This is a genomic window from Nonomuraea sp. NPDC049028 (genome assembly GCF_043197735.1).
Classification (GTDB): domain Bacteria; phylum Actinomycetota; class Actinomycetes; order Streptosporangiales; family Streptosporangiaceae; genus Nonomuraea.
This window is the reverse complement of record NZ_JBICTR010000011.1, coordinates 112,352-224,370: the sequence shown is the minus strand read 5'-3', so window position 1 is coordinate 224,370 and position 112,019 is coordinate 112,352. Positions and strand designations below refer to the sequence as shown.

The following is a 112,019-nucleotide window of genomic DNA, read 5'->3' as shown; positions in this document are numbered from 1 at the left end:
GCTACGCCGGGGAGCGATGGCGATGACCGGCGTGCCGTACGAGATGAGCGACCTGGCGGCCGTGACCAGCACCGAGGAGCGACCGGAGCGGGCCGGTCCGGCGACGACGGCGCCGGGGCCGTGGGCGAGGAGATCCAGGCCCATCGGAGCCAGGGCGTCGCCGCCTGCGCCGATCAGGGCCCACAGCGGCGAGGGATGGGTGAAGTTCGGCTCCAGGTCCATGGCCTGGCCGGCGGTGATGCGCATGGGAAGCGCGTCGACCCGAAGCGGGGGCTCGCCCTCCCAGAGCCACGCGCCGCGTCCCAGCCGAGTCGACCGACCTTTTCCGGCCGATTCCTCTGGCAGGTCGCCCCGGAAGCCGTCACCTGACGTGCCGCCCGAGGTGCCGCTTGACGCGCCGTCTGGGGCGCCCACCAGGGCTCCGCGGTGGATTGTCGCAGATGTCGCAGAGGAGGTCGCAGTGGGCTGGGGGGTGGCTCTCCCGGGTGCCGACGTGGACGCGTACGTCGGGACGCTGCGGAGCGGGGCCGCGGCCCGGGCGAGGGACTGGAGGGCGGCTACCTGGGCTGGGCCCGACGGGTCGTGGGTCAGGAGGGCGATCTGGCTCTCGATGATGCCGTGTTCGCCGATCGAGAGGGCGCGGCCGGCGGGCATCGAGGCGGGCAGGCCCTTCATCGGCAGGCCGGCCAGCCCGTAGTCGGCCGGGTCCGCCAGGCGGAGAAGGAGGCGGTCATCGAAGACCGTGGAGACCTGGCCGAGCAGACACGAACGGTCACCCGTCACCACCGCCCGCAGCCCCACCGCCGGACCCTCTCTGAGGAGTTGCAGGAGCGACTCCGTGAGGCGGCCGTAGTCGTAGCCCTCGAAGGCCGCCACGTAGCCCTCCCAGCGGTCGACCATGAGCACCAGCCAGGGGAGGCGGTGGCCCGCCTGGCGGTATTCGGCCAGTGAGGCGTGTCCGGCCTCGGCGAGCAGTTGCTGGCGGCGGCCCACCTCGGCGCGGAGGCGGGACAGCAGACGTTCGACGCGGTCGAGCTGGTCGCGGGTGACGACCGCGCCACAGTGCGGCATGGCCATCAGCGGGAGCAGCGCGCCCGATCCGCAGTCGATGGCGTGCAGGTGGACGTCGGCAGGGGAGGCTTGTGCGGCGATGGCGCCCGCGATCGTCCGTAGCGCGGTGGATCTGCCGCTGCGGGCCGCTCCCGCGATGAGCAGATGGCCGCCTTGGGCCAGGTCCAGCGCGAGCGGGCGCCGATCCTGCGCCCAGGGCCGATCGATCATCCCGAAGGCCAGCGGACCGACTTCGGCGAATGTCCCCGATCCGGTGTTCGTCGCCGATCCGGAGAAGGTCGGCGACCCGGCAAGCGGTCCAGTCATCAAGGCAGTGGTGACCTCGTCGAGGGTCACGGCCGAGGGCAGCGGCTCCAGCCAAGGGCTTGGTTGCTCTGGTACGCCGGTCAGGCGCGCGGCCTCGATGAGCGCGTCGGCGAGGACGGTGAGGTCGGTGATCGTCGACCCCTCCGGAGGCTCCGGGAGTGGCGGCAGCGCCCTGCCCAAGGACCGCCAGTCCACGTCGACCACTCGCAGCTGACCGCCCGCACCCGCCAAGCCGCCTGGGCCGAGCATCGCACTCGGACCGAGTGTCGCCCCCGCGCCCGTCGGGTCGGCTCTGAGCGAGGTGCTTGCCACCGGGCTCCTGCCTCCCACCCTGGCCGTCTGTACGGCCGCCGCCGCCCCCACCCCTGACTTCACGTAGCACCGGCCAGGCGTCGACTTGGAGATGTGCGCCGCGTCCGGCAGGTCGATGACGTCGGAGGACTCGGCGGGCTCGGTGACCCGCAGCGCGATCCGCAGCGAGGTGTTGGCCTGGATGTCGGCCGTGACCACGCCCGCCGGCCGTTGGGTGGCCAGGATCAGGTGGATGCCCAGCGAACGGCCCCTGCGGGCGATGTCGACCAGACCGTTGACGAAGTCGGGCAGCTCGGCCACCAAGGCGGCGAACTCGTCGATGATCAGCACCAGCCGGGGCAGCGGCTCGCCGGTGTAGTCGTCGATGTCCTTGGCGCCCGCGGCCAGCAGCAGGCGTTCGCGGCGCCGGATCTCGGCGGCCAGGGAGTCGAGGGCCCGCTGCGTCAGGTGGCCGTCCAGGTCGCTGACCATGCCGACCGTGTGCGGCAGCCGTACACACTCCTTGAATGCGGCCCCGCCCTTGTAGTCGACCAGCACGAACGTCAGCTGGTCCGGCCGGTTGGCCACCGCCAGCGAGCAGATGAGCGTCTGCAGCAGCTCCGACTTGCCCGCGCCCGTGGTGCCGGCGATCAGGCCGTGCGGACCGTCCACCCGCAGGTCGACGGAGAACGGGCCGTCGGGGCCGATGCCGATGACCGCCTTCGTGGAGCCGTGGCCGTGCCAGCGGGTGGCGAGGTCGTGGCCGGAGGGGGCGGGCAGGCGCAGGAGGTCGAGGAGACGGACCGCCTCGGGGAGGTAGCCGGCCGGGTCGTCCCTGCTCACGTCACGGATCGGGCCGAGCGCCCTGGCCACGCGGTCGCACCACGACGGTGAGACCAGGTCGGCCAGAACCGGGCCGATGACCTCCAGACCGCCGCCGAGTAGGCGCACCTGACCGTCGGCGGCGCACGCGGCGACGGTGGCGCACTCCTCGGGGAGCAGGCGCTGGTCGTCGTCGATGGCGAGGGTGAAGACGCCCGACCGGGGGCCCTGGCGCAGGATCTGCGGCATGCCGGGCAGGCCGCGCAGGACCTGGGCGCCGTCGAGCACGACCAGGACGTCGTAGGGGCGTACGTCATAGGAGGTCAGAGCCGGTGTCTCCGGGCCGCCCAGGTCGTCCCAGCCGGTGGGGATCTTGCCGAGTTCGGGGATGGCGGTGTTCTGGCGTTCGTCGATGAGGGCGGCCAGCTCGGCGACGCGGTGGGCGGCGGACTCCGGGTCGGTGCCGACCAGGGCCACGCAGTCCTCGCCGCCGCGCGGGGCACAGTGCGGCAGCCAGCGGACCCAGCCCCAGCGGTGCTCGCCGTCGGCGTGCGCGGACAGGACCACGATGGCCAGGTCACGGGGGCTGTGCAGGGTCGCCGCCTGGCCGATCAGCCAGCCGGCCAGGCCGGTCGCGGTGTCGCGCGGACCGGTGACGCCGGCCACGCCGAGCCTGCGCATGGCCAGGGCCACCGGCACGGACCGGCAGATCGGCGGGGAGATCGCGCCGCCCTTCTCCTCGGACAGCTCCAGGTTGGCCGGCAGGTCGGCCAGCCCGACCCTGAGCCGCAGCGCGTCGGGATCGTGGATGCGGCGCTCCCACAGCCGTCGGCGCGGGCCGGTGGCGGTGAGCAGCACCTGCGCCGGGTCGGGCGCGTCGGATCGGCGGATCAGCTCGTCCTCCGCCCTGGCCTGCTCGACCGCCAGTTCGTACGCCTCCAGCCGCTCCTTGTATTTCTTGGCGGCCTTCCTGTGCTGCTTCTTGCCGTGGCGGCGGTCGCTCCACCACTGCCCGATCATGATGAGGGGGGTCATCAGGGCGATGAGCAGGTAGTAGGGCTGGCGCATGACGTAGGCCAGCGTGACGCCCATCACCGCGGGCAGGAGCGCGGCCAGCAACTGCAGGCGCATCCCCTCGGCGCGGGTGGGCTCCAGGGGGCGTTCGAAGGTGCGCTCGGGCTCCGGCCTGCGCAGCCGCGGCGGCCGGTTGTAGGCGACGCCGCCCTCCGGGAGGGGCGCCAGGTGCGCGTCCTGCGGCTCGATCGCGGTCAGTGTGAACACCGAGGAGCCGCAGGTCAGAAGCGTGTGCTCGGCCCAGTCGGTAGCTTCGGTGAGTGGCTGGGCAGCCAGCTCGGGCGGCTCGTAGTGGACGGGCTCCGCCTCCGCCGCCTCGCGTTCGGCGACCCGGGCGGTGAGCTCGGCGACCTCGTCGGCCCACCGGCCCTTGAGCTTGAGTCGCTGCGCCTGCTGGGGCGCGCGGTGCCGGGCCGGCTCGACCGTGATCGTGTCGGGGGTCACGCGCAGGATGGCGGCCTCGGGGGCGAGGGACGGGTCGGCGACGGTCATCGCGCACATCGGGTCGGATCCGATGACGTGCACACCGAGGCCCAGGCGGTGTACGGCGCCCGCGGCCGGACCGCCCACCACCCGCACCTCGGCCACACCGCCGGGCTCCTGGATGATCGTGGCGCGGGCGAGATGGGCGTCGAGGGTGACCTTGTCGCCGTCGCGCAGCACCGCCCCGGCCAGGGAGCGCGGGTCGAGCGGCCGCCCGTTGCGCCAGAGCACGGCACCCGCCCGGCCGAACCCATCGCCCGACCTGCCAAGCCCGTCACCCAACCTGCCAAGCTCATCGCCCGACCTGTCGCCCCGATCCCGGATGGACGCGCCGCCGATGTCACGCCGATCAGCATTGCGGGCGCCTGGAACGTCAAATGGGTGGGGGGCGTCGAACCGGCTGGACTCGGACGAGCCGCCGGACTGGGTGTGCCGCGCCGAGGGGCGGGCGCCGGGCTCGGTAGCCGACATGCCGTAGGGGGCTCGCGCCCTGGGCAGACGGACGACCTCGGCCAGCGGCGCCTGACCGCTGAGGGCTTCACTCACCCTCGCCACCGTGGCGCCGTTGTCACCCTCGATCACAACGTCACGATCGCCTTGCTCGCCGAGCACGGTGAGCATGATCCGCATGTGCCGTCTCCTCGATCGGGCCTGGGCGCAAAGGTAACGCCAGAACAAAGGGTAGGTCCCGCGGTTGTCGGCAATGGCATGGATGGGCTGACCTGTGGATAACCGCGGACGGTAATTACGGCCTGTGGAAAGTGACTGATTTGGATGCCCATTTATGGCATGGTCGCCCATCGCGTGTTAAGGGAGGGAATGCTGTGAGAAAAGGGACGCAAGGGATCGCCCCACGTCAGCAACCTTCAGCTGCGAAAAAACCCCGCTCTGTCCCGCCATCGCCGCGCTTATCCCGAAAAACCACCCAGGTCAACTCACTGTAAACAATAGGCATTGATTATTTCTTGTTGACACCACGCCACCTGCGAAACGAGCATGGTTCCTCGCATTCCAGCCCCGCCCCCACCGGCGGGTGCACATAATGGCGTGAATTCGACAATTCACAATGGGAGCCCCCCACCCATGAGGACCAGTGAAAAGCCTGCCGTCAACACGGCGGGGTTGTCCGGCCCTGCCTCGCGCAAGCTCCCCGTGCCACCCCGCGAACGCAAACCCGCCCTGGCCGCTCTCGCCGTGCTCCTGATCCTCGGCGGCGCGCTCGCCACGACGCTGCTCGTGCTGCGCAGCGGCGACCGCGTCTCGGCGATCAGGGTCACCCAGCAGATCGGCGCCGGCCAGCAGTTCACCGCGGCCGCGCTCGAAGAGGTGCAGATCGCCAACACCGGTCTCGACTACGTCTCCTGGTCACAGCGGTTCGAGGTGGTGAAGAGCTTCGCGGCCGTCACGATCGTGCCCGGCACCCTGCTGACCCACAACATGGGCGTCAGGGCCAGTAGCGAGCTGGTGCCCGGCAAGGCCAAGGTGGGCCTCTCCCTGAAACCGGGGCAGTTCCCGGCGGGCCTGGAAAGAAGCCATCGGGTCCAGGTCGTGTACGTCCCCGGCCGCACCGACCAGGCGGAAAGCCGCGTACTCGCACAGAGCGCCCTCGTTGAGAGTGTCAGCGACGGAGGCAGAGCCGGCGGATCCATCCTGATCACCGTGATCGTCGACGCCCCGGCGGCGAAGACCATCGTCCAATACGCCTCCAGCGGTGAGATCGCCGTGGCCGACCTGCCCGGAGTAAGTTGACGTGGCGCTGATCGTACTGGCCGCCGACAAGGGCGCGCCTGGTGTGACCACTGCCGCGACGGCCCTCGCGGCGGTGTGGCCGCGTCCCGTACTCCTCGCCGAATGCGACCCCGCGGGCGGCGATCTCGCCTACCGGCTGCCCGCGGCCGACGGCGGCGTGCTCAACCCCGGCAAGGGCCTGCTCACGCTGGCCGCGACCGCCCGGCGCGGCCTGGAACCCGCGCAGATCCATCAGCACACCCAGAAGATCGTCGGCGGCCTCGACGTGCTGGCCGGGCTCACCCACGGCGAGCAGGCGGCCGGGCTCACCTGGCTGTGGGGTCCGCTGGGCAGGGCGCTGGCCGCCATCCCCAACGCCGACGTGATCGCCGACTGCGGCCGGCTCGGCGGCCATCCGCAGCTCGGCGACCTGATGGCGCAGGCCGAGCAGGTCGTGCTGCTCACCCGGGCGACTCTCGACCACGTCGCCCACCTGCGCGAACGCCTGTCCATCACCAAGGCCCACGGCGTCGCCGTGATCGCCGACCCGCGCAACTACCGTTCCTCGATCGACGACGTACGCAGGATCGTCGGTCCGAGCGTCAAGTTCGTCCACGGCCTCGCGCACGACCCCAAGGGCGCTGAGCTGCTGCGCGGCCAGTGGGGCGGGCGCCTCGACCGCTGTCTGCTCATCCGTACGGCGCGCGATCTCGCGGGACGGCTGGTGAGCAACCTATGAATTTCGGCATGGCATTCAACCTCGCGAGAGGTCCGCTACGTACAACCGGGAGTACGACACGCGTCCTCGCGAAAGTGAGCAGCCCGTGATCGATCACTCCCTGGTCAAGCGCTTCCGCCAAGAAGTCGGCGACCGCCTTGCCCACCAGCGCCGCCTCGACCAGGTCAACGGCCTGGTCTCGATGACCGGCGAAGACGAGCGCCAGTTCGCCAGGGCGCTGATCTCCCAGGTCCTGGAGGAGCACGCGCGCAGCGAGATCGGCCTGGGCCGCACTCCTCCCACGGTCGAGGAAGAGGAGGCGCTAGCGGCCGGGATCCACGCCGCGCTGTTCGGGGTGGGCCGCCTCCAGCCGCTGCTCGACGACACCGAGGTCGAGAACATCGACATCAACGGCTGCGACCGCGTCTTCGTCAGCTACGCCGACGGCCAGGAGCTCATGCAGGAGCCGGTCGCCGAGTCCGATGACGAGCTCATCGAGCTGATCCAGATCCTGGCGGCCTACTCGGGGCTGTCGAGCAGGCCGTTCGACACCGCCAACCCGCAGCTCGACCTGCGCCTGCCCGACGGATCGCGGCTGAGTGCCGTCATGGACGTCACGCTCAGGCCGGCCGTCTCGATCCGCCGCGCCCGTCTGGGCAAGGTGTTCATGTCGGATCTGGTGGGCAACGGCACGTTGAGCCCGGAGGTGGGCAGGTTCCTCAGCGCGGTGGTCGGCGCCCGCAAGAACATCATGATCGCCGGTTCCACGAACGCCGGTAAGACGACCCTGCTCAGAGCCCTGGCCAACGAGATCCAGCCGCACGAGCGCCTGATCACCGTCGAACGCGCCCTGGAGCTCGGCCTCGACCAGTTCCCCGAGCTCCACCCCAACGTCGTCGCCTTCGAGCAGCGCCTGCCCAACTCCGAGGGCCAAGGCGAGATCACCATGGCCGAGCTGGTCAGGAGGTCGCTCCGGATGAACCCCAGCCGGGTGATCGTCGGCGAGGTGCTCGGCGACGAGATCGTCACGATGCTCAACGCGATGACCCAGGGCAACGACGGCTCCCTGTCCACCATCCACGCCAACTCCAGCATGGAGGTGTTCAACCGCATCTCCACCTACGCCCTGCAGGCCCGCGAGCGGCTGCCGATCGACGCCACCCACATGCTCATCGCGGGCGCGATCGACTTCGTGGTCTTCGTCGAGAAGCGCAACGACTACAGCCGCGGCGGCACGTTGCGGCGCTACGTCTCCAGCATCCGCGAGGTCAACGGCTGCGACGGCCGCGTCCTGTCGAGCGAGGTGTTCATCCCGGGCCCCGACGGCACCGCCCTGCCCCACGCCCCCGTCTCCTGCCTGGAGGAGCTCGCCGCCCACGGATACAACCCCGGAGGCTGGCTGTGATCGACCTCGATCCCCTCGCCCTGCTCGCCGGCGCGCTCGTCGGCGGCGGGCTGTTCCTGTTCTTCCTCTCCCTGTACGGCATGCGCGTCCGGCCCGCCCGCCCCAAGCGCGAGCTGCTCAAGACGTTCACCACCCGCACCGCGATCGCCGCGGTGGCCGCCACCCTGGTGCTGGTCGTGACCGGCTGGGCGGTCGCGGCGGTGGGCACGGTGCTGCTGGTGTTCGCCTGGCGCGGCCTGTCGGGCGGCGCCGCCGAGGAACGAGCCGCGATGCGCCGCCTCGAAGGGCTGGCCGCCTGGACGGAGTCGCTGCGTGACACGATCGCCGGCGCGGCCGGGCTCGAACAGGCCATCCCGTCGTCGATCAGGGCCGCCGCGCCCACGCTCAAACCGCACCTGCGCGCCCTGGTCGACCGCCTCCACACCCGCATGGCGCTGCCGGAGGCGCTCGCGCTCTTCGCCGACGAGCTCGACGACCCCTCGGCCGACCTGGTGGTGGCCGCGCTGATACTCAACTCCAAGCTGCGCGGCCCCGGCCTGCGCGACGTGCTCGGGGCGCTGGCGGTGTCCGCCCGCGAGGAGCTCGACATGCGCCGCCGCGTCGAGGCCGAACGCCGGGCCACCAGGCGCAGCGTCCAGATCGTGGTGATCACCGCGCTGGTCTTCGCCGGGCTGCTCGTCGTCTTCAACCCCTCCTACGTCAGCGAATACCGCGGCCTCCTCGGCCAGGCCGTGCTGGCGGTCGTGGCGGGGCTGTTCGGCGCCGGATTCGCCTGGATGCGGCGCCTCGCCCGGTTCGACAAGCCCACCCGCCTGCTCGTAGGAGGCGGTCATGGATAGCAAGCCCACCCGCCTGCTCGTCGGAGACGGTCATGGATAGGGCGGCAACGGAGAGAGGGGGCGGTCATGGTTGAGGGTGTGCTGGCCGGCTGCGTGCTGGGCCTCGGCCTGTTCCTGCTGCTCCGGGCGCTGTTCCCGGCCCGCCCCGGCCTCGTGTCGCGGCTGCTGGCGATCGAGGCCGTTCGCGAGGACGCCGACGCGCCGCGCATCCAGCTCGCCCTGCCCGATGAGGAGGTCTCCGCCTTCCGCCGCGGCCTGGGCGTCCGGCTGGCCCGCCTCTACCACGCGCGAGGGTGGGAGGTCCGGTCGGTCAAGGCCGACCTGGCGCTGGTCGGGCGGTCGTTCGAGGGCTACCTGGCCACGAAGGCGCTGCTCGCGTCGGCCGGGCTGCTGGCGTTCCCGGTGCTGCTCGGCTGGCTGGTGCTGATGGAGTGGGGCACGTCCCTGACCATCCCGTTCTGGTCGGCCGTACTCGTGTCGCTGGTCTTCTTCTTCCTGCCCGACGTTCAGGTACGGCGTGACGCGGCGGCGAAGCGGCGCGACTTCCGGCACGTCGTCGGCGCCTTCCTCGACCTGGTCTCGATGAACCTCGCGGGCGGCCGCGGCGTGCCCGAGGCGCTGATGATGGCGGTCTCGGTCAGCGGTGACCAGCCCAACTGGGCGATGTCGCGCATCCGCGAGGCGCTGGCCGGCGCCAGGATCGTCGGCATCACCCCCTGGCAGGCGCTCGGCCAGCTCGGCGAGGAGATCAACGTCGACGAGCTGCGCGACCTGTCCGCCGCGCTCGGCCTGGTCGCCGACGACGGCGCCAAGGTACGTGCCTCCCTGACCGCGAGGGCCGCCACGCTGCGCCGCCGCGAGCTGGCCGAGATCGAGGGCCGCGCCGGTGAGCGCTCCCAGTCGATGCTCGTCGCCCAGCTGCTGCTCTGCGCGGGCTTCGTGATCTTTCTCAGTTATCCCGCCGCTATGAAGATGTTGGGGTCCTAATGAATCATCCCTGGGTCATCTACCTGCAGGCATGCCTCAGCGTGCGTATCCAGCGCGCCCGCACCGCCCCCAGCCGGGGCGCCTCGGCGGTCGAGTGGGTGATCATCTCCGCGATCATCGCCGGCGTCGCCCTCGGCCTGGCCACGCTGATCAAGCAGCTGGTCGAGGGGAAGCAGAGCGAGCTCCAAACCAGCTTCGGCCAGACCGGCGGGCGCACGTGACAGGTGCCCGGCGCCCGCGCGGACAACCTCGGCGACCAAGCCGACCTCCGGGGCGGCGCCGCCGGGCACGACGCGACCGCGGCGCCTCCGTGATCGAGCTCGCCCTGCTGATGCCGGTCATCCTGGCGGCCGTGCTGCTCATCGTGCAGGTGGCGCTCTGGTTCCACGGCCGTCAGGTGGCCGAGGCGGCCGCCAAGGAAGGCGCCAGGGTGGCCCGGTCGGCCCCCTTCGACTCGGGCGACTGGGAGGGTGCGGCCTCGACCAAGGCCACCGACATCGTCCGGGCCATCGGACCCCGCCTGCTCTCGAACGCCGCGGTCACGACCGCGGAGAAGGAGCCCGACGAGCGCTTCGTCACCGTGACCGGCAGCGCCGTACAGGTCATCCCGCTCCTGCCGGAGCTCACGTTCACGATCACGGCCACCTCGGGCGGTCCCGTCGAGTGCTTCCGCCCGGACGACGGGGGTGACGACTGCGGATGAACCAGAACCGGCTGCGGACGAGCCAGAACCGGCTGCGGACGAGCCAGAACCGGTGGCGTGAGCGCGGCTCGATGGCCGTGGAGACGGTCATGCTGGCGCCCATCTTCCTGCTGTTCCTGATGTTCCTGGCGGGGGCGGGCCGGCTGGTCGAGGCGCAGGGCGAGGTCAACGGCGCGGCACGGGACGCGGCGCGGGCCGCCTCAGTGCGGCGGTCGTTCGGCGACGCGGGCGACGCGGCCGACAGGAGCGTCAAGGCCGCGCTCGACGGGCGATGCCAGAGCCCGGCGGTGTCCCTCGCCGGCTCCAAGTGGGAGGAGGGCGGCCAGGTGCAGGCCGAGGTCACCTGCGAGCTGGACCTGAGCTTCCTGGGGTTCTCCGGCACCAAACGGATGACCGGCACCTCGGTGGTGCCCCTGGAACAGTTCAGGAGGACCGAATGAGCCGCGGTGTTTCTGGAGCGATGCAAGAGGGCCGAACGAGCCGCCGCGACCGCGGGACGATGTCGGTCTTCACCGTGCTGTTCTCCGTGGCGGTGTTCCTGCTGGCGGGGCTGCTCGTCGACGGCGGCGGGGCGATCAACGCGCGGCTGCGGGCCGCCGACGTAGCCGAGCAGGCCGCGCGGGCGGGCGCCGACCAGATCGACGCCGACCACCTCCACGAGACGGGCGAGATCCGGCTGCTCGGCGACGGCCAGGTGTGCGACCGGGCCGACGAGGTGATCGCGGCGGCGGGCAGCGCCGACGTGACCAGAGGCACGTGCACCGTCGCGCAGGGACAGGACGGCGTGACCGTCTCCGTGAAGGTGCGGTGGACGGCCTTCTTCCTGCAGGCCATCGGCTTCCCCGGCACCGAGATGGAGGGCGAGGCCACGGCCGGGCCACAGGCCAGGTGAGCCAGACCGATTCCGCTCACTCGATGGATCAGAACACCACCACGCAGGACCCTGAACACGGAGAAGGGAGAGGCGATGCCGACGCGAGACCCAGCGCGTCCAGCGGGCCGGCCGCACGGGCCCGGGCAGGCGCCCGTGCGCATCCCGGCCAGGCGGAGCGTGGGCGACGTGCTGGCCGGCCTCGGCGCGCTCGCGGTGCTCGTGGCGATCGTCGGCGGTGTGCCGTACGCGCTGCTCACGTTCGTCGGGCCGCCGATCTCTCCCGAACTGCTCGATCTCGACGTGCTCAACAGCCGCGTGGGGCCGAGCACGATCATGGCCGTCCTGGTGCTGTTCGTGTGGCTGGCCTGGCTGCAGTTCTTCTCGTGCGTGATCGTCGAGGTCTACGCGGGCGTACGCAGGGTGGGCATGCCCGCCAGGGTGCCGCTTTCGGGCGGGTCCCAGGCGCTGGCCAACAAGCTCGTCTCGGCCGTACTGGTGCTGTTCACCGCCGGGGCCATGGTCGTGCCCATCATCAAGCTGGCGGCGCCGCCGCCCACCGCGCCGCCCATGACGACGGTCGCCTACTCCGCGCCGATCGTGGAGCAGCCGGTGCGGGCGCAGGCCACCAAGAAGGTGTACGTGGTCCAGCCGCCCCACGGCCGGCACCACGAGAGCCTGTGGGAGATCGCCGAGAAGTGCCTGGGCGACGGGCGCCGATATCCGGAGATCTACCGGCTCAACCAGCACAAGGAGCAGCCCGACGGCACCCGCCTGCGGATGGCCGACCTGATCAGGCCGGGCTGGGTGCTCGACATGCCCGACGACGCGCGCCACGCGCACGTCGTACCCGTGAACCAGGCGCGGGCCCAGACGCTGAAGCAGCACCCGGCGGGGTCGCACGGCGAACACCGGCGAGTCGCCGACGAGGCGCGCCAGACCTCCAGCGTCAAGCAGGGCCCGGCGCACGCGCGACACGAGACCGGAGCCGAGCAGCCCGTGGTGCAGAGCCCAGGAGTCGACCTGACCGACTACCTGGCCGCCGCGTCGCTGGCCGCGGCCGGTCTGCTGGTCGTGCTGGCCAGGCGGCGGCGTGAGCAGCTGTGGCGGCGCGCGTTCGGCCGCCGCATCGTCCGGCCGCGCGACGACGCGGCCAAGGCCGAGGTCGCGCTGAGGCTGGGCGCCGACGCGCCGGGCACGCGCATCCTCGACATCGGGCTCAGGCTGCTCGGCGCGGAGCTGGCCACGCAGGGCCGCACGCCGCCGACCGTCTACGCAGCTCACCTGTCGCCACGCAACCTCGACCTGTGGATCCACCCGCCTGACGGCGACGCGCCCGCGCCGTGGATCGCCCAGGACGGCGGCCAGGTGTGGCGGCTGGCCGCGCATGAGGGCCGCCTGCTGGAGGAGCAGCCCGGCGGCGCCCCGTACCCCGGACTGGTCTCGCTCGGCGCCGACGAGAGCGGCCGGGTGCTGATCGACCTGGAGGCGGCGCAGGGCCTGATCAACATCCGTGGCCCGCAGACCACCGCGGCGCTCGCGGCGCTGGCCGTGGAGCTGGCGACCAACCGCTGGTCCGACCGGATGCGCATCACGCTCGTCGGCTTCGGCGACGAGCTGACGGCGATCGCGCCCGACCGGATCCGGGCCGTGGGCAGCCTGGCCGAGGTGCTGCCCGAGCTGGAGGCCACCGCCGCCCCGCGCCAGGAGGTGCTCACCGGGCGCGTCACCGGCAGCCCGCGCGACGCCCACTACCTGCTGTCCGCCGTGGCCCCCACCCATGAGGAGGCGCGCCGCCTGGCGCTGCTCGCCCGCAAGGACACCGCCGGATACGTGGTGACGGGCGACGTGCCGCACGCCACCTGGACCCTGGAGATCACCGAGGACGGCAAGGCGAAGATCGCGGAGCTGGGCTTCGAGGTGACCGCGCAACTGCTGCCGCGCCGCCACTACCAGGCGCTGATCGATCTCTTCCGTACGGCGGAGCAGCTCGACGGCGAGGCGGTGCCAGAGGCGGAGCCGCTGGAGGAGCTGGCGCCACCCGCGGTGGAGATCAGGATGCTCGGCCCCATCGAGATCGTCGGCCGCGACCCGCTCGAAGAGGGGCGGATGGCGCTGGCCACCGAGCTGCTGGTCTACCTGGCCACGCATCCCGGTGGCGTGCACCCCGTCGTGCTGGGCGGCGTCCTGTGGCCGCGTGGCGTGCAACCCATGGTCAGGGACGCCACGATCGCCAGGGTCGTCGACTGGCTGGGCCGCGAGCACCTGCACGTCGACGAGGCGGGCAGGCTGCGGCTGGGACCCGCGGTACGCACCGACTGGGCGCTCTTCCGCGAGCTGGTCCGCCGCTCGCACGGCGATCCCACGGCGCGGACCGTACTCCTGGAGAAGGCGCTCGTCCTGGTCAGAGGCCCGCTGCTGAGCGGGCGGCCGCCCGGGAGATACGCGTGGCTGGCGGGTGACGACCTTGAGTACGACGTCGCCGCCGGGGTCGCCGACGCCGCCCACCGGCTGTGCGAGCTGCGGCTGGCGCACGGCGAGCCGGACGCCGCGGTCGCGGCCGTACGCGCGGCCCTGCTGCTGGCCACCGACGACGAGGGGCTCTGGCGCGACCTGCTGCGGGCCACGCACGCCACCGGGGACGTGCTGCGGCTCCGGACGGTCGTCGAGGGGCTGACCAGGCGCTCGTCCTCCCACCCCTATGGCGGCGGGATGGCGCCCGAGACCGAGGCGCTGATCGACGAGCTGCTGCCGTCGTGGCGCATCCACATGGTGAGGGAGTCGACGGCATGAGGCGGATGGCGGTAATGCTGGCGCTCCTGCTCGCGGCGGGCTGCGGCCCGCCCGAGCGGCCGTACACCCCCGGCGACGTGGCGGCCCCCGTCACCGGCGAGACCACCGCGGCGCCCGCTCCCACGTCCACCCAGGGCAAGACGGTCGATGTCGGCGACGAGCTGAAGGTCAAGGTGGAGAAGGGGCCGTCGGCCAGTGCGCTGCAACGGCTCTTCGCCGACTACTACGTGGAGCGGTGGAAGGCGGTCGTCACCGGCGACACCGGCTACCTGCGTCATGTCGAGCCGTCTGTGATTCCGCAGGCCGGCGAATGGGTACGCGGGTTCGCCGACCGGCAGGAGTCGGCGCGCGGCGTCGCGCGTCTCTCCAGACTGCGGATCACGTCGGTCATGGGCAAGGGCGCCCAGGTCGACACCTGCGTGGACGAGCGGGGCGTACGCCTCGTCTCCACGCCCACCGGCAAGGCGGTCGCGCCCCAGCCCGACTGGGTGCGCGCTCCTTACCTCCAAACCGTGCTCGCGCATCGCGGCGACGACGGTGTGTGGCGGATCAGGGAATTCCGCCAGGACAAAGAAGGGTGCAGCTGATGAATCCCCTGATCCCGGTGCTCATGGCAGGGTCGCTCCTGCTGGCCACGCCCACGCCCGGCCCCCAATCCACCACGGACGTCAGGACCGGCCAGCAGGGCAGAACCGCGTCCGTCAAGCTCACGCACTCCGGCATCGTGGTCAGCGGCGACGTGGGCAAGGGTGGCAAGAGCGACGGCTATCGGATCAAACGGCCCTGCTGGTATGAGCCGGGGCTCAGCGCCGACGAGATGCTCAAGTTCCAGACGGACTCGAAGACCCAGTTCGCCAGGGTGAAGGCCGACGAGGACAGTTTCAATAAGTTCGTCCAGCAGTTCAAGGACAAGAAGGGGCAACCGGGGAACTGGTGGACGCCCGCCTACGACGCGTCCGACCCCAACGGCGCCACCTGCTGGGCCGGGCTGGAACTGTTCGTCTTCGTACCGCCGAACCAGACGCCGCCCTCCGGCATCACCATCGCGCAGCTGGCCGAGATCGCGCGCGCAGCGATCACCGTGCCCCAGCCGACGGTCAAGCTGAGCCCGGATGCCAAGAGCTTCGTCAACCTGCCGACGTTCGTGTGGCTCGAAGGCATCGGTCAGCCGCGGCGTACGGCGACCGCGACGCTGCCCGGCGTCATGAGCGCGACCGTGGTCGCCACTCTCCAGGACATCAAGATCGACGCGGGCACCGGCAAGGACCGGGCCGAGGTGCGTGAGCAGTGCGGGGCCACCGGCAAGCCGTACGCCAAGGGCGCCCCGTTCACCTGCGGCGTGCAGTATCTGCGCTCGTCGATCGACCAGCCGCGCCAGGTCTACCAGCTGACCGTGACGACCGTGTGGCCGGTGACGGTGGCGGGCCAGGCGGTGCCGGTCCAGTTCGCGCCGGTCGAGGTGGGAGTGACCCGCGACGTGCCGGTGGGTGAGGTGCAGAGCAACGTCAAACCGTAGATGGTGCCTCAGGCGATGACGGCGGCGAGCGGGGCGAGCTCCGGCAGCTCCGCCGCCTCCGCCAGCACCTCCTTGAGCACGGTGTCGTGGGTGGGGCTCGCCTGGGCGAGCAGCTCGCGGCCGGCCGGGGTGACCTCGGTGTAGATGCCCCTGCGATCGTCATCGCACAGGTAGCGGGACAGCAGCCCACGGTTCTCCAGCCGCGTCACCAGGCGGGTGGTGGCGCTCTGGCTCAGCACGACCGCGCGGGCGAGCTGCTGCATGCGCATGTGCCAGCCGTCCTGGCGGCCCAGCACGTCGAGCACGGTGTACTCGCTCACGCTCAGCTCGTGCTCCTTCTGCAGGGCCCGCTCCAGCCGGTCCTCGATTCTGGCGTGCAGCGCGGCGAGCGTGCGCCAGCCCTGGGCGCGCGCCTCGACGGCGTCATCGGCTAGCGGCATGTGACACCTTCCCGGACAAGGTTGTATGGTCAGTTAGTCGGCGTGTGCAAATAATGTCTACGCTGACTAACGTCGTCTGAGGAGTATTCTATGCCACTCGCCCTGTTCGCCCTCGCGATCAGCGCCTTCGGCATCGGCACCACCGAGTTCATCATCAACGGGCTGCTGCCGGAGTTGGCCGCGGACTTCGCCGTCACGATCCCCGCCGCCGGCCTGCTCGTGTCCGGCTACGCCCTGGGCGTGGCCATCGGCGGGCCGCCGCTGACCATGCTCGGCGGCCGGTTGTCCCGCAAGACCATGCTGCTGTCGCTGATGGTGCTGTTCATCGTGGGCAACCTGCTCTCCGCGCTCGCGCCTTCGTACGGTGTGCTCATGGTCGGCCGGTTCCTGTCGGCGTTCGCGCACGGTGCCTACTTCGGCGTCGGATCCGTGGTGGCCGCCGACCTGGTCGCTCCGCAGAAGCGGGCCAGCGCCATCGCGCTCATGTTCACCGGTTTGACCCTGGCGAACGTGCTCGGGGTGCCGCTCGGCACCTGGATCGGGCAGGCGTTCGGCTGGCGGGCGACGTTCTGGGTCGTGGTGGCCATCGGCGTCGCCGGGCTGATCGGCGTGCTCGCCCTGGTGCCCGCCCAGCCGCGGCCCGAAGGCGGTGGGATGCTGCGCGAGCTGGCGACCTTCCGCAAGGGTGGTGTATGGCTGGCGCTGGCGATGACCGTGTTCGGGTTCGCGCCGGTGTTCGCGGTGATCACCTTCATCTCGCCGATCATGACGAGTGTGGGCGGATTCTCTCCCGGCGCTGTGCCGGTCGTCATGGCCCTGTTCGGGGTGGGGCTCGTCGTCGGCAACCTGATCGGCGGCCGGCTGGCCGACCGCGCCGTCATGCCGAGCATCTACGGCTCGGTGGCCCTGCTCACGCTGCTGGGCGTGGTCCTCGCGCTGGTGGCGGGGAACCAGGTCGCGTTCATCGTGACGATCACCCTGTTCGGGGTGGCTGCCTTCGCAACCGTGCCGCCGCTGCAGACCCGGGTCCTGGACGCCGCCGCGGGCGCCCCGACGCTGGCCTCCGCGGCCAACATCGGGGCCTTCAACCTGGGTAACGCGATCGGGTCGTTCGCGGCGGGGCTGACCATCGACGCGGGCTTCGGCTACACGGCTCCGGCCTGGACCGCCGCGCTGCTCGGGCTGACCGGGCTGGCGGTGGCGGGACTCGCCGGCGTGCAGGCCCGCCGCCAACTCGCCCCGGCCACCTGATGACAACGCCACAGGGCCGCTGAGAGCGGGGGCTCAGCTGAACAGCTCGTCCACGCTCAGCGCGGTCACGGCCCTGACGGTCCAGCGGTCGAGGAGGCTCTGATCCGTGCATGTGCGGATGCGGGCCCGAGCCTCCTCGGGCACCGAGATGTCGCGTGCGTCCAGAAATCCCAGGATCAACTGAGCCGGCGTCCGTTCCGGCTCGCCCCTGTATTCGTGTGCTCCGGCCATCCACCCAATCGTACAGAGCGCTGCCGCACCATGACGGGGAGTTGCTAGAGCCGGCCGGACTCGTGGGCGAGCAGCCACTCCTTGACCGGTACGCCGTAGTAGTAGCCGCCATAGCCACCCGAGCCGGGCAGCACCCGGTGGCAGGGGACGAAGGGGGCGATGAGGTTCTGTGCGCAGGCCGACCCGGCCGCGCGGGCCGCCGTCCTGGGCATGCCGGCGCGTTCGGCCAGCTCGGCGTACGTCACCGTGGTGCCCGGCTTGACCTCGCGGAGCGCCTGGTGGAGGCGCTTGCGGGTGGCCGTGCCCGGCTGCTCGACCGGGATGGCGTCCAGGGCCAGGAGGTCGCCGTCCAGATAGTCGCGTACGGCCTGCGCGGCGGGGCCGAGATCGTCGACCACGTCCAGGCCCTCGGCCTGCAGCGCGGGCGACAGCCGGACGAACATGTCCGAGGGGTCGGCGGTGAAGCCGGCCGCGACCAGCACGCCATCACGGCACAGCAGGGACAGCGGGCCGATCGGGGTCGGCATGACTTGGGCGTCGATCATGAGGAGCTCCAGAGATGCAGGGCGGCGTAGGCCCGCCAGGGCCGCCACCGTTCGATGTGGTCGTCGGGAATGCCCAGGCAGGCCATGCGCTTCTTGAGCACCAGGTCGCCGATGGGCCAGGCGTCGGGGTCCCGCAGCGCGCGCAGCGCGACATAGCTGGCGGTCCAGGGGCCGATGCCGGGAACGTCGAGCAGCTCGGCCACGGCCTCGCCCGGATCCTGACCGCCGTCGAGGTCGATCCGGCCCTCGGAGACGGCGATGGCCAGCTCCTTGAGCGTCGCGACGCGGCGGTTGGTGAGCCCCAGCCCCGCGAGGTCCGCCTCGAGCAGCTCCGCGGCGGTGGGGAACAGGTGGGTCAGGCCGGGACGCTCGGTGAGCCGCCCGGCTCGCTCGACGATCCGGCCGAGCAGGGTGCGGGCGCCCGCGACGGAGATCTGCTGGCCCACGACGGCGCGTACGGCCAGCTCGAAGCCGTCGAACGTGCCCGGCACCCGCAGGCCGGGCCGGGACTCGATGAGCGGGCGCAGTGAGGTCTCGCCCAGCGCGGCCGCGATGGCGTCGGGGTCGGCGTCGAGGTCGAGCAGGCGGCGGCAGCGGGCCACGATGCGGGCCAGCTGCCGGGTGTCGTCCACGGCGACGTCGAGCGCGATGTGGCCGGGCTCGGGGATGAGCGTGATCGTCCCGCCTGGGACGGCCCGGCTGTAGGACGTCGGGCCGGCCACCTCCAGGCCGGGGATCGCGCGCGAGGTCAGGAAGGAGAGCACGCCCGCGATGTCGTACGGCTCCCGCCGGTGCAGGCGCAACCGGAGCGTCGCGGGTCCGGCCACCACCTCGACCGTCGGCGGCGCGGAAACGGAGGGGGCTGAAGGGCCACCCGCGGTCGCGCGGAGCTCGCTCGGTGTGAACCCGTATGTCTCCCGCATCGTGGCGTTGAACTGCCGCACACTCCCGAACCCGGCCGCGAACGCCACCTCGGTGACCGGCAGCCGCGTCTCGGTCAGCAGTTGCTTGGCCAGCAGCAGCCGCTTGGTCCTGGCCACCGCCAGCGGCCCCACGCCCAGCTCGGCCACGAACAGCCGGTGCAGGTGCCGCTCGGTGATGTGCAGCCGCGTGGCCAGCCCCGCCACGCCACGCTCGTCGGCGGCCCCGTCATCGATCAGCCGCAGCGCCCGCCCGATGAGGTCACCGCGCAGGTCCCACCCCGGATCGCCGGGGGAGAGCTCCGGGCGGCAGCGCTTGCACGGGCGGAAGCCCGCCGCCTCCGCCGACGCCGCGTGCCGGTAGAACCGCACGTTGCGCGAGGCCGGCGTGCGAGCCGGGCAGATCGGACGGCAGTAGATCCGCGTCGAGGTCACCGCCGTGTAGAAGCGCCCGTCGAATCGGGCGTCCCGGGCGGCTACCGCCCGGTAGCAGGAGTCGAAGTCGAGCTCAAGTGGTGACATGACACCGAGCGTATGCGTTCGCCCGGCCTGTCGACTGGCGGGAATCGGACCTGATCGTTAAATCGCTGGTCAGCAGGTCAAACCCGCCGACCAGCGGAAATCAGACGTCACTTGGACGAGACGCCCACACCTAGGTCGAACTCCCGGTAGACGCGCGCCCAGAACCCGTCGCGCAGCCACACCCGCGCCTCGGGGAACGGCCGCAACGAGTGGCCGAGCTCCTTCTCCGCCTCGATGAGCAGTTCGGTGTCGATGACCGTCGGCAGGATCGGCCCCGGCAGCAGGTCGCGGATGTTGTCGCGGCCACGGGTGAGGATCCACTTCTGTGCCACGTGCTCGCCCACGTCCTCGACGCGTGGCCGGCTGGGCCCGAGCTTGGCCACCTGGCCGGGCTTGACGTGCGGTTTGACGGGCGCGCGCCCGGCGAACACCTGCGCGGGCGACGGAGCGGTCACCGGCGGGGCGACCGGAACGGGTTGCGGAGCACGACTGAAAAAGGGCCTCAGGAATTCAGCAGTGATCACTTCCACGGTGTCCGACTCCCAAACCAGCCGTTCGGCCTGGTTGGTGCCGTACGGCGGCTCGACGCCCCACAAGTGGATGCGCACCCCGTACGCCTGCGCCGCCTCCACCGCGGGGACCATGTCCTCGTCTCCGGCGAGCAAGATCGTGTCAGTCACCGCATGATGCCGGGCCAGGGCCTCCAGATCGCTCCTGATCTGCGCGTCCACGCCCTTCTGCTGGCCACGGGCGTTCAGGTTGCCAAGCCGTACCTTGACCCAGGGCAACTGGGCGATGACCCGCTGATCGACGGTCGGCACACGGTCGCGAGCGGCGTCATACCAATAGATCCGCAGAAGTTCGCCAGATATACGTTCCAGCGCATGTTTCTGTAGACTCTGGATCAGCTCATCGGCGGCCACTCGATATTCTTTGCGCTCCTTGGCGCCCAGCAGCACTTCGCCTGCGGCAGCATAGAGATAACCGACGTCCACCAGGACGGCGTACTTCGCTGCCACAGCATGCGGCATGAGGTCTGGGATGGCCATGTGTCCTCCAGGCCGCGGTTAGTTGATCGGCTGACTATATACGCCTACTTTCTCTAGATAGTCCCAACTCCTCGAGAACTTGACACCCGATTCCCAGGATCTATCTAAGGCAGGGCGCTCATCCGCCAACCCGACTTCCCCGGTGCGGGTGCCTTACGCATCGCTCTCGCCGGGTTTCGCCATGTTTGACTTCGCGGCATGACCGCCGGCTCCGGCACGGCCTGCCGTGTCGCGAGAACGGTCACGAGGGCGGCGATCTCCTCCGGCGTGGCGTCCCCACGAACGATCCGCAGATAGGCGCTCATAGCGGGATGTTCCCATGCTTCTTCGGCGGCAGCGAGGCCCGCTTGTTCCGTAGCGCCCGCAGCGCCCTGACGACCTGAGCCCGCGTCTCGGCGGGTCGGATCACCGCGTCGACGTAGCCGCGCTCGGCCGCGATGTACGGGTTGGCCAGCGTGTCCTCATATTCGGTCACCAGCCTGGCCCGCTCGGCGTCGGCATCGTCGCCCGCCGCGGTGAGCTCGCGCCGGTAGAGGATGTTGACGGCGCCCTGCGCGCCCATGACCGCGATCTGCGCCGTGGGCCACGCCAGGTTGACGTCGGCGCCCAGGTGCTTGGACCCCATGACGTCGTACGCCCCACCGTACGCCTTGCGGGTGATGACCGTCACCAGTGGCACGGTCGCCTCGGCGTAGGCGTAGAGGAGCTTGGCCCCGCGGCGGATGATTCCGTTCCATTCCTGATCGGTCCCTGGGAGGAATCCCGGGACATCTACAAAAGTCAGGATCGGGATATTAAAAGCATCACATGTTCGAATAAAACGGGCTGCCTTCTCGGAGGCGTTGATATCCAGGCACCCGGCGAAATGCATGGGCTGGTTGGCCACCACGCCCACCGCCTGACCGTCGACCCGGCCGTACCCGACCACCAGGTTGGGCGCGAACAGCGCGTGGACCTCCAGGAACTCACCGTCGTCGAGCACGTGCTCGATCACCCGGTGCATGTCGTAGGGCTGGTTCGCCGAGTCGGGGATCAGCAGGTCGAGCTCGGGATCCGGCTCCAGGTCACCGGCGCCCTCGAAGACCGGCGCCTCGTCCAGGTTGTTGGAGGGCAGGTAGGACAGCAGCGCCTTGACGTAGTCGAGCGCGTCGCTCTCGTCGGTGGCCTGGTAGTGGGCCACGCCCGACTTGGTGTTGTGCGTGTGCGCGCCGCCGAGCTCCTCGAACGTGACCTCCTCGCCGGTCACGGTCTTGATCACGTCGGGCCCGGTGATGAACATCTGCGACGTCTGGTCGACCATCACCACGAAGTCGGTCAGCGCGGGGGAGTAGACGTGCCCGCCGGCCGCGGCGCCCATGATGAGCGAGATCTGCGGGATCACGCCCGAGGCGTGCACGTTGCGCTTGAAGATCTCGGCGTAGAGGCCGAGCGCGACCACGCCCTCCTGGATGCGGGCGCCGCCGCCCTCGTTGATGCCGATGATCGGGCAGCCGGTCTTCAGGGCCAGGTCGAGCACCTTGACGATCTTCTCGCCGTAGACCTCGCCGAGCGAGCCGCCGAACACGGTCACGTCCTGCGAGAACACACATACCTGGCGCCCGTCGATCGTGCCGTGACCGGTGATCACGCCGTCCCCGTACGGTCGCCTGCTCTCCAGCCCGAACATCGTGGACCGGTGCCTGGCGAACTCGTCGAACTCCACGAACGAGTCCTCGTCGAGCAGCGCCAGCACCCGCTCCCGCGCGGTCATCTTGCCCTTGGCGCGCTGCTTGGCCACGGCCGCCGCCGACCCGGCGTGGACCGCCTCGTCGAGCCGGCGCTCGAGGCCGGCGATTTTCCCGGCGGTGGTGTGAATGTCCGGCGGGTCCGGTACGGCCTCGGCAGCAGTCATGCGCGCAACATTAACCCGGCTCCTACAGTGGATCCATGACGGAGGCGGTTCACACGCACGGCCTGTTCAAGCGATACGGCCCGCAGATCGCGGTGGCCGGCATCGACCTCGTGGTCCCGGCGGGCAGCTTCGCCGGGCTCGTCGGCCCGAACGGCGCCGGCAAGACGACTTCCCTGAGCATGATCACCGGGCTGCTCCGCCCCGACGGCGGCCAGGCCGAGATCGACGGCTTCGACGTGTGGCGCGATCCCGTCGAGGTCAAGGCCCGCATCGGCGTGCTGCCCGAGGGGCTGCGGCTGTTCGAACGCCTGTCGGGCCGCGAGTTACTCCTCTACAACGGCAGGCTGCGCGGCATCGCCAAGGCCGACGTCGAGCAGCGCGCCGAGGAACTGCTGCGGGTGATGGACCTGGCCGACGCCGCCGACAAGCTCGTCGTCGACTACTCCACCGGCATGCGCAAGAAGATCGGCCTGGCGGCGGCGCTCCTGCACAACCCCTCCGTGCTCTTCCTCGACGAGCCGTTCGAGGGCGTCGATCCGGTCAGCGCCAACACGCTCACTGAAGTGCTCCGGCGCTTCACCGCCTCGGGCTCGACCGTCATCTTCTCCAGTCACGTGATGGACCTCGTCGAGCGGCTCTGCGACTGGGTGTCGGTGATGAGCGCCGGGCACATCGTGGCCCAGGGCCCGCTGGAGAAGGTACGCGCCGGACGCAGCCTCAACCAGGCGTTCCTGGAGCTCGTCGGCGGTCCGCGCGACAACGGCGACTCGGGTCTGACCTGGCTCGGCCGGGGCAAGCAGGAGCCGGCGTGAGTACCGTCGCGCTCTTCGCCCAGCTCAAGCTCCGGCTGCTGGCCGGCAACCTCCGCGGCGACATACAACGCAAGCTCGGCTTCATCTTCACCCTCATCATGTCCGTGTTCGTGAGCGTCATCGGCTTCCTGCTCATGAGCCTGCTCCGGCTGGCGCCGCACGACGTCGCGGCGTCGATCGTCGTCGTGGTGTTCTCGGTCATGCTCATCGGCTGGATGGTCGTGCCGCTGCTGGCGTTCGGCCTGGACGACACGCTCGACCCGGCGCGGCTGTCGCTGTTCCCGCTGCCCACCCACCGGCTCGCGGTCGGCATGTTCACCGCCTCCGCCACCGGCGTCTGGCCGCTGGCCACCCTGATCATCACGGCGGGCGCCCTGGCCGGGCTCGCCACCGGCGTCGGCGGCGTGCTGCTCGGGATCGTCGCGGTGCTCCTGCAGTTCGCGCTCTGCCTGGTCGCCTCCCGGCTGGTCACCACGGCGCTGTCCAGCGCCCTGCGCACCAGGCGCGGCCGGGACCTGCTGGCCGTGGCCGCGATCTTCGTCGTGCTGCTCGCGCAACTGCCGAACCTGCTGCTCAACAGCAACATCGGCGACCCGGCGGGGATGCTGCGCCAAGTCGCGGCCCTGCTCAGGTGGACGCCCTCGGGCATGGCCGCGCACGCGATGGCCGACGGCGGCCTGACCGGCCTGGCCGAGCTCGTCGTCGTGGCCCTCGTGGTCGTGGTGGTCGGCTGGCTGTGGATCAAGGCGCTGAGCCGGGCCCTGGTCACACCCGACTCCTCCACGCGCGCGGCCTCCGTACGCAGGGGGAGCGGCCTGGTCGACCGGTTCGTGCCGAGCGGGCCGCTGGCCGCCGTGGTCACCAAGGAGCTCAAGTACATCATGCGCGAGCCCCGCTACCGGGTCGGCTGGTTCTCCTCCGTCCTGGTGGCCATCGTGCTGGGCTTCTCGGTCACCCGCTCCGGAGACGCCGGGGCGTCAACGCCGATTCTGCTCACCGCGTCGGCCGGGATGATGATCGCCCTGCAGTCGGCCAACTCGTTCGGCATCGACGGCCGCTCGCTCTGGATGAACGCCGTGACCATCGGCTCCGAACGCGGCCTCAGCACCGATCTGGCCGGCCGCCACCTGGCCGGCGCGCTGGTCGCGACGCCGCTGCTCACGCTGATCGCCGTCGCCGCCGGGCTGTTCGCCGGCCACCCGGAGGGGATCGTCCCGGCGGTGCTCATCGGCCTGGGCGCGCTCGGGACCGGATTCGGCGTCGGCTCCGTGACCAGCGTCGTCATCCCCTACACCATGCCCGAGCGGATGAACGCCTTCAGCGGGGCCGCGCCCGGTCAGGGCGGGCAGGCGTTCGTCTCCGGTGTGGGCGCGCTGCTGGGCATCTCCCTCCTGTCGGTGCCGTTCGTGGTGCCGCTGCTCTTCGGACTGCTCTGGGTGTCGGTGCTCGCGCCGTTCTACGGGTTGCTGGCCGAGGTGCTGGGCCGGCGGCTCGGCGCGAAGATCGGCTTCCCCCGCCTCCCCGAGCTGCTCGCCGCGGTGTCCCGGCCCACCTGAGCATTGGTCTAGTCCAATACGTGAGACCGCCTTACGGACATTCCACGCTTGTGGATACCTTTGAAGCATGATTGACCAGGGGATTGAGCGTCGCAGTGCCGCGGTCACCGAGATGCCCGATGAGCTGCGCAAGGACGTGCGATTGCTCGGCAAGCTGCTCGGGCAGGTGATCGCCGAGCAGGGCGGCGAGGATCTGCTGGCCGACGTCGAACGCCTGCGCAAGGCCGTGATCGCCGCCCGCAGGGGCGAGGTCACCGGTGACGAGATCACGGCCATGGTCGCGCAGTGGGAGATCGACCGGGCCGTACAGATCGCCCGCGCGTTCACCTGTTACTTCCATCTGGCCAACTTGGCCGAGGAGCACTACCGCATCCGCATCCTGCGCGAACGTGACACCGAGGACCGGGTGGAGCGGGAGTCGCTGGCGCAGGCCGTACACGAGCTGGGCCACGAACGCGTCGCCGAGCTGGTCGAGGGGCTGGAGCTGCACCCGGTCCTGACCGCGCACCCGACGGAGGCGCGCCGGCGCGCGGTCGTCACCGCGATCCAGCGGGTCAGCGGCCAGCTGAGCGAGTACAACGCCGCCGGGCGCGGCGCCTCCGAGCGCGCCGAGAGCCGCCGGCGGCTGCTGGAGGAGATCGACCTGCTGTGGCGTACGGCCCAGCTGCGCTCCACCAAGCTCGACCCGCTCGACGAGGTACGCACCGCCATGGCCGCCTTCGACGAGACGCTGTTCCGCATGGTGCCGCAGGTCTACCGCTCGCTCGACGCGGCGCTCGGCGAGGGCACCGGCACCCGCCCGCCGCTGGCCAGGCCCTTCATCCGCTACGGCAGCTGGATCGGCGGCGACCGCGACGGCAACCCCAACGTGACCGCCAAGGTCACCCGCGAGACCGTCCAGATCCAGTCCGACCACGTGCTGACCGCCCTCGAGACGGCCTGCACGCGCATCGCCCGCACACTCACCGCGGCCGAGCAGTTCGCGCCCCCGTCGCCGGAGCTCAGGGCGGCCCTGGCCGCGGCCGTCGACGCCCATCCCGAGGTGGTCTCGGAGATGGCCACCCGCTCGCCGAGCGAGCCGCACCGGCAGTGGCTGATGTTCGTGGCCGCCCGCATCGCCGCCACCCTCCGCCGCGACCTCGACCTCGCCTACCGCGCCCCGGCCGAACTGCTCGCCGACCTGCGCCTGGCCCAGGACTCGCTCTCCGGCCACGCCGCGCGTCAGGCGTACGGGGAACTGCAGCAGCTCATCTGGCAGGTCGAGACGTTCGGCTTCCATCTGGCCGAGCTGGAGGTACGCCAGCACTCCCAGGTGCACGCGGCCGCGCTGGAGGAGATCAGGGCGGGCGGCGAGCTGTCGGAGCGCACCGAGGAGGTGCTGGCCACGATCCGGGTGATCGCCTGGATCCAGGAGCGGTTCGGCGTCACGGCCTGCTCCCGCTATGTCGTCTCCTTCACCCGCTCCGCCGACGACATCGCCGCCGTATACGAGCTGGCCGAGCACGCGCTAGGCAAGCGCGCGCCCGTGCTCGACGTGGTGCCGCTGTTCGAGTCGGGCCAGGACCTGGCCAACTCCCCGGACGTGCTGTCCGGCATGCTGGAGCTGCCGCCGATGCGCGAGCGGCTGGCCGCCAACGGCAGGCGCATGGAGATCATGCTCGGCTACTCCGACTCGGCCAAGGAGCTCGGCCCGGCCGCCGCGACGCTGCGCCTGTACGAGGCGCAGGAGCAGCTGACCGCCTGGGCGCTGAAGCACGATGTGAAGCTGCGCATGTTCCACGGCCGCGGCGGCGCGCTCGGCCGTGGCGGCGGCCCCGCCAACCGCGCGGTGCTCGCCCAGGCGCCCGGCTCGGTCGCCGGCCGCTTCAAGGTCACCGAGCAGGGCGAGGTCATCTTCGCCCGCTACGGCCACATCGCCATCGCCCGCCGCCACCTGGAGCAGGTCACGAACGCGGTGCTGATGGCCTCCTCGCCCTCGGTCGGCTCCCGCACCGCCGCCGCGGCCGACCGCTTCCGCTCGCTCGCCGAGCAGGTGGCCACGGCCTCGGAGCAGGCCTACCGCTCGCTCACCGAAGCCCCCGGCTTCCCGGAGTGGTTCGCCCTGGTCAGCCCGCTGGAGGAGATCGGCTCCCTGCGCCTCGGCTCCCGCCCCGCCCGCCGCGGCCTCGGCGCCCCCCGCTCGCTCGACGACCTGCGCGCCATCCCCTGGGTCTTCGCCTGGGCCCAGACCCGGGTCAACCTGCCCGGCTGGTACGGCCTGGGCACCGGCCTGGCCGCGGTCGCCTCACTCGACGAGCTGAAGGCGGCCTACGCCGAGTGGCCGCTGTTCAACGCGCTGCTCGACAACGCGGAGATGTCGCTGGCCAAGACCGACAGATCGATCGCCGAACGCTACCTGGCACTCGGCGGCCGCGGGGACTTCGCCCGCCAGGTCATGGAGGAGTATGACCGGACCCGCAGCCTGGTGCTGCAGGTCACCGGCCACACCCGGTTGCTGGAGAACCGCAAAGTCCTGTCCCGCGCCGTCCAGCTCCGCGACCCGTACGTGGACGCGCTGTCCCACCTGCAGCTACGCGCGCTGACGGCCATGCGCACCGGCACCCTGTCGGACCACGAACGCGAACGCCTGTCGACCCTGCTCCTGCTGTCGGTCAACGGGGTGGCGGCGGGCCTGCAGAACACCGGCTGACGTCAGCCAAGGCCGTCGAAGAAGGCTTTGATGTCGGTGGTGATGGCTTCTGTGGCGGTGTGGGCCGTGTAGTGGCCGTGGGCCGGGGCTTCGAGGGTCTTCCAGGAGACGATGCCGGTGTGGTCGCGCTCGGCGAAGGCGCGGATGGATTTGAAGTCGCCCTCCGCCATGGCCAGCGCCGTCGGCACGGTCGTGGGCTCCTTCGGCGTCTCCATGCGGGCGTTCTCCCAGTACAGGCGCAGGCCCGAGCCGGCGGTGCCGGTGAACCAGTGGATCGCCGCGTTGGTCAGCACGAAGTCGTCGTCCAGGTCCTCGTCGAAGAGCTGGGCGAGCCAGCCGAGCAGCCCGGCGGGTGAGTCGGTGATGGCGTGGGCGAGCGTCTGCGGCTGCTGTGACTGCAGGACGTTGAAGGCGCCCTTCTCCTTCCAGAACCAGTCGAGTACGGCCAGCCCGGCCTGGTCCTCCTCGCTCAGGTTCGCGAACTCGGCCGGGTCGCCGGAGGGGAAGGAGAACAGCTGCGTCACATGGACGCCGACGACGTGCTCGGGGGCGAGCCGGCCGAGTTCGGGGGAGATCATCGAGCCCGCGTCGTTGCCCACCGCGCCATAACGGTCGTAGCCCAGGCGGGACATCAGCTCGGCCCAGGCCCGGGCGATGCGCTGGTTGTTCCAGCCCAGCTCGGTGGTCGGGCCGGAGAAGCCGTAGCCGGGGAGCGAGGGCACGACGAGGTGGAAGTGCCGCGACAGAGGTTCGATGGCGTCGAGGTATTCGACGATCGAGCCCGGCCAGCCGTGGGTCAGGATCAGGGGGAGGGCGTCGGGGTTGGCAGAGCGGACGTGGATGAAGTGGATGTTCTGCCCGTCGATCTCCGTGGTGAACTGCGGGTAGGCGTTGAGCCTGGCCTCCTGGGCCCGCCAGTCGAAGCCGTCGAGCCAGCGGCCGACCAGGCGGCGGACCCGCGCCACGCCCACACCCTGGTCGGCGTCCGCGATCTCGTCGGTGAAGCGGGTCATGGCGAGGCGGGTCCGCAGGTCGTCGAGGTCGGCCTGGGGGATCTCGACGCGGAAGGGGTGAACGCTCATCTCAGGCTCCTTGTCGGAACGAGTTGTTCTGTTCCAACAGTAGCAGAACGGAACGCTTCATTCCACTAATACGCGCTCCTGGCCCGCGTACACGTTGCACCGCTGCCCGCGCAGGAACCCGACGAGCGTCATGCCGAACTCCCTGGCCAGGTCAACGGCCAGTGACGAGGGGGCCGACACCGCGCACACCGCTGGCACGCCCGCGGCCAGCGCCTTCTGCATGATCTCGTAGCTGGCCCGGCCGCTTACCATCAGCACATGCTCGGTCAGGGGGAGCCGCTGGCCGAGTGCTGCCCAGCCGACCAGTTTGTCCACCGCGTTGTGCCGGCCCACGTCCTCCCTGAGCGCCACCAGCGTTCCGTCGGGGCGGAACAGCCCGGCCGCGTGCAGGCCGCCCGTCTTGCCGAAGACGCCCTGGCCCGCCCGCAGCGCGTCCGGCAGGCCGTACAGGATCTCGGGGGTGAGGGCGAGGGTGCCGCGGGGGAGCGGCGCGCAGCGGTCGTGCAGGTCGTCGAGGCTGGCCGAGCCGCACACGCCGCAGGCGCTGGAGGTGAGGAAGTGGCGGTCCAGCGACGGCAGGTCGGGGATCGGGCCGTGCAGGCGTACGGTGACCGTGTTGTAGCGGGCCTCCGGCGGGAGGTCCTCGTCGGTGCAGTACGCGATGGCCGCGATGCCGCCGGGCTTGACCAGGCCCTCGCCGTGCAGGAACCCGGCGGCCAGCTCGAAGTCGTGGCCGGGGGTGCGCATGGTGATGGCGACGGTCTTGCGTGTCCCGTCCAGCGCGGTGAGGCGGATCTCCAGCGGCTCCTCGGTGGCGAGGTCGTCGCGCCGGTCGCGGACCGTGGAGCCGGACAGCTCGCGGACGCGGATGCGAGTGGTGGGACCCACGCGGGTCAGCCGGTCGGTCATAGCCGCCGCACGGTGACGAGCGCGTTGTAGTCGGGGATCCTGGCCTGGGGCGAGCGCCTGGTCTCGTCGAGGAGTACGTTGCCCTCCGGCCAGTGGATCTGCAGGTTGCCCGGCATCAGGGGCGCGCGGAGGACTTTGCCCCCGTACGTACGCTCGCCCGAACGCAGCTCGACCGGAGTGCCGTCGGGCAGGCCGAGGCGGTCGGCGTCATAGGGGCTCATCAGCACGGCCTCGCGCATCGCGCCGTTGAAGCCGTCGAGGCGCTCGTGGACCATGCTGTTGAACTGCTTGCCGCGCCGCGTGGCCACCATGAACGTGCCGTCGGGGCGCTCCAGCGCGGGCGGCTCGACGGCGGAGAACACGCCGCGCCCGTCAGGGGTGTTGAAGCGGCCGTCGGCGAACAGGTGGCGCCCGCCGTACTGGACGTTGTCCCCGAAAGCCTTGAGGTCGGAAATGCCCTGGTAGAACGGCACCGTCTGCTCGATCTCCGCACGTATCTGCGGCGTCCCGGTGAAACGGACTTTTGCCGAAATTTCGGGGTTCGTGTGGGCGGCCAGTTCGCCGAAGATCTTCCACTCCGGCCACGCCTCGCCGATCCGGGGACCCTCGATCTCGGGCGAGAAGATGATCCGGCGCTCGGTGGACGTCTCGGTCACCCCGCCGGTCATCTCGTAGCGGGTCTGGGCGGGCAGCAGTAGCACGTCGCCCTCGGACGGCACGAGCATCTGCGAGGACAGCACGATGTCGATGTGCACCCGGAGCTTGAGCCGGGACAGCGCCTCCCGGCAGTAGCCGGGATCGGGCAGTACCTCCAGGAAGTTGCCGCCCGAGGAGATGAGCGCGTCGAGGTCGCCCGAGTGGGCCGCGTCGATCATGTCGGTCGCCGTCAGACCCGGCGCCGTCGGCACCTCAAATCCCCAAATATCGGTAAATCTTGCGGCGTTTTCTGGGGTGATCGGCAGGCCGCCCGGCAGGCCGGTGGCGTACGCGCCCATCTCGGCCCCGCCCTGCACCCCACTGTGCCCGCGGATCGGCATCAGCCCGCAGTTGTCGCGCCCCAGGAACCCGCGCGCCAGGGCCAGGTTCACGATCGACCGGACGTTGTCCTCGCCGAAGGCGTGCTGCGTGATGCCCATCGACCAGACCAGCACCGCCGACTTCGCCTCGCCGAGCAGCCGGGCCAGCCGGAGCATCTCGTCGCGGCTCGCCCCGGACAGCGCCTCCAGGGCCTCCCACGACTGCTCCGCCAGCGCCTGGCGTACCTCCTCGAAGCCGGAGGTCCGCTGGTCGACGAACGCCTTGTCCACCCAGTCGTTCTCGATCAGGTGCTTGAGCACGCCGTTGAGGAAGCCGATGTCGCCGCCCACGTTCACACCGAAGAACTCGTCAGTGATCTTCGTCCCGAACACCGCCGACTCGGCGTTCGACGGCACCCAGTAGCGGTCCATGCCGGGCTCGCGATAGGCGTTGACCATGGCCACACGGGTGCCGGCCTTCTTGGCGTGATAGAGGTACTTCATCGCCACAGGCTGGTTGTTGGACGGGTTCGACCCGATGAAGACGATCAGGTCGGAGCCGATCCAGTCGGTGTAGGAGCAGGTGGTGGCCGCCGCGCCGATCGTCTGCTTGAGCGCGACGGTCGAGGGGGAGTGGCAGATGCGCGCCGCGTTGTCCACGCTGTTGGTGCCCAGCGCGCGGACCGCCTTCTGCGCTACGTAGTAGTTCTCGTTCGGCATGCCGCGGCTGGTCAGGTAGGCGCCGAAGCGCGCGTCCCGCAGCCCGCCGGCGGCCACCCCCAACGCCTCGTCCCACGAGATCCGCCGGAAGCCCGGCTCTCCCGCCCGCCGGAGCATGGGGTACGGAAGCCGCCCCAGCTCCCGCAGCTCCGCGCTCTTCTTACCGGCCAGCCCGGAGACGTCGCCCAGCAGCGAGACGTCGAGCGCCGGCATCGTGTTCAGTGGCAGCAGCCGCAGCCGGATGTTGCACAGGTGGATCTCGTCCATGGTCCAGTCGCGCATGCCCCGCGTGCCCAGCGCGCACCCGTCGCACGTGCCCTGCTGGAGAATCCGCCAGGCGTAACGCCTGTTGCCCTTGACCGATCGAAACGCCTTCAGCAGTTCCAGATAGTTGTTCGGCTTGCGCAGCCCGAGGCCGAACGGCCGCCACGAGGCCCAGTTGCGCGGATCCAGACGTCTGCTCATCTCCCCATCTTCACCCGCGTGGGGCGCCAGAGGACAGTCGAGCTTGGGCGAAGATGGAGGAATGCCGGACTCGCGCTACTCCGACCTCGACCGCCCGCCCCTGTCCGAGGTGGCGCTCAACCGCGCCCTCGTACGCCCCGGCGGCCTGTGGACCGGCGTGAGCGTCGTCGAGAGCACCGGCTCGACCAACGCCGATCTCGCCGAGGCCGCGAGACAGGGCGCCGAGGAGGGCCGGATCCTGGTCGCCGAGTCGCAGGTGGCCGGCCGGGGCAGGCTGGGCCGCACCTGGATCGCGCCGCCGCGCTCAGGCCTGACCGTGTCCGTCCTGCTCCGCCCGCGGGTGCCCATCGCCGCGCAGGGGTGGCTGGCGCTGCTGTACGGCGTGGCGGCGGCCTCGGCCGTGCGCCGGCTGGCCGAGGTGGACGTACGGCTCAAGTGGCCGAACGACCTGCTGATCGGCGAGCGCAAGCTGGCCGGGATCCTGGCCGAGCGGGCAGAGGACGCCGTGGTCATCGGAATGGGCCTGAACGTCTCGCTCAAGCCCGAGGAGCTCCCCGTGGAGACGGCCACCTCGCTGGCCATCGAGCAGGCCGCGTGCGTGGACCGGGATCCGCTGCTCAGGGCCGTGCTCAGGGAGGTCGAGCGGCACTACCGCGACTGGTCCGAGGCGGGCGGCGACGCCGACGCGTGCGGCCTGCGCGCCGCCTACCAGGCGTCGAGCGCCACCATCGGGCGGCAGGTACGGATCGAGCTGCCCGGCGACCAGGTGCTGACCGGCCAGGCGACCGGCATCGACCAGGCCGGACACCTCCAGGTGACCGCCAACGGCCAGCGGCACACATTGAGCGCGGGCGACGTCGTCCACGTTCGCGCGTCCTCGTAGCCCCGAGGGCGCGGAGGTGGCACCATTTGCCCATGACCCTCCCCGACCACCACTTGACGCAGGGTGAGCGACGCATCAGGTCGTTCCACCCGCACTGGAAGCGGCTCGTGGTGCCTTTCATCGCGCTCGTGCTGATCGTCGCCGCCTCGGGCGTGGCGCTCTTCCTCATTCCCGGCAGCTTCGAGTACGCCAACTACGCCAGGATCGCCGTCGGCGTCGTCGCCGTGCTGCTGCTGACGGTCTGGTCGTTCGTGCCGTACCTGCAGTGGAAGAACACCGGCTACGTGCTCACCACCCACCGCTTCACGATCAGCACGGGCGTGCTCAACAAGTCGACGGACGAGATCCCGATGGCCAAGGTCAACACGGTCAGCTCCGACCAGACCTTCTTCGAGCGCATCCTCGGCTGCGGCACGCTCACCGTCGAGTCGGCGGGTGACCGGGGGCAGATCGCCCTGCGCGACATCCCCCACATCCAGGACGTCAGGACCGACCTGTTCCGCCTCCTGGAGGACGCCTCCGACGGAGATATCGACGGCCATTGAACAGGCCCACCGCTGAGGAGATCGACCGGCTGCTGGTCGGCATGCCCGCCCGTCACACCAAGGCGGAGGTGTCGGCCGAGGCCGGCGTGTCGCCGGCGCTGGCCGAGCGCATCTGGCGGGCGCTGGGCTTCGCCTCGCTCGCCGACGACGCGGTGGCCTTCTCCGACGGTGACGTAGACGCGCTGCGGCGGGTGAGCAGGATGCTCGGCAACGGCCTGCTCGACGAGCCGACCGTCATCCGGATGGCCCGCGCGCTCGGCCAGACCACGGCCAGGCTGGCCCAGTGGCAGGCCGAGATCATGATCGGCGCGATGCTGCCGCCCGGCGAGCGGCCGTCCGACGACGACCTCGGCCGGGTGCTCGACACGGCCCGGCTACTGCTGCCCGACTTCGAGCAGGTGCTGATCCACGTCTGGCGGGCCCAACTGGCCGCCGCGGGCACCCGGCTGCTGTCCGTCGCCGACCTCGACGAGGAGAACATCCCCGCCCGCGTGTCGATCGCCGTGGGCTTCGCCGACCTCGTCTCCTTCACCCGGCGCGCCCGCGAACTCGACGAGCGGGAGCTGGCCGCGCTGGTCGAGGGGTTCGAGGCGCGGGCCTCCGACGTGGTGGCCGCGCACGGCGGCCGGCTGGTCAAGACGCTCGGCGACGAGGTCCTGTTCACCGCCCACACCCCGGCCGACGCGGCGGCGATCGCGCTCGACCTGGTGGAGCCGGGCGACCTGCGCATCGGCCTGGCCTACGGGCCGGTCCTGCCCATGATGGGCGACGTCTTCGGCACGACGGTAAATCTTGCCGCCCGGCTCACCGCCATCGCCCGGCCGGGCACCATCGTCGTGGACGCCGAACTGGCCGAGGGTCTCGACGGCGACACGGGCTTCGAGCTCCGCAGGATCCGGCGCCGGCCGGCGCGGGGGATCGGGATGGTGCAGCCCTACGCCTTGCGGAGATCATCCCCTTGACACAAGATGGCTGCCATGCCGTATGAAGTGCAGGGAGTCATCGCCCGAGGTAAGGGCCAGGAAGTATCGGTCGAGACGGTGCTCGTGCCCGACCCCGGACCAGGGGAGGCGGTGGTGACCGTCAAGGCCTGTGGGGTGTGCCATACCGACCTGCACTACCGGGAGGGCGGCATCAACGACGACTTCCCGTTCCTGCTCGGGCACGAGGCCGCGGGCGTGGTCGAGGCGGTGGGCGAGGGCGTCACCGGGGTCGCGCCCGGCGACTTCGTGATCCTCAACTGGCGGGCCGTGTGCGGCCAGTGCCGGGCCTGCCTGCGCGGGCGCCCGTGGTACTGCTTCAACACCCACAACGCCACCCAGAAGATGACGCTGGCCGACGGCACCGAGCTCTCGCCCGCGCTGGGCATCGGCGCGTTCCTGGGCAAGACGCTGGTCGCCGCGGGGCAATGCACCAAGGTCTCCGCCGACGCGCCCGCCGAGGTGGCCGGGCTGCTCGGCTGCGGGGTCATGGCCGGGCTCGGGGCCGCGCTCAACACGGGCAACGTCTCCAGGGGTGACACGGTCGCCGTCATCGGCTGCGGCGGCGTGGGCGACGCCGCGGTCCTGGGCGCGTCGCTGGCCGGCGCCGCGAAGATCATCGCGGTCGACGTGGACGACAACAAGCTCGAATGGGCCCGCGGCTTCGGCGCCACCGACACGATCAACTCGCGGGCGAACGACCCGGTTGAGGCGATCCGCGACCTCACCGGCGGCTTCGGCGCCGACGTGGTCATCGAGGCCGTCGGCCGGCCCGAGACGTACAAGCAGGCGTTCTACGCCCGCGACCTGGCCGGCACCGTCGTGCTCGTCGGCGTGCCGACGCCCGAGATGGCGCTGGAGCTGCCGCTGCTGGATGTGTTCGGGCGCGGCGGCTCGCTCAAGTCCTCGTGGTACGGCGACTGCCTGCCCTCGCGCGACTTCCCCATGCTGATCGACCTGTTCCTGCAGGGGCGGCTCCCGCTCGACAAGTTCGTGACGGAGACCATCGCGCTGGACGAGGTCGAGGAGGCCTTCGCCAAGATGCACCGCGGCGAGGTGCTGCGCTCGGTGGTGGTCCTCTAGATGATCGACAGGGTCATCACCTCGGGAACGTTCTCGCTCGACGGCGGCACGTGGGACGTCGACAACAACGTCTGGCTGGTCGGCGACGCCCGCGAGGTGGTCGTCATCGACGCGGCGCACGACGCGCGCGCCATCGCCGACCGCGTCGGCGAGCGGACGGTCAAGGCCGTCGTCTGCACGCACGCGCACAACGACCACATCAACGCCGCGAAGGAGCTCGCCGAGCTGACCGGGGCGCCGATCCGGCTGCACCCCGCCGACCAGGTCCTCTGGGACCAGGTGTACGGCCAGGAGGTGCCGTACGAGCCCCTGGCCGACGGCGAGAAGGTCGAGGTCGGCGGGATCGCGCTGGAGGTGCTCCACACTCCCGGCCACGCGCCGGGGGCGGTCTGCCTGTACGCCCCCGACCTCGGCGTCCTGTTCAGCGGCGACACGCTGTTCAAGGGCGGGCCCGGCGCGACCGGCCGGTCCTACTCGTCGTTCGACACGATCGTCGACTCGATCGCCCGGCGGCTGCTGGGGCTGCCCGGCGAGACGGTCGTGCACACCGGCCACGGCGACTCGACGTCGATCGGGGCCGAGGCGCCGCACTTGGAGGGGTGGATCGCCCGGGGTCACTGATCTGTGTCGTACCTAACATAGGCAAGCCTTACCGAAGTGGGTTACCTTAGGTGTGCCTAACCTTTGGTGTCCCCTTCGACGTGAGAGGCTTTTCCCCGCATGTACGTGTGTGTCTGTCGTGCCGTGACCGAGAACGAGGTGCACGACTGCATTGCCGCGGGCGCGAGGAGTGCCAAGCAGATCCGCGACACCACGGGCGCCGGGGGCGACTGCGCGACTTGTGTCAGGAAGATATGTGCGATCCTGAAGCGGTCTGAGGAACTCACAACCGCATAGCACGAGGAGCCCGTTCATGCAGGGCGACATCCAGATCATCGAGCTGCTCAACGAGCAGCTCACCGCGGAGCTGACCGCGATCAACCAGTACTTCCTGCACGCCAAAATGCAGGAGAACTGGGGCTACACCAAACTCGCCGAGCACACCCGAGCCGAATCCATCGATGAGATGCGCCACGCCGAGCGCCTCACCGATCGCATCCTTTTCCTTGAGGGCCTGCCCAACTACCAGCGCCTAGGCACCCTGCACATCGGCCAGACGGTCGAGGAGCAGCTGCGGGCCGACCTGGAGGTGGAGCTGTCGGTCGTGTCCCGGCTACGGCCGGGCATCCAGCTCATGCGGGAGAAGGGCGACGCGACCTCCGCGCGGATCTTCGAGGACATCCTCGCGGACGAGGAGCTCCACATCGACTACCTGGAGACCGAGCTGTCCCTGATCAGGGCGCTGGGCGAGCAGCTCTACCTCGCCCGCTACGCCGAGCCGCCCTCCTCGGATGAGTGAATCTCCATCGAGCCCGTCCCACGCGCCCGCCGGTACTCCCGGCGGGCGCGCGCGTTTTCGCGACACGCCGGGCGCTACAGAAGGTTTTGCGATTCTGCAAGATCGGGAATCGCCTTTGTCTCCGACGAGTGCGGTAATTTAAGCGGGACTAACTGACATTTATCTGTGTTTGCCCAGGTCAATGGATAGGTCAACGACGAGTCAAACCGCGCGCTGTGACCGGGAAACGATCGCCTAAGGTCCTACGATCGCTTTATGACCTGCGTACTTCTCGCCGAGGATGACACCTCGATTTCCGAGCCGCTCGCGCGTGCGCTGCGCCGAGAGGGCTATCAGGTTGAGGTGAGCCCCGACGGCCCGCAGGCCCTGGAAAGGGCCCTGTCGGGTGGGATCGACCTCATCGTTCTCGACCTCGGCCTGCCAGAAATGGACGGGCTGGAGGTCGCGCGCCGGATCCGCGCCGAAGGGCACGGCACCCCGGTCCTGATACTCACCGCCCGCGTCGACGAGGTCGACACCGTCGTCGGCCTCGACGCCGGCGCCGACGACTACGTCACCAAGCCGTTCCGGCTCGCCGAGCTGCTCGCCAGAGTGCGTGCGCTGCTGCGCCGGGGCACCTCGGAGACGCCGGTGGTGCAGGGCGTCCGCATCGACGCCGACTCCCGCCGAGCCTGGATGGGAGAGAAGGAGCTGCATCTTACGACCAAGGAATTCGACCTGCTGCGCGTGCTCGTCCGCGACGCCGGCAAGGTCGTCACCCGTGAGCAGATCATGCGGGAGGTGTGGGACACCAACTGGTGGGGGTCCACCAAGACCCTGGACATGCACATTTCCTGGCTGCGCCGCAAGCTGGGCGACGACGCGGCCAAGCCTCGCTACATCACCACCGTCCGAGGAGTCGGCTTCCGCTTCGAACGCGAGTAGGAGATGCGCCGACGCCTGCTCACATCCACCCTGCTCGTCGCGGTCATCGCGGTCCTGCTGCTGGGGGTCCCCCTGGGCATCGTGGTCAGCCGTCTGATCGTCGACGAGGCGGCCCAGGAGCTCAGGGCGGAGGCGACGCGCCTGGTGGGGGAGGTCGAGTACGCCCGCATCCAGGACACACCTCTCGATCCTCAGCAACTCAAACAGAAGTACCCCGACCGCTACATCCAGATCTACGAGCGCGCCACCCAGCCCAAGGCGACCATCGTCGGCACCCCACCGCCGCCCGGCCACGAGATGACCGCGGACGCCCAGTCCGAGAACGGGATCTATGTCCGGGTGAGCCGCGACCGGGACCAGGTGGAGCAGGATGTTCGAGCACGCCTGCTCCTGATCGTGGCCCTGGCCGTCGCGGCTCTGGCGGTGGCGGTGGGCCTCGCCATCGTGCAGTCACGCCGTTTGACGCTGCCCTTGCAGGACCTGGCGAAGATCGCCGACCGGCTCGGGTCCGGGGACGCCCGGCCCAGCAAACATCGCTACGGCATACCCGAGCTCGACCGGGTGGCTCAGGTGCTCGACCGCAGCGCCACCCGCATCTCCGACCTGCTCACCAGAGAACGCGAGTTCGCCACCGACGCCTCCCACCAGCTCCGCACCCCATTGACCGGCCTCACCATGCGCCTGGAGGAGATCGTCGCCGCCAGCGAGGAGCCGGAGGTGGTCCGTGAGGAGGGGGAGGCGGCCATCGTGCAGGCCGAGCGGCTCACCGCCGTGATCGACGAACTGCTGGCCGCCGCCCGCCGCCAGCGGCACGCCCAGGCCAAGCCCGTCGGCATCGACGAGGTCCTGGTCCAGCAGGTCACCGAGTGGGAGCCGGTCTTCCGCGGCGAGGGCCGCTCGCTGCTGCTCGAAGGCTCACGCGGGCTCAGGGCGCTGGCCACCACCGGCGGGTTCGGCCAGGTCATCGCCTCACTGCTGGAGAACTCCCTGCGCCACGGCGGCGGCACCGTCACCGTCACCACGACCAGTGGCGACAACTACGTGGTGACCGAGGTCTCCGACGAGGGCCCCGGCATCGCCGACGACATCGCCCCCAAGGTCTTCGAACGCAACGTCAGCGGTGCCGGGGGCACCGGCCTGGGGCTGACCCTGGCCCGCGCGCTGGCCGCCGCCGACGGGGGTCGTCTGGAGCTCGTACGGCGCCGTCCGGCGACGTTCGCCATCTTCCTGCGCCACGCAGAGGAGAACGACAGGACCCGCGTGGTCAGCGGTCCTGCTTGACCCCGGGCAGCTCCGTGGGGATGGGCTCGGTGGCCTCCAGGAACACCCACTTCTTGTACGACCAGTAGCGGAACAGCGTGCCGAGGCCGACGCCGACGAAGTTGGCGATGTTGAGGCTGAGCAGGTCGTGCAGGTGCAGGGTGTACTTGGTGAACCCGATGGTCAGCAACCCGAACAGCAGGGCGATGCCGTTGAGCAGGAAGAACAGGAAGTATTCGCGGCCCAGGCCGCTCTGCTCGCGATGCCGGAAGGTCCAGAAGCGGTTGCCCAGGTAGGCGAACGTCGCCGAGATGACCGTGGCCGCCACCTTGGAGGTCAGCGGGCCCATGCCGAGCGCCAGGAACACGTTGTACAGGCCGGTGTCGACCACGAACGCGATGGCACCGATGGTCCCGAACTTCGTCAGCTCATGCAGGAGAGACGAGAACCGCTGGTAGAGCCCCTTGGCGAAGTTCACGTCTGCTACTCGGCCCTTCCCGGTCGTGGCGCAAATCAGGTCATGACCACTTCAGCGTACCGGCCGTCAGGCTGGTGGTGGGCCACGGCGGATGACATCCCACCCCTATCAACACGCTTACAAAAATCGCCTTATGCCCGACAATTACGAATCTGGGGCGTTACGCTGCGGTGGCAGATCGCCGGTACGTACCGGCGATGGGCTCAGACGGACCGCCGTCGCAGACGGCCACGACCCTCGGGGTTCACCCGTGCCGCTTCGACTGCTCGTCCTGCTCGCCGGCCTGACCGTCATGGCGGCCGGTTGCGGCACCACAGGCGTCGCCACGGTGGCGCCCCCCGAGGATCCGACCTCCGCTCCGGCGGCCGCCCACAGCGTCGACACGGCGACGGCCGAACAGGCGTTCCAGCTGCTCGGCCAGCTCGACCAGGCATGGAAGCGGCGGGACTGCGCCGCCGTCGCCGAGCTGACCACGTGGGTGGAGAGGACGCTGGGCGGTCGTGCCTGTGAGGGCACCCGGAACGGCCGCCCGGCTCTCTACAGCGAGCCCAGCTTCTTCCTGCCCGGCGAGGGCGACTGGTTCGCCGCTCTGGCGAGCAAGCCGTCGCCGGCGTACTTCGTGTTCCTGCGCGAGGGCGGACGCTGGCGGCTCGGCGCGGGACCCATCCCCGCGCGCGGCGCGGCGCCGGAGACGCCGACCACCATCACCCCCGACGCGGGGCTGATCAGCCAGGCCCGCGTGGTGGCGCAGCGTCACCTCACCTACCTCACCGACCCGGCCGGGGTGGCGGGCGTGCGCTTCCCGGCCGGGGATCCCGTACGCGGCCTGCGGGACGAGCTGGCCGCGCTTCCCGGGCGGGTACGGCCGGACCGGCTCGACATCGACGTCGAGCTGCCCGAGCAGCCCACGATGGCACTCCCCCTGTCGGCCGACACCATGCTCGCCTTCGACGCGCTGCGCGTCGTCTACCGGCAGCGCCCCAAGGCGGGCGCGTCGGCCCTGGCCCACCCGCTGAAGAAGGACGCCGAGATCATCGTCCTGGCCAGCGTCATCAAGGCGGCGGAGGGCCTGACCACGGTCGGCGTGCGGCGCGGCCCCGCCTGAGCGGGTTGGGTAAGCTCAGCTGGCGTGAGTGCAAACAGTCCAATCGGGCCGGTCGTCGGCATGGTCGGCGCCGGCCAGCTGGCCAGGATGACGCAGCAGTCCGCCATCGCGCTTGGCGTCGAACTGCGGGTGCTGGCCAACACCTCTGACGAGAGCGCCGCCAGGGTCATCGTCGACACGCGACTCGGCGACTACCGCGAGCTGGCCGACCTGCGCGAGTTCGCCACGGGCTGTCACGCGATCACGTTCGACCACGAGCACGTGCCGACCGAGCACATCAGGGCGCTGGCCGCCGAGGGCTACGCGGTGCGGCCCGGGGCCGACGCGCTGGTGCACGCCCAGGACAAGGCCGTGATGCGCGAGCGGCTGACCTCGTTCGGCGCGCCCTGCCCGGCCTGGGCCCGCGTGTCGGGCGTCGAGGACGTCTCCGCCTTCGCCGCCGAGCACGGGTGGCCGGTCGTGCTGAAGGCGATCAGGGGCGGCTACGACGGGCGCGGGGTGTGGGTCTGCCGGACCCCCGCGGAGGTCACGGAGGCCCTGAGCAGTGGTGTGCCGATGATGGTCGAGGCGTTCGTGCCGTTCGAGCGGGAGCTGGCCGTACTCGTCGCCCGCTCGCCCCACGGACAGGGCGTCAGCTACCCGGTCGTGGAGACCGTGCAGCAGGACGGGATCTGCGTCGAGGTGCTCGCGCCCGCCCCCGGCCTGGACCCGGAGGAGGCCGCCGAGGCCCAGCGGATCGCGCTGCAGATCGCGCACGAGCTGGGCGTGACCGGGCTGCTGGCCGTGGAGATGTTCCAGACGGCCGACGGGCTGCTGGTCAACGAGCTGGCCATGCGGCCGCACAACAGCGGCCACTGGACGATCGACGGCTCCCGCACGTCGCAGTTCGAGCAGCACCTGCGGGCCGTGCTCGACCTGCCGCTCGGCTCGCCGTCGATGAGCGCGCCCGTCGTCGTCATGGCCAACCTGCTCGGTGGCGACGACCCCGACCTGTTCAAGCGGTACGAGCACGTGATGGCTCACGACCCCGGCATCAAACTGCACTTCTACGGCAAAGAGGTCCGTCCCGGCCGCAAGATCGGCCATGTGACCGCTGTGGGCGACGATCTCGAGACCGTACGCGCTCGTGCCAGGCACGCCGCCGTCTACCTGACCACGGGGGAGTACACGTGAGATCTCTGCGGGTGTCGTCATGATCGGCATTGTGATGGGCAGTGACTCCGACTGGCCGGTGATGAAAGCCGCGGCCGAGGCGGTGGCGGAGTTCGGCGTACCGTTCGAGGCCGACGTGGTCTCCGCGCACCGGATGCCGACGGAGATGATCGAGTACGGCCGTCAGGCCGCGGCGCGCGGCGTCAAGGTGATCATCGCCGGCGCGGGGGGCGCGGCCCACCTGCCGGGGATGCTGGCCTCGGTGACGCCGCTGCCGGTGATCGGGGTGCCGGTGCCCCTGAAGTACCTGGACGGGATGGACTCGCTGCTGTCGATCGTCCAGATGCCGGCCGGGGTGCCGGTGGCCACTGTGGCGGTGGGCGGGGCGCGTAACGCGGGGCTGCTGGCCGTACGCATCTTGGGGGTGTCGGACCCTGAGCTGCGGGAACGCATGGAGGAGTTCCAGGGCGAGCTGAGGGAACAGGCCCATGCCAAGGGCGAACGCCTGCGCGCCGAAGCGGCTCGGCTGGGCGGTTAGCACCTCGCCGGCCGGCCGTTGGGCGGCTGCCTTTCGGCCGGCAAGCGTGGTCTTGGTGCTTTATGGCGCTTTGGGGTTCTTGGGGTGCTTTAGGGGCGGCCCAGGGCGCGGTAGTGCCAGCCCGCCGAGCGCCAGGTTTCGGTCTTCAGGGCGTTGCGGCCGTCGACGATGCGGCGGGCCGCGACCACCTGGCCGAGCTCCTCCGGGTCCAGGTCGACGAATTCCGGCCACTCCGTGAGCAGGAGCACCACGTGTGCCCCTCGGACGGCCTCCAGGGCCGATTCGCCGTAGTGCAGCTCGGGGTGTGCCTTTCGGGCGTTGTCCAGGGCGATCGGGTCGTACACGGTCACCTGGCCGCCCTGCTGGCCGATCGTCACGGCCACGTCGAGCGCGGGGGAGTCGCGGATGTCGTCGGAGTTCGGCTTGAAGGCGGCACCGAGCACGCCGACCGTACAGCCGTGGAAGGAACCGCCCGCCAGTTCGCGGGCCAGGTCCACCATGCGGGCGCGGCGGCGCAGGTTGATCGCGTCGACCTCGCGCAGGAACGTCAGCGCCTGGTCCGCCCCCAGCTCGCCCGCCCGCGCCATGAACGCGCGGATGTCCTTGGGCAGGCAGCCGCCGCCGAACCCGAGCCCGGCGTTGAGGTATCGGCCGCCGATGCGGTCGTCGTACGACAGCGCCTCCGACAGCTTTGTGACGTCGGCGTGGGCGGCCTCGCAGACCTCGGCCATCGCGTTGATGAAGGAGATCTTGGTGGCGAGGAACGCGTTGGCGGCCGTTTTGACCAGCTCGGACGTCGCGAAGTCGGTGACCACCATCGGGATCTCCCCGAGCGGCTGGTAGACGTCGCGCAGCACCTTCTCCGCCCGCTCGGAACGCACGCCGATCACGATGCGGTCGGGCTTGAGCGTGTCCTCCACGGCATAGCCCTCGCGCAGGAACTCGGGGTTCCAGGCGAGCTCGACCTCGGCCCCGGCCGGGGCGAGCCGGGCCAGCTTGTCGGCGAGCCGCTCCGCGGTGCCCACCGGCACCGTCGACTTGCCCACCACCAGGCACTCACGGTTGAGGTGCGGGGCCAGCGACTCGATGGCGCTGTCCATGTAGGAGACGTCGGCGGCGTACTCGCCGCGCTTCTGCGGCGTGCCCACACAGACGAAGTGCACGTCGCCGAAGGCCGCCGCCTCCTCATAGGACGTGGTGAAGCGCAGGCGGCCGGAGTCGAGTCCACGGCGGAGAACGGGTTCGAGCCCCGGTTCGTGGATCGGGAGCTCACCGCTGTTGAGCCGGCGAACCTTGTCGGCGTCTATATCGAGGCCCAGGACGTCGAATCCTAGATCCGCCATGCAGGACGCATGCGTGATGCCCAGGTATCCGGTCCCGATCACCGTGAGGCGATATGGCACGAGAGAGCTCCTTTCGAGTGCCAGGCATGTTACCGGCCCGCGCTACCTCGTTCTGTGCCACCTGGGCATTTCCGCAAACTGTACCGCCTAGTAACAAGATGGTCGGACGTCCTAGTATTTCGCCATGGACTTCCCTTTGTACGCGCCCGCCGAAGAGCACGACATGCTCCGGGAGACGATTCGAGCCCTCGCCGACGAGAAGATCGCCCCGCGCGCCGCGGAGACGGACGAGACCGAGGAGTTCCCTTGGGACGTCTACAAGGCGCTTGTGACGGCTGACCTGCACGCCGTTCACGTCCCGGAAGAATACGGGGGCGCCGGGGCGGACGCGCTGGCCACGGTGATCGTGATCGAGGAGGTGGCCCGCGCCTGCGCGTCGTCCTCACTCATCCCGGCGGTGAACAAGCTCGGCACGGTGCCCCTGCTGCTGTCGGCCTCGGCCGACCTCAAGGCCCGCTACCTGGCGCCGGTGGCCCGTGGGGACGCGATGTTCTCGTACGCGCTCTCTGAGGGGGAGGCCGGCTCGGACGCCGCGGCCATGCGCACCCGGGCGGTGCTGGACGGCGACCACTATGTGCTCAACGGCACAAAAATGTGGATCACGAACGCGGGCGTCTCGGAGTACTACACGCTGATGGCGGTCACGGACCCGACGGCCGGCCCTCGCGGCATTTCCGCTTTTATCGTGGAAAAATCCGACGAAGGCGTCTCTTTCGGGCCAAAAGAGAAGAAGCTGGGGATCAAGGGCTCTCCCACCCGCCAGGTGATCCTGGAGAACGTCCGCATCCCCGCCTCCCGCATGATCGGCGACCCGGGCACCGGCTTCAAGACCGCCCTGGCGACCCTCGACCACACCCGCATCACCATCGCCGCCCAGGCCCTGGGAATCGCGCAGGGGGCGCTGGACTACGCCATCGGGTACGTCAAGGAACGCAAGCAGTTCGGCCGGCCGATCGCGGACTTCCAGGGACTGCAGTTCATGGTCGCGGACATGGCGATGAAACTGGAGGCGGCTCGGCAGCTGACGTACCACGCGGCGGCCAAGTCCGAACTGGCCATGCACGGCCAGCCACAGAAGGACCTCACGTTCCTGTCGAGCGCCGCGAAGTGCGCGGCATCGGACGCGGCAATGGAGATCACCACTGATGCGGTGCAGTTGCTGGGCGGGTACGGGTACACACGGGACTTCCCGGTGGAACGGATGATGCGCGACGCCAAGATCACCCAAATCTACGAGGGCACCAACCAGATCCAGCGCATGGTGATGGCCCGGCAACTCCTCAAATAGCCCTACAAGCATCGTCTTCGCCGGGGCTCAGGCCGTGACATTGGGGGGTGCGACCCCCCAAACCCCCGGCTTTACAGGCGTGGTCCTCGTTGGGGCGCTTCGCGCCTGGGGCTCGGGCTGTGACATTGGGGGGCGCGGCCCCCCAAACCCCCAGCCAAAAAGCCGCTTCGCCGTATCCTCAGCCAGACGAAACCCGGAGACTGCGGCCACCCGAGGACTGCGAGTTGGTCGGCAAGCCGCTCAACCTCAAAGATGACCGTCGGAGGAAGCCCTGCGATGACATGCTCGGCGTCGGGGTTGTCCGCCCAGGTCCAGGCGTCACTCACCAACGGCCTCTCGGCGCGCGGATGTCGTGATCTCCTGGATTTCAATGACCTTCTGCCGGAGGACGAGCCCGTGCCGTCGTGGTGACGGACAGTGCCACGGGTGCCGCGTGTCGCTTACCTCGCCTCGCCGCTCATGATGCGCATCCATAGGTCTTGGGCGCGACGGTCGATCATGCGTTCGCTCTCCATGATCGAGGTGGGGTAGGTGGACCAGTCGCAGCGCCGTATGTAGGTGTGTCCGCCCGCGGCGCACAGTTCGTAGACGACTGGTGCGCAGTCGCAGGTGTAGGCGCGTACGCGAGTGACTGTGCTGCTCGGATACCACGGATACCAGTCCACGAGGGTGACGTCCGCTCGGGGAGTTGCTGGGTGGAGGCCGTGGGAGGTCTCGAGGTCGGTCACGCGCTCTCCGTATCTCTTGGTCTCTTGTCACTGTCGTGAGGGGATCGTCACGCTGCCCGCGATGGCTCGCGCCGCATGATCGGGGACGGCGTTGGTGACTGACTGGTGCCGCTCGGGCTGCCCCCGCGACACCCCCCGGGGCGCACACGGCGGGAAGCTCCACCCGGAGGAGCTCTCGACCACCAGTCACCGACGCCATACCGCCAGAGTACGACAGCCTGTAAGTGCCTGTCTATTCCATTAAGCTCCATGGAGCTTCATGATCCGCTTGGGAGGGCCGTGAAGCTCCCCTCTAGCCTTGTAATGTGGCCAGATATGTCGAGCACACCCGTATGTGGGAGTTTGATGAGGATCGTTCCCGCTGGGAGCAGATCCTCGAAGTTCTCCAGGCGCGGATCGACTCAGGGGAGTGGGGGCCCAAGTTCAAGATCTCCGAGGTCAAGCTGATGGAGGAGTTTGGCGTTGCCCGCCCTACCATCCGCAAGGCCATGGAACGCCTCAGAAACGCAGGCAGGGTCTACACCGTCCCCAACCTCGGCAGCTTCGTCACCGCTGAGCACGCGGACGAGTAATCGCCGGCCCATAGCGGCGTGGTAGACGAGGCGCGAACCTGTCCATCGAGGGCTACGAGGGCACTAACCAGATCCAGCGCATGGTGATCGCCCGGCAGTTGTTGAAGTAAGCGTTGACGTGCGGAGACCCGCTGCTTCTTGTGGGGCGGGCCGGGTTCGCCGGAACGCTGGCTGATCTTCAATCTCAGCCTGATCCGTGATCTTACAAGGTGGCCGAGGGGTGTCAGCATCACGCGGCATGGATGTCGATGAGTTCTGGGACCTGATCGAGCGTTCCGGACGTGAGACCGACACGAGGAAAACGCGTGTCGCGTGGTTGGAAGACGAGCTCTCTCGCCGCCCGGTCGAAGAGATCATCGACTATGACAGTTGGTGGACGATCACACACAACCGCGGCTGCACCATCGATCTTTATGCAACGTACTGGTTCGTGTTCGGCATGGGTTCGCTCGACGGCTTCGAGTACTTCGTGAGCTGGCTCATCAGCTTGGGGCGTAAGACGTTCGACACCATCACTGACTGCCCTGATCGGCTGATCGAGCAGCCCCAGGTGCTGCACCTGTTGGAGCTGGAGAAGTCATATGGCAGCTCAACCAAGCGCCAGCGCCAAGATCCGGAGCAGATGAGGGAAGAGCGACCTGAGTTCGAGCAGCTGGCCCACGTGGCGTATCACGCCTACGAACAGGTGACCGGAAAGGATCCGGACGGGCTCGGCGAAGCTGTGAGTGCACGCGGCGTTTCAAGCGGTTTCCCGTTGATTCCGGCGCTCGGCGGCATCCCCCACGGAGAGCAGTGGGACTTCGACGACGAGCAGGAATTGGCTCGCAGGCTGCCGAGGATAGCCCGCTACCGGGACCAGTGACGATCTCGCAGCCGCAGGTGTAGGCGCGTACAGCTGCGGCTCCACTGCGTGGCGGGGGCGCCGATGAGTGGGTGCCGATTGGTGCGCACCCGCGACACCACAAGCCGGGGTGCACACGACGAGAGGCTCCACCCGCTGGAGCTCCCGACCGCCACTCGCCGACGCCATACCGCCAGCGTCGGTCCCCGGAGCCATGCCATCGCTAGGCCTGCCTGTTCTATGCATCAGGTCCAGGGATATCTAAGGTCGTCCTGTGATCGAATGGGACCCGCGGCTCTACAAGTGGGAGCAGATAGCCAACGTCGTGGCGGAGCGCATCGAGGACGGGACCTACCCGACCCTGACGCTCATCTCCGAGGTGAAGCTACAAGAAGAGTTCGACGTCGCCCGCGTCACTGTCCGCAAGGCGATGGAGGCCCTCAGGAAACGAGGGCTCATCACCACCAAGCCGGGCAAGGGATCCATCGTGGACCCGCACTAGCTAGGTCCAGTCGCCGATCAAGATGTGATTTCGACGAGATCTGTCGCTGCGAAGATCCCTACGTGATGAGGCGACGAATGGCCGTGGTGGTTCTCCTGGTGAAAAGGGCAAGATCGTGGCCACAGACCTGACGAACTTCAACCTGGGACGCGACGGTACCCGTAACGTCTGCATCGGAAAGCGCGGCTACCAGCTGTACGCCAAGCCCGACCCTGACCGGCCGCTGCCGCCGGGCAAGAGCTGGGTCACGTACGAGTGGCCATGCCAGCTTGTTCTGAAGTCCGGCCACCATGTCAGCCTCAGCGACCCTGCCACGCTAAGAGCAGTGTTGGCCACCACCGCGCGCAAGCGGGCCACCGGGGTCTACGACGGTGTGCGCACCACCCTCTACGAGGGCACCATCACCTTCGCGCAACTCCACAAGGTGAACCCGGGCATGCGCATCGGCTTCCGCAGCAAGCCCACGGGCAAGTACGCCAGCTGGAAGGTGTCCTGGCGGTTGTGGATCGGCCGTGACCAGCTCGTCCGCAGGGCATGGAGTGCGTGGCACGACCCGAACGACAGCCTCGACAAGTCCGCCGGAGAAAAGCCGTACTACGCCTTCGAGGAGGATCTCCGGTTGTCGGACTGGGGGATGAAGGCGGACATCCAGCCCCCGCCCGCGGATGAGACGGTGGCGTCGGAGGAATTGGACGACTGACCAACCGGTGCGGGAAGTGGTTCCGTCAGGGGCCCATACCCGGTCGACGCGACTGGAGCAGCTCGCCAGAGGCCTCGAAGTTCCGTCTCGAACGCAGGATCCCCTGTAGCGGCCTGCGCCAACTCCTGGCGAAGGGCCGCGACCCTGGCTTCATTTTTCGGATCGGCTTCGGCATCGGCGAGCGCGGACTACATGGAACCGCGACCTTCGAATGTGAGCCGCACCAACCCGACCAGCGCCTCGAGCGCCGCCTTGCGACCTCGGCAAGTCCTTCGGCTGCCTTGGGCGCCAAGGTTGCCGCGGTCACGGCTGACATTTGCTGGTCTGTCGCCATAACTCCCGTATTGGGTACTTGTGATGCAATTCTGCTTGCATGCTAAGGCAATCCCAGGTAGCTATGGATGTAGACCCACGATGAGAACGTTTGCCTCTCGCACATCGATTACGCTACTCTCGCTACGAGTAATAGCGGTCACGATCTCTCAGGGGAAATGTCATGGCCGAAAAATGGGAAGCGAATCCAACCGCATCTTTCCTTAGGCGCATAGGAAAGTCATCCCACGAACTCGGGCAGACGTCCGGCAATTCTAGTTGCCCAGATATCTGGGAGCTTGACAATGGTGACGTCGCGGTCATCGGGTCGGACCTTACGGAGTCGTACAACGGTCGCCTCCCTCATGGAGTGAGCGTCGACCCCGGCGAACGGCTGGTTATCATCCCACGGAAGACGATCCTCGCGGCGAAAGCGGACATTCCTGATGCCTAACCTGCTCGACGGCGCCGTCGGCGAGCGAATGGAGCTGCACGCCTATTACGCTGACTTTGAGCAGAACTTCTGGGCGATCGCCGACCTGGGTTTTTGGAAACTGGAGCGGCAGCAAACCTTCAAAGAGCCTGGATATGATAGTTGGGAAGCGTTCGCAAAAGGCGAATGGGAAGAATCGCTGCGCATTCTCGAGGCTGGACGCGCCGATATGGCCGACTATCACCGCCGCATCGAGGAACACGGGTTCGTCGCCCGCCGAGTCCGGGTCGTCGAAGAACCGATCACCCCGTACCTGCAATGGGAGCTGCACGCGCTAAGGGTCCGCGATCAATGCGGCGGCAGCGTGCGAGTTGTGACTCCGGACCAGGTCGCGGACTTCGAGAATGACGCCCCGCTCCCAGAGATATACACCCTTGGTGACGCCGTGATGTACGAGGCTATTTACGACAACGATGGAGTGCTGGAGTCGGTACGCCGATTCGTCGACCGCGACCTCATCGTGCGCTGCCAGCGGTTTATCCAAGACCTGTACGAGGCGGGTCAGCCCTTGGAGTCGTTCTTCGTCAGCCATGTCGCGGCCCTTCCAGCCCCCCGTCAACCGTAGCTGTCGCAGAGTCTGACCAGGGATACCGTGATGCCAGGTAAGGAGTTCGACAGCCAGGATGATGTGGCACGCCATGTCAACCGGCTGGAGGCGTCCGGCTCGGGCGATATTGTCCAGGCCCGGGACGTACATGGCGGGGTACACTTCCACCAGACCGCGCCTTCCTTCGCGGTGACGCCCTCGCAGCTTCCCGGTGATGTGCGAGGGTTCGTCAATCGACATGCCGATCTGGAAACGCTCGGCAGGGTGATAGCCGAAAACCACGAGGACCCGCTCGCTCCAGCCGTCACTGTCATTACCGGCACCGCCGGAGTGGGCAAGACATCCTTGGCGCTGCATTGGGCGCACAGCGTCCGCGCCCACTTTCCCGATGGCCAGTTGTACGTGAACCTGCGCGGCTACGACCCTGGTCAGCCCGCAATACCGGAACAGGTCCTCGACCGATTCCTCCGTGACCTGGGCGTTCCCGCGACATCGATACCGGTTCATCTGGAGGACCGAGCTTCGCTGTACCGGTCGCTGCTGGCCACCCGCAGGATGCTGGTGATCCTGGACAACGCGGCGACCGCCAGTCAGGTTCGGCCGTTGCTGCCGGGCGCGGCCACGTGCTTGGTCGTGGTGACCAGCCGGAGCCGGCTGTCTGGCCTGGTCGCCCGCGATGGTGCCTTCCGCCTCAGCCTGGACATTCTGCCGGAAGAGGACGCCGTCGCTTTACTGTCGACCCTGATCGCTCGATACCGAAAGCTCGACCAACGCCACGAGTTGGTCGAGTTGGCCAGGCTTTGCGCCCGACTCCCGCTCGCGCTACGTATCGCCGCCGAACGTGCGGCGAGCCGGCCGATGATGCGGCTCGTCGAGCTGATCGCCGATCTGCGAGACGAGTCAGCCCTGTGGGACGCTCTCACCGCCGAGGGCGACGACGATGCCGACGCGGTCCGAACCGTGTTCGCCTGGTCCTACCGGGCGCTGCCGGAACCGGCGGCTCGGCTGTTCCGTCTCCTCGGCCTGCATCCAGGAAGCGAGTTCGGGCTACCAGCAGCCGCAGCAATTGCCGGAATCAGCGCCCTGCAAGCCCGTCAGCAACTCGATGTTCTAGTCGGTGCGCACCTGTTGGAACAGCCGGCGCCGGGGCGGTACGAGTTCCACGATTTGCTGCGCGCCTATGCTGTCGACCAGGTCCGCCATCTCGAATCGCCTGAGACTCGGGCCGAGTCATCGCAACGTGTTCTCGGCTGGTACCTGCACACCGCCGACGCCGCGCAGACGCGCATCGCTCCATTCGACCGGTACAAGCTGAGAGAGCCGGTCCCGACCGACGTGGCACCGCTCGCTTTCGACAGCTACGACACCGCAATGCGGTGGTATCAGATTGAAAGGGCGAACCTCGTCGCGGCGACCCAGGCCGCCGCCGAGGCGAACTTGCACAAGAGCGCGTGGCAGCTTGCTGCCGTCCTCGGCGCCATCTTCATGCACCAGAACGCCTTCGACGACTGGCTCACCACCAGCAGCATCGGAGTCGATTCCGCTGAGCGAGACGGCGATCGCAGTGGCCAGGCCAATGCCCTGGAAAGCCTTGGTAGGGCGTACTTCCAATCTCGTCGGCTCGAGGAAGCGGAGACCAACCATTTGGCGGCGCTGGCCATCCGCCGAAGCATAGGCGACCGGTTCGGTGAAGCGGTGTCTCTCAACACGCTTGGCTTGCTCGGGCTGCGCCGTCGGCAACTGGACGATGCCCGATCGTTCTTTGAGCAGGCTGGTGAGATCTTCTCCAGCCTCGGCGAACGCCGCTGGGAAGCGCTGATGCGGAGCAACCTCGCCGAGGCTCTTTGCGAGATACAACAACCACAGGCAGCGATCGACATCCTGGTCGAGGTGCTTTCCGTGTTCCGTGACCTCGCGGACCGAGCCAGCGAGGGCAATGCGCTGTACCACCTGAGCTGGGCGCAGCGAGAACTCGGCGACATCGCAAACGCCCGCGATTCCATCGATCAGGCGCTCCGCATCGCGGAAGATGAAGACAACCAGGTGTGGCGGGCTCACTGGTTGGTCGAGTTGGGGAATGTGCAGCGCGCCGCCGGACAGCCCGAGGCGGCGCTGGTGGCCTATCAGCAGGCCGCCTCAATCCAGCGGCGACTCGGCGACCGCAGCCGGGAAGCCTTCGCGCTCGATGGTGCTGGGCAGGCCTATCAGCAAATGGGTCGTTTTGAAGAGGCCGCCGACTTCTATCGCACGGCCGCCAGCACCCACCAGCACCTGGACGACCGGTGGAACCTGGCCCAGACGCTGCACCGCCTTGCAGATGCGTTGGACCATATTGGTTCCGCGGAGGAGGCACAGACGCTCCGGGGACGGGCTCTCGACCTGCTCGCTAGTTTCACCGATCCCCGAGCGGCCGCGCTGCGTCAGCGCCTTAGCTAGGCATTGCGGGAGTCGAGTCCACAATCCAGATCGGGGCGTCTGCGCATTCGACCCGCAAACCCTCCGCTGGTTCCAAGCATGTGCGGAATACCCGCAAATCTCGGCCGCCCACTCGGGCCACCGGTGCATGATCACGACCTATGAACGCGTACATCCGCACCTGGTTGTGCACTTCTCGCGCTGACCGAGACCAGTCCACTACAGAGAACTCCGGCTCGATGAATCCGGCGGTGGATTTGCCGGCCTCATTCTGCGGCACCCCGGGAACACGCCGTACCACCTGATCCATGGCGCTGGCGAGCAGGTTGGCGAGCACAGGATGGATCCGCGGCCACAGCGACTGGGGCGTGACATCCTCATCGAGCGGGATACCGCCGCGCTGAGCCAGGATCGGACCACTGTCGAATCGCTCGTCCATTCGATGGATCGTTAGCCCGATCTCGGAATCGCCATTGCGGATGGCCCACAGCACCGGCGCCGGACCCCGGTACTTGGGCAACAGCGAGGTGTGAATATTGATCACGCCCAGCCGAGGCGTTTTAAGAACGGCAGCGGGAAGCTTCCAGTTGAAGCCATAGACCACCAGCAGGTCCAGGTTGTATCCGGCCAGTTCGTACGCCAGTCCCTCCGGATTACCTGGTAGCAGGAAATCCATCCCAGGCGGCAACGCAGTAACGATCTGACCGATCGCCGCAGCGGCATGGGCATCCGTGCTGCTGTTGGGCTTCATGGAACGGCAGTAGACATACGCAGCGGGAATGTGGCCAGCGTCGACGCATGCCGCGTGCAGGACAGCGAACTCTTCAACACCAAACGTTGCAAGCGCAACGCGCATTGGGTTCGGCACGTTCGCGATGGTACCGGACGGCGTCGTCTGCTCCCCCGCGGCATCGACGACCCGAAGGCCGTTCCACGATCACCGCGTATTGATCCGGCGGTCATTGAGCACAACTGTCAGGCGCGTTCGCATGCTGGGCATCCCGGTCCCGCTGTGATTGTCGACCGCAATGCACATAGGCGTTATGGGCTCAGGCGAAACTTCTCTTCCGGATATTCACTTATCGGCCAGGGCATGACCGGTTCGATGGTTTCCCGCTCGGCGTCGCTCATGTCGATGGGGCTAGCGGCGTGCTTGGGCCACGCCGAAAAGATCTCCAGGGGTGGGCGGTCGGAAATTCATCCGAAGCGGGCGAGGTCCTCGACATGTATGAGGATCCGCTCCGCGACGAACCACACGGTCACAGCCGCCGAGAAGGCCAGAGCTTGGGCCATGAGCAGCCTGCCGACGATCCCCGCTCTGGAGAACGAGCAGTAATAAGCGAAGAGCAGGGCGGCGATGGGAGGCAGGACGAGTGCCGCCTCCAGGAGGTTGACGTGCCACCCCTTGGCACAGGTGTTACCACCGCACACCCCGGCCCAGGCGATCTCGACGAGACCGAGGAACGCGATCACCAACATGACGATCGCACCGACGCTGGCCACGATGATCAGCACAAGGCGCTGCTGCGACGAGATCGGCAGTTGGTCGTTGGGAGCGCTGTGCGGTGTCAATCGTCGCCCTCCGATGAGCTCGTGATCGCTACTGTCCTCATCCTGACATCGATCATGCTCCTGCTTGAAACCCGACGCCCAGACTGCAGCGGCGATAAGCAGCGCGGCCGGGATCACCTCCACCACAACGAGCTTGGCGGCGGCAGCTCGGGCAGGCGAGCAGATGTCTTGGGGGAACGTGATTTGTGCGGATTCTGCCTACTGACTGGTGCAGTCACTGGATAGAGGGTGTTGGGGCTGACCGCGGAGCTATATACAGCAGCGGGATACGACGACGTCGCTAACATGATCACAGCCCTCCATCCGCGGATCGTGGTCGAGGCGATGATGCTGGGCTGCGTATCTGAACCCCTGATCGTCAAGCGAGGAGTGCGGTGAAGCGCTGGTTATGGCGCCTGACGGTCTCGGCCGTCGTGGCGCTCTCAGGAATGACCGGGCCGGTCGTGGCCGCCGAGGCGGTCCCGGCCCCGGAGATCAACGTCAGCGACGACTGGGAGATCGCGGTCTTCCTGTGTACGCCGTCTGCGGACGGATGCCACAAGCGGTACGCCACGGCGAAGCAGAGGCGGGACGTCGAGACGTTCCTGAATGGCAGGCCTGAGGTGACCGAGGTGCGCTTCGTGAGCCGGGCCACGGCGTACGCGAGCTTTCGCCAGGAGTTCGCCGGGCAGAAGAAGGTGCTGGCGAGTGTGCGTGCCAAAGACATGCCGGAGTCGTTCCGCGTGCGGGTCAGGGGAGCGGCCGACCGAACCCGGATCGTGCTCTTGGCGAACCGACGGCCAGGGGTGGGGCTCGCCGTCGACCAGGCAAAGAATCACGTCGATGCTCCGTTGGTGCCGGAAATATCCGTATTTCTATGTATGAAGGGCTCGGATTGGCCTGCCTGCGCGCATGGACGGGGCAAGGCGAACAAGTCGGCGGTCACGGTCAAAGAGAGGAAGGCGATCGTCGCCGTCATCGAGCGGGTCCCCGGGCTCGAATCGTACGTGTACGAAGACCAGAGGGCGGCCTACCGGAACTTCGTCAAGACGTACGCGGACAACAAGGCGCTCGTCGCGGCCACCAGGGTGTCGGACATGCCCGAGTCGTACCGGCTGTCGATGCGGCCCAAGGCCGACTTGGACTCGCCGAGCCGTCGGCTGGCGCGGATGCCGGGGGTGGCCCAGGCGTACGACTTGGGGTGCCTGTCCCGGAAGGCGCGACTGTGGTCGGAATATGGGCTCCAGAAACGCGGATCCCAGGGCTGCGGGTAAGAGCAATGGCACAAGTCCCCGGGCGGTGTCCACGGTGGCCTGCCGCCCGTCGCGGGCGCAATACACCCCCAACGGGGTGCCCGCCGCTACCTGCGGCTCGGTGGCTGCTCCCGTCAAGCACCACAGCCACTGTCGCTAACTAGCTGGCACGGCGATAGACAGCGGCGGCGATTTGCCGGAATGAGCGGATGAGCGGGCTGGTGTCGGTGCTGTTCCAAGCGACCACCAGACGGCTGGGCGGCATGTCGAGCAGCGGAACCGCGACGAGACCCTCCGGAAGGGCGTGGGCGAGCGTGGTCAGCCCGACTGTGCCGTTCCACAGGACCGCCTGAAGACACTCGTGGACGGTTCGTACCACCGGACCGTCCTGGCCCAGGCCCATGGGGTGGCTCCAGAACGCCCGCCAGACGGGGTCGATACCTTCAGGTAGCTGGAACCAGCGGCGGTCGGCGAGGTCGTCCAGGCGCAGGCGGTCACGGCCGGCCAGTGGGTCGTCGGCGCGCAGGACCACTCCGACGGGGTCGGAGCGCAGGACATGGGTGGTGATGCCGGTTTCGTCGAACGGTGCCCGGGTGAGGGCCACATCGACGAGGCCGGAGCGCAGTCCGGTGGTCGGATCGGTGAAGTCGGCTTCGCGAATGCGGACGTTCAAGCCTGGATGGCGCTGCCGAAAGGCGGCGGCGAGTTGGGTGCCGGCCTGTTCGGCACTGTCGGCGAGGGTGCCGATCGTCATGGTGGCGGTGCCCGCCGCGGCCGCGACCCTGGTGCGGGCTTGATCTGCCTGCTCCAGCAGGGTGCGCGCCTCGTCGTAGAGTGCTGCTCCGGCCGGCGTGAGCGAGACTCCGGTGGGTGATCGGTGCAGCAGGACGGCGCCGAGGTCGGTCTCCAGTTGCTTGATGGCCCTGCTCAGTGGCGGCTGTGTCATGTGCAGGCGTACGGCGGCGCGGCCGAAGTGGAGCTCTTCGGCGACGGCCACGAAGTAGCGCAGCGTGCGTAGGTCCATCAGCGGCGACGATACCCGTACGGCATCGGGCGTGCGGAATCGGTGTTGGACGCCTCCGAGCGTCTCGCGATGGAGTGGTTAGACCGAAATCTGCCACTTCTGAGGAGTCCGTATGGCCGAGTTTGTGGTGGCCGACCCCGTTGTTCAGGTCACTGACGTCCAGGAGCTCGCCCGCGATCTGGTGGTGATTCCGAACCGGCGGGTGCCGCTGGTGCCGAACATCGGTCTCATCGGCGGTACGCATTCGGTCCTTGTCGTAGATACCGGTATGGGTACGGCGAACGCCGAAACCGTGTTGAAGTTCGCGGCCGACTTCGCCAACGGGCGCAAGCTGTACCTGACCACGACGCATTTTCATCCCGAGCACGCGTTCGGCGCTCAGGTGTTCGCGGGGGAGGCGACGTTCCTGATCAACCGGGCGCAGGCCGAGGACCTGAAGGTGAAGGGGCCTGGCTATATCGAGATGTTCAAGGGGCTTGGGGAGTCGGTCGCGCGTCGGCTTGAGGGGGTCCGATTGGCGACTCCCGATGTCGTCTACGACCATGAGCATGATCTGGACCTCGGCGGTCGGGTGGTCGAGTTGCGGGCCACCGGCCGGGCCCACAGCAAGGGCGATCAGGTGATCACGGTCCCGGACGCGGGGGTGATGTTCACCGGCGATCTGGTGGAGGCCGGGCAGTTCGCCATTTTCCCCTGGTTCCCGCCGCATGACACCGATGTGTCGGGCACCCGCTGGCTGGCGGTGATGGATCGGCTGGCCGCCGAAAGCCCGCGGGTGGTGGTGCCCGGCCATGGCGATGTGGGCGGTCCTCAGCTCCTGGCCGACGTACGGGACTATCTTCAGTTGCTGCGTGACGAGACCTGGGTACGCCGCGACTCCGCCATGAGCGAGGAGACGATCGCCGCAGAGGTGGCGGCCCTGATGATCGCGCGGCATCCTGAGTGGGACGGCCAGGAGTGGATCGAGAAGGGGGTCGGCTGCCTGTGTTCGGAGCACACCGCCTAGGCGGCGCGCTTGGGCAGCAGCGCCTCGGCTAGCCGGCGCCACTGCGGCATGGCCGATTGGCCGGGTTCGATGCCGAGGACCTGGATGCCGATGTGATCGGCGCCGGCGTCCAGGTGGTGGTGCAGCTTGCCGACGACCGTGTCGAGGTCGCCCCAGTACACGAGGTCGTCGACGAGCCGGTCGCTGCCACGGCCGCCGTCGATGTCGGCTTCGGTGTAGCCCAGGCGGAGGAACTTGGCGATGTTGTACTTCGTCGTGAAGTACACGTGCAGATGCTCGCGCGCGATCGCCCGCGCCTTGTCCGGGTCGCTCTCCAGGAGCACCGCCTGCTCGACGCCGAGGAACGGGCTGCCGCCCAGCACCTCCCGCGCCTGTGCCGTGTGCCGCACCGTCACGTGGTAGGTATGAGCGCCTTCGGACCGATCACGGGCCATTTCCAGCATCTTTGGTCCGTACGCCGCCAGCAGGCGTCGCATCGGCGCCCGAGGCGCGGGATTGGCGCTCGTTGTGGCGTCCATTTCGTCCAGGTACTCGCTCATCGCCTGCAAGGGCTTGGTCCCGGGCCGCTCGCCTCCGAAACCGAGGCCGAGCAGGTGGCGATCCGGGTAGGCGTCGGCCAGGAGCAATGCCGCCCCTTGGGTCCACCGCGGCTCGCGGGACCAGATCCGCGCGATGCCGTTGATGACGCTGATGCGTTCGGTGCACGACAGCAGGAATCCGGCGTGCGTCATCGCCTCACGTCCGTCCCGCTCCGGGATCCAGAACGCCGGCCAGCCGAGCTCTTCGAGCTCCTGGATGGACTCTCGCATCATGCTCGCGGGCTGGTCTTCGAAGTCGAACGTCCAGACCCCGAAGCGCCCCAGATCCATCCCATTGATCGCGCCCATGTCTTCTCCTGCCTATCCGACGGTACGGAACCGCCTCAACCATGACCAGGAACGCAGCGAAGTATCGCATATTGTCGATATGAGGCAAAACGTCGCAGCGCAGGGAGCGTTGGGTGAGGTTGTTAGAGCGAGCGTCCGAGCACGTCGACGAGCCGGGCGATGCGCTCCTCGTCACGCCGGTAGTGCGTCCACTTCCCGACACGAGTGGCGCGGACCAGCCCGGCACGCTGCAACGACGCCATGTAGGCGGAGACGGTCGACTGCGCGAGCCCGGTCTTGGCCTGGATGTGGCTCACGCACACACCGACCTCGTACGGGTCGGCGATCGCCTGCTCCATCGGGAAATGGTGCTCGGGATCGCGCAACCACTGGAGCACCTGGAGCCGTACGGGGTTGGCGAGCGCCTTGAACACGTCAACCAGCTGCGCGGAGGCGTCTTGTGAGGGTTCGGCGTGTGTCGTCATAGGTCGTCGAGCCGATTATAGGGTCAAATCATGAGGAAGTGCCGGGCGCGGTCCTCCCTCAGATCTCGCTCGGCCACAGCGTTCTTAGAGCTCTTCTGGGTGCTCGGTTTCGGGTTCTGCGACCCAGCCGGCGGTCAGGATGAGCCGGCTTCGACGGTCGACGGCGAGAAAACCAAAGGGACGCGTGAAGTCGACATCGACTCTTCTGGCTCGGTAAGGAGGCCGTGGTGCTATGCCAGCTGCGATGGCACCCATTGCAGTCACTGCGGCGGCTTCGAAGCCGTGCGCTTGGAACGTGGCGGTGGCGTTCTGGCGGGCTTGGGCGATGGCAAGTGGTTCAGTACTGATCCCGGGGAAGTGCCCCCGGGCGGGGTTGGTCACTGTGGCCAGGCCGAACACGTCCGGCAGGGCGAGCAGGTCCAGCGAGGCGGTTACGGTGAACCGGGGCACGGTGACCGTCAGGAGGTCGTCAGGCTCGTAGGCGGGGACAGCGCTGATGTTGATCCCAGGACCGGGGCTCCGCGCAGGAAGGACATCGGCATCTACGCTGGGATAGCGCTTGGCCAGCGCGTCGATGCCCGCGGTGAGCACGTCGGCGGCCTTCCGGAAATCGTGGCCGAGCAGCAGGTGTACGTCGATCCCGCCTGTGCCCATGACGCGGAACATGGTCAGCGGACCGGCCGGTGTATCGGCCACCTGGACACGGTTGAGGACTCGCGTGCTGCGCCGCAACACGACGATCTCCCGATCGACCCATGGGCCCGCCTCGACGAGAGTGGCACCTTCGGTGAATGGGCGGAGCCAGGTGGTACGGACGGTGAGCGCGCTGGCCAGGACGAGTAGCGTCTCCTCGGTCACGGAGACGGGCATGGTGGGGATTGCTCCATCGGTCTGGCGAGCCGCCCACGCGTCGAGCTGGAGCTGATCTGCGGACGTGTCTCCTGTCAGCTCGCCGCGCATGCCCGCGGGCAGCGCCGCGGCCCAGGTCGGCCGTAGCGGCAGGTCGTGCCTGGTCCACAATCCCAATGCCGCCTTGATCGCTGGCGAGGCGTTCAGAGCCGCCAGGACGGCCCGCGCTGCTGGGGCGGCTGCGGTGGCGTCCATTCCGATGGCGTCTTGCAGTTCGGCCCGTCCTGGGCCATCGGCCGCTGTCGCGAGATATGCCAGCAGCGGCCAGGCGCCCACTCCGGACATGACGGCCGACTCGCCGGAGCAGGTCGTTGCCCAGCGGGCGGTCAGCGCGTTCACCGCGGCCGCCAGATCCTTTTGCGATCTACCGTTGAGCGACATGGCCTGTGATCGTCCCACCAGCGCGACGACGAGGCAACGCCAATACAACGCCGGCACCGGAGCACTGCCGCTACTGATCAGAAGGCAGCTGGTCGGTTCGGCTCCAGATCTGAGTGCATCGGGGAAGGTCTTCGATGCCGCCACCTTCCGGGATCATGCCCCAGAGGAAGGGGATCAGGTATTGCGGCGGCTCGCTCAGGAGACCGGGTAGTTCGTCCTCGGTAACGGTGAGGGTGAACGGCGTGCCCCGTTGGCCGGAGTTCCAGCCCTGTTCGAGGGCTCTCTGGACGCATCCGGCGACGAGGACCGGGCGGATGGCGATTGTTCGCTCTCCTTGCCAGTTGTCCGGCCGGGCGCAGGGGAGAGACACCACAAGAACGTTCCCCGGCTCCTCGGCTCGCTCAACGGTGAAGGTGAGTGGAGACCAGTTGTCGCCCTGGCGTTGGGTGGGCTTGTGTCGGACTCGCCAGCGGAAGGCGGTGTCGCCGACGGTGATGAGCCGTGATCCCTTCTTGGGCATCGCCACAGCGGCCTCCAAGCTCCGTTCCTGGTCCGTCGCCGTTCCGTGGAAGTGCCGGAATCGGCTTGATGCGAGCGTACGAGAAGTGATGCGAGACGTCGGGAAGCATAACCGCCGCTCATTCACGCTTATGTCGATCTTGAATGCGGACAGACGGTGTGACCAGCGGGTCCGCGTTCTGGACATGTCCAACCAGCGGCTGACTCCTCTTGCCTCTGTTGAGGGCCGTTCTTGAGACGGCTGGGGCGATGTCGGCTCCGGACTGGGTGTGGCGACACACCGCATTGACCATACTACGTTGAATGTAGTACGGTCGCCGGCTAAACCCATGGGGCTTGCGAGAGACAGTGACAGGCCCGGAAGGACAAGGATGCTGATGCGCACGAAACTTGCTGCCCTGGTAAGCGCGGCCACAGTCGCTTCCTCGCTGATGGTGGGAGCCACGCCGGCCGGTGCGGCCGGTCCCTGCGGCAGCGGGTACACCAGGGTCGGCGTCTACGCCATCCCGAAGACCGGTACGAGGGTGGGCACTCTGGAGGTCCACTACAACTCCAGCTCGAACAAGAACTGCGCCCTCACTTACGGCTACGGCTCCACGGCGGGAACCACCACCTGGAAGTCGGTGAAGATCATGGTTGCTGGTGGTGGGTGGTGGGCCGACGTCGACGCGGGGAATTATGCGCAGTACGCAGGGCCGGTGTACGTCTCAGCTCCCGGCAAATGCCTCGATGTTGAGGCGGGCGTCAAGGATGAATCCCGCCTCTTGTCTGGTGTGCACTGCGGCTGATGATGCTCTGGGCGGGACCGCTGACGATCGCAAGCGGTCTCGCCCGCATGTCCGCCTCGGGCCGACCGACACCCCCATGCTGCGCGATCCCGGCCGTGCCGCCACCCCGCCACGGGGTCCGCGGCACCCTGAGCCATTGCCGCCTCCAGCACCCGCTCCTCCTCGCGGCTCTCCGTCGTGAACGCCATCGCCCGGTCCGCTGATGACCTGGCCGCTTGCTCGGCCAGCTTGTCCTTGCTGCGGTGGTGCGTGGTGCACGGCCGGTCCCGGACCAGGCCCGCCGCGCCCAGCAGCAGCGCGCCGGTACACACCGACGCCATGGTCAGCCCCGGTCGGCGGGGCCTCCCGTAACGCGGCCGGGATCACATTCGCTTGATCTCTGCGTACACGCCGGGTCCGCCGCACACCGACGCCGCCCGGCGAGCGCGAGTGCCGATGTCCTGCAGCAGGTTCAGGTACGCCACGCCGGGGCGGTAGCTGTCCGGCGGCGCGTATCCCGGCACCAGCAGCGTGCCGATCGGCCCTGAGAGCAGGGCGACCACCAGATCTTTCACGGCGTCAAGCCTGGCGGCCCCGGTGAGAGGTCCACAATGACCGCTATCCCACAGATCCGGACATGCGCACGTGGGGCGATTTCTACGATCAGCGACCCCAGGTCACCATCGCGAGGAACCTGTGAGACCCGTCAGGGCAGGGGCGGTGGCCGGTTGAGGCGCCGGGGGCGCGTGGCACATACTCCTCGTCATGACCGTGATCGAAACCGAGCGGCTGGTGATGCGGCCGCTGACCGGCGACGACTTCGACGACTACGCCAGGATGCTCGCCGACCCCGAGGTGACCGGCGGGCTGGCGGAGACTGTGGGGACCTCGCCGGCTGATGCCTGGCGGAGTCTGGCCACGTTCATCGGACATCGGGAGATCCGCGGCTACTCGCACTGGGCGCTCGTCGAGAAGGCCACGGGCCGGTTCGTCGGTCGTGCCGGGCCGTGGCGACCGCACGGCTTCCCCGGGCTGGGCGTCGGGTGGTGCCTGGCTCGCGAGCACTGGGGCAAGGGCTACGCCACCGAGGCGGCTCGTGCATCCCTCGGTTACTGTTTCGGCGCGCTGGGCGCCGATGAGGTGATCTCCCTCATCCTGCCCGGCAACGTGCGCTCCCTTTCGGTGGCCGAACGCATCGGTCACTGTCACCTGCGCGACACCGGCTACCGTGGGCAGACGGTCCACGTCTACGGCCAGCGCGCCGCCGCGCGAGCGTAGCTGCCGCCGTCGGCTCAGTGCTCCTCCACGGGTACGCCGGCGCTGCCGAAGAAGTCGACCATGGCGCGCGGCGAGTCCGGGGCGAAGCACATGTCCAGACCTTGGGCGGACCCTTCGGCCGAGGCGGTCGCGCGGGGGAACATGGCCGTCTCGTACTGGGTCAGCGCGGCCTCCACGTCGTCCCCATGGGCGACGATGGCCAGCGCCAGTTCGGCGCCGTCGAGCAGGGCGAGGTTGGCGCCCTCGCCGGCGTACGGCGACATCACATGCGCGGCGTCGCCCACCAGCGTCACGCCGGGGGTCCGGGGCCAGGAGTGGCCGGTCGGCAGGGCGTAGATCAGTCGAGGGACGATCGTGTCGTCACAGTTGCGGATGAGGTCGGTCAGTTCGGTGCTCCAGCCGGCGAACTCCTTGAGCAGGGCTTCGCGGGCCGCGGACGCGTCGGACCAGTCGACGCCGGAGGTGGTCGTCCAGTCCTGCGGCACCCGTAGTGAGGCGCCAAGGTGGATGTCGGTGCCGCCGTGGCCCATCAGGGCCTTGCCGTCGGACAGGGCGAACATGCTGCCGGGACCGACGACGGTGGCCGATTCAGGGTGGCGTGTCGCGACATCGGTGAGTCGCAGCTCCAGGTAGGAGATTCCGCAGTATCGCGGGGTGGCCGGCGAGACCAAGGGGCGTACCTTGGACCAGGTGCCGTCCGCGCCGATCAGCAGGTCGACGGTGGTGCTCCTGCCGTTGGCGAAGGTCAGCTCGTGCCGGCCGTCGGCGAGCCGGCGGGCCGTGGTGACCCTGTGGTCCCAGGCGATACGGCCGGGGTCGAGGGACTCGATGAGCAGGTTGCGCAGTGCGGCCCGGTCGATTTCGGGGCGCCCGCCATAGCCGCCCTCGGGCTCGTGGTGGATGAAGACCGTGCCCGCTTTGTCGAGGACGCGCAGGGTCTCGCCCTGTGGTTGGGTGAGCCGGCGGAACTGCTCGTAGAGGCCGGCTTCGCGCAGCGCGTACTGGCCGGACTCCTCGTGCATGTCGAGGAAGCCGCCCTGGCTGCGGGCATCGGCGGCGGACTCGCCCTCGTACACGGTGGACTCGATGCCGTGCATCTGCAGGACGCGTGCCAGGACCAGGCCACTGAGGCCGGCGCCGACGATCGCGATGGAACGTGCGGACATGCTGGCTCCTATGCGTGAGGGGTGCGGGGGATGGCGGCGAGGATGCCGTCGACCAGGACGTGGAACGCCCAGTCGGAGCGGCTGGCCCCGTCGCCCGAGATGAGCTCGTCGCCGAGTCCGGCGATGTGCGGGTAGCGAGCTGGATCCGCGGCGGCGATCTGCTCGCCCAGCGCGGAGAGGTCGGCGGCCTCCTGGGCCGCCGATCTCGGGCTGTGCTCGACGGCGGACGCGGTCGGATACAGCAGCAAGAGATCTAGGCCCCACGCCGCCGCCCGCCCGGTCACGCCGCCTTCGCCGAGCAGGGCGAGCACCGCCTCGACCAGTGCCATGTAGTTGGGGCCGCTGGGTTGGGTGGAGAGCGCCATCCTGGCGATATCCGGATATTGGAACAGCACGTCGCGGTAGCTGTTCAGCAGGGCCTTGAGGCGGTCGCGCCAGGTCCCGGCATCGGGGGCGGGCACCGTGATCGAGCCGAGCAGGGCGTCGAGGATCTGGGCGTGCAGGTCCTCGGTGTTGCGGACGTAGACGTAGAGCGAGGCGGGCCCGGTGTCGAGGGCGATGGCGATACGGCGCATCGTCACCTTGTGCAGACCCTCGTCACGCATGATCGTCAGCGCGGCGTCGATGATCCCCTGCCTGGTCAACGCGGGTTTGGCCGGGCGTTCGCGGCGGCTGCGGGACGGCTGCTGGGCGCTGTCGCTCGTGCTCATGAAGAGCACAGTACCACGAACGCGTTCGTAACGAACATGTTCGTGCACGCATCGTCCAGGCGGTGTGGCCGACTCGATGAGTTCCCATTCCTGTCCCGAACCTCGCCGGCGCTGCCGTCGATCATCCAGCGGGAGCTAGGGCCGGGAGGCAGCGGGCGGGACAGTAAGGCGCGATTGGTGCTCTGCGGGTCGGCGATGTCCGTGATGGGCGGTCTGCTTGCGGGGCAGGCGCCATTGCGCGGAAGGGCCGGTCTCGAACTCGTCATCCACCCCTTTCGCTATAGGGACGCCGCCGAGTTTTGGGGAATCACGGACCCGCGGCTGGCCGTACTCGTGCACACGATTCTCGGTGGGACGCCGGCTTATCGGTACGAGTTCACGCGGGGAGATGTGCCGGCGGGCCTGGCGGATTTCGATGATTGGGTCATCAGGACGGTTCTGAATCCGCAGACTCCGCTCTTCCGCGAGGCGAGATACCTACTGGCGGAGGAATCGGATATCCGGGATCCCGCTTTGTATCACTCGGTGCTGGCCGCCATCGCCAGTGGCAACACCACCAACGGCGGGATCGCCAATTACGTCGGACGCAGGTCCGATCAGATCACTCACCCTCTGAAAGTTCTTGAGGATTGTGCGTTGGTCGCGCGCGAGCCCGACCTGTTCAGGTCCGGGCGGTTCCGTTATCGCATTGTGGAGCCGCTGATCACGTTCTATGAGGCCATCATGCGGCGGCGCTGGCCGGAACTGGAGATTCACCGGGCGGAGAGGGTGTGGGGGTCCGTGCGGCAGACATTCCTCGCTCAGGTCGTGGGTCCGCACTTTAAATCCCTGTGCCGGGACTTCGCGCTGGGCGCGGGGGAAACGCTGTACGGCGGCTTTCCGGCTGAGGTGGGGTCAGGAGTGGTGGGTGATCCCGCGAAGCGGACCCAGATCGAGATCGACGTCGCGGTTCTCGCCGGGCAAGAGCCCGGGCTGCCGCGGAAAATCCTGTCGCTCGGTGAGGTCAAATGGGGTGAGGTGATAAGCCACCATCACCTGGAACGCCTGGCCAGGGCTCGTACACTGCTCGATAAGAAGGGTTATGACACGCGTGACACTGTCCTGGCCTGTTACGGGGGATGTGGTTTCACGGGAGAGTTGACGACGGCTGCCGATGCCGACTCCCGGATCATGCTTGTCGGGCTTGACCGCCTCTACCAAGGCTGATGTCTGCGCTTTGTTCAAGCTTCGGACGCCTATTTCGCGAGGCGGCCCCGATCGTGGCCGACGCGAAATCAGGTCAGCTCAGCCCGTACAGCCGCTTCAGATCCACGAGCACCGTGTCGGGGCGAGAGCCCGCTGCCTCAACGAGGTCGGGAGTGAATCCGGTGGCGGAGAACAGGGCGATGCGAGGGATGCTGTCCAGCAGGAAGCGTTCCATGGTCCGCCACTGGCGGTCCCTGCCCACGATGGCGGCTGGTTTGCGCATGTGTGACTCTCTTGCTGGGCGTGATCCAGAGGGTTAGCGTAAACCAGTTTACGGAGAACAACATAGATCGACTTACTGAAATAAGTGTAAATCAATTTACGCCTCTGGCGCGCGCACAGCCCCGCCGGTCGGAGGGGGCCCTACTTGGCGAGGATCCGTACGTCTCCCGTGCCGCTTCTCGCGACGATGGTCCGGTCGCTCTCCGTGCTCTTGATCTCCGACCGCTCGCGTCCGTCCTGGCTCTTCGTTGTGACCCGGTAGGCCCCGTCGGGTACGGTCGCCGTCACCCAGCCGTCCTTGGACAGGAGGTCCAGGTTGATCGGGGGTGTGGCGAAGGACAGGTCGATGGCGCCGGTGTTCGAGCGGACGCGGACGTTGGGGGATTTGAGGCGTTCGCCGGAGATGGTGGCGTCGTCGCTCAGGAGGCGGAGCTTGCCGGAGGTGTCGTACGCCTTGATCGAGCCGCCGTTCGAGACGTCCACGTCCTGGGTGAGGTTCTGGAGGATGATGCCGTCGTCGTCCCCCTCTACGACGAGGCGCATACCGGGCGGCACCTTGACGTGGTAGCGGGCGCCGCAGTCGCCGAAGACCACCGTGCAGTTGGCGCTCAGGCGGAGGGTGCCGTCCCTCAGAGACCACGACGCGTTGCCCTCGTTGTTCGCCTTGCCGCGGAGCCAGCGTTCCACCTGCACGGTCGCGCCGGTGCTGGGCATGATGCGGAGGCCGCCGAGCGAGGACTTGATGGTGAGCTGGGGGCCGCTGTAGGGGAAGGACTGGACGGTGTGTACCTCTTTGGCGTCCAGTTCTATTGAGCATCCAGTCAGTGCGATTAGTCCGGTCAGCCCTGCCAGCGCTAAGGCGGTCAGGGGGGCCTTGGGTATTGCCGTGATTCGCCTCATGTAGCGATCGTGGCTTGGCGGCCGGGCGTCGCCATCGGCCATTCGACTGATTGGGCATCCGCCGTTCGGCCGCCTTCTGCACATGCTTCGTTAAACGGTGTATCCTTCCATGTCATGATCAAGAGATGCACTCTGGCTCTCGTGGGGCTCGGCCTCGCCGCGGGCTGCGCCGCCGCCCCGCCGGTGGCCCCGGTCGTCGTGAGCGGCGGTAGGACCGACCAGCCCCGGCGGATCCAGACAGTCGTGGCGGACTGCATGAAGCAGCGCGGCTTCAAGTACGTCGCCTGGGTCCCGGAGGTGAAGATCTCCGAGGATGCCGACAGGGCAAATCTGGGCGACTACGAGGCGATGAAGAAGGAGCGTACGGAGCAGGGCTTCGGGGTCTTTGTCGACTTCGTCCACCCCGAGCAGAGGGAGAAGCGTGTTCTTTGGCGCGAGTCGGACAGCCCCAACTTCGCCATCAAAAATCAGCTGTCGCCCGCCCAGCGGGCCGCCTACGGCAAGGCGCTGACCGCGTGCAGATCACAGGGGCTCAAGCAGGTCACCGGCAAGGTCGTCACGTCCGACGAGGATTGGGCCAAGCAGGAGAACGAGCTGATCGCCCAGCGGCTGGACCGCGACCTCAACGTGGACCCCAAGCTCGTCGGGCTGGCCTCGGCCATGGGCGACTGCCTCAAGAGCAAGGGACACCAGGTGGCCTCCCTCAGGCCGGTGGACATGAGCCGGCGGGGCGGCCAGGAGTTCGAGGCCCAGAAGCAGCAGATCGCCCTGAACGATGACATTCCCGATAAGGGGCTGCCCGCCGGGCAGTACTACGAGCCGCGCATTCCGGTGGGCACCGCCCGGCAATACCTGAGCAGGGAGATCAAGGCCGCGCTCGACGACCTGGAGTGCGGCAAGGACTTCTACGCCGCCTACCTGCCCAGGAGCATGGAGATCGTGCGGCGGGTGGAGGGGGAGTTCGGCAGCGGCGGCGACAACAGCTGACGTACCCAAGCCTCCAGGCCCCAAGATCCTGACGGTATAGGCGCTACAAGGCCGCCAAGAGCTTCGTCACATGTGACAGCGGATCCGCGCCGAACGGTCGTACCGCCACCGTCTGGGCGCCCGCCGCCCACATCTGCCGCACCATGTCGGCGGCCTCCGAAGCGGAGCCCCTGGCCATGACGACCTCCTCCGGCCGTACCTTGAGGAAACCGGCCTGTCCCACGGCGACGTCCCAGGTCGCCTCCCGCGCGTCGGGGCCGATGTACAGGTGGATGAAGGTCACCACCTCGTGGTCGGCCGGGGCGCCGATGTGGCTCACGAGGGTGGGGAGCTGTTCGGGGCTGAAGCCCTCCGGGAGGATCGTGCCCTGCGCCACCCGGCCCGACAGGGCGAGGGAGCGGGGGCCGAGGACGCCGGCCAGGACCGGAGGCGGTTCGGCGGGCGGATGGACCAGGGAGACGCCGTCCAGGTGTACGGAGCGGCCGTGCAGGGTCACCGTCTCGCCCCGGAGGAGGCCGCGGACCGAGGTGATCGTCTCCTCCAGGAGCGCCAGAGGTGACGGGGGCGCGACGCCCACCTGGCGCATCCAGTCACGTACGCCGTGACCGATCCCGGCGGCCAGGCGGCCGGGGTGGAGCCGGGCCAGGTTGGCCAGCTCCATGGCCAGGAGCATCGGGTTGCGCAGGGGAGCGGGGGTGATGCCGATGCCCACGCGCAGGCGGGACGTGGCCGCCAGGGCGGTGGCGGCCGAGGAGATGGCGCCGGTCCAGCCCAGGTCCTCCACCACCCACAGGTCGTCGACCGCCGTGCCGTCCAGCTCCTTGGCGAAGGGGATCAGCTCCTCCGGCGGCAGGGCGCGGTCGAACATGACACCAAGTTTCAAGATCTCCTCCAGTAATAGCGGAAAAGCCGGCCGACCTCCGCATAGCCCGCGCGCCGGAACGCGTTGGCCGTGGGGGTGTTGCCCACGTCCGTGGCCGCCACGATGCGTTCGACGCCCGTCTCGGCCAGCGTCGCGGTGCCCTTGGCCAGCAGGTCGTTGACGTAGCCGTGGCCCCGGTGCTCGGGCACCACGCCGATGTAGGCGATGGAATGATCGTCCGGCGCCACCAGTCCCACCGGGTCATCGCCCAGGTAGCCGACGACGAACCAGTCGGGCTTGCCCTTGCGGTTGACCAGGTCGTCGTACATCCACCGGGCCTCGTGCTCGGCACCGGCCGTGGCCAGCTCCACCTGCGTGTCGTAGTCGAGCGACCCTTCCGAGATGCGTACCAGCAGGTCGAGTATGGGGGCGGCGCCGAGGCCGCGGGCGGGGCGGTAGGTCAGCCGGCCCGGATCGACCGGTACGTCACTCCCGGCCGCCCATTCGAGCATGAGCCGCTCGACCTCCATCACGAACCCGGCGCTGAGGAGCGCCTGGTGTTCGACGGCCCGGTCGACGAGCGGGGTGAGGCCGGGTTTGAGGGAGATATCGTGGATGATCTTGTCCAGACCCATCTCCGACAGGCCGCGGCGCAGCAGGCCGGCGGCGCGGTCGGGGTCGGGGCCGGGCTCGAACTGCCAGGTGATCACCGGGTCCGCGCCGCGGTAGGGCGCCCAGAACGCCAGCCGCGCCGGGCCCTCCGTGAAACACCACTCCGGCCGCGTCTTGCCCTCGTCGAAGGCCGTGGCCAGTTGACTGCGGGCAGGCTCGGGGAACTGATCGAACAACGTGCTGGCTCCCTACGAGACCGCTGGAAGATGCGCGCCGAATTTCATGAACCCGAATGTCATGAACATCGTTTAGCACACCTTCCACAAATGCTCGATCTCAGGCCGCCGCCCCGAGCGCCGCCCGCGCCTCCAGCAGCGACGAGCACGTCTCGAAGTGCCGGTCGAGGTTCGTGATCGTCAGCAGATGACTGATCATGCCGGGCGCGAGGACCAGGATGAGCCTGCCGTGCGCGTGCTGCACGTGGTTGTGGGTGGCCACCAGCACACCCAGCCCCACGGAGTCGCAGAAGGGCACGTCGGTCAGATCCAGCACCAGTTTCGGGGGGTCGGCGGAGGCCAGCACCTGGTCGAGCGCGGCTTGGAGGCGCGGGGCGCCGGCCACGTCGAGGTCTCCGACGGCATGCAAGACAGTGAGCGGTTCCTCTCGCCACGACCTGACCACCATGGCTGTCACGTGCCCGAACGGCTGGCGGATATGCCTATTTCTTACATATGTTCTGGGTCGCCGTTTTAGTTACAGGCGTTGTTGTGGGCTTGGCGCTTGGCGTGGTCGAGGTCTTCACTTTACTGATCTTCGGCTGGTCGCTGCCGACGATCACCTCGATGCCGTCCTCGTTCATCTGGACGAGATCGGCGCCGGGGATGGCCGCGGCGACCGTGCGGGCCGAGTCCTCGCGACCGGGCCCATAACGTACGACCGTCTTCTTGTAGTCCTTGCGCTTGGTGTTGCCCGGCGTGCCGGAGACGTTGAACCCGGCGGCGACCAGCGCCGTCTTGGTGCGGGCGCCGAGGCCGGTGATGAGCGTGCCGTTGAGCACCTTGAGCGCGATCCGATCCGGCGGAATGGTGGGCTTGGCAGAGGACGAAGCGGACGAACTGGGAGTGGGGCTGGGCTTGGACAGGTCCTCGTCGGCCTTGATCTTGGCGAACAGGTCACGGGAGGCCTGCTTGTCCCAGAGCACCGCCGACTCCCCGGTCGGCGCCTTGAAGTCCACGTTGGCCAGCGGCACGTCGGCGAACTTCACGTTGTCCAGCGAGACATCCCTGAGCTGGGTGGCCAGCCCGATCAGGTCGTCGTCGGGATCGACCTTGATCGTGCTCAGCGTGGAGTTGACGAACGAGTTGAGCCGGGCCGGGTTCGCCAGTGTGCTGGCGCTGAGCGCGCGGTTCAGCAGCGCCGAGATGACCTGCTGCTGCCGGTCGATGCGGTCGAGGTCGGAGCGGGCGGTGGCGCGGGTGCGGGCGTAGCCGAGCGCCTGGACGCCCTTCAACTCGTGGGTGCCGGCCGCGAGGTCGAGCCCGGCCTTGGGGTCCTTGATGGGCACGGGCGTGCAGACGGTGACGCCGCCGAGGGAGTCGACCACGTTGATGAAGCCGAGGACGTTGACCTCGATGTAGCGGTTGATCCGCAGCCCGGTGGCCTGCTCGACGGTCTGGCGCGCGAGCTTGGGGCCGCCGAACTGGTAGGCCGAGTTGATCTTGTGATCGCCCTTGCCGGGGATGGTCAGCCAGGTGTCGCGCGGCAGGCTCACCACGGTGACCCTGCTGTGGTCCTCCGACAGGTGGATCACCATCATGGTGTCGGTGCGCTGGCCCGATTCGCGGCCCAGCTTGAGCTCGTTCTGCTGCTTGCGGGTGAGGTCGTCGCGCTTGTCGACGCCGACGAGCAGGATGTTCATGGCGCCGCGGGGGGCCGCCTCGGTCACGCCCGCGTCGACCGTGCCGATCCGCGTCGGCGCCGCCCACACCACGCCGGTGCCGGCCAGGACGCCCACGGACAGCACACCCGAGAGGATCAGATTCCGGCGCCGGGCCTTGGCGCTCTTGAGCGGCCTGCGCGTGCGCCTGCCCACGAGCTTGACGCCACCGTAGGCGTCGCCGCCCACGTGTACTCCAGCGTCCTCCTCGCCCGGGTCGCGCATGCCCTGCCCCCCTCGTGCCACCGCGGGATTGCCGTCCTCCCCTGCTCGTACAGTAGCGTGAGCCCCGCCATGAAGCAGTTCCCCGACTCGCCGCACGCGCCAGCGGAGACGCACGGCTGGCCGCCCATCTCCGTCGTCATGCCGGTCCTCAATGAGGAGCGGCATCTACGCGAGGCCGTAGACATGGTCCTCGCCCAGAGCTACCCAGGTGAGATCGAAGTCGTTCTCGCCGTGGGGCCCTCACATGACCGTACCCAAGAGGTCGCCGACGCCATCGCGGCGGCCGACCGGCGGGTGACCGTGGTGCCCAACCCCACAGGTCGCACGCCCAACGCGCTCAACGCCGCCATCGGCGCCTCCCGCAACGGCATCATCGCCAGGGTCGACGGGCACGCCATGCTGCCCTCCGACTACCTGCGCGTCGCCGTGGAGACGCTGAGGGAGACCGGCGCCGACAACGTCGGCGGCGTCATGGCGGCCGAGGGCATCACGCCGTTCGAGAAGGCCGTCGCGTGCGCGATGACCTCCAAGATCGGCGTGGGCGCGGCCGCCTTCCATGTGGGCGGCACGGCGGGCCCCGCCGACACCGTCTACCTGGGGGTGTTCAGGCGCGCGGCGCTCGACCGGGTCGGCGGCTACGACGAGCACTTCCAGCGGGCCCAGGACTGGGAGATGAACCACCGCATCCGCCAGACCGGCGGGCTGGTCTGGTTCCAGCCGCGCATGCGGGTCTCCTACCGCCCCCGTCCCAATGTGAAGGCGCTGGCCAAGCAGTACTTCCACTACGGGCGCTGGCGCCGGGTGGTTTCGCGCACCCACGAGGGCACGATCAACCTGCGCTACCTGGCGCCCCCCGCCGCGGTGCTGGCGATCCTGCTCGGCCTGCTCGTCTCGCCGTTCTTCCCCCTCGCGCTGATCGCGCCCGGCGGCTACGCCGTCGCGATCGTGGCCGGGTCCGTCCTGACCGGCAGCGGGCTGCCGGGGGCGGTGAAGGCCAGACTGCCGATCGTGTACGCCGCCATGCACATGTCCTGGGGCTGGGGCTTCCTCACGAGCCCGCGCAGACTCGCTCGACCGCCGCGCTGAACCTGGTCATCCCCTCCGGAAACTCCGGCCTGAGCGGGTCAGGCGTCGTTCAGGCGCACGTCTATCACTTGCCCGGTCAGGTCGGAGATGAGCACGTCCAGCGAGGTCTGGGCGACCGCGCGCGGTGAGAGCAGGGTGTGCGGAGGCTCTTCGCCGAACGCGCGCTCGCGCGTGGGTGTGCCGGTGCGCTCGGGGTTGACGCAGTTGACCCGGATGCCCTCGGGGGCCCATTCGTCGGCGAGCGCCTGCGTGAGGTTGACGACGGCGGCCTTCGTCGAGGAGTAGAGGCTGTAGTCGGCCCGGCCCCTGGTGTAACTGGAAGAGGCGTAGAGCAGCAGGCGGCCCGCGCTCTCGCGCAGGTACGGGTAGGCGGCGCGGGCCACGTTGACCGGGCCCAGGTAGTTGACGCCCACCGTCTCGGCGATGGTCTCGTCGGTGACCTCGGCGAGTTTGCCCATGTGCAGCACGTCCGCGGTGTTGACCACGTAGTCGATCCGGCCCACCTGTGCCAGCGCCTTGGCCACCTGGTCGTAGTCCTCCACCCGCACGCCGTTCTGGGTACGCGAGAAGGAGTGCACGCGGGCGCCGTGGCCGGTGGCCAGCTCGACGACGTCGGCGCCGATGCCGTAGCCGCCGCCGAAGACCACCATGGTCCGGCCGTCGAGCGCCTCCCGGTAGTCCCTCGGGTCGGGAACGGGCGCGCTGGTGGCGGCCAGTTGGAGGAGCTTGTCGGCGATGTACACGTCGACCGGATGGGTGATCTTCATGTTGCTCTCGTTGCCCGGCACGATGTGGATCGGGATGTCGGGCAGGTAGCGCAGCAGCACGCCGCAGTCGTCGGTGGCCGGCCGCCGGTCGAAGTCGGGGTCGGCGAAGGCCCGCTCGTACGCCTCGCGGATCAGCGACAGGCGGAAGCACTGCGGCGTCTGGACGCGCCGCAGCCGGGATCGGTCGGGAACGTCGTGGATGGTCTCGCCATGAGGCCCAGGGGCGGCCACCACGACGGTGTCGGAGCTCGGGATCGCCACGCCCACGGCCGAATGCGTCTGCAGGGCCCTGACACACTCCGTGATGATCCGGGGCTCCAGGAGGGGCCGTACAGCGTCGTGCAGAAGCACGTTGCACTCCCTCGGGCCCAGGGCCTTGAGCGCGCGCCACGTGCTCTCAGGGCGGCTCGCACCGCCCTCGACGATCTGACTGACCTTGTCGAAACCGCCCCTTTCCACGATCTCCTTGACCGTGTCGGCGAAGCCCGGAGCCATCAGCACCACGACCTCGTCGATGTCGGGCGAGCCGTTGAACAGGGCGAGCGTGTGCTCCAGGATCGTCCTACCGGCGATCTTGATGAGCTGCTTGGGGGTGTTGAGGCCGACACGCTGACCCACGCCACCTGCCAGGACCACCCCTACGGAGCGCAGCCGAGATTCCATAGGGGGAGCGTAACGGTCCGGTTCCGTGATATCGCGTTGCCCTGTCGCTACGCTGTGTCCACGCACTCCCTCGCGACCGGGAGGAGACCTGCGCCGTGACCGATTCACTGATCCGCGAGAGTACGACCACCTCGGTGGTGCTGCTCGCCACGACGCCCGCCTGCAGACTGTCCTGTGCCGACGGCACGCTGCTCGACCGGCTCAACGGCCAGCTGGCCGAGCTGTCCGTCCTCGACGTCCAGGTGGTGTCGCCGAATGACGGGCTCGGCGGCCTCAGCACCGACCTGCGCGGCGTGGCCAAGCTCGCGCGCGCCGCGCCGGGGACGCTGGCCGTGCTGCCCGCCGACCTCGTCACCCACACCGAGGCACTCTCGCTGCTCCTGGAGCATCCCAAGCGCGACACGAGCGCCCTGGTCTCCTACGACGCCACGGCCGCGCCGATGCGGCCGCCGGTGCGGGTCGAGGGCGGCAAGATCGTCGCGGCCGGCAGCTCCTTCCACCTCGTGCCCGAGGCCAACGCCACCTTCCGCGGCGTGCTCCAGGCCGGTCAGGCCGACCTGATCGCGCTGGCCGACGTCGCCGAGGAGCTGGCCGACCTGGCCGAGACCGGCAAGCTCGGCCCGGTCACCACCGTCGAGGCGGTCGACCTGCTGCTGGTGGGCCTGGTCAGATCGGGGGTGAAGGTACGCGCCGCCGGGATCGGGCAGCTGCACTGCGACCGGGTGACCGGCCAGGTCTCGGCGGACACCGCGGTCAGCAGGCTCGCCGACGTCGACGAGTCCCAGGTACGCCTCGACACGTCGGTCAAGGCGGACGACGGCTTCGTCAGCACCTACCTCGTCTCGTCCTGGACTCGCCATCTCATCCGCCCCGCCGCCCGGCTGAAGCTCACGCCGAACGCCGTCACCGGCATCTCGATCGGCCTGGCCGTGCTGTCGGCGGTCTGGTTCGGGGCGGGCAACCGCGGGGCGCAGCTCGCCGGGGCCGGGCTGCTCTACCTGTCGTTCGCCTGCGACTGCCTCGACGGCCAGCTGGCCCGCTACACCCGCGCCTTCACGCCGCTGGGCGCGTGGCTCGACAGCATGGCCGACCGGCTGAAGGAGTATGTCGTCTATGTGGGGCTCGCCTTCGGCTACGCCGCCGGGCTGCCGCTGAGCGAGGGCGGCCCTGACGGCATCTGGTATCTCGCCGTCGCCGCGATGATCCTGCAGACGGTACGGCATTCGATCAACTACTCCTTCGCGGGCGGGGTGGCCGACGCGAACCGGGCCGGCGCCCTGGGTGCCAAGCCGGTGAGCTCGCTGCTCAACTCGGCCGAGGGAGAGCATCACGGCGTACCCAAGCCGGGAGTCCTCCGCCTGGCACACCGCATGGAGCGAGAGAAGGTCCTCCGGTGGATGAAGAAAGCGATCGTGTTGCCGATCGGGGAGCGGATGGCGCTGATCGCGATCACCGCCGGCGTGTACAACGCCCGGGTCACCTTCGTCGCGCTCCTCGGCTGGGGCGGCGTGGCGACCGTCTACCTGCTCCTCGGCCGGATCGCGAGGTCCGCGCGATGACCTCGGTGCAGATGACACCCGTGCCGAGCAGCAACGTCGTGGCCTACCGCGACGACGGGCCGCTGTCGCGCGGCATGGGCGCGCTCGTGTCCGGGCAGCTCCCGCCGCTGCCCCCGCTGATCGCCGGGGCGTTCGTGATCGGCGTGCTGCTGCTGATCGGCGTGGCGGGGTCCGACGGGCTGGCGGTCTTCGCGCCGGCCGTGACGCTGCTGCTGGCCGGGCCGGGCAGCTCCCATCCGCATGACGGCCGCATCGACTGGCTGGTGCCGCCGATCCTGCGGTTGATCGAATACACCTTCATCGCGGCCTGCGGCTTCGCCCACGACGTGCCACCGGTGCTGATCTTCGTGCTGCTCGGCGCGCTGGCCTTCCACCACTACGACCTGATCTATCGCCTGCGCCAGCGCGCCTATCCGCCGCCGTGGCTGAGCACGTACGGGCTGGGCTGGGAGGGGCGGATGATCGTGATCTCACTGGCGGCGATCGTGGGCGTGGTGACCGGCGGGTTCGTGCTGCTCGCCGCGTATCTGTGGGTTCTGTTCGGGTGGGAGAGCCTCACCTGCTGGCTCGCCACCTCTCCCTCGGGGGTGGCCGCGACCGCTACGGAAACGCGAGACTAACGGTCGATTACCCGGTGAGGGCCAAAAGCCAACTAACCTTTGGGTCCTACGGAGTAGATGCTCGACTGAGGAGTGCACGTTGCTGGGAATGGTGCTGGCCGCTGGAGCCGGACGACGCCTGCGACCGTACACCGACACGCTGCCGAAGGCATTGGTGCCGGTCGACGGTGAGACCACGATCATGGACATCTCGCTGCGCAACCTCGCCGAGGTGGACCTGCGCGAGGTCGTGATCGTCGTCGGTTACGCGGCGCAGGCCGTACACGAGCGGAAGGACGAGCTGGAGAAGCGGCACGGCGTCAAGCTCACCCTTGTGCACAACGACAAGGCCGAGGAGTGGAACAACGCCTACTCCCTGTGGTGCGCGCGCGATTACTTCGCGCAGGGCGCGCTGCTGGTCAACGGCGACACCGTGCACCCCGTCTCGGTCGAGAAGACGCTGCTGTCGGCGCCCGAGACCAGCGACATCCTGCTCGCGGTCGACAACGTGAAGCGGCTGGCCGACGAGGAGATGAAGGTCACCCTCGACGGCGACGACCTCAAGCGGATCACCAAGCTGATGGACCCGGCCACCGCCTACGGCGAGTACATCGGCGCCACGCTCATCCGCCCCGGCGCCGCCGAGCGCCTGGCCGACGCGCTGCAGGCCACCTTCGAGCGCGATCCGCAGCTCTACTACGAGGACGGCTACCAGGAGATGGTGGCGCGCGGCGAGCGGATCCACGTCGCGCCCATCGGAGAGGTCGACTGGGTCGAGGTGGACAACCACGACGACCTGGCCAAGGCTCGTACCATAGCCGTTCGCTACTGAGGAGGCGGGCATGCCGCTTCTAGCGCGGATGCTGCCCGCGCCCCTGGCCATCATGGTCAGGCGGGGCGCGGTGGCGGAGCTCGGCGCATTACTGGCCGACACCCGGGTGGCGACCTCCGGCCGGGTCGCCGTCGCCGTGGGCCCCGGTCAGGGCGACCACATCGAGGGCCTGATCGCGCCCACGCTCGGCGAGGCCGAGGTGTTCAGGGTGTCCGACGGCTCGGTCGACGCGGCCGTCTCGCTCGGCGCCGACCTGCGCAAGGGCGCCTACGAGGTGGTCGTCGGCGTCGGCGGCGGCAGGACCATCGACGCGACCAAATACGCCGCCTCGCTGGCGGGCATCCCGATGGTCGCCGTGGCCACGAACCTCTCCCACGACGGCATCTGCTCGCCCACGGCCTCGCTGGTGTACGAGGGCGGCAAGGGCACGTTCGGCGTGCCGATGCCGCTGGCGGTCCTGGTCGACCTCGACTTCGTGCACAGCGCTCCCGAGTCGCTGGTCCGCTCGGGGGTCGGCGACGTGGTCAGCAACCTGTCGGCCATCGACGACTGGCAGCTCGGCAACGTGGAGCGCGGCGAGCCCATCGACGGGCTGGCCTGCTCGATGGCCCGCATGGCGGCCGAGGCGCTGGTCGGCCGGACCGACTCCATCGAGTCCGATGCCTTCCTGACGGTTCTGGCCGAATCGCTGATTCTGTCGGGCATGTCGATGGTCATCGCCGGGTCGTCTCGGCCCGCGAGTGGTGGAGACCATGAGATCCTTCATGCCGTGGATCAGCTCTTCCCCGGCACCTCCAATCACGGCGAGCTCGCCGGGATCGGTGCCGCCTTCTGCTTCTTCCTCAGGGAGGACGCCGCCCGGCTCAAGCAGGTCACTGACTGCCTGCGACAGCATGAGCTGCCCGTCGTCCCGGCCGACATCGGCCTGAGCGGCGAGCAGTTCGCCGAGGCCGTCACGCTGGCACCTGCCACCCGTCCCGGCCGCTACACGATCCTGGAGCACCTGCGCATGTCGGAGTCCGAGGTCCGCGATCGGGTGGGGGACTATGTCCGGGCCTTCGGTCGCTGAGATCCGGCGGGTCGCCCAGCCCGCCGGACACCTCGAGCGCAGAAACGGTGAGCATTGGGCCGGCGTGCTCTACATGCGCCGGCTGTCCATCTACGTCACCTGGCTGACGGCCAAGACCTCCATCACGCCCAACCAGCTCACCTGGGTGATGACGCTGGCCGGGATCGTGGCCGGGGTCGTACTGGCTCTGCCGGGGCTGTGGGCCGCCGTGGGCGCCGCTCTGCTCGTACAGGTCTATCTGCTGCTGGACTGCTCCGACGGTGAGCTGGCCCGCTGGACGGGCCGCACCTCGCTGGTCGGCGTCTACCTCGACCGCGTCGGCGCCTACTTCACCGAGGCCGCGCTGCTGATCGGGCTGGGCTGGCGGACGTCGGCCGTGCTGCCCGACTGGTACACCGTGCTCGGCGTCGCCGCCGCGCTCGGCGCGATCCTCATCAAGGCCGAGACCGACCTCGTGGACGTGGCCAGAGCCAAGGGGGGTCTGCCGACCGCCACCGAGGCGTCCGCGGGGGAGTTGCGGTCCGGGCTGCTGGGCCTGGCCCGGCGGGTGGTGGGGGCGACGAAGTTCCACCGGATCGTGCAGCCGATCGAGCTGTCCATGCTCGCGGTCGTAGCCGCGGTGATCGACGCCGTCGCGGGCGATCTACTCGCCTCGCGCGTTTTGCTCATCGCCTGTTTCGTGGCCGCGGTCCTGCAGACCGTCCTGCACCTGGTCAGCATCCTGGCATCGAGGCGGCTTGCGTGAGCACACATCGGAACCGGCGAGGCCCCTCGCTCGTCGTATTGATCGGACGTCCGCAGTTTGGCGGGGGTTCACCTTCGGTTCCGATACGCTTGGCTCCACCAATATCAGGAAATATGCATACCAGCAGACTCGGTGATCATGAAAGAATGCTCCGCCCGTGTTCTCGACGCGTCAGGACGATGACCCGTTGAAGATATCGTGCGTCATCCTCACCATGGGCAACCGGGTCGCGGAGCTGAACCGGGCGGTCGAGTCCGCGCTGCACCAGATCGACGGCGACGTCGAGGTGGTGATCGTGGGCAACGGCGCCGACGTGCCCGAGGTGTCGGCGACGCCACCCGTGGGCTCGTCCGCGACCGTGAAGACGGTCCGGCTCGAACGCAACACCGGCATCCCGGCCGGCCGCAACCGCGGCGTCGAGGAGTGCTCCGGTGATGTCGTGCTGTTCCTCGACGACGACGGCTGGTACGCCAACCAGAAGGTCGTCTCCCACGTCCGTGACCGCTTCGCCACCGAGCCCGACCTCGCGGTCATCTCCTTCCGGGTGATGGACCCCGAAGGCGGCATCGGCCAGCGGCGCCACGTCCCGCGCCTGCGCGCGGGCGACCCCGAACGATCCTCGCCGGTCACCACCTTCCTCGGGGGCGCCTCGGCGATCCGCCGCTCGGCCTTCCTCCAGGTGGGCGGCCTGCCGGAGCAGTTCTTCTACGCTCACGAGGAGACCGACCTGGCCTGGCGGCTGCTGGGTGAGGGCTACCGGATCGAGTACGACGCCGAGACGGTCATGTACCACCCGCAGGTCCCGCCGACGCGCCACGCCGAGTTCTATCGGCTCAACGCGCGCAACCGGGTCTGGCTGGCGCGGCGCAACCTGCCGTGGCCGCTGGCGGCGCTCTACCTGCTCGACTGGGTGGTGCTGACGCTGATCAGGGAGCGCCGATCCGGGGTGGCGATCAAGGCGTGGTTCACCGGGTTCTTCGAGGGACTGCGGACACCGGCCGGCGAGCGCCGCCCGATGGCCTGGCGTACCGCGTGGCGCATGGTGAAGCTGGGCCGCCCGCCGATCGTCTGAGGACCGGTCAGTCCTCAGACATCTGATGACTGTTGATAGCCTGCGTAGATGGATCCTGTTGCCGGTGGGCCCGTTCTGCGTGCCGTCGAGGTTGATGTGGTGCGTGATGGCACCTCCCTGTTGCGCTCGATCTCTCTGACGGTCGGGCCGGGCGAGCATTGGGCCCTGCTGGGGCCCAATGGGGCCGGGAAGAGTACGCTGCTCGACCTCCTGGGGGCGGTGAAGCACCCCACGCGAGGTGTTGTCGAGGTCCTGGGGCATCGGCTCGGCCGGGTCGACATGCGCGAGCTCCGCTCCTTCCTGGGACACGTCAATCCACGCCATTCGCTGGAGTCCAATCTCAGGGTGCGCGACCTCGTGCTGACCGGGGCCACCAACACCATCGAGCTCGTCCCTCGCTGGCAGCCCACCGCCGAGCAGGAGGAGCAGGCCCTGCGGCTGATCGGGATGATGGGGATGGCGCGCAAGGCCGAGGCACACTGGCCGTACCTGTCCCAGGGCGAGCGGGGCCGGGCGCTGATCGCGCGCGCTCTCATGCCCAGGCCGCGGCTGCTGCTGCTCGACGAGCCCGCCACGGGGCTGGACCTGGCCGCCCGAGAGCAACTGCTCGCCAGCCTTGACGTGCTGCGCCGGGAGCACCCGGCGCTGGCCACCGTACTGGTGACCCACCATCTGGAGGAGTTGCCCGCCAGCACCACCCACGCGCTGCTGCTGCGGGAGGGCGAGTGCATGGCGTCGGGGCCGGTGGACGAGGTGCTGACCACCGACCTGGTGAGCAAGTGCTTCGACCACCCGGTGCGGATCAGCCGCGTCGACGGACGGTGGAGCGCCCGGGCCTAGATGGCCATCGCGTCGCCGAAGGTCATGGCGGCGTGGGCGACCGTGGTGGTGAGCAGGGGGCGCTTCGGCAGGCCGAGCTCGCTCAGCTCCTTGGCGATCGGGTGGTTGCCCAGGCGGATCAGCGCGCCGCCGGGCCGTACGCGGACGCCCCGGGCCGTCACCGACCACGGGACGCGCCGCGTCACGCCCTCCCGATGCGTGAAGGCGTCCAGCGGCACCAGCGCGCCCGCGCCCGGCGCGGGCAGGCCCGGTCTGAGCAGCAGGTCGAGCACCAGCCGCCCGTCCCTGCGCAGGACGCAGCGTTTGTACGCCGAGTCGAGCCGCAGGTCGATGTCGGCCAGCTCCTTCGGAAAGCCCCAGATGCGGCGGCCCGCGTCCAAGGTGAACTCCTGATCGACCGGTAGCCAGTGGATGAACACCCCGGCCCGCCGCAGATCGCCCAGCCCGACCGATTGCGCCACGCCCGGCGGACGCACCAGGAACGCCACGCCGACCTCGTGGTAGGCGTCCAGATCGCTCTCCCGGTAATCGACGAACACCAGCACGCAGATGGCCTTGCCCGGGAACACCTCGGCCACGTCCAGCCCCGAGTAGGCGATCACCGCCCTGGCGGCGTCGGCCCGTACGGGATACATGACGCTGCAGACCGTGGCGTCTCTCACCTGGACGGGCATGCTCACCGTGCGGCCCTGGATCAGATGCGAAGACATGAGTCCAGTACATCAACCGGAAAGCCGTGTGACCATTCCTGCCCCGATCGCGTCTGCTCTGTTGTGACAATCGCAAGAACGCGGAGGGCATCATCATCGAGGAGCTGTACCGAGAGCACTGGGCGCTCGTGTGCGGGTTCCTGTTACGCCGCACCCGTGACCCCCACCTCGCGGAAGACCTGGCCCAGGAGACATTCGTCAAGGCGACCCGGGCGCTGCTCGGCTGGCGCGGCGAGAACGCGGCCGCCTGGCTGCTCACCATCGCCCGCAACGTCCTGGTCGACCATGTCCGGCGCCACCGCCGCGAGCTGGCCCTGCCCGACCCCGACGAGCTCGGCGTGCCCGCGCTGCACGCCGAGTCGCTGGCCGTGCGCGACGCCCTGGAGAGGCTGCCCGAGCAGCACCGCAGGCTCCTCGCGCTGGTCTACTTCGAGGGCTTCTCGCTGGTCGAGGTGGCCGCGATGACCGGCAAGAAGCACGCCACGATCAAGACCGCCGTGTGGCGGGCCAGAGCCGCCTTCGCCGATATCTACGGAGTTCCCCATGACTGACGAAGATCTGCTGCCCATGCCCGACTTCGACCGGAAGGCGACCCGCCGGGCCGTGCGGCGGGGCCTCACGCGTACGGCCACGATGGTCCTGGCGGCGCTGGTCGTGCTCGTCCTGGGGGCGACGGTCGGCTCCAGCCTGATCCAGCGGCGCGGCGACCGGGAAATGCGCATGACGGACGTGCTCGGCACCGCCTTCAAGATCTACAACCCCGGCTATGACATCGAAGTCCGGGAAACGGGCGCCACCACGCCGCTGTCGATGTCGTTCACCGTTTCCGTCAACCCGGTGCGGGCCACCGGCGGGTTCGTCGCCGGCTACGGAGGCGCGGAGCACATCATCACCCAGGACTTCTTCGGCCACGTGGGCAGGCTGCCGCTCGGCAACGGCGCCAACACCACCCTCAGCAGAGCCCTGGCCAACGTGAGCACCGGTAGCCAGCGCAAGGACGACAGCCGCAAGGTCCTCGCCAGGCTGCCCGAGCGGCTCAATGCGCTGGCCGTGATCGAATTCGCCAAGCCACTTACCGCCGATGAACTCAGCGCCTTCACCGCCAGATACCGGGGCTCCGTCGACAAGGTGGTGTATGAGCGGCGCCCCAGTTCGATTCCCATCACGTGGGGCGGGATGACGACGTGGGACAGAGCCCCGATGCCCGAACTGACGACCAAGAAGGATCACCAGATCCTGCCCGACGAGGCGATCAAGATGGACCTCGCGAATTTCCGCCGCTGGGTGGGCATCCTCAAGGACTACGACGACGACAACCTGCACGACTTCGACCTGAGCCTGGCCCGCCTCCGCAAAGCCGCGAACGACGGTCTGGCCTACGCCTATGTGGACTCGCTGGCCACGATCGGCGAGCTGCGGAAGATCATCGAGGACCCGCTGGTCCAGACGATCCGCCTGGCGGACGTCACCTACGACCTCGAACGGCCCTAGACGGAGGCAGCGCGTTCCAGCCGGATGTCTTCGCCACACCCCAATGTATGCAGTGATAACAATGTGAACGTCGCTCACTCAGGGCTAGGCTGAAGAGCATGAAGACCCGGCCTTACCACCACGGAGACCTCCGCGCCGCACTGCTGACCCGCGCCGAGCAGACGCTGCGTGCGAAGGGGCCGGGGGCGCTGTCACTACGCGAGCTGGCCCGTGAGGCCGGGGTCAGTCCGGCCGCGCCGAGCCGCCATTTCACCAGCAAGCAGGCCCTGCTGGACGCGCTGGCGATGGAGGGGCACGAGCGGCTGGCGACCGCGATGACCGGGGCACTGGAACGGGCCGACGACTCCTTCGCCGACCGGCTGGCCGCCATCGCGGGCGCCTACGTGGGCTTCGCCACCGCCAACGCGGCCCTCCTCGACCTGATGTACTCCGTCAAGCACGACACCGCCGCCTCCGAGCAGCTGATCGCGGCCAAGCAGCGCCTGGAGACCCTGACCATGGAGTTGATCGAGCACGGACAGCGCCGGGGCGAGGTCCGCGCGGGGCCGGTGGATCGCGTCAGCCTGCCGGTCATCGCCACGCTGCAGGGCTTCGGCACGGTGGCGGTGAGCGGCGCGATTCCGGCCGAGCAGATCGAGCGGAGCCTGGGCGACACGATCGCGTTCATCCTGCGCGGCAACGCGCCATCAGCAGTCGACGCGCCGAGTGGTTCCGCCGCAGAGTGATCAGACAGCAGACCGGTCTCGGCCGGGGTCAGACGGTCAGGAGCACCTTGATGGCGCGTCGCTCGTCCATCGCCTTGTAGGCGTCGGCGGCCTCTTCCAGGGGCAGCTGGAGGTCGAAGACCTTGCCGGGGTCGATCTTCCGGTCCCAGATCAGCTGGATCAGCTCGGGCAGGAACCGGTGCACCGGGGCCGGTCCACCGAGCAGGTGCACCTGGGCGAAGAACAGGTCCTCCCCGAGGAGGGTGACGTCGTGGTTGACGCCCACGAAGCAGACGTGACCACCCGGGCGGGCGGAGCCGATGGCCTGCCGCATCGATTCCTGGGTGCCGACCGCCTCGACGACCGAGTGCGCGCCCAGCCCGCCGGTCAGTTCCTTGATCTTCGCCACGCCCTCGTCACCGCGCTCGGTGACGAGGTCAGTGGCGCCGAACTCGATGGCCAGCTTCTGGCGCGCCTCGTGGCGGCTCATGGCGATGATCCGCTCGGCGCCCAGCTGCTTGGCCGCCAGCACGGCCAGCAGGCCGACCGCGCCGTCGCCGACGACCGCGACCGTCTTGCCGGGGCCGGCCTCGGCTCCCACCGCCCCGAACCAGCCGGTGCCCAGGACGTCGGAGGCGGCCAGCAGGCTGGGGATCAGGTCGGGTCCGGGGGTGCCGGGAGTGGCCACCAGGGTGCCGTCGGCCCAGGGGATCCTGGCGCGCTCGGACTGAGTGCCGACCTGGCCGACGAACACCCGGTGGACGCAGGAAGAGGGGTAGCCCGAGCGGCAGATCTCGCAGGTGCCGTCGGCGGCGACGAACGTGCCCACGACGAACTGGCCGGGCTTGACGGTCTTGACCTCGCTGCCGACCTGTTCGACCACGCCGACGTACTCGTGGCCCATCGGCTGCTCGTGGACCTCCTCGACGCCGCGATAGGGCCACAGGTCCGACCCGCACACGCAGGTCGCCGTGACGCGGATGATCGCGTCGGTCGGCTCGATGATCCGCGGGTCGTCCAGGTCCTGCACTCGAACGTCGCCGGGAGCGTGCATCACCACACCACGCATAACCTTCACTCCTTCAGATTCTCTTTTCGCAGATTGCTCTTTTCGCAGATGCTCTGTCCGCACGGCCAACCCGCCCCTGGGGCGGGCGCGGCTCGAAACGGCCGGCCTCCCGCAGGTGGGGACGGCTCGAAACGGTCGGCCCCCTGCGGGCGGGCGCGGCTCGAAGCCGTCGCGAGCCTGGCCGGGCCCTCCGTTTCAGGCATTAGCCACTACCCATCAAAAGCGCTGGTCAGGCGGGGTGGAAGGCACTGGCTAAAGGTGTAATGACAGGGCACCCCTCCCTGGGGGAAGGCCGCCTAACCTGGAAAAGTGGACAACCGCAGCGAGATCCGTGAGTTCCTGACCTCCCGCCGGGCCAGGATCAGCCCGCAGCAGGCCGGGCTGCCGTCCTCCGGCAGGCGGCGGGTGCCCGGCCTGCGCCGCGCCGAGGTCGCCCAGCTGGCCGGGGTGAGCGTGGAGTACTACTCCCGCCTGGAACGCGGCGATCTGTCCGGGGTCTCCGGCAGTGTCCTGGACGCCCTGGCCCGCGCCCTGCGATTCAACGACGAAGAACGCACCCACCTGGAGGACCTGGCCCGCACCGCCGGACCCGGCCCGCGCCGCCGGCGCCGCCCCGCCCCGCACACCGTGCGGCCCAATGTGCAGCGGCTGCTGGACGCCATGACCGAGGCACCGGCCTTCGTCATGAACGGCCGTGGCGACGTCCTGGCCACCAACCTGCTCGGCCGCGCCCTGTACGCCCCCATGATCGAAGCCGCCCGCGGCGCCACCCCCAACCACGCCCGGTTCATCTTCCTCGACGCCCGATCCCACCAGTTCTGGGGTGACTGGGAACGCGCCGCCAACGACACCGTCGCCCTCCTGCACACCCAGGCCGGCCGCGACCCCTACGACAAGACCCTCACCGATCTCATCGGCGAGCTGTCCACCCGCAGCAACGACTTCCGCGCCCGCTGGGCCCACCACGACGTCCGCCAGCACCACAAGGGCGCCAAACCCTTCCACCACCCCGTCGTGGGCGACCTCCATCTCACCTACGAATCCCTCGCGCTGGCCGCCGACGACCTCACCCTGGTGGCCTACGGCACCGAACCCGGCAGCGACTCCGAGGACAAGCTCCGCCTGCTGGCCAGCTGGGCCGCAACCCACATGTTCGTGCCCGGCGTCGCGGCGCCACCGGCCTGACCGTCACCCCCGGTCAGCCCCCAAGCCTGGCGTGACGCGGCGGTTGAAGAGCTCACGGGCCGGGGCCCGACCAGCCGGGAACTGTCATCCCGGCCTGCCTCCTAGACGGCCAGGGAGTGGGCGGGCACGCTGACCCCGGCCCACCTCTCCATCCTGGCCACGAACTCCGCCGCGTGATCGGGCCAGTGGTGCCGCAGGCGGGCCTCCGCGTGGCCGCGCGCCCCCAGCGCCGCCCGCCGCGCGGGGTCCTCCTTGAGATCGAGTACGGCGTGTATGAGCGCGTCCACGTCGAGCGGCACCACGAGCCCGCACCCGACGCGCTCGGCCATCGAGCCATGCGGCGTGGTGATCACCGGGAGCCCCCGGCCCATGTAGTCGAGGATCTTGGTCGGCGTCCTCGGACCGGTTTCCTCCGACAGGGCTAGGCCGGCCAGGGCGCCCTCGGCCATGCGCAGGGCATGGCGGTTCGGGACGTACCCGAACCAGTCGAGCAGCCCGACCCGCTGCGCGTCCCGCAGCAGCGGCCGGATCTCACGGTCACTGGCGCCGATCAGGTCCATCCGGATGCCGTGCGGGACGAGTCGCTCGGCCAGCCCGATGAGCTCGGAGACGCCGCGCTCGGCGGACAGGCGCCCGATGTGCACCACCCTGGTGTCACCGGGAGGTGGAGGCTCCGCCGACACCAGGGTGGCTTCCGGCACCACGGCGGAGGTGATCACGTGGTGACGCCTCTCGGCCCGGGCCATCTGCCTGGCGGTGACCTGCTCCCGTACATCCCAGACAATGGGCGGGTGGTGGAAGGGCAGGGCGTGCAGCAGCCGGTGGTCGTGCACCATCAGCAGGTCGGCGCGCTTGAGGCCGCGCCGGAGCGCTGCCCGCGCCCGGCCGTAGCCGGCATTGCGCGGCACGTCGATCGCGGTGACGCCCATCGCGGGCGTCACGTTGTAATAGGTGAAGGGCGCGACGTAGGTCACCTCGTGGCCCGCGTCGAGCAGCGCCCGGATCTGCCTGTGCATGATCCGGGCGTCCTCGGGATGGTGGACGGTGGTGGCGACGCAAACCCGCATGCGGACGATGCTGCGCGGTCACCCGGTCAACGGCGTAAATGCAGGGGGAATTGCCGCTTAACTTCCTGAAGGGCGGCGGTATAGCCAGGTTAGGCGGGGTTCGAGAACCCACTTGAACACGGTGCGCGTCTCGGGGAGGCACAACACGATGGCCAGGGCGAAGCAGCTCGCACTGATCGCCAGCACCCCGAGCGGGCCGTGCAGCCAGGGCAGCTCCAGCCATCCCTGGTCCTTGGCGATGAGGACGGGGATGCCGTGGAGCAGGTAGCAGTAGAGGGTGCGGGTGCCGAGATCGGTGAACCACGTCTCACGCCTGGGCACCAGCGACAGGACGGCATAGCTCATGGCCAGCCCGCAGATCAGCAGCCCGGCGCGTACGCCGAGGCCCATCCACCAGGACAGGTCCATGTCCTGGAAGCTGTGCTTGTAGTAGAAGGGCTTGAGCGGCGCCTTGGGCGCGATGAAGATCGACACCGCGGCGGCGCCGAGCACCACGAACACCGAGACGATCTTGATCCACCGGCGGTCGAGCAGCTCGAAGTGCTCGGGCTGCATCACGAGCCCGATGACGAAGAACGGCATCAGGCCGAAGAACCGGTCCATGCTGAAGTCACCGGAGATCTGCGAGAACCCGGCGAACAGGTAGATCGCGATCGCCACCGGGATCGGGTGCTTCATCCGCTTCCACACGGGTGTGGACAGTCGCCAGAACAGCAGCGCCAGCAGATACCAGTTGATCCACGCGGGGTCGATGATCGTGAGGCTCCACTTCTGCCCCAGACCAAGCCGGACCAGCGCGTAGCCGACCTCCACGATCACGTACGGCACGACGAACGTGTCGACCAGTTTGTTGGTCTTCGCGTTGGAGTTCCAGAAATTTCTGGACAGGTAGCCACTGATGAGCACGAACAGCGGCATGTGGAAGGTGTAGATGAAGATGTAGAGCGACCTGGCGGAGTCGGTGTTGAGCGTCGGCACCAGCGAGTGGCCGACGATCACGAACGCGATCAGGACGAACTTGACGTTGTCCAGATAAGGGTCGCGCTTCCGTCTGGGTGCCTCGGGCTCGGGTGACGGCTCCGGCTCGGGCTCCTTTTGCCCCGCCTCGGGCGGGGTGGTGCCGTGCGGATCCGTCTTCTCACTCCAGAAAGCCTCCTCCGGCAGCGGCCACTGAGCTCCTGTGCTCGCGGGACCGGTGGCCTCATCGGCGTCACCGGGGCCCTGGGGAGTCGTGGTCGGTGGGGAGTGCTTCGTGTCAGACACTACGGAGTCGCTCAGCTTCACTCGGGGTCGGGGGAACGCGACAGGCAGCACGCGGCACGCGTCCTTGATCGCGTGGGGCGAACCCGCGTCGCCGACCGCAACACATTATCCCGGCCGCGAGGCTCCTGTCTCACTAGCGGTGCGAGAACACCCGGTTACACAGGGAACTTGGAGGTCAGGTACAGACGTTCTTCTGCTTGTCCGCGGAGATCGTGCTGTTGGTGACGCTGTCGGGGAGTTTGGTGACCTTGACCGACTTGAAGTCCTCGCCGATGATCAGCTGGATCACGGGCGGGTTCGCCGTGGCCGGGGTCGACGAGGGCACGGGCACCGGAGGGGTGTAGACGTCGGTGGTGGTCGGCTTGAGCTTGCCCGCCGTCGGGGCCGGCTTGGGCTGCATCGCCTTGATCAGCACGTCGCTGTACGCGGTGCCGTCGGCCGCCTTCTTGGCGTAGCGGACCTGGGTGTTGGCCTGACTCTTGCCGTCGGCGGCCAGGTAGTTGCCCACACCCGTGACCTTGAAGCCCTCCTTGCTCAGCAGGTCGGCGACCTCGCGGGCCTTGCCCTGCGTCGTCGTGCCGTTGAGCACCTGGACCTGGACCTGCTCCGGCTTGACGTTGATCTTGGGCTTGGTGGTGCTGGTCGTCGCCGCGGCCTCGGGCAGCTCGACGTCGCTCTTGATCGCGTTGAACAGGTCGTTGGCGTCGGGCTGCTTCCAGACCACCCGGTTCTTGTCCTCGGGGTCCGGCTGCCACGGGATCGTGGTGAACTTGACCCCGCCCGCCGTCATCTTCTGCGCGCTCTTGGCGATGTCGATGAGCTGAGCGGTGTCGTTGGCCAGCTCCGGGTCCATCGTCACCGACTTGGCCGTGGCCTTGATGAAGCTCGTGAGCTTGCCGATGTCGGTGAGGAGCTGGCTGCTGGTGGCCTTCTGCACGACCTTGCTCAGGAAGATCTGCTGACGCTTGATCCGCTGGATGTCGCTGCCGTCACCGTAGTGGCGCAGCCGGACGTAGCCCAGCGCCTGCTCGCCGTTCAGCAGGCTCTTGCCCGGGGGCAGCTTCAGGTGGGAGTTCTTGTCGTCGACGCCGTTCTGGAGGCAGATCTCGATGCCGTCGAGGGCGTCGACGATGGCCTTGAAGCCGCTGAAATCGACCTCGACGTAGTGGTCGATGCGGATGCCGGTGAGGGTCTCCAGCGTGGACATCGTGCAGGCGACCCCGCCCGAGCTGTACGCCGAGTTGATCATGTCGCGGCGGGACGGCATCTCTTGCTTCGTGGTGTCGTTCTTGCACCTGGGGATCTGCACCATCGAGTCACGCGGGAAGCTGATGAGCCGCGCCTGGTCCCGGTTGGGCGAGATGTGCATCAGGATGATCGTGTCCGTGCGCTTGCCGCCGGCGTCGGCCGTCCTGGCGAGCTTCTGGCCGTATTTCGCGTTGCCCTTGCCCGCACGGGTGTCGGAGCCGACCAGCAGCACGTTGAGCGCGCCGGTGTCCGGAGGCCGGGGGGTGAGGATGTCTTCCTTGAAGCCCTTCTGGTTGATGTTGCTGAAGGCGTCGCGGTAGAGCGTGTATCCGGTCAGCGCGCCGGCGACCATGAGCGAGGTGGTCGCGATGCTGATCCAGGCCAGCACGCGCATCTTGTTGCCGCCGCCGTTACCGCCGCCGCGGTGGCCGCGGGGCGGCAAATCCTCGGGTGGCGGCGGAGGAGGGTTCGACGCCGCCGCCCGGCGCGACATCCGGCTGCCGGGCTGTGTAGAGGCGACCCTGCGGTCCTCCACGGACACGCTCCAATGGTCACTCATGCGCCCCCTCGCCCAGTCCGGTCGGCTCGGTCGTTCTGCGCCACGAGACTAGGTCACGGACGGCGTGCCCGCAGCCATGACCAAGAGAATCGACCGTGACTCAGGCGTGATGTTACCGGGCAAAAGCATACTCAGAGCTGGACATATCGTGGAATATCCTGGGCAAACTCTTAGGATTTGCCCAGGTCGAGGCGGGTGGTCAGGGCCGCCGCCAGGCAGGCCAGGGGTACGGCCGGCAGGACGTACCGGTAGTCGAACTCGGCCACCGCGGCGGGCATCACCAGCAGAAGTACCGACGTCGACCAGGGCAGCAGCCACGCGGGCGGCTGATAAATCCCTCTCACGGACCTGGAGCGTCGCCGCCTGATCGCCAGGGCGGGCGGGACGAGCAGGACGGCCAGCAGCACGGTCCCCGGCAGCCGGGCCACGTCCTGGTAGGCGCGCATCCAGCCGGCGTACGGCTCGACGACCTCGGTGCCGATCGGCCCCTGCTCGTAGCGCTTGCCCAGGTCGACGCCCAGCTGCGCGGCCCACCGGCCAGGCGGCGGCGGCGAGGTGGCGGGGAACTCGTAGTAGTCGTAGATCTCGTGGTCGGGGTAGACCGGGCGGCCCCAGACGAACGAACGGCCCAGCTCCGACAGCACGGAGGCGGCGTAGTCGAGCGGCTGCTTGCGGATGGCCAGCGAGGCGAACCTGGCCGCCAGCTCGTCGGTCTGCTGGGTGAAGGTGATGTCGGGCAGCGCGACGAGCGGGGAGTCCTTGGCCCAGATGTACTCCTGCGAGGGCGGCCGCTGATCGGGCGGCCGCGGGTCGCAGAGCACCTTGAGATCCGGTGGAGGGTCCATCTTGGCGCAGTCGGCGAACGACATCGTCCGGGCGTACAGGAACGCGCCGTTCGCCCCGACGATGCCGACGCGGTGGTAGGTGGCGTAGAACCAGCCCCCGTACGCGAGGATCGGCGCCAGCGCGGCCACGACCACCACCCCGGCCAGCCCGACCCGCCTGTGCAGCAGGAACCAGGCCGCCACGACGACGATCAGCGGCTGGCCGACGGTCCTGGTGAGCGTGGCGGCGGCCAGCAGCAGCCCGACGGCGATCACCACGGACCGGTCGGCCAGGGTGAGCGCGACCGCGGCGACGATCAGGAACATGAAGAGCGTGTCGGAGACGAGCAGGTGCTCCAGCTCGATCTGGTAGGCGTCCAGCAGCACCGGCACCGTGGCCAGCGTCGCCGCCCACCTGGGTGCCCGGCGCGCGCACCAGTAGACCAGCACGCCGGTGGCCAGGCCGAGCAGGTGCTGCGCGGCGGCGACCGCGCCGAACGAGTGGAACGGTTCGAGCGCCTTCATGAAGGCCGAGTAACCGGCCGGACGCACCAGGTCGGGGCGCGGATGGAAGACGGTGACGATGTAGGTGTAGGAGTCGGGGAACCACAGGGCCGGGCGGTAGCCCAGCATCGTGATCACCCGAAGCGCGGTGCCCAGGGTCAGGATCGCCAGGAACCAGCCGTGCCGCCGCACCAGCGAGGCCGTCCGGGCGGGGGCGCCGACGGGCGTCGCCTCCTCCACCTGTACGTTCTCCCGCTCCCGCTTCACCGGCACGTCGCGTACGCTACCCGCGTTTCTGGCGATCTCGCGTAACCGGCGCCCACACCGGACGTGCCGCGGAGTCCCACCGCGCTCACCAGACGCACCTGACGCGCCGAAGGCCCGTGGCCGCGTCGCGGGGCCCGCGCGTTGGATACGCTCGCGATCACCGATGAGAATCGCCTGGCCGGACCGGACGCGCAGGCCGTCGGCGGGCCGGGTGCTCGCCGTGGTCTCGATCCTGCCTGCCCTGATCGTGGCCGGCTGGCTGCTCGCCGCGCTGCCGCTGCTGCTGGCAGGCTGGTACCAGCCGGTGCCCGCGCTGGTGCTCGGCGTGGTGGTGATCGGGCTGCTGTGCCGCTTCGCCGTTCGCGGGCCGCTGAAGGTCGTCGAGGCGACCGGGCGGCAGGTCGGCGCGGTCGTCGCCGTCGCGGTGGGGTCGGGTGTGTTCAACGCGATCACGCACACCGAGCAGTTGATCGTCAGGCGTGACCCCGCCACGTACGCGCAGTACGCCATCTGGCTGGCCCGGCACGGCTCGCTGCCGATCACCCCGCAGGTGGAGGCGTTCGGCGGGCTCGATCCGGCGCTCAAGTTCGACAGCATCGGGTTCTACCCCGCGGACGGGGCGGTGGTGCCGCAGTTCATGCCGGGGCCGCCGCTGCTGTTCGCCGCGGGTGACTGGCTCGGCGGGCTCGGCGCCATGCTGCTGACACCGGCCGTGCTGGGGGCGCTGGCCGTGCTCACGCTGGCGGGGGTGGTGGGCCGGCTCGCCGGTGGACGCTGGGCGCCGGTGGCGGCGCTGGCCTTCGCGGTGAGCCTGCCGATCCTCTACACCTCGCGGACCACCTTCAGCGAGATCCCCTCGCTGGTGCTGCTGTTCGGCGGCCTGGCGCTGGTCCACGACGCTCTGTCGCGGGAGGACAGGTCGCGGGGCTGGGCGGCGGGGCTGGGCGGGCTGGTGTTCGGGCTGGCCGTGCTGGTCAGGATCGACGGGCTGCGTGACGTGCTGCCGGTCCTGGCGTTCGCCGGGGCGCTGATCGCCTGGCGGCGCCTCGGCAGGCCCCAGGGGGCGCTCGGGTTGCCGCTCCTGGCCGGGCTCGCGACCGGTGCGGGGTTGGGGCTGCTGGCGGCGTACGTGCTGGCGCGGCCGTATATGTCCTATCTGTCCAAGTCGGTCAATCCGCTGCTGGCCATCTGCGCCGCCGTTCTCCTGCTCACCCTGGCGGGCGCGCTCGCCGCGCCCCGGCTGGCCCGCATCCGGCTGCCCAGGTGGCTTCCGGACGTGGGAGCCGCGCTGGTCGTCCTGGTCATGGTGGGACTGGCCGTGAGGCCGTGGCTGCAGACCGTGCGACGGGTGGCCACGACGCAGGAAGACCGGCTCACCTCCGAGTTCATCAGACAGACGCAGAAGGCCAACGGCCTGCCCGTCGACGGCACCCGGCTGTACTCGGAGCTGTCCCTGCACTGGGTGAGCTGGTACGTCGGCATCCCCGCGATCGTCCTGGCCACGCTCGCCGCGGCGGTGCTGGTGCGGCGGCTGCTCAGGAACGGCTCCCCGGCCGAGTGGCTGCTGCCGCTGGCCGTCATCGGCTGGACCACGGTGACCACGCTGCTGCGCCCGGAGATCACCCCCGACCATCCGTGGGCCGCGCGTCGGCTGGTCCCGGTGGTGATCCCCGGGATGATCCTGCTGGCGGTGTGGGGGCTGGAGTGGGTGCGCACCCGGGCGCCCATGCGTGGGTACGGCCGGTGGATCGGCGTCGTGGGCGCCCTGCTCGTCCTGGTGCCACCGACCATCACCTCGATCGGGACCGCGTTCACCCCGGTGGAGCGGGGCGAGCGGGCGGCCGTCGAGGCGATGTGCGCCAAGATCCCGCCGAACGCCTCGGTGCTGATCGTCGAGCGGGTGACGGCCAACCGGTTCACCCAGGTCGTCCGGGGCATGTGCGACCGCCCGACGGCCCAGGTCCTGGTGGAGGCAGGGAAGAATACGGCAAAGGAAGAAGACGTGCGCCGCCTGATCGATCGCGTCCGCGCCGCCGGCCGCGTCCCGGTGCTGCTGGCGGCCGAAGCGGGCCAGGTCGCCCCGTACGGCCCGATGACGCAGGTCATGGCCCTGGTGTCCCGGCAGGACGAGCGCTCGCTCGTCGACGCGCCGAACGGCACCTGGGGGTTCGGGATCAGCGTGTGGATGGCCGTTGCCTGACCCGTGTGTGGACTTTTCTCCCTGCTGGGCAGAGTACCCTCGACGCACGTGAGCACGTCTGAGACCCCCCAGAGTGGAAACGCCGTGGAAGAAGCGCCATACGTCACGATCGTCTTGCCCTGCTACAACGAGCAGGATCACGTCATCGACGAGGTCGAGCGCATCACCAAGGCGATGGACTCCAGCGGCTACACCTATGAGCTGGTGGCGGTCGACGACTGCTCCACCGACGAGACGCTGGCCAGGCTGCAGGAGGCCGCGCCCCGGTTCGAGCACCTGCGGATCCGCGCCTTCCACCGCAACGGCGGGTCGGGCACCGTGCGCCGCATCGGCACGCAGGAGGCCAGGGGCGAGATCGTCGTCTGGACCGACGCGGACATGACCTACCCCAACGAGCGCATCCCCGAGCTGGTCCAGATCCTGGAGAAGGACACGACCGTCGACCAGGTGGTCGGCGCCCGCACCAGCGAGGAGGGGTCGCACAAGCTGCTGCGCGTCCCGGCCAAGTGGGTGATCCGCAAGGTGGCCGAGCAGCTCGCCGGGCAGAAGATCCCCGACCTCAACTCCGGGCTGCGCGCGTTCCGCAAGTCGGTGGCCAAGCCCTATCTGCGGCTGCTGCCGCCCGGGTTCTCCTGCGTCACGACGATCACGCTGTCGTTCCTGTCGAACCAGCACGACGTCTACTACATGCCGATCGGCTACGCCAAGCGGGCGGGCAAGTCGAAGTTCAGCTTCGTCTCCGACGCCTACCGCTACATCCTGCAGGTGCTGCGGATGATCATGTACTTCAACCCGCTCAAGGTGCTCATGCCGCCCGCGTTGTGGCTGGTGGCGATCGGGTTCGTCAAGGGGATCTGGGACATGATCCAGCATCCGTTCTACTTCCCGGCCAACACCGTCATGATCTTCCTGTCGGGACTGCTCATCGGGTCCGTGGCGCTGCTGGCCGACCTGATCGTGCGCTCGCGGGGCGAATAGCGTGCGCATCGCCATCGTCGGCCCCACCTATCCCTACAAAGGGGGCGGGGCGCAGCACACCACCGAGCTGGCGCACCGGCTGACGGCACTCGGCCACGACGTGGTGATCGAGTCATGGCGGGCGCAATACCCGGCCTTCCTCTATCCGGGGCAGCAGACGATCTCGGCGCCCGAGGGCACCCCCTTCCCCAAGACGCTGCGCCGGCTCGACTGGCGCAATCCCGGCGGCTGGGTGGCGTGCGGGCGCCGGCTGCGCTCGGCCGACCGGGTGATCCTGGCCGTCCTGAGCCCGGTGCAGGTGCCGGCCTACCTCGGCATCCTGTACGGCCTGGGCGGCAAGGCCAGGACCGTCGCCCTGTGCCACAACGTGCTGCCGCACGAGCGCAAGCCCTACGACCGGCCGCTGATGAAGGCGCTGCTCAACCGGGTCGACGCCGTGCTCACCCACTCCGACCAGCAGGCGGAGCTGGCGGCGTCCCTGACCGGCAAGCCGGTGAGCGTGGCCGGGCTGCCGCCGCATCTGCCGTCCACGACCGGGGAGCGTTCCGCCGAGGTGCACGGGCGGCTGCTGTTCTTCGGCATCGTCCGGCCGTACAAGGGGCTCGACCTGCTGCTGCGCGCCCTGCCGGAGGGGGTCGGGCTGACCGTGGCGGGTGAGTTCTGGGGCGGGCTCGACGGGACCCAGGCGTTGATCGGTGAGCTGGGCATCGGCGACCGGGTGGAGCTCCGGCCCGGTTACGTGGCCGCCGAGGACGTGCCGAAGCTGTTCGCCGCGGCGGACGCGCTCGTCCTGCCCTACCGCAACGCGACCGCCAGCCAGAACGTCTGGCTCGGGCACGAGCACGGCGTGCCGGTGATCGCCACCCGCGTCGGCGCGCTCGCCGACCACATCACGGACGGCGTCGACGGGCTGCTGGTCGAGCCGGACGACGTCGAGGCGCTCCACGGGGCGATCAAGCGGTTCTACGCCCCGGGCGAGCCCGAGCGGTTGCGGTCGGGCGTCAAGGCGGTCGACCCGGAGCCGTTCTGGTCGTCGTACTCCGCGGTGCTCCTCGACGCCTGACGGCCCAGCAGGAAGGCGATGCCCGCGGCGACGGCGTCGCCCAGGGTGAACGCCACCCGCGACACCACCGCCACCGCGTAGGCCGGGCCGGTGCCGAGCAGCGGCGAGAGCACGAGGATCATGGCGCCCTCGCGCACCCCGACCCCGGCGGGCACGACGAACGTCAGCAGCCCGGTGGCCCAGGCGAACGCGTAGGCCCCGGTCGCCACCACGTAGAGGTCCCACCTGCCCGACAGCAGCCAGGTGTGCAGGCCGTACACGAACCAGCCCAACGCGGTCCAGCCCACCGCGACCAGCACGGTACGGCCGGGCAGCACGCTTTCGAGCGGCTCCTTGCGCGCCAGACGCAGGGCCAGGTTGAGACCCCAGGTGAGCACCTTGGGATGCAGGCACACGATGATCACGGGGACCAGCAGCAGGAGGTACCACGCCTGGCGTACGGCCTGTTGCGTCGCCAGCGTCGCGGCGGCGATCGACAGCGCGACCCCCAGGTTGATCACCAGGGACAGCGAGATGCAGGCGAACGTCCGGCGCGGCGGGCTGCCGTGGTCGCGGCCGAGCTCCATCATCGCCGCGTACGCCCACACAGAGCCGGGGATGTACTTGCCGAGCTGGCCCACGAACATGATCCGCCCGGCCACCGGCAACGGCAGCGGCGACCCGAGCCCGGCCAGCACTCCACGCCAGGCGAGCAGCATGCAGAACTGCCCGGCCAGCACCGCGGCGAAGGCCCCGAGCACCGCCCACGGCGACAACGCGGTCACGGCCGCGGTGGTCTCACCCCAGTTCCTGGCCAGTCCGTAGCCGAGGAAACCGAGCGCGACCAGCGCCAGGACGACGCGCAGCAGGCGGCGGAGCATTGGCCAAGGCTAACCGGGGGCGGTCACGGATAGCCAGACGATCGGGTCTTCGATCGTTCGGCGCCTCTCGTACGCGGGTACTGTTGGGCGGCGTGGGTAAGGAACGGGTCGCGCAGTTGGAGTACTCCGAGTTCCAGTCGGCGATGCTTGACGAGGAGAAACGCCGGCGCAAGGCCGCCAAGATCATCGCGGTGGTGGAGCACTTCCACGGCCCGCTCGGCGGGCTGACCGTCGGCGACGTCGGCTGCTCGGCCGGGTTCATCGCCGACGAGCTGGCCGGCGCCGGGGCCGAGCACACGCTGGGCATCGACATCGACGTGCCCGGGCTGCGCAAGGCGGCCGACCGGTTCGGTGAGCGGGTGGCGTTCGTCTGCGGCGACGGCACCGCGCTGCCCTTCCCCGACGGCTCGCTCGACGTGCTGGTGTTCAACCACATCTACGAGCACGTGGTCGACCCCGACGCCGTGGTCGCCGAGATGCACCGGGTGCTGTCCGACGACGGCGTGCTCTACCTGGGGCTGGGCAACCGGCTCGGCGTCATGGAGCCGCACTACAAGCTGCCCTTCCTGTCCTACCTGCCGCCCGCGCTCGCCGACCGCTACGTGCGCGCCTTCGGTCGCGCCGACCACTACTACGAGCGCTACCGCACCCGGCGCGGGCTGCGCCGGATGCTGCGGGCCTTCCACGTGTGGGACTACACCTTCCCGGTGCTGGCCACGCCGACGCGGTTCGCCGGGTCCGAGCTGTTCCCCGGCGCGCTGGGCCGCGTGGTGCGAACCGTGCTGGCGCGCACCCCGCGCGCGGTGCTGCGCCTGCTCCTGCCGATCGTGCCCACCTACCTGTGGGTGGCGACGAAGACGCCCCGGCGCCCGGCGGGCGCCGACCTCCCGCAGCCGCCCGAGCGGGTCCGCCCGCTGTGAGCACCATCAAGCCCGGCACATCCGGCAAGGCGCCCGGCTTGCGGAAGGCCGTGCGGTTCGGGTTCCTGCTGGTCGCCCTCGGGTTCGGCGGGTGGGCCGTGGCGTCGCAGTGGGACGCCGTGGTCGCCGGGTTCGCCCGGCTGAGCTGGCCGCTGCTCGCCGCCTCCCTGGTCGGGGTGGTGGCCGCGCTGCTGTGCGCCATGATGACCTGGCGCACCCTGCTGGCCGACCTCGGCTCGCCGCTGCCCCTGCGCCCCGCCGCCAAGGTGTTCTTCGTCGGCCAGCTCGGCAAGTACATCCCCGGCGCGGTCTGGCCGGTCCTGGCCCAGATGGAGATGGGCCGCGACCTCGGCGTGCCCCGCCCGCGCAGCGCGGCGGCGTTCTTCCTGATGATGCCGATCCAGCTGGCCAGCGGCCTGCTCGTCACGCTGGCCACGCTCGGCTGGGACCGGTTCGGCTGGCTGCTGCTCCTCGTCCCCGTGCTGCTGGTGCTGCTGGAGCCCAAGGTGATCAACGGGCTGATCGGGTTCGGGCTGCGTAAGCTCAAGCGCGAGCCCCTCGAACGCCGGCTGACCCGGCGCGGCATGCTCACCGCGCTCGGCTGGGCCCTGGCCGGCTGGATCTCCTACGGCGTGCACCTCTACTTCATCGTGCCGCAGAGCGGCCTGCTCTTCGCCATCGGCGCCTTCGCCCTGTCGTGGTCCCTGGGCATCATGTCGTTCGTCGTTCCCGCCGGTGCCGGTGTGCGGGAAGTGGTCATGGTGGGCGTGCTGTCGCCGGTGATGCCCGCCGGGCCGGCCATCGCCGTGGCTCTTTCATCGCGGATCGTCATCGTCATTGGCGACCTGATCTGCGCGGGTATGGCGGGAATCGCAGCTCGGCGCGACTCGGTGTGATTTGGACCACGATTTGGGGCTCAGTGGTCATAAGCTGAACCGTAGAGGGGGGCGAAAGGTCCCACGTTGATCTTGAGGGGAGAAGATCTTCGTAATGCCTCGAGTGCTCGTCGACGCCGCGGCGGTCCCCGCGGACCGTGGGGCGTTGATCAGATACGTGGACGGGCTCGTCGCCGGTCTCGACCGGGCGGGTGCCGACCTCGCGGTGGTCTGCCAGCGCGCCGACGCCGACCGCTATGGGCGGCTCGCGCCCTCGGCCCGGATCATGCCGGGCCCCGTCGCCATCACCAACCGGGCGGCCAGGCTCGCCTGGGAGCAGACCGGAGTGCCGCTGCTCGCCCGCCAGGCGGGGGCGCAGGTCATCCACGCCCCCTACTACTCGATGCCGATCCGCGCGGGCCTGCCCACGGTGGTGACCGTGCACGACGTCACCTGGTTCACCGAGCCCGACCAGCACAGCCCGGTCCGGGCCTCGTTCTTCAGGTCCGCCACCCGCACCTCCGTACGTCACGCCACCCGCGTCATCGTGCCGTCCAAGGCGACCAGGGACGAGCTGATCCGCGTGCTCGCCGCCGATCCGACCCGCATCGACGTCGCCTACCATGGCGTGGACCAGCGGGTCTTCCACCCGCCGAGCGACGCCGAGATGCTCCGCGCGGTCACCAGGTGCGGCCTGCACGGCCAGCCGTACGTGGCCTTCCTCGGCGCGCTCGACCCGCGCAAGAACGTGCCCAACCTGATCCGCGGCTTCGCCATGGCCGTCAAGAGCCTGGACCACCCGCCCGCGCTGGTGCTCGGCGGCGGGGTCCACGAGGACGACGTCGACGAGGCCTGCCGGGAGGTCGAGGCCACCGTCAAGGTGGTGCGGCCGGGCTACCTGAGCATCCCGGACCTGCCGGGGTTCCTCGGCGGGGCGGTCGTGGTGGCGTTCCCGTCGCGCGGCGAGGGGTTCGGGCTGCCCGTGCTGGAGGCGATGGCCTGCGGCGCGCCGGTGCTCACCACCCACCGCACCTCGCTGCCCGAGGTGGGCGGCGACGCGGTCGCCTACACCGAGCCCGACGCCGACAGCATCGCCAGAGAGCTGGGCCAGCTGCTCGCCTCCACCGAGCGGCGGCTGCAGCTACGCGAGGCGGGTCTGGCCAGAGCCCGCGAGTTCACCTGGGAAGCGTCCGTGGAGGCGCATCTCAGCTCCTACCAGCGCGCGATCGAATAGTTGGATAACCTCACCGAGTGATGGAGAGCTCTTTGCCAGACCTTGAGGCGATCCTCCTGGTCGGAGGGCAGGGCACGCGCCTGCGTCCGCTGACACTGGGCACGCCCAAGCCGCTGCTTCCCACCGCCGGAGTGCCGTTCCTGGCACATCAACTGGCCCGTGCCCGATCCTTCGGGGTGCGCCGGATCGTCTTCGCGACCTCCTACAAAGCCTCGATGTTCGAGCCCGTCTTCGGTGACGGGGAGGCGTTCGGGCTCTCGCTCGAGTACATGACCGAGGAGACGCCGCTCGGCACCGGCGGCGCGATCCGCAACGCCGCCGAGGCGCTCACCTCGGGTCCCGGCGATCCCGTGCTCATACTCAACGGCGACATCCTGTCCGGCCACGACATAGGCGACCAGGTTCGCACCCATGTGGACCGTTCCGCTGCTGTAACGCTCCATCTGACGGAGGTCGACGATCCGACCCGGTTCGGCTGCGTGCCCACCGACGACGACGGGCGGGTGACCGACTTCCTGGAGAAGACGCCCAACCCGGTGACCAACCGCATCAACGCGGGCTGCTACGTGTTCACCCGCTCGGTCATCGACCAGATCCCCAGGGGCGAGGTCGTGTCCGTCGAGCGACAGACCTTCCCGGGGCTCATCGAGTCGGGCGAGCTCGTGCTGGGCTACGCCGACCGCACCTACTGGCTCGACGTCGGCACGCCCGCCGCGTTCGTCCGCGGCTCGCGCGACCTGGTGCTCGGCCGGCTGGCCTCGCCCGCGCTGCCCGGCCCGACCGGCGAATACCTGGCGCTCGACGGGGCCGTGGTCTCGCCGGAGGCCAAGGTGCAGGGCGGCTCGACGGTGGGGGCGCGCGTCGTGGTCGAGGCGGGCGCCTCGGTGCTGGGCAGCGTGCTGGCCGACGACTGCGTGATCCACGCGGGCGCGTCCGTGACGGACTCGGTGGTGGGCCGGGGGGCGCGGGTGTGCGCGGGCGCGGTGGTGTGCGACGCGGTGATCGGCGACGGCGCGGTGGTGGGCCCGGGCAACGAACTCCAGGCAGGTGTACGCATTTGGCCTGGCATCGAGCTTCCTGAGCGCGCTGTTCGCTATTCAAGCGACGTCTAAACCCTTTTTTCTTCCTGTACGGCAAGCGGTGGGCACCCGCCACCCGCCATACAGGGCTGGGGGCCTCCAGGAATACGCCCGCTGAACCCGCACGTGGCCGGCCGCCGATACGCGCGCCCCTGACAAGGGCCACCGGCGCCCGGAGGCGTACGGGGACGGCAGACTGTAGGGGTGATGGAGCGGTGGTGGGAGCCTGGGCGTGTGCTGGATCTGGGCCTTGTGCTGGGGCCGCACCGGCGCGGCACCGGCGATCCCACCTGGCGCGCCACGCACGACGGTGCCGTGTGGCGCACCTCCCGAACCCCCGACGGCCCTGGCACCCTGCGGGTGAGCGTGCGGGCGGGGAGCGTGTGCGGGCAGGCATGGGGGCCGGGCGCCGCGTGGCTGCTCGAGGCGTTGCCCGCGCTGCTCGGGGCCGATGACGACGCCTCGGGGTTCAGCGTGCGGCATGCCGTGCTGGAGGACGTGGCCAGGAAGCACGCGGGGCTGCGCATCGGCAGGACCGGCCGGGTCATGGAGGCCCTGGTGCCGGCCGTACTCGAGCAGAAGGTCGTCGGGCGTGAGGCGTGGCGGGCCTGGCGGTGGTTGCTGAACCGCTATGGGGAGCCCGCGCCGGGACCCGCGCCCGACGGGATGCGGGTCGTGCCCGAGACGGGCGTGTGGCGGGAGGTGCCGTCCTGGCACTGGCATCGGGCCGGGGCCGAGGCGGTGCGGGCCAGGACGATCGCCACGGCGGCCTGGCACGCCGCCAAGCTGGAGGCCGCCGCCACCAGCGAGGAGCTCGACCGGTTGCTGCGGGCCCTGCCGGGCGTCGGGGTGTGGACGTCGGCGGAGGTGCGTCAGCGGGCCTTCGGCGATCCCGACGCCGTGAGCGTGGGCGACTTCCACCTGGCCACGCTGGTGGGCTACACGCTGACCGGCGAGAAGACCGACGATCCTGGCATGATGCGGCTGCTGGAGCCCTACATGGGCCACCGGCACCGGGCGACGGTCCTGATCTACCTCACCGGGCTGCGGCCGCCCGCGCGCGGGCCGAGAATGCCGGTGCGCGACTACCGCGCCTTTTGACCCTCCCCTAGGTGCGGGTCGTGAACCCAGCCCGTCGTAGTGTGCCGGTATGAGTCTCGTAAGTGATTCCGCACTCCGCCGTGCTCTCGCCCGGGCCCGCGACGGCAAGACCCTCGACGTCACCGAGGCGGCCGTGCTGCTCCACGCCCGCGATGAGCACCTTGACGCGTTGCTCGAACACGCCTCCCGGATCCGGGATGCCGGATTGGCAGCGGTCGGGAGGGAGGGCGTCATCACGTACAGCAGGAAAGTGTTCATCCCGTTGACCAGGCTCTGCCGGGACCGTTGCGGTTACTGCACGTTCGCGACGGCGCCGAACAAGCTGCCCGCGCCGTTCCTGAGTCCTGACGAGGTGCTGGAGATCGCCGCCCAGGGGGCGGCGATGGGGTGCAAGGAGGCGCTGTTCACGCTGGGGGACCGGCCCGAGGACCGCTGGCACCAGGCCCGCGAGTGGCTCGACGCGCACGGCTATGACGACACGCTGTCGTACGTGCGCGCGATGGCGATCAGGGTGCTGGAGGAGACCGGGCTGCTGCCGCACCTGAACCCCGGCGTGCTGAGCTGGCGCGACCTGCAGCGGCTCAAGCCGGTCGCGCCGTCGATGGGCATGATGCTGGAGACGACCTCGCGGCGGCTGTTCGAGGAGAAGGGGGCGGCCCACTACGGGTCTCCGGACAAGGATCCGGCGGTACGGCTGCGCGTGCTGGAGGACGCGGGCCGCTCGAACGTGCCGTTCACCACCGGGATCCTGATCGGCATCGGCGAGACCATCGAGGACCGAGCCGAGTCGATCTTCGCGATCCGGCGGGTGGCGCGCGAGTACGGCGGTGTCCAGGAGGTCATCGTCCAGAACTTCCGCGCCAAGCCCGACACCGCCATGCGCGGCCTGCCGGACGCCGACCTGCAGGAGCTGGCCGCCACGATCGCGGTGGCCCGGCTCGTGCTGGGGCCCCGGGTACGGCTGCAGGCGCCGCCGAACCTGGTCGACGCCGAGTACGAGCTGATGATCCGGGCCGGGATCGACGACTGGGGCGGGGTGTCGCCGCTGACGCCCGACCACGTCAACCCCGAGCGGCCGTGGCCGCAGATCGACGACCTGGCGGCACGGACCGGGGAGGCGGGGTTCCAGCTGCGGGAGCGGCTGACGATCTATCCGGAGTATGTGCTGGCGGGGGAGCCGTGGCTGGACCCTCGGCTGTTCGCGCACGTGGCGGCGCTGGCGGATCCGGTCACGGGGCTGGCGCGGGAGGACGCGGTGCTCCAGGGGCGGCCGTGGCAGGAGCCGGATGGGGGATTCGCGGCTTCTGGACGGGTGGATCTGCACGTCGAGGTGGACACGACGGGCCGGACCAACGACCGGCGCGACGACTTCGACAACGTCTACGGAGACTGGGAGGCCCTGCGCGAGCGCCTGGACTCCGGCGCGGCTGGGGGGCATACGCCGTCCGAGGTGCGGGCGGCGTTGCGGCGGGCGGAGGCGGATCCGGCGGGGTTGAGTGAGGCCGAGGCCGTGGCGTTGCTGTCGGCCGACGGCGGGGCGCTCGACGAGCTGGCCCGCATCGCCGACGACCTGCGCGCGCAGGCGGTCGGCGACGAGGTGACGTACGTCGTCAACAGGAACATCAACTTCACCAACGTCTGCTACACCGGCTGCCGCTTCTGCGCGTTCGCCCAGCGCAGGACCGATGCCGACGCCTACACGCTCAGCCTGGACCAGGTGGCCGACCGTGCGGAGGAGGCGTGGCGGGCCGGGGCGACCGAGGTGTGCATGCAGGGCGGCATTCACCCCGACCTGCCGGGCACCGCCTACTTCGACCTCGCCAAGGCGGTCAAGGCCAGGACGCCGGGCATGCACGTGCACGCCTTCTCCCCGATGGAGGTCATCAACGGCGCCAGCCGGACGAACCTGTCCATCGAGGACTGGCTGCACGCGGCCAAGGAGGCGGGCGTCGACTCGCTGCCGGGCACCGCGGCGGAGATCCTCGACGACGACGTCCGCTGGGTGCTCACCAAGGGCAAACTGCCCACCAAGGAGTGGATCGACGTCATCACCACCGCGCACCGGGTGGGCATCCCGACGACGTCCACGATGATGTACGGCCACGTGGACACCCACGTGCACTGGGTCAGGCACATCAAGCTGATCAGGCGGCTGCAGGAGGAGAGCGGCGGGTTCTCGGAGTTCGTGCTGCTGCCGTTCGTGCACACCAGCTCGCCGATCTACCTGGCGGGCGTCGCCCGGCCGGGCCCGACCGCGCAGGAGAACCGGGCCGTGCACGCGCTGGCCAGGATCCTGCTGCACGGCGCGATCTCCAACATCCAGTGCTCCTGGGTCAAGCTCCAGGACGACCTGTGCCACCAGGTGCTCCAGGGCGGGGTGAACGACCTCGGCGGCACGCTGATGGAGGAGACCATCAGCCGGATGGCCGGGTCGGAGAACGGCTCGTACAAGACGATCAGCGAGCTGCGCGCGATGGTCGAGGTCACCGGCCGGCCGGTGCGGCAGCGGACGACGGAGTACGGCCGGCCCGACGACGAGCGGCTGGCCGCGTCGGCGGCGAGCGACGGTGTCTGCCAGAGCGTCAGGCGGGTACTCCCGATGGCGTAGTTATAACAAGTTCTACCGAGTCTTGCGCCAGTCGTGGGCGGCGCTGGAAGAATCGGCAGTCCCCGAAGAGAGGTGCACCGTGCGGCTGGGTCGACACCGGGCGGCGCTGCCCGCCGAGCAGCGCCGCAGGAAGGCACTGCAACGCGGCCTGCTGGCGGGGGCGGGGGCGCTGGCCATCGTCACCGCCACCGTGGTCGTGCTCTTCGGTGGAGCCGGCGCGCTGTGCACGACACGAGAGCCTGTTCTGGTCAGCGTGGCCGCCGCGGTGGACATCGCTCCGGCGGCCATGGAGGCGGCCGGGAAGTTCAACGACGCCAAGAACTCGATCGGCGGCCGGTGCGTGCTCGTCCAGGTCACCGAGCAGCCTCCGGCCACCGTGCTGCGTACGCTGATCGGCGACCGGGCCGGCGTGCTGCGCGAGCGGCCCGACGGCTGGATCGCCGACTCCTCCGCCTGGATCCGGTTAGCCCGCAAGCAGGGCGCGAGCGCGCTGCCCACGGGGGAGAGCGTGGTGGCGACGTCGCCGCTGGTGTTCGCCACGCGGTCGTCGCTGGCGCAGCGCTTCTCCGTCGGCAAGACCGAGATGAACTGGCGGATGGTCTTCCCCTCCACCGTCCGGGGCCGGCTCACGCCCAACGCCAACGAGCCCGACATCGTACGCGTGCCCGACCCGTCGCTGGTCGGCGCGGGCATCGCCACGGTCGCCGCCGCCAGGGACGTCGTGGGCAACGGGCCCGAGGCCGACAAGGCGCTGACCGCGTTCGTCCGCTGGGCGCAGGCGGGTTCGGCGCCCGACTACCGCTCGATGCTGGCCGCCGTGGACGACCACACGTTCTGGCAGCGGCCGGTGGTCATCGTGCCCGAGCAGTCGGTGTGGACGCACAACCAGCAGCCGTCGGCCGACCCGGTCGTCGCGCTGCGCCCGCGTGAGGGCACGATCAATCTCGACTACCCGTACGTCGTCACCGCCACCGACCCCACGGTCGCCGAAGCCTCGACGCTCTTCGCCGACTGGCTACGCGGCGCCGAGGCCCAGGATCTGGTACGGCGGGCCGGCTTCCACTCGGGCGACGGCGCGCAGGGCCCGATCTCGCCGGGGCCGGAGATCCCGACGGGCGCCCCGAAGACCCGGCCCTCGGTGTCGCCCGAGGACATCGACGAGGCACTGCAGGCGTGGAGCAGGCTGGCGCCGCCGACGAACATCCTGGTGCTCGCCGACACCTCCAAGCACATGGCCGAGAAGCTGAAGGACACCACCCGGCTGGGCGTCTCGCTGGCCGCGGCCAAGATCGGGCTGCGGCTCTTCCCCGACACCACGTACATGGGGCTGTGGGAGTTCGCCGTCGGGCTCGGCCAGGCCAAGGGCTACCAGCAGCGCGTCAGCATGGGACCGATCAACCGCCCCGAGAGCGGCCAGCTGGTCCGCAGGAGCGTACTCGACCAGCTCACCACCACGATCACCGCGCATCCCGACCGTGACAGCTCGCTCTACGACGCGATACTCGGCGGCTTCCACGAGGTCGCGGGCAAGTATCGCGCGGAGATGAACAACACGCTCCTGGTGATCACCGCGGGCAAGGACGACGGTCGCGGCATCAAGCTGCCGCAGCTGATCAGCAAGCTCCGCGAGGAGTGGGACCCGAACAAGCCCATCCAGATCGTCATCATCGCCTTCGGCAACGCGGACCGGGCGAGCCTGTCCGACATCACGTCGGTCACGAACGGCTCCCTGCACATCGCCCAGCAGCCGGACGAGATCATCGACGTCTTCCTCGCCGCGCTCGCCCGCCGCCTGTGCCACCCCACCTGCAAGCCGACGACGTATTGAGGAAGACACGTAATGAGGGGGCGCCGGGAAGCCCCGGCACCCCCTCGCTCGCTCGTGAACTCCGCGCTAGACGCGCTGCCATAGCGCCGGTACGTTCGGCGGCTCCCATCCGGGGAGTGAGGTGTGCGCCTGGATGCACTTGTACGACAGCCCGGCGTACGTGACCATCGCGCCCACCGCGTACGCGACATTCGGCGCCCAGGTGCCACCCGGCGAGGTCACCGTCGGGGTCGGCGTGGGCGTCGGGGTGGGGGTCGGAGTGGGCGTGGGGGTCGGGTTCCCGCCGCCGCCGCCGAACCTCAGGTCGACGCAGGAGTAGAAGGCGTTGGACGTGTCGGCGATGTTCCAGATCGCCAGGACCTTCTGCCGGCCGCTGTAGCCGGCGAAGTTCACGGTGTGGGTGACCGTCGCCGGTGGCTGGGCTCCTCCGTCGTTGAACGAGGCGACCCGGGTGTTGCCGATGAAGTACTCCCAGGTGCTGGTGGAGTGCCTGGCGGTGAGCGTCCACCTGAAGGTCACCGAGTTGCCGACCGAGGTGACCGGCCAGGGCTTGGACTCGTCGCTGAGCTGGGCGAAGCGGGCGTTGTTGGCGTGGCAGTTACGCAGCCCCTTCGGCCCTTCCACGCTCTGCGGCTCGTAGATGATGTCGCCGCAGTTGGGCACCTGACCCTGCGCGCAGAACGCCTGACGGCTGGGCGGGGAGTTGATGTAGCCGTGCGCCAGGGCCGGCTCGGCGACGTAGACCATGGCGGCGATCGAGACCACCGCCACGGTGAGTAACGTGAGCATCCTTCTCATGGAGTGCTCCTTTACATGGGGGGATGCTCCGAATGTAAAGGAAACCTTATTAACGGTAAATGGCCCCTTGACTGCCTTTGACTGGCTGTCAGCGCGTCAGGATGAAGTCCTGGGGATCGCGGGGCGGACGGTCCCGGGGCGGGGCCGCCGCGTGGCCCACCGCGACGCAGCCCATCGGGTCCCACGACTCCGGCAGGTCGAGCACCTCGCGCACCACCGGGCGGCAGAACATCGTGGACGACACCCACGCCGAGCCGAGTCCCTCGACGGCCAGCTGGATGAGGAAGTTCTCGACGCCCGCGCCCGTCGCCACGATGAACATCTCGCGTTCGGAGGCGTTGCGCCGCTCGTCACGGTAGGTGTGTGAGCCCTCCATCACCAGGCACGGCACGACCAGGTAGGGGGCGTTGCGCAGCACGTCACCGCGCCTGACCCGCTTGGTGATCGACTCCTCGGTGAACCCGTCGGCCCGCAGGTCGGCGATCCAGGCATCACGCATGGCGTCGAGCAGCTTCACCTTCGTCTGCGCCGACTCCACGAGCACGAACCGCCACGGGGTCGTATGGTGCGGCGCCGGCGCGGCGATGCCCGCCGCCACCGCCCGGCGTACGGCATCGGAGTCGACGGGCTCGGCGGAGAACTCCCTGATCGTCCGGCGGGCGAACACCACGTCACGCGAGCCATAGCGGAACATGTCCTCGTCGGCCGGCCGGACCAGCGCCCGGACGCCCGGCCCGTCCTCCTCGGTCACCAGGTGGGACAGGCCGCGTACGACGGCCATGGGCACGCCCGCGAGCTTGCCCTTGACCAGCTCGGCGGCGGCGGCGATCTCGTCGATCAGGGCGGTCACGGTGGCGTTGAGCGGGTTGCCGTGGGTGTCGGCGCCGCCGCGCAGGTCTTCGAGCGGGGTCACGCCGGCGGCGCCGATCGCCACGTCGGTCAGCCCGTGGCGCCACGGGCGGCCGAAGGTGTCGGAGATGATCACGCCCACCCGTGCGCGGGTCGCCAGGGCCGCGCGGATGCGCTGGGCGGAGGCGTCGGAGTCCTCGGGGAGCAGCAGGACCGTGCCGGGGGCGGTGTTGGAGGCGTCGACCCCGGCGGCGGCCATGACGAAGCCGTGGCGGGTCTGCGAGATGACGGTGTCGCCGCGCCTGGCCACCACGCGCTCGGTCTCTTCGGCGATGGCGGCCAGGCGGTCGGGGGCCTGGCGGACCCGGCCCTCGGCCTTGCTCACGATCTTGGAGGTGATGACGAGGATGTCGCCGTCACGCAGGTCGGCGTCGCCGAGCAGGGCCGCGATGTCGTCACCTGGCCGCACCTCACCGATGCCCGGGACTCCGAACACCTCGACACGACCGGCCGGACTCATGGGGGTCATCGGGCGAGCTCCAGGGCCAGGTCGAGGGTGGCGCGGGCGATGTCGGCCGCCGCGTCGGCGTCGTGCATGATCAGCGGTCGCGACTCCACCCTGACCCCGTCGAGAGCGACGCCGAAATCCTCCTCGGCGACCAGCCAGCCGTCGATCAGCTCCGCGCCGTAGAGGTCCAGCACCGCCTGGGCGCTGGTCTCGACGCCGATCGCGGTCAGGCAGGCGTCGGCCATGCCGCGCACCGGCGCCCCGCCGATGATGGGGGAGACGCCCACCACGGTCTTGGCCAGCAGCGCCTCGCGGATGCCCGGCACCTGAAGGATCGTGCCGATGCTCACCACCGGGTTGGACGGCGGCAGGATCACCACGTCGGCTTCCGCGATGGCCTCCAGCACGCCGGGCGCCGGCTTGGCGGTCTCGACCCCGACCAGCGCGATCGACTCGGCGGGGATGGCGGCGCGCAGGCGTACCCACCACTCCTGGAAGTGGATCGCCCGCCGCCCGCGCTCGTCGGAGACCACGACGTGCGTCTCGCAGCGGTCGTCGCTCATCGGCAGCAGGCGCACGCCCGGCTGCCAGCGCGCGCACAGCGCCTCGGTGATCTGGGAGAGCGGGTAGCCGGCCTCCAGCATCTGCGACCGGACGATGTGCGTGGCGAAGTCGCGGTCGCCCAGCCCGAACCACTGCGGTTCGACCCCGTAGGCGGCCAGCTCCTCCTTGACGGCATGGGACTCCTTGGCGCGGCCCCAGCCCTGTTCCTCGTCGATGCCGCCGCCCAGGGTGTACATGACAGTGTCGAGGTCAGGGCAGACGCGCAGGCCGAACAGGGTGATGTCGTCGCCCGTGTTGCCGATGACGGTGATCTGGGCGTCGGGGGCCGTCGCCCGCAGGCCACGCAGGAAGCGGGCGCCGCCGATGCCGCCGGCGAGGGACACGATGTGCATGCGGACCAGTCTCGCACCGGCCACCGACACGCCTGTCTCGGGAGGCGGCTTTACAACGCTTCGGTCTCCGAAAAACCCAGCAAACCATGCTTTATGTGGACGTCTAGCACGTAAGAGGTTGCTCGGACATCCGCCGCCAAAGTCATCGATGTGGCAAACTCCCTTCGGGCCAAAGGGTCCGATGGGGGTACTTGTGAGCAAACTTGACGTCGCCCGGCTGAGGGAGCCGGCCGCCTGGCTCATGCTCGCCGGCGGCGGACTGAACATCCTCGTGGCCATCGGCAAGGTCCTGGTCAGCTCTTCGGGCTCCGTGGTCGCCGACCTCTCCTTCGCGGACCGTGCCTTCAGCAACTTCGCGAACTTCACCAGCCCCGTCACCACGGCGCTGCTCCTCGGCTCGGTAGTGCTGCTCACCAAGGTCGGCACACCGTCGTCCCAGGCCAAGCCGGTCGCGTTCGGCGCGGCGGCCATGCTCGGCATCGCCACCCTGTTCGGCGCGATCACGCTGATCCTCGGGCTCTTCGCGGGCAGCGGTGCGCGGTTGACGGCGGAGTTCGTGATCAGGGGCGTGCCGGTGCTCGCGCTGACGGCCATCGCGCTGGTCTACCTGCTCCCACAGGTCCTGCCCGACCGCCCCGCCGTCCAGCCCCAGCAGGGGTACGGCCAGCAGTTCCCCAACGCCCCTTACGGTCAGCAGCCCCCCAGCCAGCAGCAGCCGTACGGTCAGCAACCCCCCGATCAGCAGTCTTACGGCCAGCAACCCCCCAGCTATGGCGGCCAGCCCGAGCAGCCCGGCTACGCCCAGCAGCCTCCGGGCCCCGGCGGCCAGCCTGAGCAACCTGCTTATGGTCAGCAGCCGCCGAGTTATGGTGGCGCGCCCGAGCAGCCCGCTTACGGCCAGCAGCCGCCCAGCTTCGGCGGCCAGCCCGAGCAGCCCCCCTACGCTCCTGAGCCGGCCTCGACCCCCCAGCCGGTCACCGTCGCATTCCCCGCCACGACCGACCGAGACCAGCCAGACCAGGGCTTCCCCCAGCCCCAGCCCCAGCCCGGCTTCGGCCAGACGGACCCCGGCTTCCCCACGCCTCAGCCCCAGCCCGGCTTCGGCCAGACGGACCCCGGCTTCCCCACGCCTCAGCCCCAGCCCGGCTTCGGCCAGACGGATCCCAGCTTCCCCACGCCCCAGCCCGGCTTCGGTCAGACGAACCCGAGCTTCCCGACGCCCGACGGCGGCCACCAGCCGAAGCCCGAGTACCAGCCCGCCCCCTACGTCCCCGCGGACAGCCAGCCGAGCGCCTTCTCCCAGCCGTTCAACACACCGGCCAACCAGGCGATCACCTACAACACCCCGGATAGCCAGGCGGTCCCGTACAACACCCCGGATAGCCAGGCGGTCCCGTACAACACGCCGGACAACCAGCTGATCCCGTTCAGCACACTGGACAGCCAGGCGGCTTCGTACGTCCCCGCGGACAGCCAGCCCAACACCTACGCTCCCGCGGACAGCCAGGCGAACGCCTACCAGACGGTCGACAGCCAGCCGAACCCGTGGGCGCCCGCCGACCCGGCTCAACCCCCGGCGCAGAACCAAGCCCCGCCGCAGCCCCTGTTCGGCCAGCAGCCTTTCGGCCACAACGCCTTCGACCAGCCGCAGGGCCAGCCCCAGAGCCAGCCGCAGGGCCAGCCCTTCACCGGCTTCTCGGGTCACGAGTACGCCACCCCGGCCGCCTACCAGGAGCCCGACCCGCCGGTGGACCCGCGTTCCCAGCAGCTCCTGGACGCCTACCAGCAGGCCGAGACCTACCAGCACTCGGCGGCCGGCGCCCCCTCCGACCTGCGCGTTCCCGACTACGCGAGCCAGCAGCAGGCCAGGCCGTACGACGACCCCTTCGGGCACCCGCAGCAACAGCAGCCGGGCTACCCGACGCAGCCTCCCGCCCACCAAGCGCCCGCCCATCAGGTCCCTTACGAGCCTCAGCCGGCTCAGTACGAGCCGCAGCCCTACCAGCCGCACCACCAGTCGCAGCCCCAGGCGGCCGGATGGGGCGACCACCCGGCGGAGTCCACTGTCCGGCTCGACCAGTCGATGTTCCGTGGTGACGCGCTGGGTGGCGACGCGCCCCGGCAGGGAGACGACCCGATCGACCCCACGGCCATATACAGCCCCAACGAGCCACGCAGGTAAGAGACCGTTAAAGCACGGCTAGAGAGAAGGTGGGCCACGGGCGGAAGTCTCTCCCGCCCTGGTACGGTTCGGACCACTGCCAGACGTTGCAACACCCCAGGCCAACGCCATGGAAACAGGGACGAGGCCGGGGTGCGAACATCACATGCCATGCACACCGGGGCGAGATCTGGTCTTTCCCCGGATACCGGCATGCCGCTTGACTCCACGTACGGCACACGCGTGTAATTACAACCATGTTGTTACGCCTTCCTGTGGGTGGGTAGTAAGGAAGGCGTTCCATGGGGGGCTCCATTGCGGGCGGGCGGCAGGGAGGTGTGCAGTGACCGATCTGGTCATCGCACAGGATGAGCTTGACGCTGAAGAACTCGGCTGGCAGGAGCGTGCGCTGTGCGCTCAGACGGATCCGGAGGCGTTCTTCCCGGAGAAGGGCGGCTCCACCCGAGAGGCCAAGAAGGTCTGCCGATCATGCGAAGTACGTGCGGAGTGCCTTGAGTACGCACTCGAACACGATGAGCGGTTCGGCATCTGGGGTGGGCTGTCCGAGCGGGAGCGCAGAAGGATCAAGCGAGAGGCCGTTTAGGGATATAAGGGTTAGCGATATATGGGATATATGAGAAGGGGTCGCACGGGCTGCCGTGGGACCCCTTTTCGCATGCATGGTGGGCGGGTCGCCGATCACCGAACAGCCGCTGGCACCCGCCCGAACCTGGACCCCGCTCCCGAAGCCGACGGCCACGTCATCCGTGCTTCCCCGATGGGCGTGGCGTCCAGCCAGATCTGCTGGCCGTGGGGAGTGACGGTCATGCCGAACCGGTCGCGGCCGGGCTTGCCCCAGCTCACCCAGCGGAAGTAGGCATCGGTGACCTCCTCCCACAGAGGCCGCCGGCCTACCTGGTAGACCTCGTACTCCTCTGTGTTGGGTCGCCACGCCACGGTCGCCCAGGAGTACGCCTCGTCGGGGTCGGACACCCACATCCGGTACAGCTCTCCGTCTTCGTCCGGTTCCGCACTGCCGCTCGAGGTCAGGCCCGTCAGCGACGAGATGGCGAGGTCCGCTCCGGACGGAGCGTAGGCGATCGTGCGGGGGTCCACGCGCG

At 69.3% G+C, this 112,019-nt stretch carries 107 protein-coding genes (2 of these 107 running past the window's edge); 65 read left to right on the top strand and 42 right to left on the bottom strand.

All coding sequences use genetic code 11. From position 1 onward, the window contains the following. On the bottom strand, positions 1 to 4,677 hold the 5' portion of the coding sequence (locus ACGFJ2_RS40045; protein ID WP_393477487.1) for an FtsK/SpoIIIE domain-containing protein. Its footprint begins 423 nt before the window's first position; only the first 4,677 of its 5,100 coding nucleotides appear in the window; the start codon lies at positions 4,675 to 4,677; its stop codon lies beyond the left edge, outside the window. Positions 4,678 to 5,130: 453 nt separating this feature from the next. Here ACGFJ2_RS40045 and ACGFJ2_RS40040 point away from each other — a divergent pair, with 453 nt between their 5' ends. The 12 genes from ACGFJ2_RS40040 to ACGFJ2_RS39985 all read left to right on the top strand — a co-directional run bounded on the left by ACGFJ2_RS40040 (position 5,131) and on the right by ACGFJ2_RS39985 (position 15,607). Beyond that, the gene (locus ACGFJ2_RS40040) at positions 5,131 to 5,796 is read left to right on the top strand and encodes a hypothetical protein (protein WP_357948774.1); all 666 of its coding nucleotides are present in this window, start codon (positions 5,131 to 5,133) and stop codon (positions 5,794 to 5,796) included. A 1-nt stretch (position 5,797) separates the two neighbouring features. Beyond that, positions 5,798 to 6,514 (top strand): hypothetical protein, encoded by a 717-nt coding sequence (locus tag ACGFJ2_RS40035; RefSeq protein ID WP_357948777.1) that lies wholly within the window; start codon positions 5,798 to 5,800, stop codon positions 6,512 to 6,514. A gap of 85 nt (positions 6,515 to 6,599) precedes the next feature. Then, positions 6,600 to 7,898, top strand: a complete 1,299-nt coding sequence (locus ACGFJ2_RS40030) for an ATPase, T2SS/T4P/T4SS family (RefSeq protein ID WP_358179701.1) — start codon at positions 6,600 to 6,602, stop codon at positions 7,896 to 7,898. Then, on the top strand, positions 7,895 to 8,737 hold the full coding sequence (locus ACGFJ2_RS40025) for a type II secretion system F family protein (protein WP_393477483.1): 843 nt from the start codon (positions 7,895 to 7,897) through the stop codon (positions 8,735 to 8,737). The genes ACGFJ2_RS40030 and ACGFJ2_RS40025 overlap by 4 nt, the downstream gene beginning before the upstream one ends. Before the next feature lie 66 nt (positions 8,738 to 8,803). Continuing rightward, entirely contained in the window at positions 8,804 to 9,724 is a 921-nt protein-coding gene (locus tag ACGFJ2_RS40020; RefSeq protein WP_358548539.1) for a type II secretion system F family protein, read from the top strand. Beyond that, positions 9,724 to 9,945: a hypothetical protein gene (locus tag ACGFJ2_RS40015; protein ID WP_357948787.1), complete on the top strand. Its 222-nt coding sequence runs from the start codon at positions 9,724 to 9,726 to the stop codon at positions 9,943 to 9,945. Before ACGFJ2_RS40020 ends, ACGFJ2_RS40015 begins: the two co-directional genes overlap by 1 nt. A gap of 89 nt (positions 9,946 to 10,034) precedes the next feature. Next, positions 10,035 to 10,427 (top strand): TadE/TadG family type IV pilus assembly protein, encoded by a 393-nt coding sequence (locus tag ACGFJ2_RS40010; protein WP_357948790.1) that lies wholly within the window; start codon positions 10,035 to 10,037, stop codon positions 10,425 to 10,427. Beyond that, positions 10,424 to 10,867, top strand: a complete 444-nt coding sequence (locus ACGFJ2_RS40005) for a TadE/TadG family type IV pilus assembly protein (RefSeq protein ID WP_393477479.1) — start codon at positions 10,424 to 10,426, stop codon at positions 10,865 to 10,867. The genes ACGFJ2_RS40010 and ACGFJ2_RS40005 overlap by 4 nt, the downstream gene beginning before the upstream one ends. Before the next feature lie 20 nt (positions 10,868 to 10,887). Further along, positions 10,888 to 11,319: a flp pilus-assembly TadE/G-like family protein gene (locus ACGFJ2_RS40000; RefSeq protein ID WP_357948794.1), complete on the top strand. Its 432-nt coding sequence runs from the start codon at positions 10,888 to 10,890 to the stop codon at positions 11,317 to 11,319. A gap of 75 nt (positions 11,320 to 11,394) precedes the next feature. Next, complete coding sequence (locus ACGFJ2_RS39995; protein WP_393477476.1) at positions 11,395 to 14,091, top strand: BTAD domain-containing putative transcriptional regulator; 2,697 nt, start codon at positions 11,395 to 11,397, stop codon at positions 14,089 to 14,091. Beyond that, complete coding sequence (locus ACGFJ2_RS39990; RefSeq protein ID WP_393477473.1) at positions 14,088 to 14,678, top strand: hypothetical protein; 591 nt, start codon at positions 14,088 to 14,090, stop codon at positions 14,676 to 14,678. Before ACGFJ2_RS39995 ends, ACGFJ2_RS39990 begins: the two co-directional genes overlap by 4 nt. Continuing rightward, positions 14,678 to 15,607: a hypothetical protein gene (locus ACGFJ2_RS39985; RefSeq protein ID WP_357948801.1), complete on the top strand. Its 930-nt coding sequence runs from the start codon at positions 14,678 to 14,680 to the stop codon at positions 15,605 to 15,607. Before ACGFJ2_RS39990 ends, ACGFJ2_RS39985 begins: the two co-directional genes overlap by 1 nt. 8 nt (positions 15,608 to 15,615) lie before the next feature. Here ACGFJ2_RS39985 and ACGFJ2_RS39980 read toward each other — a convergent pair whose 3' ends face one another. Beyond that, complete coding sequence (locus tag ACGFJ2_RS39980) at positions 15,616 to 16,047, bottom strand: MarR family transcriptional regulator (RefSeq protein ID WP_357948803.1); 432 nt, start codon at positions 16,045 to 16,047, stop codon at positions 15,616 to 15,618. A gap of 90 nt (positions 16,048 to 16,137) precedes the next feature. Here ACGFJ2_RS39980 and ACGFJ2_RS39975 point away from each other — a divergent pair, with 90 nt between their 5' ends. Next, complete coding sequence (locus ACGFJ2_RS39975; protein WP_357948805.1) at positions 16,138 to 17,298, top strand: MFS transporter; 1,161 nt, start codon at positions 16,138 to 16,140, stop codon at positions 17,296 to 17,298. Positions 17,299 to 17,331: 33 nt separating this feature from the next. Here ACGFJ2_RS39975 and ACGFJ2_RS39970 read toward each other — a convergent pair whose 3' ends face one another. The 6 genes from ACGFJ2_RS39970 to ACGFJ2_RS39945 all read right to left on the bottom strand — a co-directional run bounded on the left by ACGFJ2_RS39970 (position 17,332) and on the right by ACGFJ2_RS39945 (position 22,456). Beyond that, positions 17,332 to 17,529, bottom strand: a complete 198-nt coding sequence (locus ACGFJ2_RS39970) for a hypothetical protein (RefSeq protein ID WP_357948808.1) — start codon at positions 17,527 to 17,529, stop codon at positions 17,332 to 17,334. Between the two features lie 44 nt (positions 17,530 to 17,573). After that, positions 17,574 to 18,074 (bottom strand): methylated-DNA--[protein]-cysteine S-methyltransferase, encoded by a 501-nt coding sequence (locus ACGFJ2_RS39965; RefSeq protein WP_357948810.1) that lies wholly within the window; start codon positions 18,072 to 18,074, stop codon positions 17,574 to 17,576. Beyond that, complete coding sequence (locus ACGFJ2_RS39960; protein WP_393477468.1) at positions 18,071 to 19,516, bottom strand: Ada metal-binding domain-containing protein; 1,446 nt, start codon at positions 19,514 to 19,516, stop codon at positions 18,071 to 18,073. Before ACGFJ2_RS39960 ends, ACGFJ2_RS39965 begins: the two co-directional genes overlap by 4 nt. A gap of 107 nt (positions 19,517 to 19,623) precedes the next feature. Then, entirely contained in the window at positions 19,624 to 20,565 is a 942-nt protein-coding gene (locus ACGFJ2_RS39955; RefSeq protein ID WP_225293467.1) for an NYN domain-containing protein, read from the bottom strand. Positions 20,566 to 20,669: 104 nt separating this feature from the next. Next, the gene (locus tag ACGFJ2_RS39950; protein ID WP_357948815.1) at positions 20,670 to 20,870 is read right to left on the bottom strand and encodes an acyl-CoA carboxylase subunit epsilon; all 201 of its coding nucleotides are present in this window, start codon (positions 20,868 to 20,870) and stop codon (positions 20,670 to 20,672) included. Then, the gene (locus tag ACGFJ2_RS39945; protein ID WP_393477464.1) at positions 20,867 to 22,456 is read right to left on the bottom strand and encodes an acyl-CoA carboxylase subunit beta; all 1,590 of its coding nucleotides are present in this window, start codon (positions 22,454 to 22,456) and stop codon (positions 20,867 to 20,869) included. Before ACGFJ2_RS39945 ends, ACGFJ2_RS39950 begins: the two co-directional genes overlap by 4 nt. A gap of 35 nt (positions 22,457 to 22,491) precedes the next feature. Between ACGFJ2_RS39945 and ACGFJ2_RS39940 the strand changes: the two genes are divergently transcribed. The 3 genes from ACGFJ2_RS39940 to ACGFJ2_RS39930 all read left to right on the top strand — a co-directional run bounded on the left by ACGFJ2_RS39940 (position 22,492) and on the right by ACGFJ2_RS39930 (position 27,513). Further along, positions 22,492 to 23,268, top strand: a complete 777-nt coding sequence (locus ACGFJ2_RS39940) for an ABC transporter ATP-binding protein (RefSeq protein ID WP_357948821.1) — start codon at positions 22,492 to 22,494, stop codon at positions 23,266 to 23,268. Beyond that, positions 23,265 to 24,824, top strand: coding sequence for a hypothetical protein (locus ACGFJ2_RS39935; RefSeq protein WP_393477461.1), 1,560 nt, complete (start codon positions 23,265 to 23,267; stop codon positions 24,822 to 24,824). The genes ACGFJ2_RS39940 and ACGFJ2_RS39935 overlap by 4 nt, the downstream gene beginning before the upstream one ends. Positions 24,825 to 24,891: 67 nt before the next feature. Continuing rightward, positions 24,892 to 27,513, top strand: a complete 2,622-nt coding sequence (locus tag ACGFJ2_RS39930) for a phosphoenolpyruvate carboxylase (RefSeq protein WP_393477458.1) — start codon at positions 24,892 to 24,894, stop codon at positions 27,511 to 27,513. Positions 27,514 to 27,515: 2 nt separating this feature from the next. Here the strand turns inward: ACGFJ2_RS39930 and ACGFJ2_RS39925 are convergent, their stop codons facing one another. From ACGFJ2_RS39925 to ACGFJ2_RS39915, 3 genes are read right to left on the bottom strand one after another with little or no spacing between them, the layout of a single operon-like run. Next, positions 27,516 to 28,595 carry an epoxide hydrolase family protein gene (locus ACGFJ2_RS39925; RefSeq protein ID WP_393477455.1) on the bottom strand — a complete coding sequence of 360 codons (1,080 nt, stop codon included), beginning with the start codon at positions 28,593 to 28,595 and terminating at the stop codon, positions 27,516 to 27,518. Between the two features lie 57 nt (positions 28,596 to 28,652). Beyond that, on the bottom strand, positions 28,653 to 29,504 hold the full coding sequence (fdhD, locus tag ACGFJ2_RS39920) for a formate dehydrogenase accessory sulfurtransferase FdhD (protein WP_393477452.1): 852 nt from the start codon (positions 29,502 to 29,504) through the stop codon (positions 28,653 to 28,655). Then, positions 29,501 to 31,705, bottom strand: coding sequence for an FdhF/YdeP family oxidoreductase (locus ACGFJ2_RS39915; protein ID WP_393477449.1), 2,205 nt, complete (start codon positions 31,703 to 31,705; stop codon positions 29,501 to 29,503). Before ACGFJ2_RS39915 ends, fdhD begins: the two co-directional genes overlap by 4 nt. Positions 31,706 to 31,766: 61 nt before the next feature. Between ACGFJ2_RS39915 and ACGFJ2_RS39910 the strand changes: the two genes are divergently transcribed. From ACGFJ2_RS39910 to ACGFJ2_RS39870, 9 genes are all read left to right on the top strand, one after another. Continuing rightward, entirely contained in the window at positions 31,767 to 32,588 is an 822-nt protein-coding gene (locus tag ACGFJ2_RS39910) for a biotin--[acetyl-CoA-carboxylase] ligase (RefSeq protein WP_357948835.1), read from the top strand. 32 nt (positions 32,589 to 32,620) lie between these two features. Beyond that, on the top strand, positions 32,621 to 33,133 hold the full coding sequence (locus ACGFJ2_RS39905) for a PH domain-containing protein (RefSeq protein WP_358431741.1): 513 nt from the start codon (positions 32,621 to 32,623) through the stop codon (positions 33,131 to 33,133). A 41-nt stretch (positions 33,134 to 33,174) separates the two neighbouring features. Beyond that, positions 33,175 to 34,095: an adenylate/guanylate cyclase domain-containing protein gene (locus ACGFJ2_RS39900; RefSeq protein WP_357949485.1), complete on the top strand. Its 921-nt coding sequence runs from the start codon at positions 33,175 to 33,177 to the stop codon at positions 34,093 to 34,095. Between the two features lie 15 nt (positions 34,096 to 34,110). Beyond that, positions 34,111 to 35,196: an S-(hydroxymethyl)mycothiol dehydrogenase gene (locus tag ACGFJ2_RS39895; RefSeq protein ID WP_393477444.1), complete on the top strand. Its 1,086-nt coding sequence runs from the start codon at positions 34,111 to 34,113 to the stop codon at positions 35,194 to 35,196. Next, the gene (locus tag ACGFJ2_RS39890) at positions 35,197 to 35,817 is read left to right on the top strand and encodes an MBL fold metallo-hydrolase (RefSeq protein ID WP_393477441.1); all 621 of its coding nucleotides are present in this window, start codon (positions 35,197 to 35,199) and stop codon (positions 35,815 to 35,817) included. A gap of 99 nt (positions 35,818 to 35,916) precedes the next feature. After that, entirely contained in the window at positions 35,917 to 36,093 is a 177-nt protein-coding gene (locus ACGFJ2_RS39885; protein ID WP_214633455.1) for a bacterioferritin-associated ferredoxin, read from the top strand. Between the two features lie 16 nt (positions 36,094 to 36,109). After that, positions 36,110 to 36,595 (top strand): bacterioferritin, encoded by a 486-nt coding sequence (gene bfr / locus ACGFJ2_RS39880; protein WP_357948845.1) that lies wholly within the window; start codon positions 36,110 to 36,112, stop codon positions 36,593 to 36,595. 255 nt (positions 36,596 to 36,850) lie between these two features. Further along, positions 36,851 to 37,519: a response regulator transcription factor gene (locus tag ACGFJ2_RS39875; RefSeq protein ID WP_043620820.1), complete on the top strand. Its 669-nt coding sequence runs from the start codon at positions 36,851 to 36,853 to the stop codon at positions 37,517 to 37,519. A 3-nt stretch (positions 37,520 to 37,522) separates the two neighbouring features. Then, a complete protein-coding gene (locus ACGFJ2_RS39870) occupies positions 37,523 to 38,800 on the top strand; it encodes an ATP-binding protein (RefSeq protein WP_357948848.1) in 1,278 nt (425 codons plus the stop codon). Here the strand turns inward: ACGFJ2_RS39870 and ACGFJ2_RS39865 are convergent. Further along, positions 38,784 to 39,257 carry a GtrA family protein gene (locus ACGFJ2_RS39865; protein WP_357948851.1) on the bottom strand — a complete coding sequence of 158 codons (474 nt, stop codon included), beginning with the start codon at positions 39,255 to 39,257 and terminating at the stop codon, positions 38,784 to 38,786. The genes ACGFJ2_RS39870 and ACGFJ2_RS39865 overlap by 17 nt on opposite strands. Positions 39,258 to 39,507: 250 nt before the next feature. Here ACGFJ2_RS39865 and ACGFJ2_RS39860 point away from each other — a divergent pair, with 250 nt between their 5' ends. Genes ACGFJ2_RS39860 through purE form a run of 3 tightly spaced genes read left to right on the top strand, consistent with a single transcriptional unit; the run spans position 39,508 to position 42,052 of the window. Further along, positions 39,508 to 40,362, top strand: coding sequence for a hypothetical protein (locus ACGFJ2_RS39860; RefSeq protein WP_393477436.1), 855 nt, complete (start codon positions 39,508 to 39,510; stop codon positions 40,360 to 40,362). Between the two features lie 24 nt (positions 40,363 to 40,386). Continuing rightward, positions 40,387 to 41,535 (top strand): 5-(carboxyamino)imidazole ribonucleotide synthase, encoded by a 1,149-nt coding sequence (locus tag ACGFJ2_RS39855; protein WP_393477433.1) that lies wholly within the window; start codon positions 40,387 to 40,389, stop codon positions 41,533 to 41,535. Positions 41,536 to 41,554: 19 nt separating this feature from the next. Beyond that, on the top strand, positions 41,555 to 42,052 hold the full coding sequence (gene purE, locus ACGFJ2_RS39850) for a 5-(carboxyamino)imidazole ribonucleotide mutase (RefSeq protein ID WP_393477430.1): 498 nt from the start codon (positions 41,555 to 41,557) through the stop codon (positions 42,050 to 42,052). Between the two features lie 89 nt (positions 42,053 to 42,141). On the opposite strand, the gene ACGFJ2_RS39845 is transcribed toward purE, so the two are convergent. Beyond that, on the bottom strand, positions 42,142 to 43,455 hold the full coding sequence (locus tag ACGFJ2_RS39845; RefSeq protein ID WP_393477427.1) for a UDP-glucose dehydrogenase family protein: 1,314 nt from the start codon (positions 43,453 to 43,455) through the stop codon (positions 42,142 to 42,144). Between the two features lie 124 nt (positions 43,456 to 43,579). On the opposite strand from ACGFJ2_RS39845, the gene ACGFJ2_RS39840 reads away from it, so the two are divergent. Then, the gene (locus ACGFJ2_RS39840) at positions 43,580 to 44,743 is read left to right on the top strand and encodes an acyl-CoA dehydrogenase family protein (RefSeq protein WP_393477424.1); all 1,164 of its coding nucleotides are present in this window, start codon (positions 43,580 to 43,582) and stop codon (positions 44,741 to 44,743) included. Positions 44,744 to 45,183: 440 nt separating this feature from the next. On the opposite strand, the gene ACGFJ2_RS39835 is transcribed toward ACGFJ2_RS39840, so the two are convergent. Then, positions 45,184 to 45,471 carry a hypothetical protein gene (locus ACGFJ2_RS39835; protein WP_393477421.1) on the bottom strand — a complete coding sequence of 96 codons (288 nt, stop codon included), beginning with the start codon at positions 45,469 to 45,471 and terminating at the stop codon, positions 45,184 to 45,186. A gap of 305 nt (positions 45,472 to 45,776) precedes the next feature. On the opposite strand from ACGFJ2_RS39835, the gene ACGFJ2_RS39830 reads away from it, so the two are divergent. The 6 genes from ACGFJ2_RS39830 to ACGFJ2_RS39805 all read left to right on the top strand — a co-directional run bounded on the left by ACGFJ2_RS39830 (position 45,777) and on the right by ACGFJ2_RS39805 (position 51,874). Then, a complete protein-coding gene (locus ACGFJ2_RS39830; protein WP_357948871.1) occupies positions 45,777 to 46,043 on the top strand; it encodes a winged helix-turn-helix domain-containing protein in 267 nt (88 codons plus the stop codon). A gap of 238 nt (positions 46,044 to 46,281) precedes the next feature. Further along, positions 46,282 to 46,905, top strand: coding sequence for a DUF4240 domain-containing protein (locus ACGFJ2_RS39825; RefSeq protein ID WP_357948874.1), 624 nt, complete (start codon positions 46,282 to 46,284; stop codon positions 46,903 to 46,905). Positions 46,906 to 47,158: 253 nt separating this feature from the next. After that, positions 47,159 to 47,386 carry a winged helix-turn-helix domain-containing protein gene (locus ACGFJ2_RS39820; protein WP_357948877.1) on the top strand — a complete coding sequence of 76 codons (228 nt, stop codon included), beginning with the start codon at positions 47,159 to 47,161 and terminating at the stop codon, positions 47,384 to 47,386. A 115-nt stretch (positions 47,387 to 47,501) separates the two neighbouring features. Beyond that, a complete protein-coding gene (locus ACGFJ2_RS39815; RefSeq protein WP_393477417.1) occupies positions 47,502 to 48,086 on the top strand; it encodes a hypothetical protein in 585 nt (194 codons plus the stop codon). Between the two features lie 758 nt (positions 48,087 to 48,844). Continuing rightward, positions 48,845 to 49,456 (top strand): DUF6879 family protein, encoded by a 612-nt coding sequence (locus ACGFJ2_RS39810; protein ID WP_393477414.1) that lies wholly within the window; start codon positions 48,845 to 48,847, stop codon positions 49,454 to 49,456. 30 nt (positions 49,457 to 49,486) lie between these two features. Then, positions 49,487 to 51,874, top strand: a complete 2,388-nt coding sequence (locus tag ACGFJ2_RS39805) for an ATP-binding protein (protein ID WP_393477411.1) — start codon at positions 49,487 to 49,489, stop codon at positions 51,872 to 51,874. Here ACGFJ2_RS39805 and ACGFJ2_RS39800 read toward each other — a convergent pair. Both ACGFJ2_RS39800 and ACGFJ2_RS39795 read right to left on the bottom strand, forming a co-directional pair. Continuing rightward, on the bottom strand, positions 51,867 to 52,721 hold the full coding sequence (locus tag ACGFJ2_RS39800; RefSeq protein ID WP_393477409.1) for a methionyl-tRNA formyltransferase: 855 nt from the start codon (positions 52,719 to 52,721) through the stop codon (positions 51,867 to 51,869). The genes ACGFJ2_RS39805 and ACGFJ2_RS39800 overlap by 8 nt on opposite strands. Positions 52,722 to 53,050: 329 nt before the next feature. Next, complete coding sequence (locus ACGFJ2_RS39795) at positions 53,051 to 53,548, bottom strand: hypothetical protein (protein ID WP_358179758.1); 498 nt, start codon at positions 53,546 to 53,548, stop codon at positions 53,051 to 53,053. Between the two features lie 251 nt (positions 53,549 to 53,799). Here ACGFJ2_RS39795 and ACGFJ2_RS39790 point away from each other — a divergent pair, with 251 nt between their 5' ends. Continuing rightward, positions 53,800 to 54,678, top strand: coding sequence for a permease-like cell division protein FtsX (locus ACGFJ2_RS39790; RefSeq protein WP_393477406.1), 879 nt, complete (start codon positions 53,800 to 53,802; stop codon positions 54,676 to 54,678). A gap of 139 nt (positions 54,679 to 54,817) precedes the next feature. Here ACGFJ2_RS39790 and ACGFJ2_RS39785 read toward each other — a convergent pair whose 3' ends face one another. After that, entirely contained in the window at positions 54,818 to 55,681 is an 864-nt protein-coding gene (locus ACGFJ2_RS39785; RefSeq protein WP_393477403.1) for a LysR family transcriptional regulator, read from the bottom strand. A 112-nt stretch (positions 55,682 to 55,793) separates the two neighbouring features. On the opposite strand from ACGFJ2_RS39785, the gene ACGFJ2_RS39780 reads away from it, so the two are divergent. Then, positions 55,794 to 56,687, top strand: coding sequence for an MBL fold metallo-hydrolase (locus tag ACGFJ2_RS39780; RefSeq protein WP_358179767.1), 894 nt, complete (start codon positions 55,794 to 55,796; stop codon positions 56,685 to 56,687). Here the strand turns inward: ACGFJ2_RS39780 and ACGFJ2_RS39775 are convergent. The 4 genes from ACGFJ2_RS39775 to ACGFJ2_RS39760 all read right to left on the bottom strand — a co-directional run bounded on the left by ACGFJ2_RS39775 (position 56,684) and on the right by ACGFJ2_RS39760 (position 59,854). After that, entirely contained in the window at positions 56,684 to 57,574 is an 891-nt protein-coding gene (locus ACGFJ2_RS39775) for a TIGR03620 family F420-dependent LLM class oxidoreductase (protein WP_358179771.1), read from the bottom strand. The genes ACGFJ2_RS39780 and ACGFJ2_RS39775 overlap by 4 nt on opposite strands. A gap of 122 nt (positions 57,575 to 57,696) precedes the next feature. Then, positions 57,697 to 58,038, bottom strand: a complete 342-nt coding sequence (locus ACGFJ2_RS39770) for a metalloregulator ArsR/SmtB family transcription factor (protein WP_357948904.1) — start codon at positions 58,036 to 58,038, stop codon at positions 57,697 to 57,699. Positions 58,039 to 58,122: 84 nt separating this feature from the next. Beyond that, positions 58,123 to 59,328: a serpin family protein gene (locus tag ACGFJ2_RS39765; RefSeq protein WP_393477400.1), complete on the bottom strand. Its 1,206-nt coding sequence runs from the start codon at positions 59,326 to 59,328 to the stop codon at positions 58,123 to 58,125. Positions 59,329 to 59,398: 70 nt separating this feature from the next. Continuing rightward, positions 59,399 to 59,854: a hypothetical protein gene (locus ACGFJ2_RS39760; protein WP_393477397.1), complete on the bottom strand. Its 456-nt coding sequence runs from the start codon at positions 59,852 to 59,854 to the stop codon at positions 59,399 to 59,401. 370 nt (positions 59,855 to 60,224) lie between these two features. Between ACGFJ2_RS39760 and ACGFJ2_RS39755 the strand changes: the two genes are divergently transcribed. Next, complete coding sequence (locus tag ACGFJ2_RS39755) at positions 60,225 to 60,635, top strand: spore-associated protein (protein WP_393477395.1); 411 nt, start codon at positions 60,225 to 60,227, stop codon at positions 60,633 to 60,635. A 362-nt stretch (positions 60,636 to 60,997) separates the two neighbouring features. On the opposite strand, the gene ACGFJ2_RS39750 is transcribed toward ACGFJ2_RS39755, so the two are convergent. Further along, positions 60,998 to 61,189, bottom strand: coding sequence for a hypothetical protein (locus ACGFJ2_RS39750; RefSeq protein WP_393477392.1), 192 nt, complete (start codon positions 61,187 to 61,189; stop codon positions 60,998 to 61,000). Positions 61,190 to 61,379: 190 nt separating this feature from the next. Between ACGFJ2_RS39750 and ACGFJ2_RS39745 the strand changes: the two genes are divergently transcribed. Further along, positions 61,380 to 61,892, top strand: coding sequence for a GNAT family N-acetyltransferase (locus ACGFJ2_RS39745; RefSeq protein ID WP_393477390.1), 513 nt, complete (start codon positions 61,380 to 61,382; stop codon positions 61,890 to 61,892). Between the two features lie 14 nt (positions 61,893 to 61,906). Here the strand turns inward: ACGFJ2_RS39745 and ACGFJ2_RS39740 are convergent, their stop codons facing one another. Both ACGFJ2_RS39740 and ACGFJ2_RS39735 read right to left on the bottom strand, forming a co-directional pair. After that, entirely contained in the window at positions 61,907 to 63,058 is a 1,152-nt protein-coding gene (locus ACGFJ2_RS39740; protein ID WP_393477387.1) for an FAD-dependent oxidoreductase, read from the bottom strand. 8 nt (positions 63,059 to 63,066) lie between these two features. Beyond that, positions 63,067 to 63,768: a TetR/AcrR family transcriptional regulator gene (locus ACGFJ2_RS39735; protein ID WP_357948922.1), complete on the bottom strand. Its 702-nt coding sequence runs from the start codon at positions 63,766 to 63,768 to the stop codon at positions 63,067 to 63,069. A gap of 36 nt (positions 63,769 to 63,804) precedes the next feature. Between ACGFJ2_RS39735 and ACGFJ2_RS39730 the strand changes: the two genes are divergently transcribed. After that, positions 63,805 to 64,974 carry an ATP-binding protein gene (locus ACGFJ2_RS39730; protein WP_393477385.1) on the top strand — a complete coding sequence of 390 codons (1,170 nt, stop codon included), beginning with the start codon at positions 63,805 to 63,807 and terminating at the stop codon, positions 64,972 to 64,974. Between the two features lie 73 nt (positions 64,975 to 65,047). Here the strand turns inward: ACGFJ2_RS39730 and ACGFJ2_RS39725 are convergent, their stop codons facing one another. After that, positions 65,048 to 65,236 carry a hypothetical protein gene (locus ACGFJ2_RS39725; protein ID WP_393477382.1) on the bottom strand — a complete coding sequence of 63 codons (189 nt, stop codon included), beginning with the start codon at positions 65,234 to 65,236 and terminating at the stop codon, positions 65,048 to 65,050. Between the two features lie 140 nt (positions 65,237 to 65,376). Next, complete coding sequence (locus ACGFJ2_RS39720; protein ID WP_393477380.1) at positions 65,377 to 66,135, bottom strand: hypothetical protein; 759 nt, start codon at positions 66,133 to 66,135, stop codon at positions 65,377 to 65,379. Between the two features lie 114 nt (positions 66,136 to 66,249). Between ACGFJ2_RS39720 and ACGFJ2_RS39715 the strand changes: the two genes are divergently transcribed. Next, positions 66,250 to 67,122, top strand: a complete 873-nt coding sequence (locus tag ACGFJ2_RS39715) for a hypothetical protein (protein ID WP_357948934.1) — start codon at positions 66,250 to 66,252, stop codon at positions 67,120 to 67,122. A gap of 43 nt (positions 67,123 to 67,165) precedes the next feature. Here the strand turns inward: ACGFJ2_RS39715 and ACGFJ2_RS39710 are convergent, their stop codons facing one another. The 4 genes from ACGFJ2_RS39710 to ACGFJ2_RS39695 all read right to left on the bottom strand — a co-directional run bounded on the left by ACGFJ2_RS39710 (position 67,166) and on the right by ACGFJ2_RS39695 (position 70,757). Beyond that, entirely contained in the window at positions 67,166 to 68,005 is an 840-nt protein-coding gene (locus ACGFJ2_RS39710; protein WP_357948937.1) for an LLM class flavin-dependent oxidoreductase, read from the bottom strand. Beyond that, positions 68,002 to 68,832 (bottom strand): GNAT family N-acetyltransferase, encoded by an 831-nt coding sequence (locus tag ACGFJ2_RS39705; protein WP_393477376.1) that lies wholly within the window; start codon positions 68,830 to 68,832, stop codon positions 68,002 to 68,004. Before ACGFJ2_RS39705 ends, ACGFJ2_RS39710 begins: the two co-directional genes overlap by 4 nt. Before the next feature lie 100 nt (positions 68,833 to 68,932). Next, on the bottom strand, positions 68,933 to 69,280 hold the full coding sequence (locus tag ACGFJ2_RS39700; RefSeq protein ID WP_357949488.1) for an STAS domain-containing protein: 348 nt from the start codon (positions 69,278 to 69,280) through the stop codon (positions 68,933 to 68,935). A gap of 34 nt (positions 69,281 to 69,314) precedes the next feature. After that, positions 69,315 to 70,757: an LCP family protein gene (locus ACGFJ2_RS39695; RefSeq protein WP_393477373.1), complete on the bottom strand. Its 1,443-nt coding sequence runs from the start codon at positions 70,755 to 70,757 to the stop codon at positions 69,315 to 69,317. A gap of 69 nt (positions 70,758 to 70,826) precedes the next feature. Between ACGFJ2_RS39695 and ACGFJ2_RS39690 the strand changes: the two genes are divergently transcribed. Further along, positions 70,827 to 71,843, top strand: a complete 1,017-nt coding sequence (locus tag ACGFJ2_RS39690; protein WP_358179791.1) for a glycosyltransferase family 2 protein — start codon at positions 70,827 to 70,829, stop codon at positions 71,841 to 71,843. Positions 71,844 to 71,881: 38 nt separating this feature from the next. On the opposite strand, the gene ACGFJ2_RS39685 is transcribed toward ACGFJ2_RS39690, so the two are convergent. Beyond that, positions 71,882 to 73,273 carry an SDR family NAD(P)-dependent oxidoreductase gene (locus ACGFJ2_RS39685; RefSeq protein ID WP_393477368.1) on the bottom strand — a complete coding sequence of 464 codons (1,392 nt, stop codon included), beginning with the start codon at positions 73,271 to 73,273 and terminating at the stop codon, positions 71,882 to 71,884. Between the two features lie 95 nt (positions 73,274 to 73,368). Between ACGFJ2_RS39685 and ACGFJ2_RS39680 the strand changes: the two genes are divergently transcribed. The 7 genes from ACGFJ2_RS39680 (at position 73,369) to ACGFJ2_RS39650 (ending at position 79,989) form a co-directional block, all read left to right on the top strand. After that, positions 73,369 to 74,832 carry a CDP-alcohol phosphatidyltransferase family protein gene (locus ACGFJ2_RS39680; RefSeq protein WP_393477366.1) on the top strand — a complete coding sequence of 488 codons (1,464 nt, stop codon included), beginning with the start codon at positions 73,369 to 73,371 and terminating at the stop codon, positions 74,830 to 74,832. Next, positions 74,829 to 75,452 carry a DUF5941 domain-containing protein gene (locus tag ACGFJ2_RS39675; RefSeq protein WP_357948956.1) on the top strand — a complete coding sequence of 208 codons (624 nt, stop codon included), beginning with the start codon at positions 74,829 to 74,831 and terminating at the stop codon, positions 75,450 to 75,452. The genes ACGFJ2_RS39680 and ACGFJ2_RS39675 overlap by 4 nt, the downstream gene beginning before the upstream one ends. A gap of 79 nt (positions 75,453 to 75,531) precedes the next feature. Beyond that, positions 75,532 to 76,263 carry a phosphocholine cytidylyltransferase family protein gene (locus ACGFJ2_RS39670; protein ID WP_357647960.1) on the top strand — a complete coding sequence of 244 codons (732 nt, stop codon included), beginning with the start codon at positions 75,532 to 75,534 and terminating at the stop codon, positions 76,261 to 76,263. A 28-nt stretch (positions 76,264 to 76,291) separates the two neighbouring features. Continuing rightward, positions 76,292 to 77,332 carry an iron-containing alcohol dehydrogenase family protein gene (locus ACGFJ2_RS39665; protein ID WP_357949491.1) on the top strand — a complete coding sequence of 347 codons (1,041 nt, stop codon included), beginning with the start codon at positions 76,292 to 76,294 and terminating at the stop codon, positions 77,330 to 77,332. After that, on the top strand, positions 77,310 to 78,077 hold the full coding sequence (locus tag ACGFJ2_RS39660) for a CDP-alcohol phosphatidyltransferase family protein (protein ID WP_357948958.1): 768 nt from the start codon (positions 77,310 to 77,312) through the stop codon (positions 78,075 to 78,077). Before ACGFJ2_RS39665 ends, ACGFJ2_RS39660 begins: the two co-directional genes overlap by 23 nt. A gap of 187 nt (positions 78,078 to 78,264) precedes the next feature. Then, entirely contained in the window at positions 78,265 to 79,149 is an 885-nt protein-coding gene (locus ACGFJ2_RS39655) for a glycosyltransferase (protein WP_357949492.1), read from the top strand. Between the two features lie 48 nt (positions 79,150 to 79,197). Beyond that, positions 79,198 to 79,989 carry an ATP-binding cassette domain-containing protein gene (locus tag ACGFJ2_RS39650; RefSeq protein ID WP_357948960.1) on the top strand — a complete coding sequence of 264 codons (792 nt, stop codon included), beginning with the start codon at positions 79,198 to 79,200 and terminating at the stop codon, positions 79,987 to 79,989. On the opposite strand, the gene ACGFJ2_RS39645 is transcribed toward ACGFJ2_RS39650, so the two are convergent. Further along, a complete protein-coding gene (locus ACGFJ2_RS39645; RefSeq protein WP_357948963.1) occupies positions 79,986 to 80,699 on the bottom strand; it encodes an acetoacetate decarboxylase family protein in 714 nt (237 codons plus the stop codon). The genes ACGFJ2_RS39650 and ACGFJ2_RS39645 overlap by 4 nt on opposite strands. A gap of 38 nt (positions 80,700 to 80,737) precedes the next feature. Here ACGFJ2_RS39645 and ACGFJ2_RS39640 point away from each other — a divergent pair, with 38 nt between their 5' ends. From ACGFJ2_RS39640 to ACGFJ2_RS39630, 3 genes are all read left to right on the top strand, one after another. Continuing rightward, entirely contained in the window at positions 80,738 to 81,250 is a 513-nt protein-coding gene (locus tag ACGFJ2_RS39640) for an RNA polymerase sigma factor (protein ID WP_363993200.1), read from the top strand. Next, positions 81,243 to 82,190, top strand: coding sequence for a hypothetical protein (locus ACGFJ2_RS39635; RefSeq protein ID WP_393477360.1), 948 nt, complete (start codon positions 81,243 to 81,245; stop codon positions 82,188 to 82,190). The genes ACGFJ2_RS39640 and ACGFJ2_RS39635 overlap by 8 nt, the downstream gene beginning before the upstream one ends. 98 nt (positions 82,191 to 82,288) lie before the next feature. Then, the gene (locus ACGFJ2_RS39630) at positions 82,289 to 82,915 is read left to right on the top strand and encodes a TetR/AcrR family transcriptional regulator (RefSeq protein WP_393477358.1); all 627 of its coding nucleotides are present in this window, start codon (positions 82,289 to 82,291) and stop codon (positions 82,913 to 82,915) included. A 28-nt stretch (positions 82,916 to 82,943) separates the two neighbouring features. On the opposite strand, the gene ACGFJ2_RS39625 is transcribed toward ACGFJ2_RS39630, so the two are convergent. Continuing rightward, positions 82,944 to 83,963 carry a zinc-dependent alcohol dehydrogenase family protein gene (locus ACGFJ2_RS39625; protein WP_393477355.1) on the bottom strand — a complete coding sequence of 340 codons (1,020 nt, stop codon included), beginning with the start codon at positions 83,961 to 83,963 and terminating at the stop codon, positions 82,944 to 82,946. A gap of 309 nt (positions 83,964 to 84,272) precedes the next feature. On the opposite strand from ACGFJ2_RS39625, the gene ACGFJ2_RS39620 reads away from it, so the two are divergent. Continuing rightward, positions 84,273 to 85,148, top strand: a complete 876-nt coding sequence (locus ACGFJ2_RS39620) for a helix-turn-helix transcriptional regulator (protein WP_393477352.1) — start codon at positions 84,273 to 84,275, stop codon at positions 85,146 to 85,148. A 101-nt stretch (positions 85,149 to 85,249) separates the two neighbouring features. On the opposite strand, the gene ACGFJ2_RS39615 is transcribed toward ACGFJ2_RS39620, so the two are convergent. From ACGFJ2_RS39615 to ACGFJ2_RS39600, 4 genes are all read right to left on the bottom strand, one after another. Next, positions 85,250 to 86,215: a glycosyltransferase gene (locus tag ACGFJ2_RS39615; protein WP_393477350.1), complete on the bottom strand. Its 966-nt coding sequence runs from the start codon at positions 86,213 to 86,215 to the stop codon at positions 85,250 to 85,252. Between the two features lie 57 nt (positions 86,216 to 86,272). Then, complete coding sequence (locus ACGFJ2_RS39610) at positions 86,273 to 87,478, bottom strand: acyltransferase family protein (RefSeq protein ID WP_357948981.1); 1,206 nt, start codon at positions 87,476 to 87,478, stop codon at positions 86,273 to 86,275. 175 nt (positions 87,479 to 87,653) lie between these two features. After that, positions 87,654 to 89,267, bottom strand: a complete 1,614-nt coding sequence (locus ACGFJ2_RS39605) for an LCP family protein (RefSeq protein ID WP_393477347.1) — start codon at positions 89,265 to 89,267, stop codon at positions 87,654 to 87,656. A gap of 188 nt (positions 89,268 to 89,455) precedes the next feature. Beyond that, positions 89,456 to 90,886 (bottom strand): hypothetical protein, encoded by a 1,431-nt coding sequence (locus ACGFJ2_RS39600; protein ID WP_393477344.1) that lies wholly within the window; start codon positions 90,884 to 90,886, stop codon positions 89,456 to 89,458. Between the two features lie 157 nt (positions 90,887 to 91,043). On the opposite strand from ACGFJ2_RS39600, the gene ACGFJ2_RS39595 reads away from it, so the two are divergent. From ACGFJ2_RS39595 to ACGFJ2_RS39585, 3 genes are all read left to right on the top strand, one after another. Beyond that, positions 91,044 to 93,080 carry a hypothetical protein gene (locus ACGFJ2_RS39595; RefSeq protein WP_393477341.1) on the top strand — a complete coding sequence of 679 codons (2,037 nt, stop codon included), beginning with the start codon at positions 91,044 to 91,046 and terminating at the stop codon, positions 93,078 to 93,080. A gap of 84 nt (positions 93,081 to 93,164) precedes the next feature. Further along, a complete protein-coding gene (locus tag ACGFJ2_RS39590) occupies positions 93,165 to 94,058 on the top strand; it encodes a glycosyltransferase family 2 protein (protein WP_357948993.1) in 894 nt (297 codons plus the stop codon). Between the two features lies 1 nt (position 94,059). Further along, positions 94,060 to 95,121 (top strand): glycosyltransferase family 4 protein, encoded by a 1,062-nt coding sequence (locus ACGFJ2_RS39585; protein WP_393477338.1) that lies wholly within the window; start codon positions 94,060 to 94,062, stop codon positions 95,119 to 95,121. Here ACGFJ2_RS39585 and ACGFJ2_RS39580 read toward each other — a convergent pair. Continuing rightward, the gene (locus tag ACGFJ2_RS39580; protein ID WP_357948997.1) at positions 95,022 to 95,981 is read right to left on the bottom strand and encodes a lysylphosphatidylglycerol synthase transmembrane domain-containing protein; all 960 of its coding nucleotides are present in this window, start codon (positions 95,979 to 95,981) and stop codon (positions 95,022 to 95,024) included. The two genes, ACGFJ2_RS39585 and ACGFJ2_RS39580, sit on opposite strands and share 100 nt — an antisense overlap. 92 nt (positions 95,982 to 96,073) lie before the next feature. Here ACGFJ2_RS39580 and ACGFJ2_RS39575 point away from each other — a divergent pair, with 92 nt between their 5' ends. The 7 genes from ACGFJ2_RS39575 to ACGFJ2_RS39545 all read left to right on the top strand — a co-directional run bounded on the left by ACGFJ2_RS39575 (position 96,074) and on the right by ACGFJ2_RS39545 (position 105,626). Further along, complete coding sequence (locus tag ACGFJ2_RS39575) at positions 96,074 to 96,901, top strand: class I SAM-dependent methyltransferase (protein ID WP_357948999.1); 828 nt, start codon at positions 96,074 to 96,076, stop codon at positions 96,899 to 96,901. Then, positions 96,898 to 97,797 carry a lysylphosphatidylglycerol synthase domain-containing protein gene (locus ACGFJ2_RS39570; protein ID WP_393477334.1) on the top strand — a complete coding sequence of 300 codons (900 nt, stop codon included), beginning with the start codon at positions 96,898 to 96,900 and terminating at the stop codon, positions 97,795 to 97,797. Before ACGFJ2_RS39575 ends, ACGFJ2_RS39570 begins: the two co-directional genes overlap by 4 nt. Positions 97,798 to 97,891: 94 nt before the next feature. Further along, a complete protein-coding gene (locus tag ACGFJ2_RS39565) occupies positions 97,892 to 99,010 on the top strand; it encodes a glycosyltransferase family 1 protein (protein ID WP_357949005.1) in 1,119 nt (372 codons plus the stop codon). Between the two features lie 20 nt (positions 99,011 to 99,030). Beyond that, on the top strand, positions 99,031 to 100,122 hold the full coding sequence (locus ACGFJ2_RS39560; protein WP_357949007.1) for an NDP-sugar synthase: 1,092 nt from the start codon (positions 99,031 to 99,033) through the stop codon (positions 100,120 to 100,122). Positions 100,123 to 100,323: 201 nt separating this feature from the next. Further along, entirely contained in the window at positions 100,324 to 101,190 is an 867-nt protein-coding gene (locus ACGFJ2_RS39555) for a DNA-3-methyladenine glycosylase family protein (RefSeq protein ID WP_393477331.1), read from the top strand. Between the two features lie 49 nt (positions 101,191 to 101,239). After that, the gene (locus ACGFJ2_RS39550) at positions 101,240 to 103,798 is read left to right on the top strand and encodes a bifunctional FO biosynthesis protein CofGH (protein WP_393477328.1); all 2,559 of its coding nucleotides are present in this window, start codon (positions 101,240 to 101,242) and stop codon (positions 103,796 to 103,798) included. Positions 103,799 to 103,877: 79 nt separating this feature from the next. After that, on the top strand, positions 103,878 to 105,626 hold the full coding sequence (locus ACGFJ2_RS39545; RefSeq protein WP_357949015.1) for a substrate-binding domain-containing protein: 1,749 nt from the start codon (positions 103,878 to 103,880) through the stop codon (positions 105,624 to 105,626). Positions 105,627 to 105,692: 66 nt separating this feature from the next. Here ACGFJ2_RS39545 and ACGFJ2_RS39540 read toward each other — a convergent pair whose 3' ends face one another. From ACGFJ2_RS39540 to cofD, 3 genes are all read right to left on the bottom strand, one after another. Further along, positions 105,693 to 106,424 (bottom strand): lytic polysaccharide monooxygenase, encoded by a 732-nt coding sequence (locus ACGFJ2_RS39540; protein ID WP_358179832.1) that lies wholly within the window; start codon positions 106,422 to 106,424, stop codon positions 105,693 to 105,695. An 88-nt stretch (positions 106,425 to 106,512) separates the two neighbouring features. Then, positions 106,513 to 107,793 (bottom strand): coenzyme F420-0:L-glutamate ligase, encoded by a 1,281-nt coding sequence (locus ACGFJ2_RS39535; protein WP_358180071.1) that lies wholly within the window; start codon positions 107,791 to 107,793, stop codon positions 106,513 to 106,515. A gap of 5 nt (positions 107,794 to 107,798) precedes the next feature. Next, a complete protein-coding gene (gene cofD, locus ACGFJ2_RS39530) occupies positions 107,799 to 108,737 on the bottom strand; it encodes a 2-phospho-L-lactate transferase (protein WP_393477325.1) in 939 nt (312 codons plus the stop codon). Between the two features lie 193 nt (positions 108,738 to 108,930). Here cofD and ACGFJ2_RS39525 point away from each other — a divergent pair, with 193 nt between their 5' ends. Together ACGFJ2_RS39525 and ACGFJ2_RS39520 are read left to right on the top strand one after the other, a co-directional pair. Further along, a complete protein-coding gene (locus tag ACGFJ2_RS39525) occupies positions 108,931 to 110,919 on the top strand; it encodes a hypothetical protein (protein WP_393477322.1) in 1,989 nt (662 codons plus the stop codon). A gap of 322 nt (positions 110,920 to 111,241) precedes the next feature. Continuing rightward, positions 111,242 to 111,502: a WhiB family transcriptional regulator gene (locus ACGFJ2_RS39520; protein ID WP_214633495.1), complete on the top strand. Its 261-nt coding sequence runs from the start codon at positions 111,242 to 111,244 to the stop codon at positions 111,500 to 111,502. Between the two features lie 95 nt (positions 111,503 to 111,597). On the opposite strand, the gene ACGFJ2_RS39515 is transcribed toward ACGFJ2_RS39520, so the two are convergent. Beyond that, positions 111,598 to 112,019, bottom strand: partial view of a methyltransferase domain-containing protein gene (locus tag ACGFJ2_RS39515; RefSeq protein ID WP_357949026.1) — the end only. It continues 796 nt past the right edge of the window; only the last 422 of its 1,218 coding nucleotides appear in the window; its start codon lies off the right edge, out of view; its stop codon occupies positions 111,598 to 111,600.

Coding starts and splice junctions, on each gene's coding strand:
- ACGFJ2_RS39675 (WP_357948956.1), top strand. CDS start 74,829: ATGACCTCGGTGCAGATGACACCCGTGCCGAGCAGCAACGTCGTGGCC.
- ACGFJ2_RS39930 (WP_393477458.1), top strand. CDS start 24,892: ATGATTGACCAGGGGATTGAGCGTCGCAGTGCCGCGGTCACCGAGATG.
- ACGFJ2_RS39715 (WP_357948934.1), top strand. CDS start 66,250: ATGATCAAGAGATGCACTCTGGCTCTCGTGGGGCTCGGCCTCGCCGCG.
- ACGFJ2_RS40000 (WP_357948794.1), top strand. CDS start 10,888: ATGCAAGAGGGCCGAACGAGCCGCCGCGACCGCGGGACGATGTCGGTC.
- ACGFJ2_RS39615 (WP_393477350.1), bottom strand. CDS start 86,215: ATGCGGGTTTGCGTCGCCACCACCGTCCACCATCCCGAGGACGCCCGG.
- ACGFJ2_RS39900 (WP_357949485.1), top strand. CDS start 33,175: ATGCCCGCCCGTCACACCAAGGCGGAGGTGTCGGCCGAGGCCGGCGTG.
- ACGFJ2_RS39540 (WP_358179832.1), bottom strand. CDS start 106,424: ATGAGAAGGATGCTCACGTTACTCACCGTGGCGGTGGTCTCGATCGCC.
- ACGFJ2_RS39685 (WP_393477368.1), bottom strand. CDS start 73,273: ATGGAATCTCGGCTGCGCTCCGTAGGGGTGGTCCTGGCAGGTGGCGTG.
- ACGFJ2_RS39780 (WP_358179767.1), top strand. CDS start 55,794: ATGGCCGAGTTTGTGGTGGCCGACCCCGTTGTTCAGGTCACTGACGTC.
- ACGFJ2_RS39995 (WP_393477476.1), top strand. CDS start 11,395: ATGCCGACGCGAGACCCAGCGCGTCCAGCGGGCCGGCCGCACGGGCCC.
- fdhD (WP_393477452.1), bottom strand. CDS start 29,504: ATGACCGACCGGCTGACCCGCGTGGGTCCCACCACTCGCATCCGCGTC.
- purE (WP_393477430.1), top strand. CDS start 41,555: ATGATCGGCATTGTGATGGGCAGTGACTCCGACTGGCCGGTGATGAAA.
- ACGFJ2_RS39690 (WP_358179791.1), top strand. CDS start 70,827: ATGAAGCAGTTCCCCGACTCGCCGCACGCGCCAGCGGAGACGCACGGC.
- ACGFJ2_RS39940 (WP_357948821.1), top strand. CDS start 22,492: ATGACGGAGGCGGTTCACACGCACGGCCTGTTCAAGCGATACGGCCCG.
- ACGFJ2_RS39740 (WP_393477387.1), bottom strand. CDS start 63,058: ATGTCCGCACGTTCCATCGCGATCGTCGGCGCCGGCCTCAGTGGCCTG.
- bfr (WP_357948845.1), top strand. CDS start 36,110: ATGCAGGGCGACATCCAGATCATCGAGCTGCTCAACGAGCAGCTCACC.
- ACGFJ2_RS39580 (WP_357948997.1), bottom strand. CDS start 95,981: ATGCTCCGCCGCCTGCTGCGCGTCGTCCTGGCGCTGGTCGCGCTCGGT.
- ACGFJ2_RS39550 (WP_393477328.1), top strand. CDS start 101,240: ATGAGTCTCGTAAGTGATTCCGCACTCCGCCGTGCTCTCGCCCGGGCC.
- ACGFJ2_RS39625 (WP_393477355.1), bottom strand. CDS start 83,963: ATGCGTGGTGTGGTGATGCACGCTCCCGGCGACGTTCGAGTGCAGGAC.
- ACGFJ2_RS39870 (WP_357948848.1), top strand. CDS start 37,523: ATGCGCCGACGCCTGCTCACATCCACCCTGCTCGTCGCGGTCATCGCG.
- ACGFJ2_RS39960 (WP_393477468.1), bottom strand. CDS start 19,516: ATGTCACCACTTGAGCTCGACTTCGACTCCTGCTACCGGGCGGTAGCC.
- ACGFJ2_RS39970 (WP_357948808.1), bottom strand. CDS start 17,529: ATGGCCGGAGCACACGAATACAGGGGCGAGCCGGAACGGACGCCGGCT.
- ACGFJ2_RS39755 (WP_393477395.1), top strand. CDS start 60,225: ATGCGCACGAAACTTGCTGCCCTGGTAAGCGCGGCCACAGTCGCTTCC.
- ACGFJ2_RS39985 (WP_357948801.1), top strand. CDS start 14,678: ATGAATCCCCTGATCCCGGTGCTCATGGCAGGGTCGCTCCTGCTGGCC.
- ACGFJ2_RS39785 (WP_393477403.1), bottom strand. CDS start 55,681: ATGGACCTACGCACGCTGCGCTACTTCGTGGCCGTCGCCGAAGAGCTC.
- ACGFJ2_RS39885 (WP_214633455.1), top strand. CDS start 35,917: ATGTACGTGTGTGTCTGTCGTGCCGTGACCGAGAACGAGGTGCACGAC.
- ACGFJ2_RS39875 (WP_043620820.1), top strand. CDS start 36,851: ATGACCTGCGTACTTCTCGCCGAGGATGACACCTCGATTTCCGAGCCG.
- ACGFJ2_RS39925 (WP_393477455.1), bottom strand. CDS start 28,595: ATGAGCGTTCACCCCTTCCGCGTCGAGATCCCCCAGGCCGACCTCGAC.
- ACGFJ2_RS39980 (WP_357948803.1), bottom strand. CDS start 16,047: ATGCCGCTAGCCGATGACGCCGTCGAGGCGCGCGCCCAGGGCTGGCGC.
- ACGFJ2_RS40005 (WP_393477479.1), top strand. CDS start 10,424: ATGAACCAGAACCGGCTGCGGACGAGCCAGAACCGGCTGCGGACGAGC.
- ACGFJ2_RS39695 (WP_393477373.1), bottom strand. CDS start 70,757: ATGCGCGACCCGGGCGAGGAGGACGCTGGAGTACACGTGGGCGGCGAC.
- ACGFJ2_RS39745 (WP_393477390.1), top strand. CDS start 61,380: ATGACCGTGATCGAAACCGAGCGGCTGGTGATGCGGCCGCTGACCGGC.
- ACGFJ2_RS39560 (WP_357949007.1), top strand. CDS start 99,031: ATGGAGAGCTCTTTGCCAGACCTTGAGGCGATCCTCCTGGTCGGAGGG.
- ACGFJ2_RS39700 (WP_357949488.1), bottom strand. CDS start 69,280: ATGGTGGTCAGGTCGTGGCGAGAGGAACCGCTCACTGTCTTGCATGCC.
- ACGFJ2_RS39720 (WP_393477380.1), bottom strand. CDS start 66,135: ATGAGGCGAATCACGGCAATACCCAAGGCCCCCCTGACCGCCTTAGCG.
- ACGFJ2_RS39565 (WP_357949005.1), top strand. CDS start 97,892: ATGCCTCGAGTGCTCGTCGACGCCGCGGCGGTCCCCGCGGACCGTGGG.
- ACGFJ2_RS39725 (WP_393477382.1), bottom strand. CDS start 65,236: ATGCGCAAACCAGCCGCCATCGTGGGCAGGGACCGCCAGTGGCGGACC.
- ACGFJ2_RS39910 (WP_357948835.1), top strand. CDS start 31,767: ATGCCGGACTCGCGCTACTCCGACCTCGACCGCCCGCCCCTGTCCGAG.
- ACGFJ2_RS39595 (WP_393477341.1), top strand. CDS start 91,044: ATGAGAATCGCCTGGCCGGACCGGACGCGCAGGCCGTCGGCGGGCCGG.
- ACGFJ2_RS39665 (WP_357949491.1), top strand. CDS start 76,292: ATGCTGCCCGCGCCCCTGGCCATCATGGTCAGGCGGGGCGCGGTGGCG.
- ACGFJ2_RS40020 (WP_358548539.1), top strand. CDS start 8,804: ATGGTTGAGGGTGTGCTGGCCGGCTGCGTGCTGGGCCTCGGCCTGTTC.
- ACGFJ2_RS39895 (WP_393477444.1), top strand. CDS start 34,111: ATGCCGTATGAAGTGCAGGGAGTCATCGCCCGAGGTAAGGGCCAGGAA.
- ACGFJ2_RS39645 (WP_357948963.1), bottom strand. CDS start 80,699: ATGTCTTCGCATCTGATCCAGGGCCGCACGGTGAGCATGCCCGTCCAG.
- ACGFJ2_RS39905 (WP_358431741.1), top strand. CDS start 32,621: ATGACCCTCCCCGACCACCACTTGACGCAGGGTGAGCGACGCATCAGG.
- ACGFJ2_RS39990 (WP_393477473.1), top strand. CDS start 14,088: ATGAGGCGGATGGCGGTAATGCTGGCGCTCCTGCTCGCGGCGGGCTGC.
- ACGFJ2_RS39770 (WP_357948904.1), bottom strand. CDS start 58,038: ATGACGACACACGCCGAACCCTCACAAGACGCCTCCGCGCAGCTGGTT.
- ACGFJ2_RS39630 (WP_393477358.1), top strand. CDS start 82,289: ATGAAGACCCGGCCTTACCACCACGGAGACCTCCGCGCCGCACTGCTG.
- ACGFJ2_RS39735 (WP_357948922.1), bottom strand. CDS start 63,768: ATGAGCACGAGCGACAGCGCCCAGCAGCCGTCCCGCAGCCGCCGCGAA.
- ACGFJ2_RS39535 (WP_358180071.1), bottom strand. CDS start 107,793: ATGAGTCCGGCCGGTCGTGTCGAGGTGTTCGGAGTCCCGGGCATCGGT.
- ACGFJ2_RS39840 (WP_393477424.1), top strand. CDS start 43,580: ATGGACTTCCCTTTGTACGCGCCCGCCGAAGAGCACGACATGCTCCGG.
- cofD (WP_393477325.1), bottom strand. CDS start 108,737: ATGCACATCGTGTCCCTCGCCGGCGGCATCGGCGGCGCCCGCTTCCTG.
- ACGFJ2_RS39915 (WP_393477449.1), bottom strand. CDS start 31,705: ATGAGCAGACGTCTGGATCCGCGCAACTGGGCCTCGTGGCGGCCGTTC.
- ACGFJ2_RS39825 (WP_357948874.1), top strand. CDS start 46,282: ATGGATGTCGATGAGTTCTGGGACCTGATCGAGCGTTCCGGACGTGAG.
- ACGFJ2_RS40040 (WP_357948774.1), top strand. CDS start 5,131: ATGAGGACCAGTGAAAAGCCTGCCGTCAACACGGCGGGGTTGTCCGGC.
- ACGFJ2_RS39975 (WP_357948805.1), top strand. CDS start 16,138: ATGCCACTCGCCCTGTTCGCCCTCGCGATCAGCGCCTTCGGCATCGGC.
- ACGFJ2_RS39810 (WP_393477414.1), top strand. CDS start 48,845: ATGCCTAACCTGCTCGACGGCGCCGTCGGCGAGCGAATGGAGCTGCAC.
- ACGFJ2_RS39660 (WP_357948958.1), top strand. CDS start 77,310: ATGTCCGGGCCTTCGGTCGCTGAGATCCGGCGGGTCGCCCAGCCCGCC.
- ACGFJ2_RS39775 (WP_358179771.1), bottom strand. CDS start 57,574: ATGGGCGCGATCAATGGGATGGATCTGGGGCGCTTCGGGGTCTGGACG.
- ACGFJ2_RS40015 (WP_357948787.1), top strand. CDS start 9,724: ATGAATCATCCCTGGGTCATCTACCTGCAGGCATGCCTCAGCGTGCGT.
- ACGFJ2_RS39965 (WP_357948810.1), bottom strand. CDS start 18,074: ATGATCGACGCCCAAGTCATGCCGACCCCGATCGGCCCGCTGTCCCTG.
- ACGFJ2_RS39730 (WP_393477385.1), top strand. CDS start 63,805: ATGTTCGTGCACGCATCGTCCAGGCGGTGTGGCCGACTCGATGAGTTC.
- ACGFJ2_RS39805 (WP_393477411.1), top strand. CDS start 49,487: ATGCCAGGTAAGGAGTTCGACAGCCAGGATGATGTGGCACGCCATGTC.
- ACGFJ2_RS39945 (WP_393477464.1), bottom strand. CDS start 22,456: ATGACTGCTGCCGAGGCCGTACCGGACCCGCCGGACATTCACACCACC.
- ACGFJ2_RS39955 (WP_225293467.1), bottom strand. CDS start 20,565: ATGGCCATCCCAGACCTCATGCCGCATGCTGTGGCAGCGAAGTACGCC.
- ACGFJ2_RS39650 (WP_357948960.1), top strand. CDS start 79,198: ATGGATCCTGTTGCCGGTGGGCCCGTTCTGCGTGCCGTCGAGGTTGAT.
- ACGFJ2_RS39765 (WP_393477400.1), bottom strand. CDS start 59,328: ATGTCGCTCAACGGTAGATCGCAAAAGGATCTGGCGGCCGCGGTGAAC.
- ACGFJ2_RS39635 (WP_393477360.1), top strand. CDS start 81,243: ATGACTGACGAAGATCTGCTGCCCATGCCCGACTTCGACCGGAAGGCG.
- ACGFJ2_RS39950 (WP_357948815.1), bottom strand. CDS start 20,870: ATGAGCGCCTATCTGCGGATCGTTCGTGGGGACGCCACGCCGGAGGAG.
- ACGFJ2_RS39890 (WP_393477441.1), top strand. CDS start 35,197: ATGATCGACAGGGTCATCACCTCGGGAACGTTCTCGCTCGACGGCGGC.